The 113,953-nt window shown below is 33.5% G+C and carries 118 protein-coding genes, 1 other RNA gene and 2 pseudogenes (1 of these 121 only partly in view); 32 read left to right on the plus strand and 89 right to left on the minus strand.

The window, feature by feature from the left end:
- Both hemN and ACS8MM_RS00425 read right to left on the minus strand, forming a co-directional pair.
- Positions 1-579, minus strand: the beginning of a protein-coding gene (hemN, locus tag ACS8MM_RS00420; RefSeq protein WP_379711893.1) for an oxygen-independent coproporphyrinogen III oxidase. Its footprint begins 786 nt before the window's first position; only the first 579 of its 1,365 coding nucleotides appear in the window; it begins with the start codon at positions 577-579; its stop codon lies off the left edge, out of view.
- Between the two features lie 98 nt (positions 580-677).
- Complete coding sequence (locus ACS8MM_RS00425) at positions 678-1,361, minus strand: cell division ATP-binding protein FtsE (RefSeq protein WP_379711895.1); 684 nt, start codon at positions 1,359-1,361, stop codon at positions 678-680.
- A gap of 150 nt (positions 1,362-1,511) precedes the next feature.
- On the opposite strand from ACS8MM_RS00425, the gene ACS8MM_RS00430 reads away from it, so the two are divergent.
- From ACS8MM_RS00430 to asnB, 6 genes are all read left to right on the plus strand, one after another.
- On the plus strand, positions 1,512-4,523 hold the full coding sequence (locus ACS8MM_RS00430; protein ID WP_379711897.1) for a tetratricopeptide repeat protein: 3,012 nt from the start codon (positions 1,512-1,514) through the stop codon (positions 4,521-4,523).
- Between the two features lie 31 nt (positions 4,524-4,554).
- On the plus strand, positions 4,555-6,330 hold the full coding sequence (locus tag ACS8MM_RS00435; RefSeq protein ID WP_379711899.1) for a TonB-dependent receptor: 1,776 nt from the start codon (positions 4,555-4,557) through the stop codon (positions 6,328-6,330).
- 76 nt (positions 6,331-6,406) lie between these two features.
- Positions 6,407-6,856, plus strand: coding sequence for a hypothetical protein (locus ACS8MM_RS00440; protein WP_379711901.1), 450 nt, complete (start codon positions 6,407-6,409; stop codon positions 6,854-6,856).
- A gap of 1 nt (position 6,857) precedes the next feature.
- Positions 6,858-8,480 (plus strand): amidohydrolase, encoded by a 1,623-nt coding sequence (locus ACS8MM_RS00445; protein WP_379711903.1) that lies wholly within the window; start codon positions 6,858-6,860, stop codon positions 8,478-8,480.
- Between the two features lie 20 nt (positions 8,481-8,500).
- Positions 8,501-10,066, plus strand: coding sequence for a hypothetical protein (locus ACS8MM_RS00450; protein ID WP_379711905.1), 1,566 nt, complete (start codon positions 8,501-8,503; stop codon positions 10,064-10,066).
- A gap of 230 nt (positions 10,067-10,296) precedes the next feature.
- Complete coding sequence (asnB, locus tag ACS8MM_RS00455) at positions 10,297-11,979, plus strand: asparagine synthase B (RefSeq protein ID WP_379711907.1); 1,683 nt, start codon at positions 10,297-10,299, stop codon at positions 11,977-11,979.
- Between the two features lie 116 nt (positions 11,980-12,095).
- Here asnB and ACS8MM_RS00460 read toward each other — a convergent pair whose 3' ends face one another.
- Positions 12,096-12,638, minus strand: a complete 543-nt coding sequence (locus ACS8MM_RS00460) for a hypothetical protein (protein WP_379711909.1) — start codon at positions 12,636-12,638, stop codon at positions 12,096-12,098.
- Between the two features lie 637 nt (positions 12,639-13,275).
- Between ACS8MM_RS00460 and gyrB the strand changes: the two genes are divergently transcribed.
- The 5 genes from gyrB (at position 13,276) to ACS8MM_RS00485 (ending at position 20,207) form a co-directional block, all read left to right on the plus strand.
- Positions 13,276-15,216 (plus strand): DNA topoisomerase (ATP-hydrolyzing) subunit B, encoded by a 1,941-nt coding sequence (gyrB, locus tag ACS8MM_RS00465; protein ID WP_379711911.1) that lies wholly within the window; start codon positions 13,276-13,278, stop codon positions 15,214-15,216.
- Between the two features lie 27 nt (positions 15,217-15,243).
- Complete coding sequence (locus ACS8MM_RS00470; protein ID WP_379711913.1) at positions 15,244-15,636, plus strand: hypothetical protein; 393 nt, start codon at positions 15,244-15,246, stop codon at positions 15,634-15,636.
- Between the two features lie 68 nt (positions 15,637-15,704).
- Complete coding sequence (gene mdh / locus ACS8MM_RS00475; RefSeq protein WP_379711915.1) at positions 15,705-16,640, plus strand: malate dehydrogenase; 936 nt, start codon at positions 15,705-15,707, stop codon at positions 16,638-16,640.
- A 192-nt stretch (positions 16,641-16,832) separates the two neighbouring features.
- The gene (gene secDF / locus ACS8MM_RS00480) at positions 16,833-19,799 is read left to right on the plus strand and encodes a protein translocase subunit SecDF (protein ID WP_379711917.1); all 2,967 of its coding nucleotides are present in this window, start codon (positions 16,833-16,835) and stop codon (positions 19,797-19,799) included.
- A gap of 63 nt (positions 19,800-19,862) precedes the next feature.
- A complete protein-coding gene (locus ACS8MM_RS00485) occupies positions 19,863-20,207 on the plus strand; it encodes a tRNA-binding protein (RefSeq protein WP_379711919.1) in 345 nt (114 codons plus the stop codon).
- A gap of 56 nt (positions 20,208-20,263) precedes the next feature.
- On the opposite strand, the gene ACS8MM_RS00490 is transcribed toward ACS8MM_RS00485, so the two are convergent.
- A complete protein-coding gene (locus tag ACS8MM_RS00490; protein WP_379711921.1) occupies positions 20,264-20,641 on the minus strand; it encodes a PUR family DNA/RNA-binding protein in 378 nt (125 codons plus the stop codon).
- A 67-nt stretch (positions 20,642-20,708) separates the two neighbouring features.
- Positions 20,709-22,469, minus strand: coding sequence for an ABC transporter ATP-binding protein (locus ACS8MM_RS00495; RefSeq protein WP_379711923.1), 1,761 nt, complete (start codon positions 22,467-22,469; stop codon positions 20,709-20,711).
- Between the two features lie 194 nt (positions 22,470-22,663).
- On the opposite strand from ACS8MM_RS00495, the gene ACS8MM_RS00500 reads away from it, so the two are divergent.
- From ACS8MM_RS00500 to yajC, 4 genes are all read left to right on the plus strand, one after another.
- Positions 22,664-23,767, plus strand: coding sequence for a Glu/Leu/Phe/Val family dehydrogenase (locus ACS8MM_RS00500; protein ID WP_379711925.1), 1,104 nt, complete (start codon positions 22,664-22,666; stop codon positions 23,765-23,767).
- Between the two features lie 180 nt (positions 23,768-23,947).
- Positions 23,948-24,859: a transcription antitermination factor NusB gene (gene nusB / locus ACS8MM_RS00505; protein ID WP_379714976.1), complete on the plus strand. Its 912-nt coding sequence runs from the start codon at positions 23,948-23,950 to the stop codon at positions 24,857-24,859.
- Between the two features lie 10 nt (positions 24,860-24,869).
- Positions 24,870-25,370, plus strand: coding sequence for a DUF1573 domain-containing protein (locus ACS8MM_RS00510; RefSeq protein WP_379711927.1), 501 nt, complete (start codon positions 24,870-24,872; stop codon positions 25,368-25,370).
- 2 nt (positions 25,371-25,372) lie between these two features.
- Entirely contained in the window at positions 25,373-25,636 is a 264-nt protein-coding gene (yajC, locus tag ACS8MM_RS00515) for a preprotein translocase subunit YajC (RefSeq protein ID WP_379711929.1), read from the plus strand.
- A gap of 68 nt (positions 25,637-25,704) precedes the next feature.
- Here the strand turns inward: yajC and ACS8MM_RS00520 are convergent, their stop codons facing one another.
- The 7 genes and pseudogenes from ACS8MM_RS00520 to ACS8MM_RS00550 all read right to left on the minus strand — a co-directional run bounded on the left by ACS8MM_RS00520 (position 25,705) and on the right by ACS8MM_RS00550 (position 33,093).
- Positions 25,705-26,280, minus strand: coding sequence for a YdeI/OmpD-associated family protein (locus ACS8MM_RS00520; RefSeq protein WP_379711931.1), 576 nt, complete (start codon positions 26,278-26,280; stop codon positions 25,705-25,707).
- 30 nt (positions 26,281-26,310) lie between these two features.
- Complete coding sequence (gene pepT / locus ACS8MM_RS00525) at positions 26,311-27,549, minus strand: peptidase T (RefSeq protein ID WP_379711933.1); 1,239 nt, start codon at positions 27,547-27,549, stop codon at positions 26,311-26,313.
- A gap of 114 nt (positions 27,550-27,663) precedes the next feature.
- The gene (locus tag ACS8MM_RS00530; RefSeq protein WP_379711935.1) at positions 27,664-28,392 is read right to left on the minus strand and encodes a phosphodiester glycosidase family protein; all 729 of its coding nucleotides are present in this window, start codon (positions 28,390-28,392) and stop codon (positions 27,664-27,666) included.
- A gap of 74 nt (positions 28,393-28,466) precedes the next feature.
- A complete protein-coding gene (locus tag ACS8MM_RS00535) occupies positions 28,467-29,189 on the minus strand; it encodes a TIGR00730 family Rossman fold protein (RefSeq protein ID WP_379711937.1) in 723 nt (240 codons plus the stop codon).
- A gap of 121 nt (positions 29,190-29,310) precedes the next feature.
- Positions 29,311-32,142 carry an excinuclease ABC subunit UvrA gene (uvrA, locus tag ACS8MM_RS00540; RefSeq protein ID WP_379711939.1) on the minus strand — a complete coding sequence of 944 codons (2,832 nt, stop codon included), beginning with the start codon at positions 32,140-32,142 and terminating at the stop codon, positions 29,311-29,313.
- 132 nt (positions 32,143-32,274) lie between these two features.
- Positions 32,275-32,610 (minus strand): annotated as a pseudogene (locus ACS8MM_RS00545) (GNAT family N-acetyltransferase); the annotation flags it as partial.
- A gap of 27 nt (positions 32,611-32,637) precedes the next feature.
- Complete coding sequence (locus ACS8MM_RS00550; RefSeq protein WP_379711941.1) at positions 32,638-33,093, minus strand: 2-dehydro-3-deoxyphosphooctonate aldolase; 456 nt, start codon at positions 33,091-33,093, stop codon at positions 32,638-32,640.
- Between the two features lie 80 nt (positions 33,094-33,173).
- On the opposite strand from ACS8MM_RS00550, the gene ACS8MM_RS00555 reads away from it, so the two are divergent.
- Together ACS8MM_RS00555 and ACS8MM_RS00560 are read left to right on the plus strand one after the other, a co-directional pair.
- Complete coding sequence (locus ACS8MM_RS00555) at positions 33,174-33,731, plus strand: YeeE/YedE family protein (protein WP_379711943.1); 558 nt, start codon at positions 33,174-33,176, stop codon at positions 33,729-33,731.
- Between the two features lie 3 nt (positions 33,732-33,734).
- On the plus strand, positions 33,735-34,148 hold the full coding sequence (locus ACS8MM_RS00560) for a DUF6691 family protein (RefSeq protein WP_379714978.1): 414 nt from the start codon (positions 33,735-33,737) through the stop codon (positions 34,146-34,148).
- 36 nt (positions 34,149-34,184) lie between these two features.
- Here the strand turns inward: ACS8MM_RS00560 and ACS8MM_RS00565 are convergent, their stop codons facing one another.
- The 6 genes from ACS8MM_RS00565 to ACS8MM_RS00590 form a co-directional block, all read right to left on the minus strand.
- Positions 34,185-34,844, minus strand: a complete 660-nt coding sequence (locus tag ACS8MM_RS00565) for a lysoplasmalogenase (RefSeq protein ID WP_379711945.1) — start codon at positions 34,842-34,844, stop codon at positions 34,185-34,187.
- 1 nt (position 34,845) lies between these two features.
- A complete protein-coding gene (locus ACS8MM_RS00570) occupies positions 34,846-36,126 on the minus strand; it encodes a sterol desaturase family protein (RefSeq protein WP_379711947.1) in 1,281 nt (426 codons plus the stop codon).
- Positions 36,127-36,192: 66 nt separating this feature from the next.
- Complete coding sequence (locus ACS8MM_RS00575) at positions 36,193-36,468, minus strand: ATP-dependent Clp protease adaptor ClpS (protein ID WP_379711949.1); 276 nt, start codon at positions 36,466-36,468, stop codon at positions 36,193-36,195.
- A gap of 39 nt (positions 36,469-36,507) precedes the next feature.
- Positions 36,508-37,341: a 50S ribosomal protein L11 methyltransferase gene (prmA, locus tag ACS8MM_RS00580; RefSeq protein ID WP_379711951.1), complete on the minus strand. Its 834-nt coding sequence runs from the start codon at positions 37,339-37,341 to the stop codon at positions 36,508-36,510.
- Between the two features lie 97 nt (positions 37,342-37,438).
- Positions 37,439-39,598, minus strand: coding sequence for a choice-of-anchor I family protein (locus ACS8MM_RS00585; protein WP_379711953.1), 2,160 nt, complete (start codon positions 39,596-39,598; stop codon positions 37,439-37,441).
- 124 nt (positions 39,599-39,722) lie between these two features.
- Positions 39,723-40,220 (minus strand): GNAT family N-acetyltransferase, encoded by a 498-nt coding sequence (locus ACS8MM_RS00590; protein ID WP_379711955.1) that lies wholly within the window; start codon positions 40,218-40,220, stop codon positions 39,723-39,725.
- 70 nt (positions 40,221-40,290) lie between these two features.
- Here ACS8MM_RS00590 and ACS8MM_RS00595 point away from each other — a divergent pair, with 70 nt between their 5' ends.
- From ACS8MM_RS00595 to ACS8MM_RS00610, 4 genes are all read left to right on the plus strand, one after another.
- The gene (locus ACS8MM_RS00595; protein WP_379711957.1) at positions 40,291-40,983 is read left to right on the plus strand and encodes a hypothetical protein; all 693 of its coding nucleotides are present in this window, start codon (positions 40,291-40,293) and stop codon (positions 40,981-40,983) included.
- Between the two features lie 24 nt (positions 40,984-41,007).
- Positions 41,008-42,660, plus strand: coding sequence for a 2-succinyl-5-enolpyruvyl-6-hydroxy-3-cyclohexene-1-carboxylic-acid synthase (gene menD, locus ACS8MM_RS00600; protein ID WP_379711959.1), 1,653 nt, complete (start codon positions 41,008-41,010; stop codon positions 42,658-42,660).
- An 81-nt stretch (positions 42,661-42,741) separates the two neighbouring features.
- A complete protein-coding gene (locus tag ACS8MM_RS00605) occupies positions 42,742-43,083 on the plus strand; it encodes a DUF2853 family protein (protein ID WP_379711961.1) in 342 nt (113 codons plus the stop codon).
- A 103-nt stretch (positions 43,084-43,186) separates the two neighbouring features.
- Positions 43,187-44,014 carry a CvfB family protein gene (locus ACS8MM_RS00610; protein ID WP_379711963.1) on the plus strand — a complete coding sequence of 276 codons (828 nt, stop codon included), beginning with the start codon at positions 43,187-43,189 and terminating at the stop codon, positions 44,012-44,014.
- On the opposite strand, the gene ACS8MM_RS00615 is transcribed toward ACS8MM_RS00610, so the two are convergent.
- From ACS8MM_RS00615 to ACS8MM_RS00625, 3 genes are all read right to left on the minus strand, one after another.
- Entirely contained in the window at positions 44,006-44,968 is a 963-nt protein-coding gene (locus tag ACS8MM_RS00615) for a Na/Pi cotransporter family protein (RefSeq protein ID WP_379711965.1), read from the minus strand. The two genes, ACS8MM_RS00610 and ACS8MM_RS00615, sit on opposite strands and share 9 nt — an antisense overlap.
- A 397-nt stretch (positions 44,969-45,365) precedes the next feature.
- Positions 45,366-45,554: a hypothetical protein gene (locus ACS8MM_RS00620; RefSeq protein ID WP_379711967.1), complete on the minus strand. Its 189-nt coding sequence runs from the start codon at positions 45,552-45,554 to the stop codon at positions 45,366-45,368.
- Between the two features lie 149 nt (positions 45,555-45,703).
- On the minus strand, positions 45,704-46,237 hold the full coding sequence (locus ACS8MM_RS00625; RefSeq protein ID WP_379711969.1) for a hypothetical protein: 534 nt from the start codon (positions 46,235-46,237) through the stop codon (positions 45,704-45,706).
- Between the two features lie 79 nt (positions 46,238-46,316).
- On the opposite strand from ACS8MM_RS00625, the gene ACS8MM_RS00630 reads away from it, so the two are divergent.
- From ACS8MM_RS00630 to ACS8MM_RS00655, 6 genes are all read left to right on the plus strand, one after another.
- Positions 46,317-47,156, plus strand: a complete 840-nt coding sequence (locus ACS8MM_RS00630) for a 1,4-dihydroxy-2-naphthoyl-CoA synthase (protein WP_379711971.1) — start codon at positions 46,317-46,319, stop codon at positions 47,154-47,156.
- 17 nt (positions 47,157-47,173) lie between these two features.
- Positions 47,174-47,545, plus strand: a complete 372-nt coding sequence (locus ACS8MM_RS00635; protein ID WP_379711973.1) for a hypothetical protein — start codon at positions 47,174-47,176, stop codon at positions 47,543-47,545.
- 3 nt (positions 47,546-47,548) lie between these two features.
- A complete protein-coding gene (menA, locus tag ACS8MM_RS00640) occupies positions 47,549-48,478 on the plus strand; it encodes a 1,4-dihydroxy-2-naphthoate octaprenyltransferase (protein WP_379711975.1) in 930 nt (309 codons plus the stop codon).
- 22 nt (positions 48,479-48,500) lie between these two features.
- Positions 48,501-49,178: a metal-dependent hydrolase gene (locus ACS8MM_RS00645; RefSeq protein WP_379711977.1), complete on the plus strand. Its 678-nt coding sequence runs from the start codon at positions 48,501-48,503 to the stop codon at positions 49,176-49,178.
- A 119-nt stretch (positions 49,179-49,297) separates the two neighbouring features.
- Positions 49,298-50,509 carry a tetratricopeptide repeat protein gene (locus tag ACS8MM_RS00650; RefSeq protein WP_379711979.1) on the plus strand — a complete coding sequence of 404 codons (1,212 nt, stop codon included), beginning with the start codon at positions 49,298-49,300 and terminating at the stop codon, positions 50,507-50,509.
- 27 nt (positions 50,510-50,536) lie between these two features.
- Positions 50,537-51,571, plus strand: coding sequence for an o-succinylbenzoate synthase (locus ACS8MM_RS00655; RefSeq protein WP_379711981.1), 1,035 nt, complete (start codon positions 50,537-50,539; stop codon positions 51,569-51,571).
- Positions 51,572-51,619: 48 nt separating this feature from the next.
- Here the strand turns inward: ACS8MM_RS00655 and ACS8MM_RS00660 are convergent, their stop codons facing one another.
- The 3 genes from ACS8MM_RS00660 to ACS8MM_RS00670 all read right to left on the minus strand — a co-directional run bounded on the left by ACS8MM_RS00660 (position 51,620) and on the right by ACS8MM_RS00670 (position 53,556).
- Positions 51,620-51,889, minus strand: coding sequence for a hypothetical protein (locus ACS8MM_RS00660; protein WP_379711983.1), 270 nt, complete (start codon positions 51,887-51,889; stop codon positions 51,620-51,622).
- A 115-nt stretch (positions 51,890-52,004) separates the two neighbouring features.
- Positions 52,005-52,628 (minus strand): hypothetical protein, encoded by a 624-nt coding sequence (locus tag ACS8MM_RS00665; RefSeq protein ID WP_379711985.1) that lies wholly within the window; start codon positions 52,626-52,628, stop codon positions 52,005-52,007.
- A gap of 22 nt (positions 52,629-52,650) precedes the next feature.
- Positions 52,651-53,556 carry an OmpA family protein gene (locus ACS8MM_RS00670; RefSeq protein WP_379711987.1) on the minus strand — a complete coding sequence of 302 codons (906 nt, stop codon included), beginning with the start codon at positions 53,554-53,556 and terminating at the stop codon, positions 52,651-52,653.
- Positions 53,557-53,662: 106 nt separating this feature from the next.
- On the opposite strand from ACS8MM_RS00670, the gene ACS8MM_RS00675 reads away from it, so the two are divergent.
- Positions 53,663-56,644, plus strand: a complete 2,982-nt coding sequence (locus tag ACS8MM_RS00675) for a M4 family metallopeptidase (protein WP_379711989.1) — start codon at positions 53,663-53,665, stop codon at positions 56,642-56,644.
- 61 nt (positions 56,645-56,705) lie between these two features.
- Here ACS8MM_RS00675 and ACS8MM_RS00680 read toward each other — a convergent pair whose 3' ends face one another.
- Both ACS8MM_RS00680 and ACS8MM_RS00685 read right to left on the minus strand, forming a co-directional pair.
- Positions 56,706-57,641 carry a universal stress protein gene (locus tag ACS8MM_RS00680; RefSeq protein WP_379711991.1) on the minus strand — a complete coding sequence of 312 codons (936 nt, stop codon included), beginning with the start codon at positions 57,639-57,641 and terminating at the stop codon, positions 56,706-56,708.
- A gap of 53 nt (positions 57,642-57,694) precedes the next feature.
- Positions 57,695-58,132, minus strand: coding sequence for a hypothetical protein (locus ACS8MM_RS00685; protein ID WP_379711993.1), 438 nt, complete (start codon positions 58,130-58,132; stop codon positions 57,695-57,697).
- 192 nt (positions 58,133-58,324) lie between these two features.
- On the opposite strand from ACS8MM_RS00685, the gene ACS8MM_RS00690 reads away from it, so the two are divergent.
- Entirely contained in the window at positions 58,325-59,011 is a 687-nt protein-coding gene (locus ACS8MM_RS00690) for a Crp/Fnr family transcriptional regulator (protein WP_379711995.1), read from the plus strand.
- Positions 59,012-59,078: 67 nt separating this feature from the next.
- Here the strand turns inward: ACS8MM_RS00690 and ssrA are convergent.
- Positions 59,079-59,475, minus strand: a transfer-messenger RNA (tmRNA) gene (ssrA, locus tag ACS8MM_RS00695).
- A gap of 36 nt (positions 59,476-59,511) precedes the next feature.
- A complete protein-coding gene (locus ACS8MM_RS00700) occupies positions 59,512-60,726 on the minus strand; it encodes a serine hydrolase domain-containing protein (protein WP_379711997.1) in 1,215 nt (404 codons plus the stop codon).
- Between the two features lie 163 nt (positions 60,727-60,889).
- Here ACS8MM_RS00700 and ACS8MM_RS00705 point away from each other — a divergent pair, with 163 nt between their 5' ends.
- Positions 60,890-62,095: an NAD(P)-dependent oxidoreductase gene (locus tag ACS8MM_RS00705; protein ID WP_379711999.1), complete on the plus strand. Its 1,206-nt coding sequence runs from the start codon at positions 60,890-60,892 to the stop codon at positions 62,093-62,095.
- A 159-nt stretch (positions 62,096-62,254) separates the two neighbouring features.
- Positions 62,255-63,625 carry a M28 family peptidase gene (locus tag ACS8MM_RS00710; RefSeq protein ID WP_379712001.1) on the plus strand — a complete coding sequence of 457 codons (1,371 nt, stop codon included), beginning with the start codon at positions 62,255-62,257 and terminating at the stop codon, positions 63,623-63,625.
- A 57-nt stretch (positions 63,626-63,682) separates the two neighbouring features.
- Here ACS8MM_RS00710 and creD read toward each other — a convergent pair whose 3' ends face one another.
- The 5 genes from creD to ACS8MM_RS00735 all read right to left on the minus strand — a co-directional run bounded on the left by creD (position 63,683) and on the right by ACS8MM_RS00735 (position 67,428).
- Complete coding sequence (creD, locus tag ACS8MM_RS00715; RefSeq protein WP_379712003.1) at positions 63,683-65,029, minus strand: cell envelope integrity protein CreD; 1,347 nt, start codon at positions 65,027-65,029, stop codon at positions 63,683-63,685.
- A 314-nt stretch (positions 65,030-65,343) separates the two neighbouring features.
- Complete coding sequence (locus tag ACS8MM_RS00720; protein ID WP_379712005.1) at positions 65,344-65,799, minus strand: hypothetical protein; 456 nt, start codon at positions 65,797-65,799, stop codon at positions 65,344-65,346.
- A gap of 52 nt (positions 65,800-65,851) precedes the next feature.
- Positions 65,852-66,148: a winged helix-turn-helix domain-containing protein gene (locus ACS8MM_RS00725; protein WP_379712007.1), complete on the minus strand. Its 297-nt coding sequence runs from the start codon at positions 66,146-66,148 to the stop codon at positions 65,852-65,854.
- Positions 66,145-66,816: a YiiX family permuted papain-like enzyme gene (locus ACS8MM_RS00730; RefSeq protein ID WP_379712009.1), complete on the minus strand. Its 672-nt coding sequence runs from the start codon at positions 66,814-66,816 to the stop codon at positions 66,145-66,147. The genes ACS8MM_RS00725 and ACS8MM_RS00730 overlap by 4 nt, the downstream gene beginning before the upstream one ends.
- A 3-nt stretch (positions 66,817-66,819) precedes the next feature.
- On the minus strand, positions 66,820-67,428 hold the full coding sequence (locus tag ACS8MM_RS00735; RefSeq protein WP_379712011.1) for a hypothetical protein: 609 nt from the start codon (positions 67,426-67,428) through the stop codon (positions 66,820-66,822).
- 195 nt (positions 67,429-67,623) lie between these two features.
- Here ACS8MM_RS00735 and ACS8MM_RS00740 point away from each other — a divergent pair, with 195 nt between their 5' ends.
- Entirely contained in the window at positions 67,624-67,989 is a 366-nt protein-coding gene (locus tag ACS8MM_RS00740; RefSeq protein ID WP_379712013.1) for a hypothetical protein, read from the plus strand.
- A gap of 39 nt (positions 67,990-68,028) precedes the next feature.
- On the opposite strand, the gene ACS8MM_RS00745 is transcribed toward ACS8MM_RS00740, so the two are convergent.
- The 56 genes and pseudogenes from ACS8MM_RS00745 to ACS8MM_RS01020 form a co-directional block, all read right to left on the minus strand.
- Positions 68,029-68,757 carry a hypothetical protein gene (locus tag ACS8MM_RS00745; RefSeq protein WP_379712015.1) on the minus strand — a complete coding sequence of 243 codons (729 nt, stop codon included), beginning with the start codon at positions 68,755-68,757 and terminating at the stop codon, positions 68,029-68,031.
- A 467-nt stretch (positions 68,758-69,224) separates the two neighbouring features.
- A complete protein-coding gene (locus tag ACS8MM_RS00750) occupies positions 69,225-70,217 on the minus strand; it encodes a hypothetical protein (RefSeq protein ID WP_379712017.1) in 993 nt (330 codons plus the stop codon).
- Between the two features lie 151 nt (positions 70,218-70,368).
- Entirely contained in the window at positions 70,369-70,860 is a 492-nt protein-coding gene (locus ACS8MM_RS00755; RefSeq protein ID WP_379712019.1) for a hypothetical protein, read from the minus strand.
- A 38-nt stretch (positions 70,861-70,898) separates the two neighbouring features.
- The gene (locus ACS8MM_RS00760) at positions 70,899-71,402 is read right to left on the minus strand and encodes a hypothetical protein (protein ID WP_379712021.1); all 504 of its coding nucleotides are present in this window, start codon (positions 71,400-71,402) and stop codon (positions 70,899-70,901) included.
- Between the two features lie 18 nt (positions 71,403-71,420).
- Positions 71,421-71,810, minus strand: a complete 390-nt coding sequence (locus tag ACS8MM_RS00765) for a hypothetical protein (protein WP_379712023.1) — start codon at positions 71,808-71,810, stop codon at positions 71,421-71,423.
- A 53-nt stretch (positions 71,811-71,863) separates the two neighbouring features.
- Positions 71,864-73,273 carry a DUF4932 domain-containing protein gene (locus tag ACS8MM_RS00770; protein ID WP_379712025.1) on the minus strand — a complete coding sequence of 470 codons (1,410 nt, stop codon included), beginning with the start codon at positions 73,271-73,273 and terminating at the stop codon, positions 71,864-71,866.
- A 30-nt stretch (positions 73,274-73,303) separates the two neighbouring features.
- On the minus strand, positions 73,304-74,950 hold the full coding sequence (locus ACS8MM_RS00775) for a S41 family peptidase (RefSeq protein ID WP_379712027.1): 1,647 nt from the start codon (positions 74,948-74,950) through the stop codon (positions 73,304-73,306).
- A 35-nt stretch (positions 74,951-74,985) separates the two neighbouring features.
- The gene (locus ACS8MM_RS00780) at positions 74,986-75,720 is read right to left on the minus strand and encodes a hypothetical protein (RefSeq protein ID WP_379712029.1); all 735 of its coding nucleotides are present in this window, start codon (positions 75,718-75,720) and stop codon (positions 74,986-74,988) included.
- 89 nt (positions 75,721-75,809) lie between these two features.
- Positions 75,810-76,070, minus strand: coding sequence for a hypothetical protein (locus tag ACS8MM_RS00785; protein ID WP_379712031.1), 261 nt, complete (start codon positions 76,068-76,070; stop codon positions 75,810-75,812).
- 47 nt (positions 76,071-76,117) lie between these two features.
- Positions 76,118-76,561, minus strand: coding sequence for a hypothetical protein (locus ACS8MM_RS00790; RefSeq protein ID WP_379712033.1), 444 nt, complete (start codon positions 76,559-76,561; stop codon positions 76,118-76,120).
- 66 nt (positions 76,562-76,627) lie between these two features.
- A complete protein-coding gene (locus tag ACS8MM_RS00795) occupies positions 76,628-77,140 on the minus strand; it encodes a hypothetical protein (RefSeq protein ID WP_379712035.1) in 513 nt (170 codons plus the stop codon).
- Between the two features lie 50 nt (positions 77,141-77,190).
- Positions 77,191-77,733: a toxin-antitoxin system YwqK family antitoxin gene (locus ACS8MM_RS00800; RefSeq protein WP_379712037.1), complete on the minus strand. Its 543-nt coding sequence runs from the start codon at positions 77,731-77,733 to the stop codon at positions 77,191-77,193.
- Positions 77,734-77,876: 143 nt separating this feature from the next.
- A complete protein-coding gene (locus ACS8MM_RS00805) occupies positions 77,877-78,398 on the minus strand; it encodes a hypothetical protein (RefSeq protein WP_379712039.1) in 522 nt (173 codons plus the stop codon).
- Between the two features lie 39 nt (positions 78,399-78,437).
- A complete protein-coding gene (locus tag ACS8MM_RS00810) occupies positions 78,438-79,220 on the minus strand; it encodes an alpha/beta fold hydrolase (RefSeq protein WP_379712041.1) in 783 nt (260 codons plus the stop codon).
- 103 nt (positions 79,221-79,323) lie between these two features.
- Positions 79,324-79,815: an SRPBCC family protein gene (locus tag ACS8MM_RS00815; protein WP_379712043.1), complete on the minus strand. Its 492-nt coding sequence runs from the start codon at positions 79,813-79,815 to the stop codon at positions 79,324-79,326.
- Positions 79,812-80,132, minus strand: coding sequence for an ArsR/SmtB family transcription factor (locus ACS8MM_RS00820; RefSeq protein WP_379712045.1), 321 nt, complete (start codon positions 80,130-80,132; stop codon positions 79,812-79,814). The genes ACS8MM_RS00815 and ACS8MM_RS00820 overlap by 4 nt, the downstream gene beginning before the upstream one ends.
- Before the next feature lie 197 nt (positions 80,133-80,329).
- Positions 80,330-80,956 carry a PAS domain-containing protein gene (locus ACS8MM_RS00825; protein ID WP_379712047.1) on the minus strand — a complete coding sequence of 209 codons (627 nt, stop codon included), beginning with the start codon at positions 80,954-80,956 and terminating at the stop codon, positions 80,330-80,332.
- Positions 80,957-81,157: 201 nt separating this feature from the next.
- Positions 81,158-81,826, minus strand: coding sequence for a hypothetical protein (locus ACS8MM_RS00830; protein ID WP_379712049.1), 669 nt, complete (start codon positions 81,824-81,826; stop codon positions 81,158-81,160).
- 323 nt (positions 81,827-82,149) lie between these two features.
- Complete coding sequence (locus ACS8MM_RS00835; protein ID WP_379712051.1) at positions 82,150-82,986, minus strand: MBL fold metallo-hydrolase; 837 nt, start codon at positions 82,984-82,986, stop codon at positions 82,150-82,152.
- A 301-nt stretch (positions 82,987-83,287) separates the two neighbouring features.
- Entirely contained in the window at positions 83,288-84,181 is an 894-nt protein-coding gene (locus ACS8MM_RS00840; RefSeq protein ID WP_379712053.1) for a lysophospholipid acyltransferase family protein, read from the minus strand.
- A gap of 144 nt (positions 84,182-84,325) precedes the next feature.
- A complete protein-coding gene (locus ACS8MM_RS00845) occupies positions 84,326-85,729 on the minus strand; it encodes a TolC family protein (RefSeq protein ID WP_379712055.1) in 1,404 nt (467 codons plus the stop codon).
- Positions 85,730-85,745: 16 nt separating this feature from the next.
- The gene (locus ACS8MM_RS00850) at positions 85,746-88,919 is read right to left on the minus strand and encodes an efflux RND transporter permease subunit (protein WP_379712057.1); all 3,174 of its coding nucleotides are present in this window, start codon (positions 88,917-88,919) and stop codon (positions 85,746-85,748) included.
- A 23-nt stretch (positions 88,920-88,942) separates the two neighbouring features.
- On the minus strand, positions 88,943-90,100 hold the full coding sequence (locus ACS8MM_RS00855) for an efflux RND transporter periplasmic adaptor subunit (protein WP_379712059.1): 1,158 nt from the start codon (positions 90,098-90,100) through the stop codon (positions 88,943-88,945).
- Between the two features lie 221 nt (positions 90,101-90,321).
- Positions 90,322-90,900, minus strand: coding sequence for a TetR/AcrR family transcriptional regulator (locus ACS8MM_RS00860; RefSeq protein WP_379712061.1), 579 nt, complete (start codon positions 90,898-90,900; stop codon positions 90,322-90,324).
- A 249-nt stretch (positions 90,901-91,149) separates the two neighbouring features.
- Positions 91,150-91,713 (minus strand): transglycosylase domain-containing protein, encoded by a 564-nt coding sequence (locus ACS8MM_RS00865; protein ID WP_379712063.1) that lies wholly within the window; start codon positions 91,711-91,713, stop codon positions 91,150-91,152.
- Positions 91,714-91,890: 177 nt separating this feature from the next.
- Complete coding sequence (locus ACS8MM_RS00870; RefSeq protein ID WP_379712065.1) at positions 91,891-92,196, minus strand: hypothetical protein; 306 nt, start codon at positions 92,194-92,196, stop codon at positions 91,891-91,893.
- Positions 92,197-92,204: 8 nt separating this feature from the next.
- Complete coding sequence (locus ACS8MM_RS00875) at positions 92,205-92,555, minus strand: hypothetical protein (protein WP_379712067.1); 351 nt, start codon at positions 92,553-92,555, stop codon at positions 92,205-92,207.
- Between the two features lie 190 nt (positions 92,556-92,745).
- Positions 92,746-93,288, minus strand: coding sequence for a GNAT family N-acetyltransferase (locus ACS8MM_RS00880; protein WP_379712069.1), 543 nt, complete (start codon positions 93,286-93,288; stop codon positions 92,746-92,748).
- A gap of 206 nt (positions 93,289-93,494) precedes the next feature.
- Positions 93,495-94,163, minus strand: a complete 669-nt coding sequence (locus tag ACS8MM_RS00885; RefSeq protein ID WP_379712071.1) for a hypothetical protein — start codon at positions 94,161-94,163, stop codon at positions 93,495-93,497.
- Between the two features lie 158 nt (positions 94,164-94,321).
- A complete protein-coding gene (locus ACS8MM_RS00890; RefSeq protein ID WP_379712073.1) occupies positions 94,322-94,762 on the minus strand; it encodes a hypothetical protein in 441 nt (146 codons plus the stop codon).
- Between the two features lie 209 nt (positions 94,763-94,971).
- Positions 94,972-95,385: a hypothetical protein gene (locus tag ACS8MM_RS00895; protein WP_379712075.1), complete on the minus strand. Its 414-nt coding sequence runs from the start codon at positions 95,383-95,385 to the stop codon at positions 94,972-94,974.
- 15 nt (positions 95,386-95,400) lie between these two features.
- Positions 95,401-95,628 (minus strand): hypothetical protein, encoded by a 228-nt coding sequence (locus tag ACS8MM_RS00900; RefSeq protein ID WP_379712077.1) that lies wholly within the window; start codon positions 95,626-95,628, stop codon positions 95,401-95,403.
- A gap of 179 nt (positions 95,629-95,807) precedes the next feature.
- A complete protein-coding gene (locus tag ACS8MM_RS00905) occupies positions 95,808-96,266 on the minus strand; it encodes a hypothetical protein (protein WP_379712079.1) in 459 nt (152 codons plus the stop codon).
- A gap of 222 nt (positions 96,267-96,488) precedes the next feature.
- On the minus strand, positions 96,489-97,010 hold the full coding sequence (locus tag ACS8MM_RS00910; protein ID WP_379712081.1) for an STM3941 family protein: 522 nt from the start codon (positions 97,008-97,010) through the stop codon (positions 96,489-96,491).
- 236 nt (positions 97,011-97,246) lie between these two features.
- Entirely contained in the window at positions 97,247-97,825 is a 579-nt protein-coding gene (locus ACS8MM_RS00915) for a hypothetical protein (RefSeq protein ID WP_379712083.1), read from the minus strand.
- A 127-nt stretch (positions 97,826-97,952) separates the two neighbouring features.
- Positions 97,953-98,483: a hypothetical protein gene (locus ACS8MM_RS00920; RefSeq protein WP_379712085.1), complete on the minus strand. Its 531-nt coding sequence runs from the start codon at positions 98,481-98,483 to the stop codon at positions 97,953-97,955.
- Positions 98,484-98,701: 218 nt separating this feature from the next.
- Positions 98,702-99,460 (minus strand): toxin-antitoxin system YwqK family antitoxin, encoded by a 759-nt coding sequence (locus ACS8MM_RS00925; protein WP_379712087.1) that lies wholly within the window; start codon positions 99,458-99,460, stop codon positions 98,702-98,704.
- A gap of 278 nt (positions 99,461-99,738) precedes the next feature.
- Positions 99,739-100,059, minus strand: a complete 321-nt coding sequence (locus tag ACS8MM_RS00930; protein WP_379712089.1) for a hypothetical protein — start codon at positions 100,057-100,059, stop codon at positions 99,739-99,741.
- A gap of 238 nt (positions 100,060-100,297) precedes the next feature.
- Positions 100,298-100,897 carry a hypothetical protein gene (locus ACS8MM_RS00935; protein ID WP_379712091.1) on the minus strand — a complete coding sequence of 200 codons (600 nt, stop codon included), beginning with the start codon at positions 100,895-100,897 and terminating at the stop codon, positions 100,298-100,300.
- Between the two features lie 159 nt (positions 100,898-101,056).
- A complete protein-coding gene (locus ACS8MM_RS00940; protein WP_379712093.1) occupies positions 101,057-101,635 on the minus strand; it encodes a hypothetical protein in 579 nt (192 codons plus the stop codon).
- 22 nt (positions 101,636-101,657) lie between these two features.
- On the minus strand, positions 101,658-102,104 hold the full coding sequence (locus ACS8MM_RS00945) for a DUF3859 domain-containing protein (protein WP_379712095.1): 447 nt from the start codon (positions 102,102-102,104) through the stop codon (positions 101,658-101,660).
- A gap of 184 nt (positions 102,105-102,288) precedes the next feature.
- Positions 102,289-103,032, minus strand: a complete 744-nt coding sequence (locus ACS8MM_RS00950) for a toxin-antitoxin system YwqK family antitoxin (protein WP_379712097.1) — start codon at positions 103,030-103,032, stop codon at positions 102,289-102,291.
- Positions 103,033-103,216: 184 nt separating this feature from the next.
- Entirely contained in the window at positions 103,217-103,765 is a 549-nt protein-coding gene (locus tag ACS8MM_RS00955) for a hypothetical protein (protein WP_379712099.1), read from the minus strand.
- A 180-nt stretch (positions 103,766-103,945) separates the two neighbouring features.
- A complete protein-coding gene (locus tag ACS8MM_RS00960) occupies positions 103,946-104,152 on the minus strand; it encodes a GDCCVxC domain-containing (seleno)protein (protein WP_069796431.1) in 207 nt (68 codons plus the stop codon).
- A gap of 1 nt (position 104,153) precedes the next feature.
- On the minus strand, positions 104,154-104,753 hold the full coding sequence (gene merTP, locus ACS8MM_RS00965) for a mercuric transport protein MerTP (protein ID WP_055092307.1): 600 nt from the start codon (positions 104,751-104,753) through the stop codon (positions 104,154-104,156).
- Positions 104,750-105,124, minus strand: a complete 375-nt coding sequence (locus ACS8MM_RS00970; RefSeq protein WP_035679264.1) for an ArsR/SmtB family transcription factor — start codon at positions 105,122-105,124, stop codon at positions 104,750-104,752. Before ACS8MM_RS00970 ends, merTP begins: the two co-directional genes overlap by 4 nt.
- A 356-nt stretch (positions 105,125-105,480) precedes the next feature.
- The gene (locus ACS8MM_RS00975; RefSeq protein ID WP_073312232.1) at positions 105,481-105,774 is read right to left on the minus strand and encodes a putative quinol monooxygenase; all 294 of its coding nucleotides are present in this window, start codon (positions 105,772-105,774) and stop codon (positions 105,481-105,483) included.
- Between the two features lie 100 nt (positions 105,775-105,874).
- Positions 105,875-106,735 (minus strand): helix-turn-helix domain-containing protein, encoded by an 861-nt coding sequence (locus ACS8MM_RS00980; RefSeq protein WP_379712103.1) that lies wholly within the window; start codon positions 106,733-106,735, stop codon positions 105,875-105,877.
- A 245-nt stretch (positions 106,736-106,980) separates the two neighbouring features.
- Entirely contained in the window at positions 106,981-107,802 is an 822-nt protein-coding gene (locus ACS8MM_RS00985) for a hypothetical protein (protein WP_379712105.1), read from the minus strand.
- A gap of 159 nt (positions 107,803-107,961) precedes the next feature.
- The gene (locus ACS8MM_RS00990; protein WP_379712107.1) at positions 107,962-108,957 is read right to left on the minus strand and encodes a hypothetical protein; all 996 of its coding nucleotides are present in this window, start codon (positions 108,955-108,957) and stop codon (positions 107,962-107,964) included.
- Positions 108,958-109,127: 170 nt separating this feature from the next.
- Positions 109,128-109,922: pseudogene (locus tag ACS8MM_RS00995) on the minus strand (cation transporter).
- Positions 109,923-110,083: 161 nt separating this feature from the next.
- Entirely contained in the window at positions 110,084-110,947 is an 864-nt protein-coding gene (locus ACS8MM_RS01000; RefSeq protein WP_379712109.1) for a DUF4238 domain-containing protein, read from the minus strand.
- Positions 110,948-111,108: 161 nt separating this feature from the next.
- On the minus strand, positions 111,109-111,516 hold the full coding sequence (locus tag ACS8MM_RS01005; RefSeq protein ID WP_379712111.1) for a hypothetical protein: 408 nt from the start codon (positions 111,514-111,516) through the stop codon (positions 111,109-111,111).
- A gap of 175 nt (positions 111,517-111,691) precedes the next feature.
- Complete coding sequence (locus ACS8MM_RS01010) at positions 111,692-112,606, minus strand: hypothetical protein (protein ID WP_379712113.1); 915 nt, start codon at positions 112,604-112,606, stop codon at positions 111,692-111,694.
- Positions 112,607-112,996: 390 nt separating this feature from the next.
- Positions 112,997-113,335, minus strand: coding sequence for a hypothetical protein (locus ACS8MM_RS01015; protein WP_379712115.1), 339 nt, complete (start codon positions 113,333-113,335; stop codon positions 112,997-112,999).
- Positions 113,336-113,447: 112 nt separating this feature from the next.
- On the minus strand, positions 113,448-113,953 hold a 506-nt coding region (locus ACS8MM_RS01020; RefSeq protein WP_379712117.1), incomplete at its 5' end, for a tyrosine-type recombinase/integrase.

Consider the following 113,953-nt stretch of genomic DNA (forward strand, 5'->3'; position numbering starts at 1 on the left):
TTTAGCCACATTGTGGAAGGGTTGAATTCGATGAATGGCCAATTGTACCTTTTCGTTGTAATCCTGAACGCCAAAACTCACTCTTCTGAATCCCAAATTGTATAATGTTTGTAAATGTTCACGTGTTGTATTGTTTGGATGTCCTTCAAAACTAAATTCGTAATCGGGAGCAATGTCAGCTTTGGCGAGAATACCTTTAATAAGCAATTCGAGATTCATTGCAGAGAAAAATGTAGGAGTCCCACCACCCAAATGGATTTCTTTGATGATTGGTTTCTCATCAAACAATTTGCAATAAAGATTCCACTCTTTTAAAACAGCTTCTATGTAAGGATGTTCAACTTCGTGTCTTTTGGTAATGCGTTTATGACAACCACAAAAAGTACACAGACTTTCGCAAAAAGGCAAATGAATGTACAAACTGATACCTTCTGTTGAATTACTTTCTTTGAACGCGGTAAGTAAACTTTGTTTCCATAAATCGGAGCTAAAATTGGTTTCTTCCCAGTAGGGTACAGTCGGGTAGCTAGTATAGCGTGGTCCAGGAACGTTGTATTTTTGTAGTAATGAAACTGACATATAATGGTTTTTTCAGTTTCAAAAGTAAGAGGTAGCTTTAACTAACGAAATGATATTTATCATATAAAAAAAGAGAAGCTTTCACTTCTCTTTTGGTTTTATACACTTTTTTGTACGACTTCAAAAATGGCACCGTCTTCACATTTGAGTGTTTTTGACGGATACTTCATTAATAGTGCGTAATCGTGGGTTGCCATAATCACTGTTTTTCCATTTTGGTTTACTTTTCGTAAAACCTCCATAACTTCAACACTGGTTTGCGGGTCAAGATTTCCAGTTGGTTCATCCGCAAGAATCAATTCCGGGTCGTTTAATAATGCTCGAGCAATTGCAACACGTTGTTGTTCTCCACCTGATAATTGATGTGGCATTTTATTGGCTTTACCACCCATGCCTACTTTTTCCAAAACTTCGTCAATTTTTGCTTGCATCGCACCTTCGTCTTCCCAACCTGTTGCTTTTAAAACGAAATGCATGTTGGCATTTACAGTTCTATCCGGTAATAATTTAAAATCCTGAAATACGATACCAATTTTTCTTCTCAAATACGGAATGTCATTATCGACCAATCCATTTAAATTATAGTCTACAATAGTTCCTTCTCCGTGATTTAAAGGTAAATCGGCATACAACGTTTTCATGAAACTACTTTTTCCAGAACCGGTTTTCCCGATGATGTAAAGAAATTCACCATGGTTGACGCTTAAGTTAACATCCGATAAAACAGCATTGAGTTCTTGATATATAGTAACGTTTTGTAACGATAGAATGGTTTGTGACATAAGTTTTGTGATTTATTTCGTAAAAGTAATAAGTTAACGTTCTAATGCAAAATAAATTTTTGGCATTGTGAATAAATTAAGATACTAAACGCTTTTTTTACCCGTTAAACCCAATAAGAATGTTCTATATTTGAATGCAAAATCCAACTTATGAAGAAATTATCAATCTCCGTAATTTTCATTTTCTTAATTGGCAATATGTCATTGTCGGCGCAACAATCTGAAATCTATACCAATACATCAGTGGAATACAACAGAGCGCTTACTTTGTTTAAGAACAAGCAGTACCAGTCGGCTCAGATTCTATTTGATAAAATAAAGCAAGAAGGAAATACCGATATGGAAGCGGATTGTGCTTATTATAGTGCGAATTGTGCTTTGCAGATGAATCAGTCGAATGCAGATGAAAAGATTGAGGCTTTCATAAAAAACTATCCAACGAGTACGAAACAAAATCTGGCTCACATTGATGCCGCTACCTATTATTTCGAACAAGGCAATTATACGAAGTCTTTGGAAATGTTCGACCAAGTGGATGAAGGCAGTTTGACCAGTGATGAATTGGATCGATATAATTTCTATAAAGGCTATAGTTTCTTCAATTCAGGAAAGAAAAAAGAAGCGCGTCAGTATTTTAATAAAGTCGAAAATTCGGCTGAATACGGTTCACAAGCAAAATATTACATTGGTTATTTAGCCTATGAAGGCGATAATTATGAAGAGGCGAATCAGTATTTTGATGCGGTTTCGGGTGAAGAAAAATACAAAGAAAAATTGTCGTATTTTCAAGCTGATATGAGTTTTAAAGCTGGGAAGTTTGAAAAAGCAATTCAATTAGGCCAGGCCGCTATGGCAAAATCATCTCCTGCTGAAAAATCGGAACTAAACAAAATCATTGGCGAAAGTTATTTTAACTTGAAACAATACGATAAAGCAATTCCCTATTTGAAAGAATACAAAGGAAAAAAAGGGAAGTGGAACAATACGGATTATTACCAATTGGGATATGCTTACTACAAGCAAAATGATTTCGAAAATGCCATTGCGCAATTCAATAAAATTATCGGTGGTAATGACGGCGTTGCCCAAAATGCTTATTATCACTTGGGAGAAAGTTATTTAAAGACGGATAAGAAACAACAAGCCTTGAATGCGTTCAAAAATGCTTCGGAAATGACTTTCGATTTAAAAATTCAGGAAGATGCCTATCTGAATTACGCCCGTTTGAGCTATGATATCGGAAATTCTTACCAAAGTGTTCCGGAAGTATTGAACGGATTCATGACAAAGTATCCTAATAATCCAAATAAACCGGAAATCGAAAATTTATTGGTTAACTCTTACATTACTTCTAAAAATTATAAAGAAGCATTGGTTTTATTGGAGAAAAACAAAGCATTAGGTGCGAAAGGAGCTTACCAGAAAGTAGCTTTTTACAGAGGTTTGGAATTGTTTACCGATGGTGATTACAACGCAGCGTTGGCTATTTTCAAAAAATCAATCGCCGAACAGAAAGAAGCTATATTCTCAGCACGTGCTACATTCTGGAAAGCGGAAACTGAATATGTGTTGGATGATTTCCAAAATGCATTGCTGACTTTCAAGCAATTTGTGGCGTATCCAGAAGCTAAAGAAACTCCCGAATTTAAGACGGTGAATTATAATATTGCTTATTCGCATTTTAAATTAAAAGAATACGAACCAGCAGCGACCTATTTCGCGAAATACACTGAAACATCAAAAGAGGACAAAACCCGTTTAGTGGATGCATACCTTCGCTTGGCTGATTGCCGATTTGTAACATCCAAATACACTTCAGCTATTGAAGCCTATGATAAAGCCATTGCATTTAAAGGTGTTGATGTGGATTATGCAGCGTTTCAAAAGGCAATTTCATACGGTTTTGCCGGTAAAAATGATAAAAAAATAGCCGAGTTCAACAGTTTCATCAAAAACTATCCGGATTCCCAATATCGCGATGATGCCATGTTCGAATTGGCCAATACGTATACGACAATCAATGAAACGACTTCTGCCATTAAAACCTATGATCAGTTAATTTCCGAATACCGAAAAAGCAGTTATACGGCCAAAGCTATTTTACGTCAGGGATTGATTTACTATAATGGCGATAAAGACGATTTGGCATTGACCAAATTCAAAAAAGTAGCGGCCGAATTTCCAAAAACAGAAGAAGCGTTGGAAGCAGTAAAAACGGCTCGTTTGATATATGTTGATAGTGGAAGAGTGGAAGAATATGCCACTTGGGTGAAAACATTGGATTATGTGGAAGTTTCCGATGCCGAATTGGATAACGATTCTTGGGAAGCTGCCGAAAAACAATATTCGATGGGGAATACGCAACAAGCAATTGAAAGTTTATCCAGCTACGTTAAAAATTTTCCGAACGGTTTACATTCGTTAAAAGCAAATTTCTATTTGGCGGAATCATTATACAAAACCGGTGCAACCGAAAGAGCGATTGCAAACTATGAAAATGTAATTGCAAAATCGCGAAATGAGTTCACCGAACAATCGTTAAGTCGTTTGTGTGAGATTTTTGTCAAAAAAGGCGATTATACAAAAGCCATTCCGGTATTGTTACGATTGGAAGCAGAAGCCGATTACCCACAGAATAAAACCTATGCTCAGGCCAATCTGATGAAAGGATATTATGATACAAAAGACTATGCTAAATCGGTTGTGTATGCTGATAAAGTATTGGCTAATCCTAAAACGGATAATAAAATTAAGAGTGATGCACAAATTATTATAGCAAGATCGGCTATTCAGGTTGGTGATGAAGCGAAAGCGAAAGAGGCTTACGCTAAATTGTTGAAAATAGCGAAAGGAGAATTAGCAGCCGAAGCTTTGTATTATGATGCCTATTTTAAACACAAAGAAGGAAAATTTGAGGTTTCCAATACTGTAGTTCAAAAACTGGCCAAAGAGTATTCAGGTTACAAATATTTTGGAGCTAAAGGATTGGTGGTTATGGCCAAAAATTTCTATGGCTTGAAAGATAGTTTCCAGGCCACGTACATTTTGGAAAGTGTAATTACCAACTTTACACAATTCGACGATGTACTAACGGAAGCAAAAACCGAATTGGCCAAAATCAGAGCAGAAGAAGCGAAAACGAATTCTTCGGTAGGGAAATAATCAGTCTCATTCTCATTTATATAGATACAGTATGAACAGAATCAAAATATATACATCGTTAAGCTTAGTTTTAGGTGCCATCCAAATTGGAAATGCACAAAAGAAAGACGAAAATATCGGAACGGAAGTAGTGAATGTTGTGAAACCCTATACGCCAACTATTTCGGATGCTTATAAAATAAAAGAAGTTCCGGTTATTGAGGATCAGGAAACGACTAAAAAAGAGGAAGTGAAATACCAAATTTTTTCTTTTCCGGTGGCTTCAACCTTTGTTCCTGCCAAAGGAAAGGCTGCAGCTGTAGATAAGGCCAAACAAGAGAAGTTATTTCCTAATTATGTAACTTTCGGCTTCGGAAATTACAAAACGGCTTTGGGTGAATTGTTCATTTCTCATGAAATTGATAAGTTTCAATATGCAGGCGGAATGCTTCGCCATCGTTCTTCACAAGGTGGAATTGATGGGGTGAAATTAGACGACGCTTTTGGAGAAACAGCTTTTAATGCGATGTATGGTTACAATCGTAATGAAACTAGTTTTAAATTGGATTTAGGCTACAAAAACGAGGCGTACAATTGGTACGGCGCTCCTTTGGAAAATCCTAATTTTGATCCTGCTGATTTGGAAAATATTGACCCAAGTCATAAATACAATACGTTTACAGTTGGTTCAGAATTGGCAATTACGAAAAGTTTTTTTGATAAAGTAAATCTGAATTTTATTGGTTTTACAGATAATTATGGCTCGAAAGAGAATCGTTTTATTATCAAACCAGCCTTTAATTTCAATTTTGGAGATACTGCCGTTAAAACTAAATTCGGATTGGATTACCTGAATTCAAGTTTCGAAACGGTCTATAATTTGGCAACTCCAACACCAGGTGTGCCAACAACTATTGAAAAATCCAATTTGATATTTTCAGTGAATCCTAGCTTTACTATTTTAAAAGATGATTTATCGATCGAATTGGGTGCCGAAGTGACGTATTTTTCAAGAATGAAAGATGTGTACAATGGCGTAGAAACCGATTTGAACAATGAATTTTTTATCTTTCCTAAGATCAAAGCTTCCTACAACGTAGTTAAAGATATTATGGTGCTTTTTGCAGGAGCTGAAGGAGGTTTAAAGCAAAACTCATATGAAAACTTTGTGAGTCAGAATAAATTTTTGTCGCCAACGCTTTTGTTGGAACCAACCAATAACCAATTCAATATCTATGCTGGTTTGCGTGGAAAATTAGCCAATACAATTGCGTATAATTTAAAAGTGGGATACGATTCTACCGAAAATATGCCGTTGTTTGTTTCTAATCCCTATTTATCTGATCCTTCCGAAAATTACAGTTACGGAAATTCATACAATGTCGTGTATGACAATGTGAAAACGATATCATTTGGTGGTGAATTAAAAGCCGATGTGAATAAAAATGTCACTTTGGGAATAAATGCTCAAGTAAACAGTTATAATACTAAAAACCAGGAAGAAGCTTGGAATATGCCAACAGTTAAAGCGGGTTTCACAACCGATTTCAATATTGGAAAAAAATGGTACGCAGGTTCTCAATTGTTCTATGTAGGCGAACGTTTTGATGCATTTACCAATTACCAATCGTTTCCAAATCCTGATTCGAAGCAAAAACTGGAAAGTTATTTCGATATCAATGCTCATGTTGGATATAAACATAACGAACGTTTGACAATTTTTCTAAAAGGAAATAATTTGGCAAACCAAAACTACCAACGTTGGTTAAACTACCCAGTGCAAGGTGCTCAGGGAATTTTAGGTGCTAGCTACAAATTTGATTTTTAAAATCTGAATTTAGACTTCGTGGAATTTTAGATACATTTGGATAACTTTGCAGTTCTCTGAATTCTAAAAATCCACGATGTCTTTAAAACAAGAAATTCACTTCAAGTACAATCAAATCATTCAAGATAAAATCGATGTCTTTCAAGACATGATTTCTGGTTTGGCAGAAGATGCACAAAATGACGCCAAAGGTTCTGCTGGCGATAAGCACGAAACGGCATTGTCAATGATGCATTTGGAACAAGAAAAACTTACCGCAAAACTTAGGGAAGCAATCGATCAAAAAGCAATTTTAGATAAAATTAACCCTACTTTGATTCATACTAAAGTGACGGTAGGGAGTTTGGTTAAAACCAATAAATTGACGGTTTTTATTGCAACTGCATTGCCTAAGCTAATCATCGAAAACCAAACTATTTTTGGTGTATCTCCACAATCTCCTTTAGGAACTCTATTATTGGGTAATGAAATGAATCATTCCTTCCAATTGAATAACGTCGAATACCAAATACTTTCTATAGAATAATATGAAAAAAACACTTTCAATAGGCTTGTTTTTGTTATCACAAGTCATTTTTGCACAAAAAGCGAACGCCGACTTATTAATTACGAATGCTACGATTTATACCGTAAATTCAAAATTTGAAATTGCTGAAGCCATGGCTGTCAAGTCAGGAAAAATCATTGCTGTAGGTAAAAGCGATGAGTTGATAAAAAAGTACAAAGCGGCCAAAACAATCAATGCAGAGAGGCAATTCATTTATCCAGGTTTTTATGATGCTCACGCACATTTTTACAGTTTTGGAATGAACCTTCAAACTGTAAATCTTAAAGGAACTCAAAGTTTTCAGGAAGTTTTGGATAAAGTAACGGCTTTCCAAAAAGAAAAGAATGTCAATTTTATTCAAGGTCGGGGATGGGATCAGAATGATTGGAAAGTAAAAGAATTTCCAACCAAAAAAGAATTGGACCAATTATTTCCTGACACACCGGTGGCATTAACTCGAATTGATGGTCATGCGATGTTGGTTAATAGCAAAGCTTTACAACTGGCAGGAATTACGAAAGATACTAAAATTGAAGGTGGGCAAATCGAAATAAAGAATGGTGAATTAACCGGAATTTTGGTAGATAATCCAATGGAAATGATTAATGCTGTGATTCCAAAACCTAAAAGAGAAACACAGGTTCAAGCATTGAAAGAGGCACAAAAAATAATGTTCGATTACGGATTGACCACTATTAATGAAGCTGGATTGGAAAAAGAAATCATCGATTTGATCGATACCTTACAACAAAATAAAGAATTGGATATAAATATCTATGCGATGGTGAAAGCGACACCGGATAATGTGGATTTTTATACGCAATTGGGAGTGTACCAAACCGATAAATTAAATGTACGTTCATTTAAATTTATGGGTGACGGTGCGCTGGGTTCACGCGGAGCTTGCTTGCATAAGGAATACTCAGATAAGCCACATCATTTTGGTGCTTTATTGTCTTCGGTTGAAGATATCAAAAAAATGGCAAAACAAATTGCAGATTCTGATTATCAGATGAATTCGCACGCCATTGGTGATTCTACCAATACAGTTTTATTGTCTATTTACAAAGAGGTTTTAAAAGACAAACCCAATCGTCGATGGAAAATAGAACATGCACAAATCATGCAGGAAAAGGATTTTGATGCTTTCAGCCTGAATATTATTCCATCAGTACAACCAACCCATGCCACTTCAGATATGTATTGGGCTGAACAAAGGGTAGGTGCAGCACGTATTAAAAATTCCTATGCCTATAAAAAAATGTTAAGTAAAGCTGGTATTATTGCCTTGGGAACCGATTTTCCAATTGAAGAAGTGAATCCAATGTATACTTTTTATGCAGCCGTAGCGAGAAAAGATCTTAAGAATTTTCCAGAAGGAGGTTTTCAGCCTGAAAACGCATTAACACGTGAAGAAGCCTTGAAAGGAATGACGATTTGGGCAGCTTATTCTAATTTTGAAGAGAATGAAAAAGGAAGTATTGAAGTTGGTAAATGGGCCGATTTTATCATTTTTGATAATGATTTAATTACCGAAGACATCGATGCTATCCCTTTTGTGAAACCGGTGAATACTTTTATCAAAGGAATTCGCGTTAAATAATTAACTAAACGGTTTTTATTATGTTTAAAACGCTAAAATTAGGGTGCCTTTTTTTGATGAGTTTTACATCATTTTCACAGGATTCTGAATTTATGATGTATGACAACGGATTGATTTATTCCGATTTCACTATCAAAAAACTAAAAAAGTGTGTCGATTCATTGGAACTCAAATACAAAAGTTGCCAACCGCAATCGTTTTATAGTGTAAAACAATCGGTGGTAAACTATGTTATACTAGAAAAGGTAAACGTTAATGAGGCTAAAAAAGATTTAGATTCGGGCATTTCATATGCTGATTTTATTAAAAAATACCCAAAAGCAGAAACGGTCAATGAACTTCCGGTTTGCGCATTTCTTGATGAAGATTATAACAATCCAAAAAGAAAATATATCAATGTGGTTAGCCTTGAAATGGGGAAATTTGATAACTACTCTATTGATATGGAATTGGAAACATTTAATAAAGAGTTGAAGGGAAAATGGATTTATGAGTACAGTAAAAAAACGAGTTATTCTGAAGAATCTATCAGAGCCTTTTTCTTTATCGAAAATTTTAGTTCCAATAAAATTGCAGATAAATACGCTAAATTAATTCAATATTCGGAATGTCTTATTGATACCACTTCTGGTGTTTTCTATGAAAATTCTAAAAACTCGGGTATTCGTTATAGAGATACAATTCCCAATAAAATAACTAAGTTCAATGACTATTTAAGTAACCAACTTAAGATACCTTTCTTTGATGTTAAAAAAATGGAGATTTTATATGGTTATGATGAAAATAAGGGTGAGAAACGAAATAAGAAAGAACAGGCTGAAAGAGATAAGTTAAAAAAACAAATTAAAGCAGAATTTGAAGTAATTCGAAAAAAAATAATTGATTGGGAATCGAAACGACTTACTCGTATCGACTCATTGAAAAATGCCGATAAAAATTTCATGATTTTGCTCAAAGAAGGCTATGAAGATGGGGTTAAGAATGTTTCATCAGATGATAGTTTCGAAGAAATAGTTGGGATTTATATCTCGAAAGAGGCGGCTTTGGAGTTGAAAAGAAATAGAAGAGTGATAGGTGGATGCAGTATGGATGAAAGTCCAAGGATTCATGCAAAAAATATAGCTATTTTATCCGCAGAAACGGCTAAGTGGGAAGTGTTCTTAAAATCACATTTGAATATCATGAATGACAGATTTGACCGTGTTAGTGATGGAAGCTATGCCTATGGCGCTAGAAACACTTACATTAAAGAATTGGAAGTGTTGGACATTAATGTGCCTGATTTGATATTGGGAACCGTTTTTAGAATTGATAATCCTGCTGAAAATCATTATTTCGCTAGTATAGGAAGAATAGGGAGGGCGTTAAGTGAAAGTAAAGACAGGAAGTCCTTGGAAGCAAGAATGCTGGAATATATTGAAGACAAGGAATTGGATAGTTATAACAGAATAATGATGTACTATTTATTTCTGAACTATAACAGTTATCTCCAAGATGATACTGAGAAAAAAGTAAATTCTGATAGAATAGCTAAGGCGGTTGCAACTATGCCTGATTATATTTTGTCGAAACTGTCTTCTCAATAAATACAGTTAAAGTAATGAAAAACCGGTTAGTTATCTAGCCGGTTTTTTTGTTTAAATTACAATCTCAAACTTTTGAATGGAAATTCCAACCTTTTTAGTTATACTTTGGTTTGTTTATTTGATTTATAATTTCAATTTAGAATTAAAAGCCGTTTTATGGTTTACAAATAAAACTTAATACATCAATTTTGTTTCAGAAATAAAATAATCATAATAAAACAGAATAGAATATGTGTGGAATTGTATGTGCCTTCGATATAAAGCAAAAAACTGAATCATTGCGTCCTCAAGTATTAGAAATGGCTAAAATTATCCGTCATCGTGGACCGGATTGGAGTGGAATTTTTTCTAATGACAAGGCTATTTTAGCGCATGAACGCTTGGCTATTGTCGATCCGGCTTCAGGAAAACAACCTTTGTTTAGTCCGGATGGAACTTTGGTTTTGGCTGCTAATGGTGAAATATACAATCACCGTGAATTACGCAAACAGTTTGAAGGGAAATATGATTTTAAAACGCAAAGTGACTGTGAAGTGATTTTGGCTTTATACAAAGAAAAAGGACCAACTTTTGTTGATGAAATGAATGGAATTTTTGGATTTGCTTTGTATGATGTTGAAAAGGATGAGTATTTCATTGCACGAGATCACATGGGAATTATTCCACTTTATATTGGTTGGGATAAACACGGAACATTTTATGTAGCTTCCGAATTAAAAGCTTTGGAAGGATATTGTTCAAAAATTGAATTGTTTCCACCAGGACATTACCTACATAGTAAAGAGGGACAATTAGTAAAATGGTATGAGAGGGAGTGGACCGATTTTGAAGCGGTTAAAGAAAATGAAACCAGTATTCAGGTAATTCGTGAAGCGCTTGAAGCTGCGGTTCATCGTCAATTGATGAGTGATGTGCCGTATGGCGTTTTGCTTTCCGGAGGCTTGGATTCATCAATTACTTCAGCTATTGCTAAAAAGTATGCTAGTCGTCGTATCGAAACTGATGATAAATCCGAAGCTTGGTATCCGCAATTGCATTCGTTTGCCGTTGGTTTAGAAGGTTCGCCGGATTTGGCTGCAGCTCAAAAGGTGGCAGATCATTTAGGTACGATTCATCATGAAATTAAATTCACTATTCAAGAAGGATTGGATGCGATACGTGATGTGATTTATAACTTGGAAACCTATGATGTAACTACGGTTCGCGCTAGTACACCAATGTATTTGATGGCACGTGTTATCAAATCGATGGGAATCAAAATGGTACTCTCTGGTGAAGGTTCCGATGAGTTGTTCGGTGGTTATTTGTACTTCCACAAGGCGCCCAATGCAAAAGAATTTCATGAAGAAACAGTACGTAAGTTGAGTAAACTTCATATGTATGATTGTTTAAGAGCAAACAAAAGTTTAGCCGCTTGGGGAATTGAAGGACGTGTACCGTTTTTAGATAAGGAGTTTATGGATGTTGCCATGCGCATCAATCCTCAGGATAAAATGATCAATGGGGAACGAATGGAAAAATGGGTTTTGCGTAAAGCATTTGAAGATATGTTACCGGCGAGTGTGGCTTGGCGTCAAAAAGAACAATTTAGTGACGGTGTTGGTTACAGCTGGATAGATACTTTGAAAGAAATGGTGAACAAAGAAATTTCGGATGAACAATTAGCGAATGCAAAATTCAGATTCCCAATTCAAACTCCAATGAATAAAGAAGAGTATTATTATCGCACGATATTTAGTGAACACTATCCAAGCGATACGGCTGCATTATGCGTTCCGCAAGAAGCGAGCGTAGCTTGTAGTACAAAGATTGCTTTGGAATGGGATGAAGCATTTAAAAAGCTAAATGATCCTTCAGGAAGAGCGGTTGCTAATGTTCATGAGGAAGCATACGAAAAAGAAACAATTGCATAATGGTTTGATATGTAAATAATGATTTCCAGATAAATTCACATTACGTTGAATAGGAAATCAAAACCTCAATAGTCCAAAAACTATTGAGGTTTTTTTTGCAATTTTATATTGTAGTTTTATCTGTATTTTTTTCTAACTTCAATTCCTTGAAGGAAAAATAATATAGAACTCAATCCAGTGACAAAAAGATAGAAAAGATGCCATTCAATATTAGAATCACTAATTGATAGTATATGTATTCTGAATATTGAAGTTAATAATAACAAAAATGAAAATACTAGGTATAAAGTGGATTTATTTTTTAATGAAGAATAAAGTTTATCTATATATTCGTCGTCTACATCATACTCATCTTTAATTTTTTTATAAATTTCTTCCTTGCTATAATCACTTTTTACATATTCTTTGATATGGGTTTTTATATTTTCGTCATGATTTGACTCATTTTGAAGAATTTCAAAACCTTCGTAAGTAGCTGTTTTTTTATCCTCGGATTCATTTATGAAATCTTCTTCAAACTCCAGATTTCTTTTTTTTAATTCATTTTTAAGTATTTCTCTAGCCTCATCGGTTAGCTTGTGGTTTTCTTTCCATAGATTAATTAAGCCACTGTCGTTAATTTTGGAATATTTTTCTGAAATTGTTTTGTTTTCAATCATCTTAAGTGTTTATTTTGAAATAAGAAAAAATATCTTTAAATACATTTTTTACTTAATTACTGCATTATTTTTTTTTTAAATCTATTATAGCAATTGCTTATAAACTATATTCGGTATAGCCTTTTAAATCTGTGAAGATGTCTAAAAGTTACAGATTATAAAACGTTAAGTCAAAATTCTAGATTCTAGTTAATTTTTAGGATAATTTTTGGTGCTATTTTTTATTGAATGAATCAAAACAAAAATAGTCATGTTTTTAAAGATATTCAAAATTTATACTTTACGATTTACAGTGTTTATTAGTAAAATGATTTCTTTAGGTTGGGCTTTTTTTTGTCAAATAACGGAAATTTGTATGTACTTTTTTAAAATTAATGCAAATACCTTTTTTATTTTCATCTATTAAAATGGATTTAACGCACTTTTGTAAAATCACAATTTTAACATTTTTGAAATTTGATTGAAAATCTGTTTTAAGATGCTTTTTAGTCGATTTAAGGGATTATCTCTTTATTAACACATGTTAATAACTTCAATGTGTTTTGCGCTTTTTTATCGCAATAAAAAATAGTATTTCATTATATTTGCGTGTTTGACAAAATTCCGAGGTATCGGGACTAATTTCGAAAAAGATATTATGAGCGAAGAAGTAAAAAAGAATAACTATTCCGCAGACAGTATTCAGGCGCTAGAAGGAATGGAGCACGTACGTATGCGTCCTTCGATGTATATTGGGGATACGGGTGTTAGAGGTTTACATCATTTAGTGTACGAGGTGGTAGATAACTCTATCGATGAGGCTTTAGCCGGACATTGTGATACTATTTATGTAGCTATAAACGAAGACAATTCCATCACGGTTGAAGATAACGGTCGTGGTATTCCTGTTGATATTCATAAAAAAGAAGGCGTTTCCGCACTTGAGGTTGTAATGACTAAAATTGGTGCTGGAGGTAAATTCGACAAAGATTCTTATAAAGTATCCGGTGGTCTACACGGAGTGGGTGTATCATGTGTGAATGCGTTATCGGATCATTTACGTGCAACCGTTTTCAAAGATGGTAAAGTATACGAGCAAGAGTACGAAAGAGGAAAAGCGTTATATCCAGTTAAGCAAATCGGGACTACTGATAAAAGAGGAACAACGGTTACTTTTAAACCGGACGGAACTATTTTTCAGCAAACTTTAGAGTATTCTTACGATACCTTAGCAGCACGTATGCGTGAATTGTCTTTCCTTAATAAAGGAATTACAATTACATTGACAGACAAACGTGATGTGGATGATAAAGGTGTAGTTAGAGCAGAAACTTTTCATTCTAAAGAAGGTTTGAAAGAGTTTGTTAAGTTTTTGGATGGAAACCGTGTGCCTATTATTGGTCACGTAATCTCTATGGAAAATGACAAAGGGGAAATTCCTGTTGAAGTAGCTTTAATCTATAATGAAAGTTATTCCGAAAACATTTTCTCTTATGTAAATAATATTAATACTCACGAAGGAGGAACGCATTTGCAAGGTTTCCGTATGGGATTAACTCGTACGTTGAAAAAGTATGCTGATGCTTCGGGTTTATTGGATAAATTGAAATTTGAAATTTCAGGTGATGACTTCCGTGAAGGTTTGACTGCTATTATTTCGGTAAAAGTAGGTGAGCCACAGTTCGAAGGTCAAACTAAAACCAAATTAGGTAATAGAGAGGTAGTTTCTCCGGTTTCTCAAGCTGTGGCTGAGATGTTAGAAAATTACTTGGAAGAAAATCCAAACGATGCGAAAATTATCGTTCAAAAGGTAATTCTTGCGGCTCAAGCACGTCACGCGGCGAAAAAAGCTCGTGAAATGGTACAGCGTAAAACCGTTATGGGTGGCGGAGGATTGCCTGGTAAGTTATCCGATTGTTCGGAACAAGATCCGGAAAGATGTGAAATTTTCCTTGTCGAGGGAGACTCGGCAGGTGGAACGGCTAAGCAAGGTCGTGACCGTGCATTCCAAGCTATTTTGCCATTACGTGGTAAGATTTTGAATGTGGAAAAAGCAATGCATCATAAAGTTTTCGAAAACGAAGAAATTCGAAATATTTTTACGGCTTTAGGTGTGACTATAGGAACTGCAGATGATAGTAAAGCTCTAAATCTTGAAAAGTTACGTTATCATAAAGTAGTAATCATGTGTGATGCTGATATCGACGGTAGTCATATTTCTACTTTGATTTTAACTTTCTTCTTCCGTTTCATGAAAGAGTTAATAGAAGAAGGTCACGTGTATATCGCAACGCCTCCTTTGTATTTAGTGAAAAAAGGAAATAAAAAGGAATACTGCTGGAATGAAACGCAACGTGATCAGGCCAATGAAAGAATGGGTGGTGGTGCCAACATTCAACGTTATAAAGGTCTTGGAGAGATGAATGCGGAGCAATTATGGGAAACAACCTTGAATCCTGAATACAGAACTTTACGTCAAGTAAATATTGATAGTTTGACAGAAGCTGATCGAGTATTCTCGATGTTGATGGGTGATGAAGTACCACCTCGTAGAGAATTCATCGAGAAAAATGCTGTGTATGCTAATATTGACGCGTAATTGCTTCGATCAATTGAGTAAAGTTTTATGAAACAAAATTTTTTAGTAGCATGTTGTCTTTTAGTATTTTCATTAAGTTTGAAAGCTCAGAGTAATGATTGTAAATTGGCGCATGTCGGTACTTTTAAAATAGATTCTGGAGAATATGGGGTAACCACAATTGAAAGAACTAAAAATAAACAGATTGAAACAAATGATAAGTTGGGTTTTAAAGCTGAATATGATGTGGTTTGGACCGATGATTGTCATTATGAATTGAAAACGAAAAGAGTATTGCAAGGCGACTTGGGATATGAAGGAAATCCAACAGATGTTGTTAAGGTTGAAATTTTAAAAGTTGAGAATGCCATGGTTCATGTAAGGCTTAGCTCTAATTTTTCTGATTTTGTTACTGATGCTGTTATCGAAAAAATAAATTAATCACTGTTGAAGTTATTTTGATTGAATTTTAAACCAATAATAAAAACAACCAAAAAATTATACAAAAAATGAAAGTTACTATAGTTGGAGCTGGAAATGTTGGTGCTACTTGTGCTGATGTTATGGCTTATAGAGGAATTGCAAGCGAAATTGTTTTGCTGGATATCAGAGAAGGTTTTGCAGAAGGTAAAGCTTTGGATATTACGCAGTGTGCAACGAATACAGGTTTTAATACAAAAGTGACTGGTGTTACGAATGATTATTCTAAAACGGCAGGAAGTAATGTTGTGGTTATCACTTCTGGTATTCCTAGAAAACCAGGTATGACACGTGAAGAATTAATCGGTATTAACGCCGGAATTGTAAAATCGGTTGCTGAAAATTTATTGCAGCATTCTCCAGATGCAATTTTTGTAATTGTATCAAATCCTATGGATACTATGACGTATTTGGCTTACAAATCACTAGGATTGCCTAAAAATAGAATTATTGGAATGGGTGGTGCTTTAGATAGTTCTCGTTTCAGAACGTATCTGTCTTTAGCATTGGATAAACCAGCAAATGATATCTCTGCTATGGTTATCGGTGGTCACGGTGATACTACCATGATTCCGTTGACTCGTCTGGCGTCGTACAATGGTATTCCAGTTTCTCAATTTTTATCACAAGAGCAATTGGATAAAGTGGCTGCAGATACTATGGTTGGTGGAGCAACTTTAACAGGATTATTAGGAACTTCGGCATGGTATGCTCCTGGAGCTTCTGTAGCTTATCTTGTGGATTCAATTTTGAACGACCAAAAGAAAATGATTGCTTGTTCTGTTTTTGTGGAAGGTGAATACGGTCAAAATGATATCTGTATCGGTGTGCCGTGTATTATTGGTAAAAACGGAATTGAAGAAATTATCGATATTCAATTAAATGATGCTGAAAAAGCGTTATTTGCGAAGAGTGCGGATGCAGTTCGAAGCATGAATGATGCCTTAGCAACAGTTTTAGGATAATCTTTTGAAAATAAATGCGAAAAGACTGCTTTTTTGCAGTCTTTTTTTTGATATTAATCGATAAATAAATTGGTTAATCACTTTCAGAATTATATATTTGCACGTTTTCCGAAAATGGGGCATTGTCTTTGCGCCTTATTTCGATGAACTAACCAAAAACCAAATAAAAGAATTAATTAATTTTTACAAAGAATGCAGAATAGAGGACTTATTAAATTTTTTGCAATTTTATTTGCTATCGTAAGTATTTATCAGCTTACTTTCACTTTTGTAGCCAATAAGGTTAAAAGTGATGCAAAAGCATTTGCAAATGGAAATCAGGAAAAAGAAATTGACTATCTTGATTCAATCGGGAAACAAAAAGTTTTCAACTTAGGGTTTACTGATTTCACTTACAATGAAGTGGCCGACAAACAAATCAATAAAGGTCTTGACTTAGAAGGAGGGATCAATGTTACTCTTCAAATTTCTGTTAAAGATGTATTGAAAGGTTTGGCTAATAATTCAGTTAACCCGGTTTTCAATAAAGCTTTAGCGGATGCTAAGAGAAACCAAAGAGGTAACCAATCGTATTTGGATGCTTTCTTTGATGCTTTTGACGCGGCTTCGGCGGGAACTAACACAAAATTGTCTTCTCCAGATGTTTTTGGTAACAAAAATTTAGCAGATGAAATCAATTTCAATGTGTCTGACAGCAAAGTGAAAGCGGTTATCAGCAAAAAAGTGGATGAGTCTGTTGAAAGTGCTTTTGGTGTATTACGCAAGCGTATTGATAAATTTGGTGTAACACAACCAAATATCGTAAAATTAGGAAACACAGGTCGTATCTTGGTGGAATTACCAGGAGCAAAAGATGTGGATCGTGCTAAAAAATTATTATCTTCTACAGCTCAGTTAGAGTTCTGGGAAACGTATAAAGTAGAAGAAGTAGGTAACTACTTAATGACGGTTAATGAAGCTTTGAAGAAAACGGAAAAAGCGCCAGTTGCTACTACTGAAAAAGCAAAAGATGATGTTGAGGCTTTATTAGTTAACAAAGCGGCAAAAGATTCGGCTAGTGCTGCAAAAGGAAATGATCCATTATTTAATAAATTAATCCCTTCTCCAAACTCAGGACCAATTTTGGGTATGGTTGCGATTAAAGATACTGTTGCAGTTAATGCCTATTTGAAAAGACAAGATATCAAAGCATTATTGCCTTCAAATTTAGCTGATGTTAAATTCGTATATGGTAAAGCGAAAGATGATGACGCAGTTGCTGTTGAAATGTATGCTTTAAAAGGAAATAGAACTAATACGCCTCCGATGAGTGGAAGTGTTTTAGTGGATGCTAAAGAATCATTCGACCAAATGGGTAAACCATCAGTTTCTATGCAAATGGATGGTGCTGGAGCTAGAATCTGGGAAGAATTAACAGGTAGAGCTTATACACAACAAAGTAATATTGCTATTGTTTTAGATAATGTGGTGTATTCTGCACCTGGTGTTTCTAATGGAGCAATTGCTGGTGGTCGTTCTGAAATTTCTGGAACGTTTACAGTGGAAGAAGCAAAGGATTTAGCGAATGTATTGCGTGCTGGTAAATTACCTGCTGCTGCAGAAATCGTTCAATCAGAGGTTGTAGGTCCGTCATTAGGACAAAAAGCAATTGATAATGGTACAACTTCAGCTTTGGTTGGATTGTTATTGGTATCATTATGGATGATTGTTTATTATGGAAGAGCTGGTTGGTATGCTAACTTGGCACTTCTTGTGAACTTATTGTTCTTATTCGGAATCTTAGCAAGTTTGAATGCTGTATTAACGTTGCCAGGTATTGCAGGTATCGTATTAACATTAGGTACTGCTGTAGATGCGAATATTATTATCTATGAAAGAGCGAAAGAAGAATTGCGTCACGGTTTAAGTTTAGCTGAAGCAGTGAAAAAATCGTTCTCTTGGACAGGTGCTATGCGTTCAATTATTGATGCAAACGTTACTCACGTTTTGACAGGAGCTATTTTATATATGTTCGGAACAGGACCAATCAAAGGTTTCGCTACGACTTTATTGATCGGTATTGCTACTTCATTATTTACTTCAATTTTCATCACAAGAATGTTATTGGATAGAGCAGTTTCTAATGGAGTGAATTTAGCGTTCGCGAACAGTTGGTCGAAAAACTGGTTTACAGGATACAATTTTGATTTCTTAAAAATCAAAAAATTCTCTTATGGTTTCTCATTGACTGTAACTGTTGTGAGTTTAATTTCGATCTTCTTCGTAAACGGATTAGATGAAGGTGTTGATTTTGTTGGAGGTAGAACTTTCCAAGTTAAATTTGAACAACCGGTTGAACCGTCTGTGGTTTCAGAAGAATTATCTGCTATTTATGGTGTGCCAACTGAGGCTAAAGTATTTGGTAACTCAGATCAGTTAAGAATTACTACTAAATATAAAATTGAGGCTGAAGGTGTTGCTGTAGATGAAGAAGTAAACAAAATGTTATACAAAGGTTTGTCTAAGCATTTCCCAGGAATGTCTTATGAGAAATTCATTACTTTATACGAAGGTAAAACTGTAGGATTATTATCGGGATCAAAAGTTGGTGCTGCTATCTCTAATGATATCAAAACAAACTCGTTCTGGGCAGTTATTGGTGCGATGTTAGTTGTTGCGCTTTATTTAGTGGTGTCTTTCCGTAAGTTAGGATACTCTTTAGGAGCTTTAGCTGCTGTTGCTCACGACGTTATTTTTGTATTAGGTTTATACTCTTTATTGTACAAAATCATGCCTTTCCATATGGAAATGGATCAGCATTTCATTGCTGCTATTTTGACGGTAATTGGTTACTCTATGAACGATACTGTAATTGTATTCGATAGAATTCGTGAATTTATCGCTGGTAAAACAAAAGGTGATTTCAATCATATCGTAAACGATTCAATTAATACTACTTTGTCAAGAACAATCAATACATCATTAACAATGATTTTAGTATTGGCAATCATGTTTATTTTCGGTGGTGAATCTATCAGAGGATTTATCTTCGCAATGTTAGTAGGTATTGTTGTAGGTACATACTCGTCATTATTCATTGCTACTCCGGTATTAGTGGATACTTTATCTAAAAAAGATAAAGAAGAAATTGAAAATAGACACGCTGAATTGAATAAATAATCAGAAGTTTTTAAATATATTTAAAGTCCCGAGTGATCGGGACTTTTTTTATGATTTTTTTTTATGCAGCAACACTTTATTACTTGGGATGATTTTGAAAAGGTAGAAATGCGGGTTGGGACTATTATAGAAGTGAACGATTTTCCTGAAGCTCGTAAACCAGCCTATCAGCTTACGATTGATTTTGGTTCCGAATTGGGTATTCTGAAATCTTCGGCACAAATTACCAAACGTTATGCTAAAGTTGATTTAGAAGGAAAGCAGATTATAGCTGTAGTCAATTTTCCAATAAAGCAAATTGGGCCTTTTAGAAGCGAATGTTTAGTTTTGGGTTCGGTAGCTCCAGAAAATGATATTGTGTTGCTTACAAGCGATATTAAAGTAGAGAATGGCCTTAGAATTGGCTAAACAAAAAGCCCGAAATGTAAATTCGGGCTTTTTGTTTTTTAAGAAGTAATGATTTATTAAATATCGTCGAAATCGATATCAGTAAAGTTATTTCTTGGTTCGTCTTGATCTCTTTCGGATAAGTATTCTTTTTTGAAATCCTTTTGATGTCTTTCTGAAATTACTTCTTCACCTTTTTGGCTTAAAACAAAATCAGTCATTTCATCTAAGATGTCTCTAAAAGCGGCAAAATCTTCTTTGTACAAATAAATTTTGTGCTTTTTGAAATGAAAAGATCCGTCTTCTTCCGTGAATTTTTTACTTTCTGTTATTGTGATATAATAATCATCGGCTTTTGTTGAACGTACATCAAAAAAATATGTTCTTCTACCAGCTCTTAGTACTTTAGAAAAAATTTCTTCTTTTTCTAACATGTCATTTTCGTTCCTATTCATTCTATCAATAATAATTGGGTTGTTTATTTTTCCAAATTTGAAAAAAAAAATAGTACAAAACAACAATTTATTGCAATTCTTTTTCAGCAATTTGTTTCAAATATAACTCTTTGTAGTAACCTTCTTGGTTTACTAATTGATTATGAGTGCCTTGTTGGATGATTTTTCCATCTTCTAATATGATTATTTTATCAGCATTTTTTGCAGATGAAACTCTATGACTGACAATAATTGTGGTTTTTCCTTTGCAAACTACTTCTAAATTGTTTAAGATTTCTTCTTCTGTCTCGGTGTCAACAGCTGATAGACAATCATCTAGTAATAATATTTCAGGTTTTTTTATCAAAGCGCGTGCAATAGATACACGTTGTTTCTGACCTCCAGATAATGTGATTCCTCTTTCGCCTAAAATGGTATCGTATCCATCTTTAAATGCAATGATGTTTTCATGAACTGCAGCATATTTTGCAGCTTGTAGTACTTCGTCGTCACTGGCATCATCTTTGCCAAACATGATGTTGTTTTTTATGGTTTCCGAGAATAAAAATGCATCCTGAGGAACGGTTCCGGTACTATTGCGTAAGGCTTTTAAGTTCACTTTTCTTAAGTCTATGCCGTCCAATTCAATTTGTCCTTCGGTAGGATCGTACAATCGTCCAATTAAAGAGAGTAGGGTAGATTTTCCAGAGCCTGTTCTTCCGATAACCGCAAGTGTTTCTCCTTTTTTTACTTCAAAACTAACATTGTCTAACGCTTTTATATTGGTATCTTCATAAGTAAGAGAAACATTTTTAAAAGTGAGGTGTCCGGAAATAGACATCGGTGCCTGGTTTTCGTTCGTAATTTCGGGTTGAATACTTAAAAATTCATTCAGTCTTTTTTGAGATGCTTCGGCTTCTTGTACTAGGGAAGAAACCCAGCCTATGGATGTTACAGGCCAAACCAGCATATTGATGTAAATGATAAATTCTGCAATAACAGCAATTTTGTCAATACTTCCGTTACTGTACATAAAACCGCCCATTGCAATCACTAATAAATTGCTTATTCCTATCAGTAATAACATCAATGGACCGAAAAAGGCTTGAACTTTGGCTAATTCTAGACTTTTTTGATTGCTTTCGTTGGAAAGTTTTTCAAATTCCGATTGCTTGAAATTTTCAATACTGTATGATTTTACCACTCTGATTCCTGAGAAGAATTCTTGTGTGAAACTGGAAAGAGTGGAAAGATTTTTTTGGAAGGTTAAGCTTCGTTTGTTGATTTCAGTACTGAGTTTGAAAATGAAATACGCTAGAATAGGTAAGGGAAGTAAGGTTAGTAGGGTGAGTTTTGGGGATACTTTTACCATATAAAGAATTACTACGGTAAAACGGATAATGGTATTAATAGTGTACATTACTGCCGGACCAACATACATTCTAACTCTACCTACATCTTCACTAATGCGATTCATTAAATCGCCAGTACGGTTTTTTTTGTAAAAATTCTGGGTTAAAACTTCATACTGTTTGAAAACTACATTTTTTAGGTCAAATTCGATATGTCGAGACATTACGATTAGGGTTTGACGCATGATAAAAGTTAAAATTCCCGATGCAATTACAGCTAAAGCCATCCAAATGATGTTTTCAATCAGTAAGTCTTTGACTGCTTGTGTGTTGCTTTTATCGTTTTTCACAAAGTCTTCGAGAGAAGCAATAGAATCACTGATTAATTTCGGAGAAACAAGTGAGAAAATTTGTGCAACTATGGTTGCAATGATGCCTCCAAAAAAGTGATATTTGTATTTTAGAAAATAGGGGTTTAAATATCGAAGTTCTTTCATTTATTTTATAAAACGCTAATTATGTTGTGAAATATTTAATATTTTTATTAAAATAAGCTTCAAATTTATTGATAATAAAATTACATATTTTGCAATTGAGTATTAAAAATTGTGTTAAAATTGCAAAATCTTGAATTAAAAGCGTACTTTTGCACCGACTTTTTTAAAAGGTCAAAACTATAAAAACATTCATTATGATTACTGAATCTTTAAAAGCTAGTGAACTTCATAAAGTTGACCCAGTATTTGGTCAAGTTTCTTTTGATAATCACGAACAAATTGTTTTTTGTAACGACAAAGATACTGGTTTAAAAGCAATAATTGGTATCCACAACACAGTTTTAGGACCAGCTTTGGGCGGAACTAGAATGTGGAAATATACAAACGAATGGGAAGCCTTAAACGACGTATTGCGTTTGTCTCGTGGTATGACGTATAAGTCGGCAATTTCTGGATTAAATCTTGGTGGTGGTAAAGCTGTTATCATCGGAGATTCTAAAGTAGATAAAACTCCTGAAATGATCGCAAAATTCGGTCAGTATGTAAATTCATTAAGTGGTAGATATATTACTGCAGAAGATGTAGGAACTACTACTGCGGATATGGATTTAATTCGTAAATATACAGAACATGTAACAGGAATTTCTGAATCTATCGGAGGTTCTGGAAATCCTTCACCGGTAACAGCTTATGGTGTTTACATGGGAATGAAGGCGGCTGCTAAATATAAATTTGGTACAGATAATTTAGATGGTAAAAAAGTTTTAGTACAAGGTATCGGTCACGTAGGGGAAACTTTAGTTGATTATTTGACTGCTGAAGGTGCTAAAGTGGTTATTTCAGATATTAATGAAGATCGTTTGAAAGAAATTGGTAACAAATACGGTGCTAAAATCTTTACTGGTGACGATTTGTATACTGCAGATGTTGATATCTATGCTCCATGTGCGTTGGGTGCTACAATCAATGACGAAACTATCGGAAAATTGAAAGCACAAGTGATTGCTGGTGCTGCGAACAATCAGTTGGCAAACGAAATTAAACACGGTCAAATGTTGAAAGACAGAGGTATTTTGTATGCTCCGGATTTCTTAATCAACGCAGGTGGTATTATTAATGTGTATGCTGAAATCGTTAAATACGATAAAGCAGAAGCAATGCGTAAAACTGAAAATATTTACAATACCACATTGGAAATTTTTGATTATGCAGATGCTAACAATATCACAACTCACGAAGCGGCTTTCAAAATTGCTCAAAATCGTATCGATTTGAGAAAAAAAGAATTAGCTAAATAATCGTAAGATAATCAGGCAGTTATGCTTTTAGACTTATTTCAAAAGAGTCTAAATTTCTAACTATTCTAGAAAAATATAAATAAAATTGTATTTTTGTGAAGCGAAAGAGATTCTTTCGCTTCATTAATTTTTAAAAGTTCTTATCCAGTGTTAAACAGAAGACATATTCGAGTAAAAGTGATGCAAACTCTCTATTCTATGCATCAAAACAGTTCAGATAGTATTGAAAAAGAGGAAAAATTCTTGTTTCAAAGTATCGAAAATGTACAAGATCTGTACTTGATCATGATTTCTACCTTGGTTGAAATAAAAGCAAAAGAAGAAGCTTTTATTGAGATTTCCCGTAAAAAACACTTGGCTACTAAAGAAGAGAAAAATCCCAATTTAAAATTCGTCAACAATAAAGTATTGCATATTCTATCTGAGAATAACTCGCTTTCTATTGCCTTGGAAACACGTAAAATTAATAATTGGAAGATTAATGACGAATACATTCAAATTCTGATTAACGATATTAAAGATAGTGATTTGTACAAACAATACATGAGCAAATCTACTTCTACTTTTGAAGAAGATAAAGAGTTTGTTGTTGCTGTTTTTACTGATTTGATCGCACCCAATGTGAAATTGTACGAATATCTGGAAGATCATAAGCTGACTTGGATTGATGATATTCCACTAGTGAATACATTGATTCTAAAACAACTGAAAACAATTACCAATTCAGAAGATGGTGGTTTTAAAGTACCTAAATTATACAACGATGTTGATGATAAAGACTTTGTATCGCAATTGTTCAGAAGAACTATTCTGAATGAGAAAGCATTAGCTCAGGAATATGCAGATAAAACACCAAATTGGGAAGCAGAACGTATTGCAGAAATCGATAATATTATCTTAAGAATGGCAATCTGTGAGTTTTTAAAATTCCCATCTATTCCCGTAAAAGTTACAATTAACGAATATTTAGAATTGGCAAAGGAATATTCTACTCCAAAAAGTTCTATATTTATCAACGGAATTTTAGATAATTTAGTTAAAGATTTTACCGCAGCTGATAAACTGAAAAAAGTAGGCCGCGGATTAATGTAAAATATTTTTTATGATTAAAAACGTAACAACTGTAGTAGTTTTAGCTTCTTTGTTTGTGGCTACGTCATGTAAAGACAAATCAGAATTAGCTGTTATTAAAACCGATGATCGTAATATGGTGGTACCTCAGGAAATGATTCCTGCGAGTCAAATGTCAGAGGAACACAAAAAAATGAATATTGCCGATTACCCAATCGCTGAGCTTCAAGATAAAGGGGAATTCGATTTCGGAACTATCAATGAAGGAGATAAAGTAGAACATACTTTCGTAATAAAAAATACAGGAAAAACCGATTTGCTGATTGTAAACGCTCAACCTAGCTGTGGTTGTACCGTTCCTGAATGGACAAAAGAACCTATTCAGCCAGGAAAGACGGGTGAGGTTAAAATTGTTTTCAATTCAGCTGGAAAACCTGGACAACAAAGTAAACATATTAATTTAACAACAAATACAGCAACTGGTCATGAAGTAATTCACTTCAAGGCAAATGTAACTCCAAAAGCAAAATAATTATGCAAAGTTTTTTACCATTATTATTGATGTTTGTTGTAATGATCATCTTCATGATTATACCACAACAACGAAAAATTAAAAAAGAAAAAGAGTTCCAAAACGGACTTAAAATAGGCGACAGGATTATTACAATTGGTGGTATTCATGCTAAAATTGTAGAAGTAGCAGAAACTACATTAGTAGTTGAAACGATGTCAGGAAAGCTTAAAATCGAGCGTTCTGCAGTTTCTGTAGAAAAAAGTATCGTTCTGGCTGCTAAATAATATAATTCTTAGATGTATAAAAAAATCCCAAACAACGTTTGGGATTTTTTTATGTCCAAAAATGGAACTTATTTTCTGTATTTGTCATTCAGTCCTATGCCTTCTAAAATCAAAGGAGTAATCTTTTCTAAACGGGTTTCTTTCGTTTTTTCCTGTTTAGCGGTATCGATATACTCTGCGAATTCTTTTTTCTTAGTCAAACTGAATGCTTCAAATGCTTTTTTTATTTCTTTATTGGAATCTAAAAACGATTCAAAGTAAGCCGAAAGTACCAATGGCGATTTTTCAGCTTTGTGTTTGACACCTTTTTCTTCCAACTGAATGGCTTCATTGATGTAATTCAACACTAATTTTTCATCTACTTCATCCAACGAATTGAAACGCAATTGACGTTGGGCTTTTGTAGTCTCATTGCCGCTCACCAATAAATTGGCTTCGTCTTTTAAGTAAACACCATTGAAAAACCACAAACCAAAATAGGATTTGAATCCACCAATTCCCAATACGTTTTTATTGTTGATAGTGTACACTATTCCTCCCCATTTAGTAGTTTCTATTAATTGAGTTGTATTGATAATGGCTTTAAGAAAATCAATTTCTTTTTCCCAAAGATCATTTTGCTGCCATGATTTTTTTTCTTCCATGTAGAATTTGCAATATTGGAATGAAATGAATTATTGATCCGCCGTAAGTTGGGCAATTTCGATAATCACTTCTACTGCTTTTTGCATGCTTTCTACCGGAACATATTCGTATTTTCCGTGGAAATTATGACCACCTGCAAAAATATTTGGACACGGTAATCCCATATACGATAAACGTGAACCATCGGTTCCACCACGTATGGGTTTAATAAGTGGTTTAATGCCTAAGTTTTTCATCGCTTTTTCAGCAATCTCAACAATATGCATAACCGGCTCAACCTTTTCACGCATATTGTAATATTGGTCTTTGATCTCAATTTCAACAATATCTTCGCCAAATTGTTTTGCGTATTTTTTGTTGATTTTATCGGCAATTTTTTGCGCTAATTTTTTACGTTTCTCAAATTTTTTGCGATCATGATCACGAATAATCAACTGAACATTTGTTTCTTCGATGCTACCATCAAAATGAACGACATGGAAAAATCCTTGATAGTCTTTGGTTCTCTCCGGAACTTCTTTTTTGGGTAACTTGGTAATGTATTTGTTGGCCAAAAGCATTGAGTTGATCATCTTTCCTTTTGCATAGCCTGGATGTACACTTTTTCCTTTGAATTTCAATTTTACACCAGCAGCATTGAAGTTTTCATACTCCAATTCACCAATCTGACTTCCATCCATTGTGTAGGCCCAATCACAACCAAATTTTTCAACATCGAAGAAGTCGGCACCACGACCAATTTCCTCATCTGGAGTAAAACCAACTTTAATAGTTCCGTGCTTAATTTCCGGATGTTGGATTAAATATTCCATCGCAGTTACGATTTCAGTAATTCCTGCTTTATCGTCTGCACCTAAAAGTGTTGTACCATCAGTAGTAATCAAAGTTTGTCCTTTGTATAATAACAAATCTTCAAAATAAGAAGGTGATAATATGATGTTTTGTTCTTTATTCAGAATAATGTCACCACCATCATAATTTGTTATAATTTGTGGTTTTACGTTGGCTCCGGTAAAATCAGGAGTAGTATCAAAATGGGAAACAAATCCAATTGTAGGTACTTTTTTATCGATATTACTTGGTAAAGTAGCCTGAATATAGGCTTTGTCGTCAATAGTAACATCTTGTAACCCGATGGCTTTTAATTCTTCAACTAATTTATTGGCTAAATCCCATTGTTTAGCAGAACTTGGAGTGGTATTGGAGTTTGGATCAGCTTCAGTATCGATAGTTACATAGCTGATAAAACGATCAATGATATGTTGCATTTTTATTGATTTTAGTACTCACAAATATAAAGTTTATTTGCTTATGATTTTACTGTAGAAAATTGGCTTTTTTGGACTTCAACCTTTTTTTATCAATACTGACTGGTTGTGAATTTATTTAGTTACAGCAATGATAACTCCAAATTCACCATCAGTTTGAATCCATTTTTTTTCAGGTAGATAAGTTCGGGATACAAAACCATCCAAGTACAAAGCGTTTTTGCAGCCAAGCTTTTTGAAATAGTTCGCAAAATCATAAAAGTTGATTTCTTTTTTTGATATAGCAAAAACGATACGATTATCAGGTAAAATTCCAACACCATTACGTATATTGACATTGGTTGATTTTTCTTTGAAAGATGAATGTATTTCTCCATTAATCACTAGCATCGGTCCCGATTGTGTAGCGTATTGAACTATACCGTTGTCTATAAATTTTTGTGTAGAACAGATATGCGGTAGTTGATCTGCAGTGATATAAAAAATGCCATTGGGTTTTAGATAGAAGTTGCCGTTACCATTTGCAGTATCTATTTTTTGTTTTGTCTTTCTATTTTCGATGTAAAGGCCTTGCGGTGATCCATCTTTCTTATACATCCCACCATTGGTTGCAAAAATCAATTGCTTTTTATGTTGTGCAAGCCATGACTTTAAATTTTTGGCATTCTTGAAATTTTCATTGTTTTCATTTTTCCAAAAGAAAGTAACTTTTTTCTTTTTAGGATTGACTATATAAGTAACGAATCGATCGTCTTCCAATTCCTTTTTTTGTGTGGAAACAAGTAGGTAAGTTGATATCGATAAAATCAATACCATAATGGAAATGCGATGTTTCTTTGTCATTTGGTTTGTTTAAAGTTCGAAAAGTAAAGATAACAGTTGTAAAAAGAAAACGCCCCAATTGGGGCGTTATTGTATTAAAAGTTCGGACTCAAATTGTATTTTTTGTAGAAATTATCTAATGCTTCTACTACTTCTTCTTCCGTATCTACGATTTGAATTAAATCCATATCACCCGGACTCACAGTTTTTTCCTGATCAATCATGATTTCTTTTACCCAATCAATCAATCCTTTCCAAAACTGACTTCCAACTAGGATAATAGGGAATTTTCCAATTTTCTTTGTTTGGATTAGTGTAATCGCTTCAAACAATTCGTCTAGTGTTCCAAATCCACCTGGCATAACCACAAATCCTTGTGAATATTTCACGAACATTACTTTGCGAACAAAGAAATAATCGAAATTTAAGTTTTTATCTTTGTCAATATAAGGATTGAAGTGTTGTTCAAAAGGCAACTCTATATTCAACCCAACAGAAGTTCCTTCGCCACGATGTGCGCCTTTATTTCCTGCTTCCATAATACCAGGACCGCCACCAGTAATTACGCCGTATCCAGCTTTACTGATTTTGTAAGCAATTCGTTCTGCTAATAAATAATACTTGTCTTCTGGTTTGGTACGTGCCGAACCGAAAATAGATACACAAGGACCAATTCTGGCCATAGATTCATATCCATTCACAAATTCCGACATGATTTTAAAAATCGCCCATGAATCGTTGGTACGTATTTCGTTCCAGGTTTTTTGTTTTAATTTGTCCTGAATTCTATCATCTTCATTTAAAAACTCTTCTTTCATTTATCTTTTACTTTTTTATTGTTATTAGGAGCTGTTTCCCGCTGTCCGCTCTATCTTTTTTTGCCATTTTTTAAAGCAAAAAAAGGATGCCACTTCCATCGGGGCTAGAAAAATCAGCCGACTAAAATAATTCTTTTTTTAGAAACTGCGCTGTATAGCTCTTTTTATTTTTTACAATTTCCTCTGGAGTACCTTTTGCAACGACTTCACCACCACCTTTTCCGCCTTCATATCCAATGTCTATAATATAATCAGCCAATTTGATTACATCCATGTTGTGTTCAATAATCAACACCGAATTTCCTTTATCAACCAATCGATGAATCACATCCATCAATACTCTAATATCTTCAAAGTGTAAACCGGTTGTTGGTTCGTCCATAATGTAGAAGGTATTTCCGGTATCTTTCTTAGACAATTCCGTTGCTAATTTAATACGTTGTGCTTCACCTCCGGAAAGTGTAGTACTCTGCTGTCCCAAAGTGATGTAGCCCAATCCAACATCCTGAATGGTTTTAATCTTGCGGTAGATCTTCGGAATGTTTTCAAAAAACGGTACGGCTTCATCCACAGTCATGTTCAACACATCAGAAATAGATTTTCCTTTGTAACGTATTTCTAAGGTTTCTCTGTTGAAACGTTTTCCTTGACAGGTTTCACATTCTACATAAACATCCGGTAAGAAGGCCATTTCGATAGTTCGTACGCCGCTTCCTTCGCAGGTTTCACATCTTCCGCCGGTTACATTAAAACTGAAACGCCCCGCTTTGTATCCTCGAATCATCGCTTCAGGTGTCTGTGTAAACAAACTGCGTATTTCGGTAAATACTTCGGTGTACGTTGCCGGATTTGAACGCGGTGTTCTTCCAATCGGACTCTGATCAATGTCAATTACTTTGTCTATATGTTCTAAACCTTCTATTTTTTTGAACGGTTGTGGTTTTTTAACCGCATTGAAAAAGTGTTCGTTCAAAATAGGGTATAGGGTTTCGTTAATCAATGTCGATTTTCCTGAACCGGAAACTCCTGTTACACAAATAAGTTTGCCTAAAGGTAATTCAATTGAAACATTTTTTAAATTATTTCCGGTAGCTCCGGTAAGTTTTAAGGATTTTCCATTTCCTTTTCTTCTTTCCTTTGGAATTTCGATTTTCATCTTACCATTCATGAATTGAGCGGTGATAGTATCTTCTTTGAGAAGTTCTTTTGGAGTTCCCTGACTGATGATTTGTCCACCATATTTTCCGGCTTTCGGTCCAATGTCAATTACATGATCGGCTCTCTCAATCATATCTTTGTCATGTTCTACAACAATCACCGAATTTCCAATATCACGTAACTGCTCCAATGAATGAATCAGTTTTTCATTATCTCTCTGATGCAATCCAATACTGGGTTCATCCAAAATGTATAAGACACCAACGAGTTGTGATCCAATTTGTGTGGCCAAACGTATACGCTGGGCTTCACCTCCTGAAAGGGATTTTGAGTTTCTGCTTAAAGCCAAATAATTCAAGCCTACATCTACTAAAAACTGTAAACGAGCTCTAATTTCTTTTAGAATTTCTGTAGCAATAATTTTTTGCTTTTCTGTCAAATGCTGGTCAACATCCAAAAACCAATTAGTTAGCTCCGATATATCCATATTGGATAATTCGGCTATATTTCTTTCATTGATTTTGAAATACAAGGCTTCTTTCTTCAGTCGTGAACCTCCACATTCACCACAATTCACTTCATCCATAAAATCTTTTGCCCAACGTTTAATCGAAGTTGATTCTGATTCGTCATGTTGTGACTTGATGAAATTGGATATGCCTTCAAAATCAATTTTATATTCTTTGGTAACTCCTGCCGTTTTCGATTCTATAGAGAATTTCTCTTTGCCGCCATTCAAAATCATTTCCATGGCTTCGTCCGAAATGGTTTCTATGGCATCGGTCAATTTAAACCCAAATTTTTCTCCAATAGTTTCCAATTGTTTGAAAATCCAGGTCGATTTGTATTCTCCGATAGGAGCAATACCACCACTTTTGATAGATAATTTTGTATTCGGTATAATCTTTTTAATGTTGATTTCATTCACCGTTCCCAATCCGTTGCAATGTTCACAAGCTCCTTTTGGGGAATTGAATGAAAATAAATTGGGTTCCGGATTTTGATAAGAGATTCCGGTAGACGGACACATTAAATTTCTACTAAAAAAGCGGACTTCATTTGTGTCTTGGTCTAAAATCATCAATACGTTTTCTCCATGATACATGGCCGTTTTGATACTTTCATTCAATCTTTTTTCATTGTCTTCAGAAGCGTCAATCACCAAGCGATCAATCACTATTTCAATATCATGCGTTTTATAACGATCCAGTTTCATTCCTGGAAGTATATCCTGAACATCGCCATTGACACGTACTTTTACAAAGCCTTGCTTGGCTATTTGTTGGAATAATTCAGCATAATGTCCTTTACGTGCGCGGATGATCGGCGCCAAAATATTAATTCTTTTTCCCTTGAAATTCTCAATGATTAATGCCTTAATCTGTTCATCGGAGTATGAAACCATCTTTTCACCCGTATTGTAACTATAGGCGTCACCAGCTCGGGCAAAAAGCAAGCGAAGAAAATCGTAAATTTCAGTGATAGTGCCTACTGTTGATCGAGGGCTTTTACTAGTGGTTTTCTGTTCGATGGCAATAACAGGAGACAAACCGTCGATTTTATCTACATCTGGACGTTCCAATCCGCCTAAAAACTGTCGGGCATAAGCTGAAAACGTTTCGATGTAACGGCGTTGACCTTCTGCATAAATGGTATCGAAGGCCAAAGAGGATTTTCCTGATCCCGAAAGCCCGGTTATCACTACTAGTTTTTCCCTTGGGATAGTAACGTCGATATTTTTGAGATTATGCGCTCTCGCGCCAATGATTTCAATAGTTTCTTCAGAGTGCTGCATACATATAGGCAAAACACAAAGATACTGAATCCTAAACAAATTAGGAATTGGGATCTATTCTGTTTTTCAGAAAATAATCTTAAAGTTTAAAGGAATGCTTATTCTTAAAAAGCTGTAATAGATGTTTTTTATTTAATTACTGTCTTTGAATTTTACCCAAATACATTCATCTAGGATTTCATTGTTTTTGATGACTCCTTTTTTGTGTATGGTTTTCAAAATAGAATCGTTTTTCTCCAATGCTTTCATTGAAGCTTTATTGAATTCAAAAACACCTGCAACAATTCGGATTGCATCAAATGTATTGAACGTGTATTTCGTTATTTGTTTAATAGCTTCGGTGGCGATGCCTTTGCCCCAGAATGGTTCTCCAATGAAATATCCTAAGTCTGCATTTAGCCTAAAGATGTCGTCTCTGAGCCAAATACCTATTTCTCCACATAATTCATTGTAGTAAAAAATAAGAAATCGTAGGGCCTTAGTTCGATTATTGCGTTATTTTCTTGCAGTGAAACCGACAGGAATCATTAAAACTCCCTTTTCAAATTTATTAACGTATAAGATTACGGGTTTGCTATTTCCTTCCCAAGTGACTTCAAACATATCAATTGTACCGGCTCCCATTTCACTCTTTTTGGTTGGAAAAGGACAACAAGCATCTTTTTTTACATACGTTACTTTTTCACCATTCGGTCCGGCTAAGGCATTTAAAAAGCGGATTTGATTATTAGGCCCGTCTTTTAAATTCGTGAAGCCAACATTTACTGGGTAATCCTCGTGGTATCCATATTTTTTATCAGTCGCTTTTAGTGTAATAACAAAACTGTTGTATGCTTCGTTTAAAGCGGGTCCAGGAACACTGTCGTCAATGTTTTTAATAGTTGATTTTGTGCTAATGCAAGAAGTTAAAATAATGCATGAGAAAATAATCAATACTAGTTTAGTCTTCATTCGGGATTAATTTTACTTTTTCAATTGATGTGTAACAAATATAGTGACAAACTTATACTTTTGTAGAAAAATATTTTTAGATGGAGTTTATTACAACAACGTGGCACTGGTCAGTTTCCGGTTTTTTGATCGGTATGATTATGCTGCTCTTAACCTATTTTGGGAAATCATTTGGTATGTCCTCAAACTTAAGGACTTTGTGTTCGATGGCTGGTGCCGGAAAATGTGCTTCGTTTTTTGATTTTGACTGGAGAGAACAAAAATGGAACCTTGCAGTGGTCTTGGGTGCTATAGTAGGAGGATTTATTGCTTACCATTTTTTAAGTAATCCGGATAATATCAATATAAATCCGAAAACAATTGTTCAATTACATACGATTGGTATCGATGCGCCAAACGGTAAATTAGCGCCAGATGCTATTTTCGGAACGCAAGCCCTATTTAGCGGTAAAGGTTTCTTTATTCTGATTTTTGGTGGATTCTTAATCGGATTTGGTACGCGTTATGCAGGAGGATGTACTTCTGGTCACGCCATTTCAGGTTTAAGTAATTTGCAGTTACCTTCTTTAATTGCTGTAATCGGTTTCTTTTTAGGCGGATTGGTTATGGCTCATTTTTTAATTCCGTTAATTTTTTAGATGATGAAGTTATTTCGATTTTTTGCAGTTGGGATGTTATTCGGAATTGTTTTAACCAAAGCCGAAGCGGTTTCTTGGTATCGTATTTATGAAATGTTTATGTTTCAATCGTTCCATATGTTCGGAATTATTGGTGTAGCAATAATGACCGGTGTAATTGGTTTGATGATTATCAAGAAAAAAGGAATTAAAGATTTTAAAGGGCAACCGATTGAAATCCTTGATAAGGAAAAAGGTTTTGCTCGTTACATTATTGGAGGTTTTCTTTTTGGATTGGGTTGGGCTTTAGTCGGATCATGTCCTGGACCGATTTTCATTCTTTTGGGAGCTGGCATTCCTGCAGTTGCTATAGTGCTTTTTGGAGCTCTTTTAGGAACTTTTATATATGGATTGGTAAAAGATAAATTACCACACTAAAACAATAATAAAAAAAGGCCTTTAGGCCTTTTTTTATTATTCGTGGTTTAATTTTAAAATCCCTAAAGTGATTAGAAATTGCGCTATAATATACGTTGACATGATAAGTAATGATGCGTTCGGCAATGGATTGTAAAATTTGTCGATAGCTAAAATACTATCTGAAGTTACAAATGCAATTGCCCCATTTAAAATCAATATGTTCATAGGTCTTATCCAAGTTAATGAACCTCGTATAGCCATTATCAACATCAATGATATGACAAAAGCATAAACCGATACGGGAATTTTAAGTTCACCTAGAGAAGGTATTAATAGCGTTAGCATGGTATATAGATAACCAGCAACGGCAAGTATTCCGAGACCGAAAAGTAATTTATTGGGGCTAAACTGAGTGTCTTGTTTTATAAATAATAAAATAAACAGAATATGTGCGATTAAAAAAGAAACCAAACCAAAAATAAAAAACAGTTCTCCTTTATCAGCAAACATTAAAATAATATCACCTAACCATGAGAATCCTAAAGCAAGTAGGAGCCATTTTTTAGTAGGAAAACTGTTGTAACTATTGGTCGCCAAAAGTAATCCGGGTAATAATAAAGGCTTGAAAAACCAAGCTAAGTCTTCTTTACCAATAGCAATTAACAATAAATAGAATGCACTAATCCCTACAAAATAGTTTAAAAATTTGTTCATGTTATGCGTTTAAAACTGGTTGATCTAAGGTTTTGAATTCAGAAGTGACAAAGTAAATACTAACCAAAAGTGATAAAGTAAGATAACCTGTGACAATGAAAGTTCCATAAGGAATTGTACTATCTATTTCGAACCAGCTACCAGTTAAGGTGATAATTGCCATAGCAAAAAGGAATCGAATGCTTTCCCAAATGAATGCATATTTGTTTTTATCCATCAACTCGGTATAACTGTATACTGTAATGAATACAAAAGCACCATAGTAGAAGATTCCAAATTTGCTGGCTTCCATAATTTGAGCAATATTATCGAAGAAATAAGTAATTAGTAAAAGTGTGATCAATAATTGAGTGATTGACCAACCAATCAGAGTTTTGGAGTTGTCGGTTCCGAATTTTTTGAAATCAAATACATTGTCAATTTTGTGCAATGGATATTTTTCATCAAATCCTTCAGGTCTCCATCCTGTTGGCATAAACCAAATTTTTAATTTATCTGAAAATTTTTCTGCTCGCCATGCATCTCTAATCAATACCCATAAATGCTGAAAATTGATTTTGATTGGATTCCAAGTTTCAGCCGGGCGGGTAATTCCAAATACTGCTGGAACTTCGGGTAATTCTTCTTGAAACGTACCAAACATTTTATCCCAAATGATGAAAACTTGGGAATGATTTTTATCCATGTATTCTGGGTTTATAGCATGGTGTACACGGTGATGAGAAGGTGTTACAATGATTTTTTCCAAAAATCCCATCTTGTTGATGTATTTAGTATGGTACCAAAATTGTACAAAAAACTGAATAGGAAGTGTTATGGCGATTACTTTGGCAGGAACTCCTAAAAGTGCTGCGGGTAATAACAAAAAGGTAAATAAATTGATAAATGTTGATACGGATTGACGAAGAGCACAAGATAAATTGAATTCTTCACTGCTGTGGTGAATAGCGTGTTTGTTCCAGAAAAAATTAATTTGATGCGCCCAACGATGTGTCCAATAGCCTTGGAAATCAATTGCAATGAAAGCAATAATGTAAGCTAAAGCAGATTCCTTAATTGTGAAGATTGCTAAATGATCAACCATTTCACCATAGGCAAAAATGGTAATGCTTAATTGAAGTACATCTTTTGTGGCATTGGTAATTCCGGAACTGATACTTGATACACTATCCATTAACGGAACATGATCCACTCCTTTGTAATAGCCATATAATTTCTCAATGATAATTAATAGCAAGAAGCAAGGCATTGCTATGATAAGTATTTTTCCGTATTCTACCATGTTATTTTAAAATTTAAAATGGAAAGATATGCAGATTTCAGGATTTAACAAATTTATTTTTTATTGTTAAATGATTTCAGCGCTTAATCCAGCGTCTAGTAAAGCTGTACATTGAGGTTTTAACTCGTCAAAAGATCCCGTCTTTACAGCACATTTTCCAGTATAATGAACTAAAATTGCACATTGTTCTGCTTGTAATTCCTCATGTTTGCATACTCTTATCAAAGTTTCAATCACATGATCAAAAGTATTTACATCATCATTATAAAGAACTATCTCATGATTAATGCTTACTTCTTCTAGAACTGTCGTTTTGATTTGTGTTTTTTCTATAGTTGCCATAACGTATTGTCAAATTTTTTTAAAGGGAATTTACTATTACTAATTTACGTATTTTAGTGATACCCAGTTGTTTCTGTTTATTTTTTTAACAAAGGTCAGTCCTTTTTCAGTACATGATGCATCGATGAAAGGAATATCTTGTTCGTAAAAACCACTAAAAAGTATGATTCCGTCTTTGTTCAAACAATCCACATAGGTTTGCATGTCGTTTAGCAAAATATTTCGGTTGATATTAGCAATAATCAAATCGTATTTTTTTCCTTTCAATAGTGCAGCATCACCTTCATAGACACTGATGTGTTTACAGTTGTTTCTTTCCGCATTTTCAATTGAATTCAAATAACACCAATTATCAATATCAATAGCATCAATAGGTTGTGCGCCTTTCATTTCTGCCAAAATAGCTAGAATAGCTGTACCACATCCCATATCCAGAGTTTTCATTCCGGTTACATCCATTTCCAATAAATGTTGAATCATCATATGAGTGGTTTCATGATGGCCTGTTCCAAAACTCATTTTGGGTTCGATTACAATATCAAATTGAGCTTCTGTTTTTGGATGAAAAGGAGCACGAACATGGCATAAACCGTCAACGTCAATTGGATCAAAGTTTTTTTCCCATTCCTCATTCCAGTTGGTTTGCTCGATTTCTTCGAAGGTATAAGTGATTTTGAATTCTGGATTTTCTAAAATATAAATGTCATCCAAAATAGTTTCATTCCAAAGATCTTTTTGAATGAAAGCAGAAAAACCATGATCTGTTTCGATGAAACTATCAAAAGGTTTTTCACCTAATTCTGCAATTAAAATCTCTGAGCCTAATTCTTTTGGTTCTACAGTGAAATGATATCCGATATATATGTTTGACATAAATTATTTTTTTGCAAAGATACGATTTCAAAAGAGATAAGTAAAAAACAGCCAGAAGAATCTGGCTGTTTTTATTTACTTTAACGGTTAGGTTGTTTTACCTCACAATTAGTTTTCTGGTTACACCTTCATTAGTTTTTACCAGATAGATTCCCGCTTTTAATTTAGAAGTATTGATTGTTAAAGTATTTGTATCAAAAGAAATCAGTTTTCCTGTAACGTCAAACAATTCATAAGTTGCCATTCTATTGAAATAGACTATACCGTTTTCAGACGGATTAGGAAACAATGTCAATGTTTTTGGTTCAGTTTCGAATTCATCATTGGATAAATTCGTCGTATTGATTTCGAAAAGTGCAATTGTTCCACTGATTTCATTGGCAACTGCAATATAATTTTTACCTGTAGGACTATTTCCTGCCGGTATAAAAGTGATGCCTTCCGGTCCGTTATCTCCTCCATATGCAGATGTATTACGACTTGTTTTGTATTCTACAAATTTAACGTCAACAGGATTGGTGATATCATAAACCATTACACCTCCGGTTCTTTCCAATGTAATGAAGGCAAAGGTTTGACCGTTTAATTCAGCAATGGTTAGTCCTTCTGGTTCTGGACCTTTGGCACGACTTCTGTTTTTGGTCGCATTCGAACTAGTATGATCGGCGTTAAAAAGTGAATTAAACGGGCTTGTTGATGCGATATAGGTTTCAAAATCGTCCCCACTATCATAAACTAATGCTTTTGTCGTGGTATTGAAAATCGAAAAAGAACGACTTCCTAAACAATACAATTCTTCATAAGCAGCATCGGCATCTGTATTTCCGTTCAGATTGGTGATTCGCATTCTGCCTGCATTGTTGTTGTTTTTCAGCATGATCGAATTAGGAAAATTAACCGGATCCAATGTACTGGCGCCAATGGTTGTTCTTTCATTCAAACCGGTATATTCTTTTTCATCACCTTCATTTGCAGTTACAACATAGGTACTGCCTGCAACCGAATAATTACCAATGGCATCAGGAATATAATAGGCTTTGATAGGCCAGTTTGCAATTACTACTTGACCGTTGTTATCCGAAATATCCATACCATTCCCGGGTTGGCTGACATCTTTTGTTCCCAAAGCCCAAACATCTGCAATTGTTGCGTTGGTAAGATTGATTTCTGCAATCGCATTGTTTTCCTGAATAGTTACCCATGCTTTTTGTGAATCAGGACTAATGGTTATGTATTCTGGTTCGAAATCTTGTGAAAGCGTACTTGTGTTTTTGGTTTTTCTTATGCCTGAACCGAGCAAGGAAGCTTCTTGTGAATTAAAATCAGTGAAAAGTAATGTACTAACATTGGATTGAGATAGCGAAGGTATTCCACCTGAAATATCAATGATAGATACAGAACCTTCAGGATCTATTGTGTAGGCATCGTTGGGTTGTCCTTCATTGGCTGTCATGACTTTAGTTCCATCGGGAGTAAATACAATCATATCAGGTAATGCGCCAACTGTAACCTGTTTTTGAAATACGCCATTGGTGTTGAAAAAAACTACTGAACCGTTCAGTTGTTCATTAGTATTTGGGGAGGCAACAGCAACAATTCCATTTTTAACAGCAACCGAAGTGATTCCACCATAAGGAGTCATGTCAATTGAAGAAACTAAACTTAAATTTGCCGGATTTGAAAAATCAACAATATCCAGTTTTTTGGATACAGAACTAATGGTGAATAATCGTTGAGAAGTCGGATCATGAACTACAATTTCACAAGTACTATTGCTCACCCCTGAAGGATCAAAACTTCCCACGTAATCTAAAGTTATGTTGTTGTTTGGAATTCGAGCCACATTATCATTGTCTTTAATATAAATAGTGGTGAAAACATTTGAACCTAAAGTTAGCCCAGATGGGTTTTCTAAACTTAGTACAAAATATTCTGAATGTTGTTCGTGAATCGAATCGTCAATAACAGGTATGGTGATGGTTTGCGTTGTAGAGCTTCCAGATGTAAATTGTAATGTTTGAGTAGAATATGTAAAGTCACTCGTATTTGCCGTACTGAATGGACTTCCTTTTACAACTACATCAACAGATGAAGTGGTTGGAGAAGTTAGAGTGATGTTTACATTGATTGTGCCTTGATTTTCATTGGCAACTGTCATAGTAGAAGCAAATGAAGCGGTTTGTGCATTACTATTGGTATATTGTGTAAATACAGCAATAATACATGCAACTTTAATAAGATAGTAAATTTTTGACATGAGTTTGTTTGATTTTCGCACAAATGTCAATCAGAAATCTTAAAATAAGTTTAATTTAAAAATAGGAAATCATTAGATGTTAATTACCTAAATGTTAAGATGTTTTGAAATTGTTTCGTAAGTATTATTCTAATACTGTCTGCATAAATACAGAATCCAGCCAACGATCGAATTTATAACCGGTTTCTTTAATGTGTCCTACTTTTTTGAACCCTAATTTCTCGTGAAAAATAATACTACCAAGATTTTCGGAATCAATAACTCCTATCATTGTATGAAGTTGCTGTTTTTTGGCTATTTCTACAAGTTCTTTGATTAATAGACTTCCAATACCGTTTCCGTGAAAATCTTTATGGATATATACGGAATGTTCGACAGTGAATCGGTATCCAATTTTAAATCGGAATGTTCCATAAGTACCAAATCCAATAATTTTCCCTTCTTTTTCTGCCACTAAAAATGGAAACTTTTTTTCTTGCTTCTCGTTAAATATTGCTTCCTGCTCAACTAATGTTCTTGTGTCGTAATCCCAAATAGCTGTAGTGTTCAGTATTTCATAATTAACGATTTCAAGGACGGCGTCCATATCAGTAATGTTGGCTTCTCTAATTATAATAGACATTGTATCCGGAATATGGTTTTTAAGTTGTAAATTTATATATTGTTACCCCAATCAGCGAAAAATAGTATACATGAAGTTACAAGATTCCTCAAAAGTACTGATAATTCTATACTTTGTAAATTTATTGCTGTATAGTTTTTCGTCATTGTTGGAAATTGAGGAATTCGAACAATTTTTCTGGTTTGTCAGAATTCCCATATTGTTGGTTCTGTATTATATAACTTCCAGTAAAAAAGTTATACTGTATTTTGTCGCTTTAGTATTGTATCAGGTAGCATCTGTTTTTTTTGCTACTGAAGATTCTTCACTATATGTTTACGGCACTTTTTCTTCAGTTTTGTTTAAATTTTGCCTTTCGTTGTTGGTGTTGGACTTAGTCACTGTTAAAAACAGATTGGCTATTGGTATTGCTTTGGTGCCTTTTTTTGTGATTTATCTCTATATCATCAATTTTGTGGTCGAATATCTTGGTGAATCTTATTATATATGGATAGTAAATGCTTTTTTAACTTCTTTTCTTGGAGGTGTAGCGATCATTAATTATATCAATAATTCAGGTTCGAAAGAATATTGGTTATTAGTGAGTTCTATCTTTTTTATTGTTCAAATAGGTGCTTTTTTTATCAATAAATTTTATCTGAAGAATGAAGCGATTTATCAAATGGTGATTTTATCGTACGGCATTTCTCACTTTGCTTTTTATCAATTTCTGATTTTAAAAGAGAAGGAAAATGATGCTGAAAATCAATTTGCAACTTCGTAACTTTGCGATACTGAAATTTAAAAAATGATTTACCCTAAAATACCTTTGGCTCAAAGTATTCTTGAAATTTCTTTAGCTAAAGGACTACAACATATAGTGATATCTCCCGGTTCACGAAATGCTCCGTTAACAATTGGTTTTACTAACAATACTGCTTTTACATGTTATAGTATTGCTGATGAACGTTGTGCAGCTTTTTTTGCTTTGGGAATGGCACAGCAAATTCAAAAACCTGTCGCAGTTGTTTGTACTTCGGGTTCGGCATTGCTTAATTATTACCCAGCGGTTGCTGAAGCTTTTTATAACCAAATTCCATTGGTAATTATTTCTGCCGATCGTCCTCATGATAAGATTGATATTGGTGACGGTCAAACGATTCGTCAGGAAAATGTATTTGCCAATCATATTCTATATAGTGCTAATTTGACCGAAGAAGCATCAGAAGAAAACGATCTTAAAATTCAAGAAGCATTGTTTGTGGCCAATGCTAAAAAAGGGCCTGTGCATATTAATGTTCCTTTCGAAGAACCATTGTATGAAACGGTTGAAGACTTATCTGTTCGACCTGTACTCGTGAATCTTTTCACTGAAGCTAAAGAAGAGCCTGCAACCACTGAATTTGTAAATTTATGGAATGCATCAAAGAAAAAGCTGATTCTTTTGGGAGGAAATTATCCGGATGCAATAGCGCAAGAGTTTTTAAATCGATTAGGAGAAGATTCCAGTGTTGTGGTTATGACAGAAGTGACTTCAAATGCCCATCATTCTAATTTCATTACCAATATAGATACCATTATTACTCCGTTTACGGATGAAGATTTCAAAGCGTTTCAGCCTGATATCCTAGTAACTATTGGAGGTATGATTGTATCGAAACGTATTAAAGCATTTTTGAGAAAGTACCAGCCCAAACACCATTGGCATATTGATGAATTGCGTGCCTATAATACATTTGGTTGTTTGAGTCAGCATTTTGAAGTAGTTCCAAATCAGTTTTTCTCTACTTTTTTGCCTAAAACCAATTCTATCGAAAGTGACTATCAGTTAAACGCTTTAAAGATAAGAGCGTTACGGGCAAAAATGCATCAAATTTATTTGGAAAAAGCTCCTTTCACCGATTTGAAGGTATTTGAAACTGTTTTAGGTAAATTGCCAACAGCAATACAATTACAAATAAGCAATAGTTCTCCTATACGTTATGCTCAGCTATTCTCAATAGACAAAAATATTGATGTGTTTTGCAATCGCGGTACTAGCGGTATTGATGGAAGTACGACTACAGCTATTGGGGCTGCAGTACAAACCGATAAACCCGTAGTTTTTATAACCGGTGATATTAGTTTTTTCTACGATAGTAATGCACTTTGGAATAATTATATACCGCAAAATTTCAAAATCATCCTGATTAATAATGGAGGTGGTGGAATTTTTAGGATTTTACCAGGTCATCAAGAGACGAAGACCTTCAATACTTATTTTGAGACTTCCCATCACTTAACAGCAGAGCATTTGGCTAAAATGTACGGATTTAACTATATAACAGCTGAATCAGTAGAAGGAATTTCCTCGAATTGGAATGTTTTTCAATCTTCGGGAAAACCAATTATTTTCGAAATTTTCACGCCTGAGAAAGAAAATGATAGTGTACTGTTAAATTATTTTAAAAATTTGAAATGATTGAACTAGGTTGCAATAAAAAGTTTGTAAAATCGTTAGTTCTGTTTATAATAGGAATAGAATTAATTAAACAACAAAACTATGAGCAAGAGAGATGATTTAATTGCAAAGTATGCAGCCGATCTTAAAGAAAAATGTGGGGTTACACCAGATATGGCTTTATTGACAAAAGTAGTAATAGGTTGCGGACCGGCTATTTATAACCCAGATGCCGCGACAGTTTCGGGTTCACAGCAATCGGAATTGGATACAGTTAAGAATAATTTCCTGATTAAAAAATTAGGGTTAAGTGACGGAGCCGATTTAGACAAAGGAATTGATGCGGTTCTTGAAAAATATGGAAAATCCAATAAGAATAAATATAGAGCGGTAGTGTATTATCTATTGACCTTACATTTTAAAAAAGAAAGTGTTTACAAATAAGATGTAAAAATGACATTCCGATAAAGCGTTCTTCTTCAGGAACGCTTTTTTTATTGCTATAAGTCGTAAACTTTGTACCTTTGCGGCTTTGATACTAAGAAAAATGATTCAAATAGGAAAATTCAACATACTTACCATTGCCAGAGATACAAAAATTGGTTTATATCTAACGGATGGAAAAACCGACATTCTATTACCTAACAAATATGTTCCTGAACAATTCGAAATAGGAGATGAACTGGAAGTGTTTGTGTATTTGGATCAGGAAGAAAGACCTGTGGCTACGACATTGGAGCCTTATATCTACTTGAACGAATTTTCATTACTTAGAGTGAATTATACCAATAATTTTGGTGCTTTTGTTGATATGGGACTGGAAAAGGATTTGTTTGTTCCGTTCAAAGAGCAAGCGAGACCAATGGAGCAAGGCAAACGCTACTTGGTTTATATGTATTTGGATGAAAAAACCAATCGATTGGTAGGTTCGAGCAAAACCAATCAATTTTTGGATAATTCCGAAATTACCGTGGAGAATGGGGAAGAAGTCGATTTGATTGTTTCTCATATTACGGAAGTTGGAATCAATGTAATCATTAATGAAAAACACAAGGGATTGTTGTATAAAAATGAAGTATACGACGATTTACGTACTGGTGATCGTATCATTGGTTATATCAAGAACATACGTCCTGATGGTAAAATTGATGTTTCAGCAACTAAAATCGGATTTGATAAAGTTGAACCAAGCGCACAATATATTCTTGATGAATTGAAAGCTAGTCGCGGTTTCTTACGATTAACGGATAATTCGCATCCAGAAGATATCAAAACGGTACTCAAAATGAGTAAAAAGACTTTTAAAAAAGCTATCGGTACACTTTACAAACAAAAGCTAATCGAAATCAAAGAAGACGGAATTTATTTAGTTTAAACGAATTTCCAATTGATTCTCTTTTTCAGGAAAAACTTTATTGAGTAACTTTTCTACCAAAGGTAAAAAAGAAACAAAAGCTAAAGCACCGCCAATATTAAATAACATATGGGCATTGGCCACTGATCTTTCAATTGGTAATCCATAACCCATGCTTTCAACTAAAGTTACAAATGGTGTGAAGAATAATAATCCGACCGCTACTGATATAATATTAAACGTAAGATGAAATAACCCTGTTTTGATGGCTTGTTTGCTCCCATTGATGGTAGCGAGTAAAGTATCACTGCAGGTGCCTAATTCAGCACCAAGCATTATTGCGACAGCCCCACTTAGGGTTAATAATCCTTTTTTGGTCAACAATATAGCCATAGCTACGGTTGCAGATGATGATTGAATGATTAAAGTAATTATAGCGCCAATGAAAGTGCCATAAAGTGGTGTATCTGTATTTTTTAAAAATTCAGCAAAGCGTGAAGTTTCCTTCAAAGGCTCTACAGCTTGTTCCATGGTAAATAAACCGAAAAACAACACCCCAAAATACAAGATTACTTTTGCAAAATTGTTGATTTTTCCAGATTTGGAGAGTAGTAACAACGAGAAACCTATCAATAATAGTATTGGAGAATATTTCCCAATGTCCATGACGATAATCTGACTGCTTATAGTCGTCCCTATATTCGCACCAAGTACAATTCCCATTGATTGTTTGAAGGTTAGTAGTTTTGAATTAACAAATACAATGGTGATAATGATGACAGCTGAAGAAGAATCCAATAAACCGGTAACAACGATTCCGGTAATGACAGACATAAAGGTATTGGAAGTAAATTTTAAAATCCACTTTTTGGTATTTTCTCCAAGTGCTTTTTGCACAGTTTCAGATAAACTGTTGACTGCAAAAAGAAACAATACCAATCCAGCTATTATTTTTAAAATAATTTCAATCATCATTTAACTCCTTTCTTAATTATTAGAGTTAAATGTACTGATATTGTGTTATTTAAAGGTTAAGTGAAGGTTATCTATATGAAAAATGCCAATCTTACTTTAGATTGGCATTTCCCTCTTGTTATCTCAAATCCTGATTACTTTAAGCTCTCATTCTCTGAAATAACCGATAACATACGTAAAGCGATAATAGCATCTTTACAAATCAAAAAATTAAATAAACTTTTTATAGAATAATTTCTTTCACTAGAGCAAATCGTTACTATTGTACTCTTTCTTATTCTATGTAATTTTTGTGTTTTTGTCGTCAGAACAACTCGGGGGGATTGTTATAATACAAAAACCAATATTCGCTTTATTACCTGTGGATATATTTATTGAGTATATAGATCGTAGCTGATTATTTTTTGCTAACTGTATCTATTGGTTCATCCATAGGGGCTACTGTATCAGTTTGAATACTATCAACAACTTGCGTAGTAGTTTCCTCAATAGGCATTTGTTCTTGAGTAGATTCCTCTACTTTTTTGTTACAACTTGTAAGCAATGCACTAAATGTAAGAGCGACAATTAAAACAGTTTTTTTCAAAAAATTTCATTTTAAATTAATAAATCAGTGAACTTAAAAAACAACATATAAAATGTTGATTTTCAATTGTATAAAGTTATGTAAAATGAAAGTAGTTTTCAAAAAAAAGGATGTTAATTTTTAAATTTTAACATTTGTCTGAAATGGATTTAGTTCCCATTGGAATCGATAAAATCAAACGAATTCATAAAAAACTGTGCATTTTCACTTTCAGTTTGGCCAATTACTAAGAGGGCATAAGTTACGTTTCCTTTCAAAATGAAATTCATTTTAAAATCGATTTGATTGTTAATTTTACCCAGAAATTCGATAGCTTCAAATTCGTTTTTGAATTTGAATTTTTTTTCAGAAATGAAGTTGCATTCTCGTCCTTCCTTAGTTAAACTATTCGAAAAACCTTTTTTGAAACCCACGACCATAGCAGCTACTTCTTTTTCAGATAGCTTATGTTTTAATTCTGTAAATTCGCTCATGCTAATTGCATATATGTCACCCTCATATATAGAATTATAACGGTAGAAATTAATTTTACCCAAAGCGGAATCAGAGTTTTTTGACGAAAAATCTGACTTCGAAAGAAAAACAACTTTGTAATTTAATTTATGATCGATAATGGTGTCATTTTGGGAATAAGAAATGGCACAGAATAGTATTAATAAGATTGTTAATATTTTTTTTCTCATGGGGCACGAAAGTTTTAATGGAGTTTGGCAAAAGTAGTACTTTTACATTTCAAATTGATAAAGAAAGAAAAGTTATAAGATGAGTAAAATAGAATGGAAAACAGTTCGTGAGTTTGAAGATATCACGTATAAAAAATGCAATGGTGTAGCTAGAATTGCATTCAATAGACCGGATGTACGCAATGCGTTCAGACCTAAAACTACTGCCGAATTATTAATGGCATTTCACGATGCGCAAGAAGATACTTCAATCGGAGTGGTGTTGTTATCTGCCGAAGGTCCGTCTTCTAAAGACGGTATTTGGTCTTTTTGTAGTGGTGGAGATCAAAAAGCACGTGGTCATCAAGGTTATGTTGGAGACGATGGTTACCATAGATTAAATATTCTAGAAGTGCAACGCTTGATTCGTTTCATGCCAAAAGCAGTAATCTGCGTGGTGCCAGGTTGGGCTGTGGGTGGAGGACATTCATTGCACGTGGTTTGTGATATGACTTTGGCTAGTAAAGAGCATGCCATTTTCAAACAAACGGATGCCGATGTGACGAGTTTCGATGGAGGTTATGGTTCTGCGTATTTAGCAAAGATGGTAGGTCAGAAAAAAGCCCGTGAAATTTTCTTTTTAGGAAGAAACTATTCTGCACAAGAAGCTTTTGAAATGGGTATGGTTAACGCTGTGATCCCTCATGATGAATTGGAAGATACTGCTTACGAATGGGCTCAGGAAGTATTAGCGAAATCACCAACATCTATTAAAATGCTTAAATTCGCTATGAATTTAACCGATGATGGGATGGTGGGACAACAAGTTTTTGCCGGAGAAGCTACCCGTTTGGCTTATATGACCGAAGAAGCTAAAGAAGGGCGAGATGCTTTTCTTGAAAAACGTAAACCGAATTTCGAAAAGAAATGGTTGCCTTAAAATGATTTATGGTTTTAGTGTATAAAATAATAATTGTGCTATTCGGACTTTTTATGGTTTGGTCTGGTTTTATGATGTTTTTAAAACCACAGATTGTAAAAGATACTATTGCCAAAGCAGGAAGTACTTATTTGATCAATTATGCTGAATTAACAATTCGATTGATTGTTGGTTTTTGTTTTACTAAAATAGTTAGTCAATACGGAATTGTTTATGAATTGACAGGATTTTTTTTGATGGTAACTGCTGTTGTCTTGATGTTTGTTCCTATTAAACTTCATAATCGAATTTCTGTTATGGCATCGAAAACACTAAAACCTATTTATTTGAAATTTTTGGCTCCAGTTTCAATTACAATTGGAGGATTAATAATTTATGGTTTATTTTAATATATGAAACACTGGATTGAAGCTGCCCGATTACGAACTTTACCACTTTCGGTTTCCGGAATTTTGGTAGGAAGTTTGTATGCCTTGAATAACCCAACTAATGATGTTTTAACACCAACGCAAGTTTTTGACTGGCGAATTTTTATTCTGGCAATTCTAACTACTGTTGGTTTTCAAGTGTTGTCTAATTTTGCGAATGACTATGGAGATGGTGTGAAGGGAACAGATAATGAAGACCGAGTAGGGCCGGAGCGTGCCATTCAAAGTGGTGTAATTACTCCCGAAGCCATGAAAAAAGCAATGTATTTAACAGCATTGTTGACTTTCATTTGTGCTGTTTTATTAATCTATATCGCCTTTTCGGATAAACATTTGCTATTTTCTTTGTTTTTCTTAATCCTAGGAATTTTAGCCATCGCTTCGGCAATTAAATATACCGTTGGCGATTCTGCATACGGTTATAAAGGATTTGGAGATGTTTTTGTCTTTGTTTTTTTTGGATTGGTTAGTACACTTGGAGTTAATTTTTTGTATTCAAAACAGTTCGACTGGCAGCTGGTTCTTCCTGCTTGTGCTATCGGAATGTTGAGTACTGGTGTCCTGAATCTGAATAATATGCGCGATGAATTATCGGATGCAAAAGCAGGAAAAAATACTTTAGTTGTAAAAATGGGTGGTGATAAAGCAAAACTGTACCATTATTTTCTTGTGGTGGGTGCTATGATTTTGGTGCTTGTTTTTGCGCTGATTTACAACGGTGTAGGGTTTCGATGGGATCAATATGCATTTTTGGTGGCGTATTTTCCTTTACTAAGACATTTGAGAGTGGTTTATTTATGTGATGACAATCGAAGATTAGATCCACAACTCAAAGTATTGGCTCTGAGTACTTTTTTGTTATCTGTAATTTTAGCAATGGTGCTAATTTTTTAATTCTAAAACTCATTTTAAAAATATGAAAATCACATTCTACGGTCATGCTTGTTTGGGTATCGAAGTTTCCGGAAAACATATTTTAGTGGATCCGTTTATTTCAGGTAATCCTAAAGCAAATCATATCGATATCAACACAATCAAGGCAGATTATATTCTGATCACTCACGCACATAACGACCATGTGTTGGATGTGGAAACGATCGGTAAAGGAACGAATGCAGTTGTAGTATCTAACTACGAAATCGCCATGCATTACGCCGCAAAAGGTTTGCAATACCATCCTATGAATCACGGTGGAAGTTGGGATTTTGATTTTGGCAATGTGAAGTATGTGAATGCAATTCATACAAGTTCATTCGCCGATGGAAGCTATGGCGGACAACCCGGTGGTTTTGTCATCGAAGGAGAACATAAAAACATATATATCGCTGGCGATACAGCGCTTACTATGGATATGAAGTTAATTCCAATGCGTACAAAATTGGATTTAGCAGTTTTACCCATTGGAAATAATTTCACGATGGATGTTGATGACGCAATTGTTGCTTCAGATTTTCTGGATTGCGATAAAATCTTAGGGTATCATTTTGATACATTTGGATTTATTGAAATCAATCATGAAGAATCCATCAAAAAATTCTTTGATGCAGGAAAAGACCTTATGTTGCTTGAAATTGGTCAAAGTATTGATTTGTAGTAGCTTTTTACTTTCTTTCTGATGACGGAAGAGATTGCACGGTAACTTGTCTCAGTCGGGGCTAGGGGAGTTCGTTAAAAATTGGCATTTAATTTGCCGATACAATTTAAAAATAGAACATGAAATCTAAAATAATACCTTTCTTTTTACTTATTGGTACGATTAGTGCTTTTGCTCAAAGTGCTGATGGTTACTGGGATAATCAGCGAATAACCAATAAGGAAATCAAGTTGTCGGCAGGCGAAAAAATTATCGTAAAATCAGAAGATCTTCCGGTTGGAACTACAGAATTTGTTTACCGAATTACCCTTTTGGATGAAAATCAGAAAATGGTCAACGATCTTGCCTCGGTTTTAAAAGCGATTCCGGATCCCTATTATATTGGAAAAGGTACTGGTGGAGCAATAACATTACTTTCAGGAATTTCAGGGACTGATAAATGTACCTATGCCGTTTTTCAAGAACAGCAAAAAGCTGCTGATTTCTCCGTTTCTGGAAAATTCGATAATGCTTGTGTTTATCAGAAAAACCCGGTAAGTAAAGACGCTAAATTGATTTCTTTGGCTAAAAATACTTGTCTCGATGATGATGTAAAAACAATTTGGTTCGCATTCAAAAATGAAAATTGGATGATGAATGAAAAAATTGTTCTGGAAATTGTGCCATGGGTTGATAAAATTGCAAGCCGTGGTTGGACTGCCAAAAGGAAAAATGAAGTAGTTGAAAATCTTATGAAGACGGCTAGTTTGAGTTACTTGAAAAAAGAAACATCCCGCAATGTTGCCTTGAGTTTGTTTAATCAAGTGGAAGAAAAGTTCCGTTACCAGGATTTTAAAGCTTTGTCTGCAGATGAGCAAAAATTTGAAATAGAGCGTTTGGAAGAAAAGGCATTCATTCAAAATGATGCACTGAATTTGTACTATGAGATGATTTGTTACAAAGCGAATCTATTAGCTCAAAAAGGAAATGTCGATGAGGCAATAGCGATGATTGAAAGTAAAGTAACTTCAAAACCGACAGCAAAGGCCGTAAATTACAATTCGTTGGCTGAGTTATATATGAAGTCAAAACAATTTGAAAAAGCGCTTAAAACACTTAAAAATGCCGAAAACATTGACCCAAGTGAACTGAAAGTACAAATGAATTTGGCACACGTGTATATGTTTATGGATAACGTGAGTGCTTCGAAAGAAATTCATAAAAAATATAGGAACCAAAACGTTTCAGCAAAACAAACTTGGAAAAACAAAGCGATTAATGATTTGGATGGATTTAAGAAAACCAATTTGCCTCAAGAAAATATAGGTAGAATCTGGAAATTGTATAATTAAAAAACAAGGTAGTATTTACTATTTCAATTGAAAGCAACTTACCAAAAATATATACTCGATTTTAAACGACCTTCTGGAACTTCAAGAGGAATTTTAACGCAAAAAGAAACTTGGTTTCTACTCTTGGAAAAAGAAGGAAAAAAAGGCATTGGCGAGTGTGGAATTTTAAGAGGTTTATCAGCTGATGATCGACCTGATTATGAAGAGAAATTGCGTTGGGTTTGTGACAATATTTCCCTTGGTGAAAAGTTGCTTTGGGAGTCGCTTAATGAATTTCCTTCAATTCAGTTTGGTGTCGAAATGGCCTTCCGTTCTTTAGAGTCAGAAAATCCATTTCTATTGTTCCCATCCGAGTTTACTTCGGGTGAAAAGTCAATTCCGATTAATGGATTGGTTTGGATGGGAGACGAGCGTTTTATGAAGGAGCAAATTGAAGAGAAAATTGCACAAGGGTTCTCTTGTATTAAACTAAAAATTGGCGCCATAGATTTTGAAAAAGAGCTCCAATTATTACAATTTATTCGTGAAAATTTTACTCCGACACAGATCGAAATTAGGGTTGATGCGAATGGTGCATTTTCTGCAATTGAAGCTTTAGATAAATTGAGTAAACTAGCTGGTTTTCAAATTCATAGTATTGAGCAGCCAATCCAAAAGAATCAACATGACACAATGGCATTTTTATGTAAAAACAGCATTTTACCAATAGCATTGGATGAAGAGTTGATAGGTGTTTTTTCTTTCGAAGAAAAAGAAGCATTATTACAAAAAATTAAGCCACAATTTATAATTTTAAAGCCAAGTTTTATAGGTGGTTTTCGCGGTACAGATGAATGGATTTTCTTAGCCGAAAAGTTCAAAATTGGCTGGTGGATTACCTCAGCTTTAGAATCAAATATTGGATTGAATGCTATCTCGCAATATACCTTTTTGAAGCAAAATTCAATGCCTCAAGGATTAGGGACGGGAGCTCTATATTTCAACAATTTTGATTGTCCATTAGAAGTGAATAAGGGTCAACTTTTTTACAATCCAACGGTGCATTGGGATGTAAATTTATAACATAAAAAAACAGGCTTTATGCCTGTTTTTTTTAATTGTACGAAGAAATTACTTTTTATTTTTCAATTCAACTTCGGTACTGTTTTCACCACTTTTTGTAGAAAATTCAACACCATCTTTGTTTATACTGACAGAGGTTCCGTCTTCAGTTTTTTCGGTGTTATTTTCTATAATGACTGGATCTTGGTCATTTTGTTCCTGAACAATAATTGTGTCTTTTTCAATTGTTGTGGTTTCATGAATGGTTTCTTTTTTTTCTGTACAAGCTAACACGCCTAAAAATGCTGTACTTGTCAATAATAAATGTATTGCTTTCATAATGTGTGTTTTAAGTTTAGTAAAGTTATGGTGAAACTTTGCTCAAATCTTATAGGAATATGATTTAGATTTATAGAATTCACATTATGAAATAAAGTGATTAAATGGTTGATTTTCATTCTCTTCCGGCATTCAATGACTCCTGATAGTCTTTAAGTTCCTGCCATTTTCCTTGATAGGCTAAAAGTGCTTGTTTTGACCATGTTTCTGGGTTGTGCATGGCATAACGGCTACCAGCTTCATTCAAAATATTTTGGGATGTCTCTACCGAGGTTTCAGCTAGATCTTTCCATGTTTTGATACCTGCTTCATGGTATAATTCTTCTATTTTTGGACCAATTCCTTCAATTATTTTCAAATCATTTTCGACTACTTTTTTACTTAAAATTGAAGTTGCTTCTGCTGCGTCAAAAGGGATTATAACTACTGATGTAAAACCGTGAACTGATTTTGTTCTGGCATTCAAGAGATCAATTTCTTCTTCCAATTTAGTGTTATAACTACGACAGGCTTCTAATTCAGCTTGAAGATCGGAGTTTGAAAATTCAGTTTTAGCTGCTGCCAATTCTTTCTGTAGTAAATACAATTTATTGTTGAGGTTGTCATTTTCAGTTTCACAGGTATGTAATTTTGAAGTTATATTCAAGATATTTCCGCCAGCCATCATTTTTCCTAACAAATAGCCTAATAATGCGCTTATAAGTCCAACCATTATGGGAATTAAAAAACATGGTATCATAATCAATTGTTTTAGGATTGTTTTATTTAAGTGTAATAACTGTTCTGCGATTCTTGGCTTTACCTTCAGGTGTTAAATTATCAGCAATCGGATCATCCTGACCTTTTGAAAAGGCTTGTATTCTTTTTTCGCTGATTCCGTTTTGCACAAGATACGCTTTGACAAAATCTGCACGATCTTGCCCTAATTGAATGTTTTGGTATTTATTTCCTGTGTTGTCTGTAAAACCGGTACAAACTATAACTGCATCTGGAACATTGTCTAAATACTCAGCGAAATCAGCAATACGTTGTCTTTCATCATTAGTTAGGGCGATTTCGGATTGATTCGGATTAAAATATAATAGTAATGGATTTCCGTTTATAGTGTCTTTTATCGCATTCCAGTCCTGTGCTTTGGCTGTAATCTGATTATCGGTGATGCTATAATTTATCGGTCCTGAAATAGTATCCGACTGTATTGCCCATGAATTGACAATTTTTCCATCAATTTCAAAACGATTGGAAGATATTCCTTTACTAATAAAATATTTTTTAACAAAGTAAGCTCTTGCAAATGCTAAATTGGGAAAAGCGGAATGATTTTCTTCACTTTTCAAGGCATATCCAGTAATAGTTAATCGCTTGTTGGGATTAGTTTCAAAATACAATTTTAATTTTTCAATGCCACTGTTGATGTCTTTATGGATTGGTAATGAAGTTTTGAATGATTCTAATGCGAAATTGAAGTTGTTTTTACTGCGGTAGTTGAAGTCTTTGCTAATGAGCTCTAGCTGATTATTGGGTAACTCTATTTTTGCTTCTGAGGTAGTAATAGTTGCTTCTTCCTTTTTTTGATGACATTCCAAGCAACAGAACTTAGAATAAAAAAAGGCTCCAATCACCAAAGTGAGGATAATGCCTAAAATGTAAGTAGTTTGTTTAGACATAGTTACGTATTTTAATGATTAATCAAATGTACTAAAAAAAAATGTTTTAACATTTTTTTTAGTACATTCGCAAAAATTTCATGAAAACACAACCAAACCAAGAATTATGAGGAAAAATTATCTTTTACTAAAGTCGGTTTTATTATTATCGGCTTTTAGTTTACATGCTCAGAAGGGCGAAAAGTATGATCCAGCATCTGCTTTTCAAAAAACAATAAAAATTACTACGCCGGGTACCGGAATTCAAGCACTTCAGGAGTTTGCCAAAAACTACGGCTTGGATAAACGTAATACTTTTCAGATGTATACTGAAACTTCAGATTTTTCTGGATTTACACATCAGAGATACCAACAGTATTTTAATGGGATGAAAGTAGAATTCGGTACTGTTATTACACATACAAAAGATGGTATCGTCGAAAGTGTTAATGGGGAATTGTATAATCCAGCTGATTTGGATCTTAAACCTGTTTTGACGCCGTCACAAGGCTTTCAGAAGGCTTTGGAAATGGTTCCTGCAGAAAAGTTTTTATGGGAAGACCCAGAGGCTGCTTTAATGATGGAGTATCAGAAGCCCAAAGGTGAATTGGTTGTTTTTCCTTTAGTGAACAAAGGTGAAGTTCGATTAGCCTATAAGTATGATATTTACGCTGCTCAACCAGTTTCAAGACAAGAGATTTATGTTGATGCAAATTCAGGAGAGATTTTGTACAAGAATCCAATTATAAAGCATGCCAACCGTCTGATTTCTAATGAAGAAATGCAAGAAAATGCAAAAAAAATGGAATCGGTTTTTGTGAGTCCTTTTGTTGCGGGAACAGCAGCAACTCGCTATAGTGGTACCAAAACTATTGAAACATCGTTTAATGCTGGTTTGAATCGATATGTATTACAGGACAACACTAGAGGTAATGGAATTGTTACCTATAATTCTGGTAAAACAAATACATACCCTTCTACGCATTTTACAGATACAGATAATGTTTGGAATGATGGAAATTATACTTCTGGTTCAGCTACTAGAGATAATGCAGCACTAGATGCACATTGGGGTGCAATGATGACTTATGATTTCTGGAAAAATATTTTCAACAGAAATAGTTTTGATGATAAAGGAGCACAAATAAAAAGTTATGTGCATTATGACGATACCCCGACTCCTCCAAATAGAGGTTTAGATAATGCATTTTGGAATGGTAGCGTAATGTCTTATGGTGATGGTTTTAGTGCTTTTACAGGACCTTTAACTTCAATTGATGTTTGTGGACATGAAATTGGACATGCAATTTGTTCTTATACAGCGAACTTGGCATATCAAAATCAGTCTGGAGCACTTAATGAAGGTTTTTCAGATATTTGGGGAGTTTGTATTGAACAATATGGTAGAAACGGGAACTTAAATTCTCCTGTGGATACCGCTTCACCTGGAACTGCGGCGGTATGGAAGATAGGTGAGGATATCACTTCTGGTGGTTATTTGCGTTCGATGAGTTATCCAAGAACAAAGTCCCAACCGGATACTTTTCGTGGAACTTTTTATGTAACTACTGCCGATGATGGTACATGTACACCTAATCCAGACACAAACGACAGTTGCGGGGTTCATACCAATAGTGGTGTTTTGAATCATTGGTTTTATATTGTTACTGCTGGAAAATCAGGAACAAATACTGCCCCAACTCCTTACACCTATAACGTTTCGGGGATTGGCTTGACAAAATCTTCACAAATCGCATATTATGCAGAAAGAGATTATTTGACTCCAAACTCAACCTTTATGGATGCTCGTAATGCAACAATTGCTGTGGCAAGTTCGTTGTATTGTGCAACTAGTCCTGAAGTTCAATCGGTTACAAATGCTTGGTATGCTGTAAACGTTGGTAGTGCATTTTCTGCTCCAGCAAATGATGTTGCTTTGAAAGCAATTTCAGGAGGTAATAGTAATGTGGCTTGCGGAAGTGTTTATAGTCCATCTATTGTTTTGGAGAATGGTGGAACTTCAACTTTGTCTTCGGTAACAATTACATACAATGTAGATGGCGGTGCTAATACAGTAATTAACTGGAACGGAAATTTATCAAATTGTTCTCAAGCTACTCAAGCTATTCCTGTAAGTGGATTAACTAGAGGTTATCATACCATTAATGTAACGACTACCACTTCTGGTGATGGAAATGCGGTAAATAATACAAAATCATTGGTAGTTGTTGTAAATGATAACGGTACAGTAGGAGCTGTTAACGGATTTAATGCTGCTGGCGATGTTTTAGTATCTATTGATTCCAACGGGAAAACCAATTCTGTTTGGCAAAGAGGTACGGTTAATAAGGCGTTATTATCATCGACTGCAACGGGTAATTCACCTGGATATGCCACGAAATTGGTTGGTAACTATCCTGATAAAACTACTTCGTACTTGGTGTCACAATGTTATAATTTATCTTCAATTTCAAATGCTAGCGTAAGTTTTGATATGGCTTTTGATCTTGAATCCAACTGGGATATTATCTATTTCGAATATTCTACCAATTCTGGAGCTACATGGGATGTTTTAGGAACTTCTGCTGACCCTAACTGGTATAATAGCCCAAGACTTCCTGATGGAACAGATTGTTTTAACTGTATAGGAAAACAATGGACTGGCGATTATGCTACTGCACCTGTTGGTGGTACAGGGGTAAATGGAAATAAGCGTAATTATACTCATAGCTTAGCAGCTCTTGGAAATCCTTCAAATGCAATTTTCAGATTTACATTTGTGTCTGATGATGCCGCAAATCAGGAAGGAGTATTTATTGATAACTTTGTTATTCAAGGAACTTTAGGAACAAATGAAAACAGTTTTGAGAAGTTTTCAGTTTATCCTAACCCTTCAAAAGGTAAGTTTAATGTTGTGTTGTCCACAACAGAAGAGGTAAAAGTGACAATTTATGATATTAGAGGTCGTTCTGTTTATCAACAATCGTACCCAAGTAAAGGAATTGTTTTTAATGAAGAAATTAGTTTGAATTCATTGACTTCAGGCGTTTATATACTAAATGTAGAAAGTGCTGGTAAAAAAGAAGCAAGAAGAATCATAATCGAATAGTAATTGTTCATAGATGTAAAAAAGTCCCGCTTAAGCGGGACTTTTTTTTAGTGGTAATAATTTACAAAGAATGTAAATTTAAAGGAATATAATCGTTTTTATCCTCAAACCATGTGTCTGAGTAGTTGTCGGGATCTCCAATTAAAAGTTTAGGTTTGATGCTTAAAATTGGAATTTTTGCGTTGTTTATAATTTCATCAGTAAATGTATTACCCATGAATAAATGATACCATTTTTTATCTAAAGTTGCGTTAATTACAATTAAATCGGATTCAGATTCTTCAGCTTTGTCTAAAATTCTTTGCTCAATTCCATTACATGGAATCAGATCATAGCTCACAACTAAATCATAATATTGGGCTAAATTTCTAACTTCATTTATTTTTTCAGATAGCGTATTAACCTCATTTATCTTTTCAAATTCATACACACCTAGTAGATGTAGCTTTGGATTGTATTTTTTTAGTATAGGCTTTATGAATTCATATTTTTCAACAGTGCCTTCTACAATTCGAATAGGGTAGAGTATTTTTTCAAATTTTGTTTTGTTGAAACAAGGTGGAATTGAAAGAATTGGAACATTTGATTTTTTTATAATACTCATGGCATTGCTTCCAGCTAATAATTCGTAATAACCAGATTGACCATGAGTTCCAATAATTGTAAGATTGATACCATTATCTTCTTCATAATTTGCCACACCATTAGCTACGCTGTCAATAGTCACATTCGTTGCAATTTTAAGGAGTGTTGTTTTTTCAATATAAGTGGCATGCATGTTCAATTTTTCTTTAGCATTTTGCATGAGTTGCTTTTGGATATTTACTGTTTTGCCATTTATGGTAGCAAATTTACCCAAGACTAATGGTTCAACCACATGCAAAAGATGTAATGTAGCATTATGAACTTCTCCTATAGCTATTGCAAGAGTTAAGGCATTATTGGCTGATTCTGAAAAATCTGTGGGAACCAAAATGTTTTTAATAGAATATTCCATATCATAAATTTTAATTAGTATTCTATAGCATCGAATTAGTTTCCGGATGTGTCTTATTCACGTATTAATTGTAATTCCTTTAGAATGTTTTCACAAAATAAAATTGCATCTACAATATCTGATTTATCTGCAAATGGAGTTAATTTCCTTTCGAATGTATCCGTTTCAGACATAAATGTCTTTATCATTTGTTGTTGTTTGTCCAATAGTTTATTGTTCTCGGTATTATCTGGAATTCCAACATCATTTATTGTAACACCTCTTTTGTTTGTTAAAGCTATAAATGGTAGTTTATTAGTTATTACATTTATTCTTTCAATGTACAAGTCAACTAAATCCCCTTTTTGCATTCTTTCAAGTTCATTTTTTTCATGATACTTTTTGAGGACTGCTGTTGGACTAATTATACTTTTTGAGATGGTTTTAGTTTGTGCTTTAATAGCGCATGTCGGAATTGCAATTAAGAGTGATAAAAAAATAATTTTCTTCATATGATTTCAATAATTTATTTTCTGATTCTACTTTTTGGGACTAGGGCCTATTTTTTATCTATTTTGGTGATGTAAATAGGGTAAAGGATTTCTTTGTTATAATTTTGTAATAGTATTTCGCTTTGTTACAAAGTTAGACTACCTTTAACTGTAAAACATTGACGACCGTCAATCAATAAAAAATAATTAACTATGTCCTTTATACTTTCAAAATATTCATTTAAGAGTAATGAGCTTTTAGATAATGTTAAGCCTGAATTTATGGTAGAATTGGAAGGAATTAAAAGTTTGAAGTCGTTTGCGAAAAATGATATTTTGTATGAAGAAGGTAGTGAACCTAAAGCGGTATACAGACTAACCAAAGGTAAGGTTAAAATTGAACAGCTCAATCAAGATGGTAAGACAAGAATAGTATACATCTATACACAGGGTGAGTTTTTTGGTTTTCGTCCTTTACTTAGTAATGAGAAACATCCTGTAACTGCAATATTTTTGGAAGAAAGCGAAATTGAAGTTTATGAAGGTCAGGAGTTTATAGATATTTCAAAGAGAGCACCTAATTTATCTTTTAATTTGGTTAAAATTCTGAGTTTTGAATTCAATGTTTGGATCAATTTGATTTCTTCTTTGTCTCATAAATCAGCCAAGGAAAAAATCGCTTTAATATTATTGATTTTGAATGAAAAATATAAAGAGGAAAATGAGAAATCAGAAATTACCATTACAAAATCAGATATAGCAAGGTATTCAGAAACATCTGAAGAAACAGTGGTTAGAGTAATTGGTTTTTTTGAATCTCAAGGAATCCTTGAAAATAAAGGGCGCTCGTTAGAAATTATAGATCCCAAATTATTGTCGATAATAGCAGAGGGTTTTTAATTGGCTTTAATTTTAATCTTTGAAAAGAAAGAAAAAACCCTGTAAATTAGTTTTTACAGGGTTTTTTTAGTGGAACCGGAGAGAATCGAACTCTCGTCCAAACAAGCAATCAAAAAGCTTTCTACATGTTTAGTTCCTGATTAGATTTTCGACAAAAGGCGATGCCAGGAACAGCAACCTTTCGCTTAGCTTTATTAATGTCAGAAAGGATTTAAAGCATTACCTTTCCTAGGTTTATTTTTACGGTTCCCCTAAATCAAACGCCACAAACCAAGGCTTCTGAGGAGAATCTAGCTTTCCCACCTTGTGAGAACTAGGCAAATCGTACTATAATTCGGATTAAGCAGCTAAAGCGTAATTATTTTCGCCGTGTAAAAGTTCGGGACATTATATTTATGAGCAACACCCCAATGCTCAACATGCTTACAGATTAATTCCACTCGCTGTCAAAACCAGTCGGCCCCAGTAAGATTGCAAATCTACTAATTTATTATCAAATATTATTCCAAAATCGGTTCTCCTTTTTTTCGAATGTGAAAAGGATAATCACCAAACAATCCGGTCGCTAGTTTTAAGTAATATGTTTTTCGGGTGTACTTGTTTGAAAGACAGATTAATGTAGTTTTTTCCTTCATTAGTTTTACATAAGCAGAAGTATTTCCATGCCACCAGCCGTTATGATAAAATAATTGTTTTCCGTCTTCCCATTCTAAAAGTCGAATGCCTAAACCGTAATTTCTTTTGCCTCTGCTTTCATAACTGTACCCTTTATAGACTTCTTGTAATAGTTTTTTATTCAAAAAAGAAGGATTATAGGTGGCCAAATCAAATTTTAATAAATCTCTTGCAGTAGAATAGATGTTTTTATCACCATAAATATCATCCAAATGATTTAACGGGTATTTTATGTAATTCCCTTTATAGGAATTGCATGTAGTATCGGCATGCTTTTTCATGTCAAATACAAAAGTACTTTTCATGTTAAGAGGTTCAAAAATCAACTTGCTCATAGCAGTTCTGTAATCCATTTTGGTAGCTTTTTCAATGATTAAAGCTAAAATGGCATAGTTCGTATTGCAATAACTGAAACGGGAATCGGTTTTGAACTCTAGTTGTATATTGTGTTTGTTGATAATAGGAATTAAGTCACTATTATGTAATGTATCACGTTTATTCCAAACATCCTTTTTATCAACAAAATAGCTATAATTGCGCAAGCCAGTTCGGTGATTTAACAATGTTCTAACTGTAATGTCTTCATATGGGAAATCAGGTAAAATAGTATTTACTTTTTGATCTAATTGAATTTTTTTGGAATCAATTAATAAAAGTGTAGCCGTTGCAGTGAGAACTTTACTTACAGAGGCAATATGTAACGGTGTATTGGCTTCTATTGGCGTTTTCTTTTTGAAATCACTCATGCCACTATAATGTTCATAAATGATTTCACCGTTTTGAGCAACCAAAATGCTTCCCGAAAAATCATTGGTAGCAAACTCTTTATTATATAAGTAGTTTAGACTATCAACAATCTGTTGTTTTTTGGTTGTATTTAAATTGGTTTTCTCAAAGGCAAATGGTTGTAAGGCATAAATGCCGTTAATTTTGGATTCTTCTTTAGTTTTTAAAGGTGTTTTTTTTTCTTTCGTACATGAAAGAACGGCAATTCCAGTCGCAATTATTGCGATATATTTTGATGCTTTTAAATAATTCATGGTGTAATGATAGAAGGGCAAATATAATTAAAGTTCTCTTTTTAAGGAATAGTTTTTACATGTTAATTCTACTTGATTTATGTCTTTTAAAAGTTATATTTGCAACAATTTTAAAGTAAATAGTGATTATTTATTTAAACTGCTAATTAACCAACAACAAATTATGAAATTCGGAATAATCAAAGAAAGAAAGAACCCACCAGACAGAAGAGTCGTTTTTACGCCTGATGAATTGGTGAAACTAAAAGAACAGTTTCCACAGGCCGAAATTGCTGTGGAGGCCTCTGATATTAGAATTTTTCCCGATGCAGAATATACAGATTTAGGTTTTGATGTAACAAATGATGTGACGGATTGTGATGTTTTGATTGGGGTTAAAGAAGTTCCTGTTGATGCCTTACTTCCAAATAAAAAATATTTTTTCTTTTCTCATACTATCAAAAAACAACCTTATAATAGAAAACTGTTAGTAGCTTGTTTGGAAAAGAATATTGAATTAATCGATCACGAAACGATTGTGAATGCTAGCAATCACCGTTTGATTGGTTTTGGTCGTTATGCAGGAATAGTTGGAGCTTACAATGGTTTTAGAGCATTCGGTATTAAATTTGAATTGTTCAATTTGCCTAAAGCAGAAACTTTACCGGATAAAGCAGCATTAGTGGAACGTTTGCGCCGCCCTGTTTTACCTCCAATCAAAATTGTATTGACAGGTCATGGAAAAGTAGGTATGGGAGCCAAAGAAATTCTAGATGATATGAAAATCAAACAGGTTTCTATTGATGATTACCTGTCTAAAACGTATACACAGCCGGTATATACCCAAATTGACGTATTGGATTACAACAAACGAATTGATGGAAAACCTTCAGATAAGAATGATTTTTATACCAATCCTCAAGAGTATACTTCAGATTTTGAGCGTTTTACTAAAGTGTCTGATATTTTTATGGCGGGTCATTTCTATGGAAATGGCGCACCTGAGATTTTAACTCGTGATATGTTAAGAGCAGCGGATAATAAAATTAAAGTGGTGGCTGATATTTCTTGTGATGTTGCAGGTCCAATTGCTTGTACTTTAAGAGCGTCAACTATTGCTGATCCACTTTATGGGTATTATCCAAGTGAAAATAAAGAAGTAGATATCAATCACCCAGCTGCAATAGTGGTAATGGCCGTGGATAATCTTCCTTGCGAATTGCCAAAAGATGCCAGTGAAGGTTTCGGAGAAATGTTCTTAGAACATGTAATTCCGGCATTTTATAACAATGATCAGGATGGTATCTTGGCAAGAGCGACAATTTGTAAAAACGGACAACTGACAGATAAATTCAACTATTTGCAGGATTATGTAGACGGTAAAGAATAAATTTCCCAACGAATCAATAAGTAAATTAATAAAACTAAATTTTGAAGCCTCATTTTTTGAGGCTTTTTTATTTCTTTATTGCTACTATAAAATTCATAACAAAAGAATAGTCAAATTGCGAAATCTGATTTATTTTTGAATAAACTAAACCAAAAATAAATGAAGAAAATTGCTGCTTTGTTTTTATTTGTTTCCACTCTTGGATATGCACAATCAACAGATGAAGAACAACTAAAAGCCATCTATAATCAAGCGCTCACAAATTCTAAATGTTATCAATGGCTCGATTATTTATCCAATTCTATTGGACACCGACTATCCGGCTCTGTAGGTGCTGAGAAGGCGGTTGATTATACGAAATTACAAATGGAAAGTTTAGGCGCCTTTGATAAAGTATACCTACAAGAAGTTATGGTTCCAAAATGGATCAGAGGTGAGAAAGAAACTGCATTTATAGCTGATGGAAAGAAAAAAGTAAATGTCCCTATCTGCGCTTTAGGAGGTTCGGTGGCAACCTCAAATAAAGGTATTACAGCCGAAGTAGTGGAAGTTAGAACGATAGAGGAGCTGCAACAGTTCGGTGAAGCGAAGCTAAAAGGAAAAATTGTTTTTTTTAACCGCCCGATGAACCCTGCTAATATAGAAGCGTTTCATTCGTATCGTGATGCTGGTGATCAGCGAAGGGTAGGTGCTAAGGAAGCTGCAAAGTATGGTGCTGTTGCTGTTGTGGTTCGTTCTTTGAACTTTAGATTGGACGATTTTCCACATGCGGGTAATACTAATTATGGTTCTCTTACTCAAGAACAAAAAATTCCCGCTTGTGCTATTAGTACCAATGGAGCAGAATTGCTGAGTAAAACCTTAAAAAAGAATCCGAAGTTGCAATTTTTCCTGAAACAATCCTGTCATCAAGAAGCTGATGTGTTGTCTTATAATGTAATAGGAGAAATAAAAGGTTCTGAAACACCTGAAAATATAATGGTTGTTGGCGGTCATCTTGATTCTTGGGACTTAGCTGATGGTTCACATGATGATGGCGCAGGTTGTGTTCAGAGTATGGAAGTGGCTTCAATTTTTAAAAGTATAGGTTACAAACCTAAAAATACGATCCGAGTGGTTTTATTTATGAACGAAGAAAATGGTGGTAAAGGAGGCGATAAATATCAGGAACTTTCATTAAAAAATAATGAAAATCACATTTTTGCGATGGAAAGTGATTCAGGAGGTTTTACACCAAGAGGTTTTGCTTTGGAAGCAGATGAAAATTCCTTCGCTAAAATCTTAAGTTGGAAAACACTTTTTGAACCCTATTTAATTCATAGTTTTATCAAAGGCCATGGAGGTTCAGATATACAAGATCTGACATCCAAACGAATCGTAAAAGCAGGATTGCGACCGGATTCTCAACGTTATTTTGATTATCATCATGCAGCTAATGATACATTTGATGCCGTAAATAAAAGAGAATTGGAATTAGGTGCAGCAACAATGACATCGTTAATTTATCTTATCGATAAATACGGAATCTAAAATCTATATAAATGGAAACGGCTCAATTTAGTAATTGAGCCGTTTTGTATTTATTACCTAGTTGTTATTCCAATCAATTTTTCTTGAAAAGTACATAACAGTACCGAGTATTAAGAATAATCCAATACTACCAACCAATAAAGCATAGATTTCTAATTGGATAATAACATAGATAAATGTGTATAAACCTAATAACGCGGCTCCAATGAGTAATGGAAATTTTCTGTCGTTCAAAATGGAAATGGAATATAGAGTTATCATGACAACGACGGATGAACCAGCAACTAAATAAGCCAAAGTAAAACTGGAATGTTCAGTAATGGCAATTAATAGTGTATAAAACATAATTAAGGCTAAACCAATCATACAATATTGGAAAATATGGATACTGATTTTACTAATTGATTGGATTAAGAAAAAAATCAAAAAGGTTAATCCAATAACTAAAAAGCCGTATTTGGAAGCACGCTCGTTTTGCTGATATTCATCAACTGTATCAATTAGTTTGACACCAAAGGAATACTCGTTCAAATTGGGGATTTTACTCTTATGTTGCTGTGAAAAGGATCTGTTAATGTCTAAAATCTTCCATTCTGCATGAAATCCTTTTTTATTCATGATTTTAGTAGTGTCATTGGCCGCAAATGCACCTTCAAAACTCGGTGAATCCCAGTCGGAATCAATATTTACCGTACTGGTTTTTCCTATCGGAATGAATTTAATACTATTGCTACCGTTATATTTCATGTCAAATTCGAAATTAACAGTTCCGTTTTTAACCAATTCGTTATAGTTGAACGGATTGGTTTCTAGAGTGCCGTAAAATGTATCCTGCTCGTCTTTGGATTCAAATTGTAATTTTTGATTGCTAACATTTAGTACTAAATCACTTTTGATACTTTTAAGATTGGTAGTTTTTACGACAACTGTAGCTTTGTCCCAGAGTACATCGTCTGGTTTAATTCCTAATTTTTCGAAATGAGTAGTGCCAAATTGTCCCTGAAAGTGCATATCCGCAGTATAGACTACATTGTTGTAAATACCTCTTTTTAAAGAAGTGTTTTTTTTCACATTGGATTTGGTATTGAGCTTTTCAGGAAAAAAATAAGCATAATCAGTAATGACTTTATTTTGAACTGTTATGACTTTGCCATTCGAAACATTGAATTCCTCATACCTTTTGAATGGGATTTTTAAAATTGGTCCATAAAAAACAACGTCGTTCCCCCAGAGTTGGGTAACTTCGTTTACAACTTCTTTTTTACGTTCTGAACGCTCAGTAATTAGTTCTTTGACTAATTGCAAAGGGATAAGCAGGAATAAGGTTAAAAAACCTACCATAATCATTTTTACCGTGTTGGATTGTAAAAATGAAAGATTGGATGGACTGTTTTGTGTTTCCATTGGATTGATCGATTTAATGATTAACAGTTATTGTGAAATAAAATAGTGCAATCGGGATGTTGGAGAGGACAATCAAAATTCGTATTAGATTAGCTTGTCTTTCCATTGGCTTAAGTAACAATTGAATAAGCAAATAAAGGAGTATTGTTGTATTGAAAGGTATTGCAAACACTACAAAATAGAAGCCTAAAAAGACTACAATGTCATTTGGGAATAATTGGTTGAACGAAAACAAAAAAGTGCCAATCAGAAAACATCCTATTGCAACTTTTGTTGGGAATGATAGGTGTTCTGTTTTAATAATCATATCCATTTTAATTAATATTAAAAGTTTGACGTAAAGTTGATGTGGGAAGATGAAGCAATTTCAAAAAATCTAAATGATAGAAAATGTGCGCTTTTTTTCCTTTTTGAAATGCAAGTTTAAATTGGTCAAATAACATCGGATAGAATAGAGTACCAGTTATCATGACCATATAGAGATACAGACTTCTTTTCCCATTTCCGAATAAAAAATATTGCATAGCAATTTCATCAGCAACAGTAATTCCTGTGTTTGTAAGAACGTGAATTACATCGTGATCTTCTAGTTTCTCTTGAATATCAAATTGGTTTGACGTCAGGAAGCGCCCCAAATCATTACCTAAGGAAAGTTCAGGGTAGGAGACAAGCTCTTCCTTGGTGATATTCCAGGGTTGGTTCTTTTTTATGAACTTTTGGTACGGTTTCTTACTCATTTCGTACATTTTTTCGATGAATCTATCTTTCATTTTAATTATTTAAAAGTACTTTGCATTTCAAAGTAAATGGATAAAAAAAAGGTTAATTGTTTGCGATTAATTTTTCCAAAGCATCTATATGATCCTGAAATGCTTTCTTTCCTGAAACAGTGGCTTTGTAGCTGGTATTGGGTTTTTTTCCAATAAATTGTTTTTCAACCACGATGTAATTTTCACTTTCCAGTGCTTTTGCATGACTGGCAAGGTTTCCGTCGGTGACGCCCAAGAGTTCTTTGAGTGCTGTAAAGTCCATGCTTTCATTGACCATCAATACAGACATGATGCCCAATCGGATGCGATGGTCAAAGGCTTTATTGATATTTTGAATAATATTTTTCAAAAGGTATAATTGTCAAAAACGGTTTCTAATAATGTTGATGCTGCAAGTTGTGATGGTGCAACCACTTTTTCGCGCAAAGGTATGTTTTTTCCGTAACGTTGTTCCAAAATTGCCGTTACTTTCGGATCTTTTAAATTAAAGGATTGTAAATATTCTTCTTTACACAATGTAATGTTGGCACCTTTTTGATAGATTTTCCAAACCAATTCGGAGCAATAAATTTTATCATCGTTCCATTCAAAATACAAATCATAATCCTTATTCAATTGTTTTGTGCCCTCTAATCGCATGGCGGTGCGCTTCTGATTGTTGAGTAGGAGTGTATCCTTAACTCGTTTAATCATATAACAGTTGTCGCGTCCGTGTTGAATCCATTGTTGTAATGGAGTTATTTTTACGGGTTGAACGGCTTCTAATACGAATTTCTCATTGTCTTTGGTAAAAATGATGCCGCAGTGGGAGAATTTAGAACGAGTTGCAATTCGTACCGCTTCACATTGTGATGATTCGGAAGTTTGAAAGATGATATCTCCATCTTTGGCAATTTCCATACCGTTATTTCTTGGAATAGCGCCAGATATATTGGATTTGTTGTAGAAATGCAAACCACAAAATACCAAGAGAATTCCCAAGAAAACAATAATAGCTATGCGGGATATCTTTTTCATGAATTATTTTCTATCGTATTTGAAATACATCATTGTACCATATAGTATGTGACAAACACCGAATCCAATCATCCAGAATTGCAAACCAAAACCATAAAATTCGACCGCCAACAAGCCTAAAACAATTTCGGTGATGCCCAAATAGCGAACATCTCTCAGTGTATATTTACTCGCGTTGAGACAAGCCAAACCGTAGAATAATAATGTGATTGGTGCGATTAGATTGTAATAGCCGTGGCGAAGTAAGAGCAAAGCAAAAACACCGCCGGTAACTAATGGAATGGCGAAATTGATAACCAATCGTCTTGAAACCGGGTTCCATACTTTTTCACCCATGCTACGGGCTTTACGTGCCGTCATGATGTAAGCGGTAACCAATGAAGCCAAAAGTACAACAGCAGCAGTAATGATTATTTTTTTGAATGTGTCGGATTCCAACAAAATGTACCTGCCAATGTTCGTATCGATTAAATGATTTACATAACATCCACCGGCAATGGCATACAGACCAGCTAAAATACCTGATGATCCACTCAGGGAAATGAATTGGGAAGATTGAGACATCATTTGTTTGATGTCTTTAATGTCCTGCAAGTAATTTTGTGTGTCCATTTTAAAGTACTTTGAAAAACAAAGTAAAGGATATTTTAATTGGTGACCAAATTTATTTTCAAGTTTTTTACGAGTTTGTTGTTTTTGGTTTTTTGTTGATGGTTTGTTGTGCTTAAAAGCTAAATAGCAAGTAGTACATTTCGAAAGACAATAGCTCAATTCCAAAAGGTAGTAGATCATTTTATTTTAGTCGAAGTGCATTTTTTATTATACGTTATGTTGATTACTTTGATGATCGAAACTATTTATTGGATAGGAACGAAATTTTGTTGTGCAGGAGTAAGAAGTCTTTTGTCAGGAGCAAGAATTCTTTTGACAGGAATGAAAAGTTATTTGACAGGAGCGAAAAGTCTTCTGTCAGGAGAAAGAATTCTTTTGACAGGAATGAAAAGTTATTTGACAGGAGCGAAAAGTCTTCTGTCAGTTGAAAAAAATCTTTTGACAGATTGGAAAAGTCTTCTGTCAGGAGCAATAAGTCTTTTAACAGGAAGAAAAAGTCATTTGGAGGTAACGAATTGCAACACTAAAGTAATAGCTTTCTTTCCTTCACTATTAAAATAATGAACTTAAGAAAGCCATAGCTTAAAGTTGGGAAAGAGATTATATGACCTTTCTGAATCGTATGCCTTTGATCATGTTAAATTCAGGACTACCGGCGCCATAAATTGATTTGACGTATTTTTTTACTTCGGTGGCCACATCTACGAGACCGATGGTGTCGTCATACAATGTTCTGTCCCTCATTATTCTGGAGTTACTGACATTGACATAGGCAACTGACACCTCTTTGTTTTTGTTCAAGAGATCAGTTTCTTTGTTGTGTAAGTAATTAATTTTCAATTCGTCTTCGTTTGGAGTGTAACTTGGTTCCGATTTTAGCACCGATATTAGTGATGCGAAGTGGTGCACCTGTTGGTCGAATGAGAGTTGGCTCACACTTATTTTTACAGGAGCGGGGACGTTGAGGTCGGTGATGAGATTAATAGAGGTAGCTCTTCTTCCGTGTAGTTTTCGGTGGTATACTTTGGCGTTGTTCACCATTTCTTTAGGCGCATCTGTTACTTGTAAGGCGTTGATGAGTCGGGTTGACAAAGTTCTTAGATTTTGATACGCCATGATTCGGTTGTTGACCGCATTGTTGTATTCGGTATTTTTTTGGATGACATCTGCCAATTTTGCCTGTGCATTTGTCGCGATTAGGTTGAGATGGGGAATTTTCAGAGTGTCTTTTGATGGGTTGTAGTGGTTGCCATAGCCCGATACAAATTCGATAAGTGTTTGGAAATTAGCAAGATTTTTTGCGTGTCCTGTTTCTGCTGATGATGACATACTTTTTTTTGTTTTTTTAGTTTGTAGTACTTGTTTGACCGTATTGATTCGTCTTACGGTTTTAAATTTGACAGAATTGTATTACAAAATGTATGCCGTTTTTCTTTTAGAATGTTAAATTTTCAGACTTCTTGGGTTATTAGATTGTTAGACTTCTTGGAATATTAGATTGTTAGACTTCTTAGATTCTTAGATTGTTGGACTTTTTAGATTGTTGGAGTTTACGATAGAAAGGATATTACTTTGGTACCGAGAGGTCCGCGTGAGCGGGTGCAGTGGCATCCTTTAGTGAGGTGATTGAGGGATCCGAAACACCTTACTAAAGATAGAACGGAACACGCGACCCGAAGGGGCACGCCATCATTTTGAATAGAGGATTGAAGTATAGCGGATTGTTTATAAAGAAGGTTGGGTTAGCATTTCAAGAAGAAATCCAACCCAACCTCAGATTGTTTGTATTTATTACACTAAATGTGAGATTTGATATAATTGATGATTTTTTGGAGGATTTCATCGACTGCATTTTGCTCAGGATTGAAGAGAGTGCCATCGAAATAGCGAGGATTTGTTCCGTCTCCCGTTGGCGAGCCATGATGTGCATCGATGGATTTGCGCCAAAATTCGGCGTGGTTTTTCCATTCTAAAACATTGACCAATCCGGGTTCTGCGAACCAAAGATTCCACGACAATACATTTCCGGGTTGTAGCATATTGCCGGAGCCCAGATTGAAAGCGTCCATAACCAGTTGGTTGAAATCGTCCACAATGGGATCTTTAGTAAGCTTGATATCACCAATTTCAACTGCGATGTTACCGGTAGCAAAGGCTTCTGGATGTAAGGCGAAAGAAGGGTTTTCGAAAAGTGTGGAGATTCCGCCGCGAACCGGGAAGATAGGTTGGTTAGGATTTCCAGGGAGATAGGTTTGTACTCGGATGGCGTTGTCTTTATCTAAAGGGAATTTAGGCATTGAGTAGTGCAATAAAGGCCAGATTTCATTTATAGTATCACCTTGTTTTTCGCTGGGTGAAAACCAGATTTTGCCTTCTACGGTCATATCGGCTGCCAGGTATTCGTTTTTATTGGCAGGTTTTTCGTTGACCCATCCTCTTTGGCCGGTAACCGTAACTTCCACATTCAAGCAAAGTTCGTCTTTCAGCCAGATACCCTGTTGCGGACAAATGATAGAATATACCCTTCCTTCATCGGTATAGCCGATTCGGGAAATATAAGGGGCAAACTGTTGGTAGCATCTTTTCGGATCGGCACTTCCTTTTTGTGTTTCCCAGCTGAATTCAGGCCATCTGACACCCATTTGACGTTGTAGGAAATTGATATTATCCATATTGCCGAGCATGGGCAAAGAAGACAAATCTGCTGTTGGATATTGCATTGGAGAGTTGGCTGGAGGAAATCCGCCCACCCATCCGTTTGGAATTCCGGAATCTTGATTGGTTTGCATAGTTTTTAGTTTAGTATTTGAACTGTAAACTTACTGCGATAAAGACTCTTGTGGATGAGTAGAAGTACGTGTTTTTGATTAGATTATTAGATTGGTTAGATTATTAGACTTCTTAGATTGTAAGACTATTGGGAAACATTTCTAATGTAGTTTACTCCACTTTAGCGAAGCAGATACTTCTATCGCCTTGGAAAAATTCAATTTCGTAACCAAAAAGTTTTCTTTTGATGCGTTTTGGCGTCCATGCGTCACCACATTGAAACGTCAGTTCATTGTATTCATAATTATAATCGAGATTATAATAGCCTTTTTCACAGAGTGGAATAGACTGATTTGGAGTGAACTCGAATGTTTGGTCAACTTTGAGAATCAGGGTATATTTATCAAAATCTTCTTTGGGGATTTCACCACCTCCATCTACAATTTTATAAGTGCCTACCAGTTCACTTATAGTAGGTTTGTGGGAAAATGGACTGATTATTTCACTGAAAAAGAAGAAGCATCCCGGCACAGTCATTAGAATTACACATATGACAGCACTTGTTTTATCTTTTTTTATTCGGCTTTTGACCAAGTTGATACTTCCAAAAATAAAAAGAACAACTATGATTATGAATTCGAACAATAATCCCAGAGCTTCCATGTTTTCTATGATGAGTTCTTTATTTTTTTAGCGAGTGGTTACAACTTACTTTTAATATAATCATCAATTTTGCCTTGATCGAATAATTTTACGGCTTTCTCCATTTCTTTATTTTTTACAATGTCAATGCCTTTTTTGTATACTTTAATCATTGAAACAATTGCGGCTTTCGTTGCTTCAAATTTGGATGTATTGGTTTTGTTCAGGATGTTGTATTTGGCATAGCTGGCTAAATACAAACCCAGAAGTTGTTCGTTTTTATCATAAAGCTTGATAAGAGGTTCGCTTAGTTCTACAGTAACTGTTGGACTACCTGTTAACCATTGCAAAACAAAAGTATTCACTTCGCGTCTTTTTACCTTGTCTTTGTCCAAATCGGTTTCTTCCAACCATGTTGCTGCGTTTACAACATCATTTTCGTAAGTTTCAAAATCGGCTGGAGTTTCTAGTTTTACATTTTGTGGAATATCAAATTTAGTCTGACTGAAAGTGGCAGTTGAGAATAGGAAAGTAACTGATGCTATGAAAAGGATTTTCTTCATGATTTTTTGTGATTTAATTTACTTGATTATTTTGAATTCTACTGGGAAGATATTTCCATCAATTGAGGCATGACCGGATACGATTCCTTTTTCAATTTTTTCAAACGTAACGTGCATGACCACCCCAGGTTTCAAAAAATTGGGTATCGTAGTTTCGATAAGTGTTGCATCATATTCGCAGTCGTTGATCCAATTTAGGGTAGATTTGATAATGTATTTACCATTCTCCACATATTCGGTGTGTGTATTCCCTTGAATGATTACATAACTGTTTTTATTAGCTTCTTCGGTATATCTCATTTTGATGTCTTTCAGGATTTTACAGTCAGTAGTTTTAGCTTCCTGAGCAAAACAGTTGATTCCGACAAGTAATAATGAGAGAATTGAAATGGATTGGAATAGTTTCATAAGTATTGATTTTAGATTTGGTTTGTAAATGTATTGAAAAGTTGGTTAAAAAGTTAATTACTGCTTTTGATTTGCCCTCTTGACCATTCAATAATCTGCGGATATAATTCGATTATTGTTTTAGAAGGGGATTCATTTCGGAGCGCAATCAATTTATCATTAAAAGCTTTGAAGTTTAGAAAACCTCTGTCTTCTGTATTCATTTTTATTTTTTCAGCGATAACTAAATTAGCGGTTTCCACATCAAAATTTTCCAAAACCCAAATATTGAACACAGCATGTGTCATATATTCATTGAAAACCGATTGTGGATTATTGTAATGATTGTTTTTTTCAGACCAGATATTCGCATTAAAAACTTCAGCAATTTCTTTTCTGTATTTATTGCTGATAGGATTGACGTAATTATGATCGATTTCTGTGAAAACTACTCCCGAAAATAGCGCTTCTTTTTGTTTTTCGGTCAGTTCCGTTCTTTGGTCATACCTATCGGCATTGCAAATGAACATGATGGTTTCGCCAAACAGAGATTTTGTTTTTGGGTTGGCAACCACAAAATTTTGCGTGCTATGACTTCCTGTGATGAGTGGTGAAAAGATTACTTTGTAGGCATTATATCTATTTGGAAATTCTTTTTCAAGCCACGTCCACATGTTTTGTATTGGTAAAAGTTGTTTTACTCTATCGGTATCAACAGCATAGTATTTTTTATTTTTCTTATAGAATTTTCTGAAATTAGATTTCTCTGCAAAATCCTGAACTAAGGGTAATAAATCTGTAAATAAATTGGTAAAGCTTTTATAGTCTTTTCCATAAACATAATTGTATGTTGCTCCCTTTACAATTTTATTGTTTTGGAAATCATAGATAAAACTGTTTTCCCTGAATTCATAATACAGTTGCAATGCTTTGGTGTTATCAGAGAAGTTTAATTTCTCAAAAATAGGATGATTTAAATACGGTTTGAAGTAGCTTTCAACGGCTTTGTAATATGCAGTGTTTTTATGTAAATGTGCTATTTTGTTAGCACTTGGCGATAAAGACAATAGAATATTGGCCAATTCATATACTTCGGGTGTTTCAATAGTTATTTTTCCCTGATTGGCATCGATATAATCCTGAGAAAAATTAGACGGAGCTGCATTGTATCTGAAAGCGACAACCGTTTTTTTCTTTGGAGTAACCACTGTAACATAACTTTTTCGGGCGTAGGGATAATTATCCGCTTTGATTCGAAGTGTATCCTTTCCGATGATTGCTGAAGTTATCAATCCTTTTCCACTGTTGGTACCCGGACTAATGGTATCTCGTTTGCTTAAGTCAACTTTTAGAATTTCAGATTGATCGGAGAAACGAATTTTTAAGGTATCAGAATCGGAATAGTAGATCTTTTCGATTTTTTCAATGATTTCCTGTCCGAAAGTAGCATTGACAAAAAGAAGCAAAATGATTGTATATTTCATCAGTTAAAGTGGAGTTTTAGGTATTTGCGATTATTTTCCAGTTTCAATAAACTGCAATGCGCGTTCCAATACTTCATCCTTGCCTTCGAGCATTCCTTTGATAGTGGGTTTGATTGCAATGTCTGGTATTATTCCAATTCGTTGTGTTTCCCGACGGTCGGGATAATAGACACCCAAGCCGGTAAAACTGGAATGAAAAGCCTTCATATAGTCGATATCGGTCACATTTCCGTCGGCGCCTGCGGTCTGACTACCGATTAGGGTGGTGTTATCGGCAGTTTGAAAGCACATGGCAGTCCATTCGGATTGACTTAACGATGCTTCGTCGATTAGGACAATTACTTTGCCTTTATAATTATTGTTGTTTTGAGTGCCTGATGTAGTGCCTTCTTGCCAAAAAAACCTACCCGGGTAGCTCAAATCGGGAGCTGTGTAAACGGCAAATAATTTTTCTTTAGAGTTTATGAAAGCTGAAATAGCTTCATAGGTTCCATTCGGATAATTTCTTAAGTCGAAGACAATGGCTTTGGTAGATTGCAATTTTTCAATCATTTCAGGGATATCTTTGATATGTAAAAAAGCCATATTTACATAACCAATATTATTTTCAATTTGTTTGAATTTTACTTTGGATGCTTTGTATTTTGGAATTGATTTTAATACATATCTGTTTTGATTATAATCGGCCCAATTGATCGTTTTTGACAAGTATTTGCCATCGGTTAAAAATTCCAGTTTGATAGTGTCTTCTTTACCTGATAAAATGGGTTCAATGATGTCGTGTAAAAAGCGGGAATCATTTGATGCGCTGATTAAATCTCTTTTTTCTGCAATAATTTGTTCAATGCTTTTGTCATTAATTTTGGTGATTATATCGCCCACTTTAACCCCATTGCTTTCGGTGAGATCCGGGTTCAGTATTTCGGTCACAATCATTTTATTATCGATAATTTTAGCAACCATCGGTAGGAAGTGTCTACGTGTATATCTGTAAAAAACCACATGAGAATCATTGATTTTTGCAGTTAAAGCCTGCATAGTCAAATAAAATTCATCTTCCGTTTGCGCATTACAAAAACGAGGAATCATTTGTTCCAAAGTAGCATCCCATTTCACATCCATTACGTATTTGTAAGGGAAGAAATATTCGATCAAATTCCAATAGGTGAACAATGCTAAAATTCGATCATTTTTGTCCATGCTGTTGAAATTCGTAAAATCTTCATTTTTGATAAAAATGTTCCCGGCCATATGTTTTCCAACATAGAAATGTTCACCCTGGAACCTGTTTTTTTCTATGAATTTGAGTTTTTCCGACAAACTTTTGGTAAACATTTTAGAATCGTCCAACCAGGATAAATCGAAGTTTTTATCGAAATACTCCAATTTTTCTTTTGGTAGGATAGGAGCAGTCTTTTGTAAATCGCCCAGCGAATTAATCCAGTTTTCCAAAACAAGCGAAAACTCCTTCTTGTTTTTTGCCTGTTCTATTTTTGGCAGATTTTCCAGTAATTGAGTGTTCCAGTTAAAATCACCATTAGCTACTTTGGGATGATAATATTTTAGGAATCCCCAAACTTTACAGGTTGTAGTTAATTTTTGGGGTTCGGTAAGTGTGGTTTCGGCGTTTATAAATTGGAAAAAGAAAAATGCCAATAGAACTAGTAGTCTTTTCATGAAATAAATAAGTTAGTGGCGACTATTACTTTGTTTTACTCTTCAGTTGCTGGTTGCACTGTTTCTACTTTTCCGTTTTCAATAATGATTTTTGTGGCACCCGCTCTTTGGGTCATTACTTGCTTTCCGATATCTTCCAAGCCTTTACTTTGATAAATTTTCATGGCTGTAGTGACATCAATAGCCTGTCGGGTTTGTTCGTCCAAATCGAATGTTAGGGTAATGAAATTCAAATGTACACCAAGCGGTTCCAGTACTTTGTTGCTTTCAGCTAACAAATGTGCTTCCATATCGCTTTGATCAAGTTCTACGATATCGGCATTGATGAAAACCCCTTTTGCCACATCTTTAATTCTTTTGTCGATGACCATGTTTTCGGCACCTTCGAAAGCATTTCCTATTGCTTCTTCGTTATCGGCATCCGTATTTGCTTTACCCAGAAATTTTGCTTGTTTGATAAAAGCCAAAGGAGAAGTGATCGAATAATCATAATCGATATGCACTTTGGCTCTGACTCTGTCTTTTAGATTGGAGATGAATTTACTTTCACCTTGCATTGGGTAATTCGGTATAACTACTTTCATATAGCAGGCATTTAATCCTCCTTTTGGAACGGCTTCGCCTGCTTTGATTTCTTCCCAATTCATACCACAGTCGTTCGAAACAACTACTTGCTGATTGGATTTGGCATAACTACAACTTTGTAAAAATGAAGTTGTTGCTAAAAGTAAGCTTACCATTGCGAATTGAAGAAATTGTCTTTTTTTCATGTTTTTTATTTATGGAATACTGTTCTGATTATAAGTCTTCATTTAGGAATAGTGTTACAATAATTGGTAACGTTAGAAGGAAACAGGTATTATTGTAAGTTACGAGAATCCATTTCTTTTTGCATTTCCCTTTCCAAAATTTTATTATTGCTAGAATTTCTAAGGATGATATAAGTGATAATCAAAGGGAAGAAAGTAAAAAATTCCAAGCCATTTTTTACAGCGCTATAAATGGCAATCCCAAGTGTGATCCCAATGACCACTGCATCGATAATTTTATTGATTTTCAATTTTTTTACTTTTTGTACAAGTTCTTGGTCGCTCAGTTCTGTGAAGTTTTCTGGTTTCATGTTTATCTGTTTATTGGTTTAAATGTATTCTAATTAATTGTAAATAGTTATCCGTTGGGATTGTTTTTTTCTAACAATTTGTTTTTTAATAGTGTTGCTACTTTTTGTATTACGATGGCTAATACGATGCCGATAATTAATCCGCCGATAAGTCCTGTTGTCAATCCGACAATTATAGCTTTTGTGGTGCTCCACCAATGTGTAATTTGATTTAAAAGCCAAAATGCAACCATGCCAATTACTGCAAAAGAAAAGGTGGAAAAAACCATCATGAATGTCCGAAATCCAGCCGTGACCGACTTTTGATGTATTCCAACAAGTACTGAAGTTGATATAGCTCCGAGGGTTATCCCACAGAATAGTAGTACAAGCACCAAAACAGTTACGACAATTGCTGCAATCACACAGATACAGATAAATGCGATACCCAAGAGTAACATTGCAAATAAAAACAAATTGAATTCTTCATCGATTGGAATATCGTTTTGCAAAAGGGAATTTAAAAAATGAGTCAAAAGTAAAGTTGTTGTTTTGGGTGATTAATTATGGTTTAAAAATTACTTGCAATAATCAGAAATTCCATCTTTTGAGATGATAAAATGATTGATTTTTCCTCTTTTATAATCCAAATGTATAACCTTAGTGGCATATACTTTTCCAGCAATTGGTAAATCAAAATCGGTTATTTCAATTAAGCCGGTGTTACCAACTATCATCAAGACCGCATTATTGTCATTCAATTCTGCATTGTCGTATTTAGTATGTATTTTATTGTCGTACTTTTCATTGCAATTCATGTTTATAGGACCTAATGATACAATTTTATTCATTGGTTTTGTAAAACTAGGAACAGTAACAGGTAATTTACAGATTATGCTATGTTTGTTTTTGTCAAATGTTCCTGAAGGAAGACCAAAAAAAGCATCGACTTCATTTTCATTGATAGCAAGATTGATTTCGAAAACGGCTTGATTGCTGAATAATGTAATTGAATTCAAATGGTTATAGTAACGTAAACCCAACCAAAGTAGGGCAGATAATAGTAGTAGCGTTAAAAAAAAATTCTTCATTTAGGATTTAGTTTAATGAGATACATTAACAATTAAAAAAATGACTTTAATTATTCAATATATTCGAACGTGTTATAATTGAATTTATGTCTTGTTTTTCCAATTGAATCGTAACCAATTTCGATTCCGATTTCTTTACCATTTGAATATTCGCCGGTTTTTCTGATTTTACCATTTTTGTGAAAGCAATTGTAATTACCGTTTTTCAATCCATTCGTATTCCTAGTAAAAAGACATTGCACTTGTCCATTACTGTAATATTCATTGGATTGTATTTCAATATCATTTTTAAAAAAGGAAATTGAACGGATTGTTCCTTTTGGCTTTTCATCTATTTTAAAAAAGGTTTTTGCAGCTAAGTTGTTATAGATAATGGGTTTTTCGGTGAACGCTATTTTGGAAGTATCTTCAAAAATTTCAGTTGCATTTTGTGCAATTAATTCTTTGATTTCCTCAGATTTTATTTTTTTTAAGGCGAATATTTTTTCACTCAATGCAATCATTTCCTGTTGCTTTTCCAGATTGAATGTAACCTCTTTTTTGCAGCCTATGGCTGTTAAAAGTATAAAGGATAGGATACTTATTTTCTTCATCTTAGTTTTTTAAGTGCTTTCGGAAATTGCAAGTACACTATATGTTTGCTAATTCACATTTTTACAACGTAGTTGTAATAAATTTCAGATAAAGATAACATTTTACAGAATAAAACAAGTAAATAGTTATTGCATAATTGCATTTATACTTCTGTACTATTTTTCATTTGAAGTACTTCAAGTACTGCTTTTCGAGCTTCCTCAGTTAAGTATTCTTGATTAAGTTTTCTGTTCAACTCGTCTTCGGATAAATTTTTAAATTCGCGTTTGAAAAATTCGATTCGGGTGTTTTTTCCGATTTCTATTTCTTCGACGGAAGGAGCAAACCATTTTTCTTTTAAGTGTATCACTTCATTTCGTCTCTTATAAACTAATAGTATTAAATAAAGACTATCTGTAATACTTATTTCAATGTACTTCAACAAACCTATTGATAAGTTGAAAATCAGTGTGAATTTCAGTAGGTTAAAAGTAGAAAAAAGTAAAATTGTGATTAAAATGGCTAAACTATTATCATAGTATTTTCTATAGGTGATCGTAGCTAATGATAATCCGATTATTCCGAATATAAAATAAATATTCAATTCTAGATTGAGACACAAAGAAGAGATAACATTGATCCAAAGTATTGCAATAAGTATAATCTCGGTTTTTATATCTTTCATTTTTATTTTTATAAGGTATTAGGATCGGTGTAAACTTTTTTACTTTAAAAAATCTTCTATGTAATTTATAATTGTTTTGGTTTGCATCATTACGCTCACATGTCCTTGTGCAGGAACTATAGCTAACTGCGATTTGGGCATGGGTTGCATATCTGCCGTAATACCACCACCCAATAGTTGATAGGTTTTCATTAATTCCACTTTATCGAGTCCGTCATTGTCTCCAGCAATAAGTAAGACTGGAGCCGTAATTTTTGCAATGTTAGCATCACCACAGTTGAAGGGTTCTTTAGCAAAAACAAACATTTGGTCTAAAAATTGGCGCCATTTTGTTTTATCAGGAGCAATTGCATCGTAGGCTGTTTTTAGTGGCGAGTTGTCGAAAAATTCGGGTTTAAAACCTTCAAAAGCATTGTTCACAATGGGTAACCAACCTTCGGTTTTGTAAGTAGAAGAGATGATAATTAATTTTCGCAAGCGCTTAGGACTTTGAATGGCAAATTGGTAAGCAATTGAACCACCCATGCTAAATCCTGCAACATCTGCTGTTTCTATTTTTAAGTAATCCATTACACCTTCGACATCTTTTGCCAATGTAGTAATATCTAATTTTCTGTCGGAATAGGGTGTGTGACCATGTCCTTGGAATTCAATGGCAATTACTTTTCTGGTTTTTGCTAGTTCGGGTAGTAATTCAGACCAATTCATTTCGATGGTATAAAAAGCACCATGTAGAAGAATGAGAGGTTGTCCTTCTCCATATACCTCATAATATACTTTGGTACCATTGGTTGAGGCAAATCCGCTTTCTTTCGGTTTCATTTTTTGTCCAAAAGAGGGAAAAGCGACACTTATTAGAAGTACAAAAAGAAAAAGCCCTTTCGTAGAAAAGAATGTAGATGCTGTTTTTTCCATGACGTACGTTTTATTTTTTGCTTGCCAATAGTTCAACCAAATAGTTCAATGTAGCTGTGAATCCTTCTTTGAAGCCCATTTCAATCATTTTTTGCATTCGTTCCAAAGAGTCATTTTTTATGGTAATAGTCACTTTTGTTATACCATTTTGTTCACTAAAGTTCAAATCCCAATCCGAGCCTTGTGGGTCAGGATTTTCGTCTTTATCTGCAAAAGTACTAAAATATTTAAAGTTGGTTTTTGGTGAGATTGCTGTGTATTTTTGAATTTGCCAAAATTCTTGTCCTTCGGGACTCACCATGGCATAAAACCGACGGCCACCTACTTTAAATTCCATCACTTTTGTTTTGGATTCGAAAGGTTTTGGAGCCCACCATTGATCAAGAATCTCGGGTAGGGTAAACGCATCCCAAACCAACGAAAGTGCTGCATCAAATTCTCGCTCTACCACAACTGTTTTGGTAGCTTTGTCTACGGTAAAATCAAAAAGTAAATTGCTCATTGTTTCTTTTTTTTAAGTGTTGTTAATACGTTGTCTAATTGATTGAATTGCTTTTCCCAAATGGATCTGAATTGCTCAATCCACTGATCAATTTCTTTCATTTTGTCAATTTCAAGAGAATAATAAATTTCTCTTCCCTTTTGTTGTTGTTTTACAAGTTCACACTCTGTTAAAATGCGTAAATGTTTAGAAACGGCTTGTCGTGTTATTTTGAAGTTTTCGGCGATAGCGTTTGGTGTTAAAGCTTGTAAAGATAATAAGACGATTATGGCTCGTCTTGTTGGATCTGCAACAGCTTGAAAAATGTCTCGTCTCATTTGCGATTGATTTAAATATGAAACTATTCAGTTGCAAATATATGTGCAACTTTTTGGTTTCGCAATTTTTTTCAAACTTTTTTACAAAATTTCAGGAATTGGTAAGAATTTACGGCAAAGAAAATCAATGATTTAAATACTCAGTAGTAGGGTTAAGCAGCTAGAATTTTAGATGTCAGATTTTAAAGTTGTTGGAATTAAAGACTGTATTTTTTTTCCAACTGACTCATATGTGTCGTCAATTCTTCCGTAAATAAATTGAGTTCGATTGCACTTGATTTTAGGTTAGAGACTAATTTTTTCATGTCTTCATGTTTAAGTTCAGCGCCATCCTCAATAAGATTCATTATCCCCAAACAACGTACTAAAGGGCTTCTAACTCGGTGAGATGTCATTGTAAGCATTTCTTTTAACTTCTGACAATATTCTTTATTGAGTTCGTCTACTAATTTTTGATTGGTAAGATCACGAGTAAGCTTTCCAAAGCCAATTACAGTACCGTTTTCATCATGTATAGCAGTTATTAAAACGCTGCCCCAAAAGGATGAACCATTTTTTTTGATTCGCCATCCCTCAACCAATGACTTACCATTTTTTCGGGCATTTTCCAAGAGTAGATCAGGAATTTTATTGTCAATATCTTCTTGATTGCAAAAACATTTGAATGACTTTCCTATGATTTCTTCACTCCAATAGCCTTTAATTTTTTGGGCTCCAGGATTCCAAGATTGAATATTTCCATTGATATCAAGAAAGAAAAAGGCATAATCTTCCATTTCGTCAATAGCTTTCAGTAGAACTTCGGATAATTGTTTACTTTTCATTATTCAAGTCTTTAAATATAATGGAACAATATTTAATTTTGTAGTCTTTTTCGTAAATATAACACAAAATTGGATTGTTACAAACCTATATTTGAAAACTAAATTTAGAAAGTAGTAAATAAAAGAACAGAGCTTTTGGTTAGATGAATTTTTAATTTCCAAAAAGCTACATCTATTGCTTTCAGCTTTTTTTAAATGGTACTAATTGATTTGTAAAGTCTGCTCTATTCTTTTCATTGTGCTTCTAGATTCGTTACTATTCTCGTTATTATCGGTCAGTGCATCTTGAAATACAAGTAAACTCTTGTTTCCACTTTTGTCAATTATTTCAAAAACGTCTATTTCAATGGGAATACCAGAAAGCGTTGCGGATAACTTCATTCCATCTAATCTATATGTGTTTATTTTCTTAGTAATCTTTTTTGTTGAGCAGTTCGCCTTTCCGAATTGACTTATCATTTCATTCACATATTCTTTCACGTCCAATTCAACTAGAGGTCGTATGATCATAATTTTAAAATCGTTGCCTGATAAAGTCCAAATATCATTGGTGGTTGATAAATCTGCTTCGAAAGTATAGGTTCTTGGATATTCAAATTGAATATTATTGTGGGGGAACATTTTCCAATCATAAACACTAATTGTTGTTTGTGTTCCTTTATCTAAACCCTTCCATTTTTTGGATTGATTTTCTATAAAGTATTCGGTTCCGTTTTCTGATTTTAGTTCAAAAATTAATGGTGGCTCCTCATCTTTTGCTAAATTAACTTCAAAGTCTTTAAAGCTAATTTTCGATTCTCTTTTTTGGTCACAAGAGGTTTGAGTGAATGCAATAATGATTGAAACTAGAAATAGGAATATTTTTTTCATAATGTTGTACTACGTTCCGCCGGCTTCACAAAGTGGCTTACTTTTGGCTGAATATATTTCCACAAAGCTAAAATATAATAGCGAAAAAGGAATATGAATTTAGCAATATTCCTTCCATTTTATGAAGCCGCCGTTATGAGCCGCAAGAGTAACATATAAAATGAAATTAACGTAGAGATAGTTAGTATCCATTTTAAAAAAATAGTTTCCTGTATCAATTGAAGAAGAGTTCATCAAATATTTTAAAAAAATAAACTTCGTAAAGAGTTGAACTTTTTGGCCAACCTATTTTCAAATTCTTCTTTCTTCTTTAATTTTTCAATTTAAAAAACCATTTTCCACCATTCTTCAAAATCTCGATTTTCAGTTCCCAAAACAACTTTTTCTCCAATCTTAGGTGTTAGAAGCTTAAAATTAAATTCTCCTTCTCGATACAATTTGGATACTTTTTCTAAAGGCTCATCCCATGGGTGCATTGCTAATTTAAACTTTGATGAATGTATTGGGATTAATTGTTTTGCTTTTAAATCGGTAGCCGCTTTTAAAACTTGATCCGGCAGTAAATGTATAGCTTCCCAAGCAGCATTATATTGTCCATTTTCTAAAAGAACTAAATCCAAAGGGCCAAATTTATCTCCAATTTCTTTAAAATGATTATCATATCCACTATCACCTCCTAAAAATATTTTTTTATTTGAGGTTTCTACTACAAATGATAACCAAAGTGTATTGTTTCTCTTCAATCCTCTTCCTGAGAAATGTCGTGCAGGTGTTGTGTGTAGTTTTATTTTTTTGTTTAAATGTACGGTTTCATTCCAATCTTTTTCAACAATCATTTCCTTGTTAAATCCCCAATGTTCAAAATGAGAACCGACTCCTAAGCCACAAACAATAAGTTTGACCTTACTTTTTAATTCCTTTATTGTTTTATAATCTAAATGATCATAGTGATCATGAGTAATCAATAAATAATCGATATCCGGCAAATCTGAAACTTGATAAGGGTTACTTCCATCAAATGAAGAAACGACACCAGGAATAGGTGAGGCATTACCGCTAAATACGGGATCAATTAAAAATCTGACCCCTTCAATTTGAAAAAAGTAAGAAGAATGTCCAAACCAAACCAAAACTTCATCTTCAGGATTTAACTCTTTCAAATTAGTCTTTACTGATGGAATTTTGACCGATGGGCTTGTGTTGGGATTATTGCCAAATAATTGCTTGTAAAGAATACCCAACATAGAATGACCTTCAGTTAATGTAGGTGTAAAAGAAATGTTTTCAAATTTACCGTTCTTGAATTGAGGAGATTTTTTTATCTTCTCCAATCTCTCGTCTGAAGGCTTTTTTCCAAATTGAGGTTGCTTTAAGAAAAGAATTGTAAAAGCAACAATCAAAGCAATTAGAATTAAAATTGTTGTACTAAATATCATGATTTTATTTACTATAAATTTGGTTTCAATTCGACAACTCAAAGTTAGTTATCCAACGTTTTTTATACTGTTCTTTATAAATATGTTTCCATCTTTTATGGCTCCAAAGGTAATTTTCAGGATTATGAATAATTGCATCTTCAAGTTTACTAGTAAAAATACTCGTAATTTTTCCTAAATGATACTCTTCTTCAAAATTGAAAATTGGAGTAACTTCAAATTTGTACTTGCCTCTTTTAATGCGAACAATTTTGGCAAAGAAGGTAGGTGTATTTTTTGAGGCAGAATAAAGTTCAGAACCACTTATAAAACCTGTAGGTTGTGACAAAAATGAGGTCCAAAAACTTTTTTCGGGGGTTTTGGGATTTTGATCGGCAACCATTATTAATATATGCTCTTTAACTTTCAAGTCTTCGATTTCTTTTTTCATGTTTTTAGAAGAAACCATCTTAGAACCAAATCTACTTCTCAATTTCAGCATAAATTTATTAAATGATTTGTTTCTTAAAGGCTTATACGCAACAACTATATTTACACTCTTAAGAACTGATGCAATATGAGCATTTGCCCATTCCCAGTTGAATTGATGTCCTAAGTAAATATGAATGTTTTGTTTGTTTTTAATGAGTTGCTGTAAATCAGAATAATTAAACTCTATTCTGGAATGCAATTCATTTTCAGTTATTGATAACAATTTTATGGTTTCAAAAATATTATCACAAAAATTCGTGTAAAACTCCCTTTCAATTTTAGTTCTATCAATGTCGTTTCGATTGGCAAATGATTTTTCAATATTCGCTCTCACTACTTTTCTTCGATACCTTATTATGTAGAATAAAATAAAAGAAGTCAAGTCAGAAAAAAAATACAGTATCCTCAAAGGAAGCAATGACAGTAAATACAAAACTGCATAAATCATAATTCAAATACTATTACATCATGTAAATTAAACTCATCGATACAATTGCAATAAAATCAATTACAATGACAAGGTTTACAATAAATTCCTCGAGTTCATTTATTTGGTTGTTTTTCATAAAAATAGATTTTAATTAATAATCAATTAGTTCCATCCACCACCTAAAGCTCTATATAAATCAACATAAGCAGATAGTAAATCTTTTTTAATTGTCACAAGTTCAAGTTCCGCTTGTAACAAATTACTTTGGGCAACAATTACTTCTAAATAAGAAGCCTCACCATTTTTAAACAACATTGTTGCACTTTTGAGCGCACTTTCTAATTTGAGCTGTCTTTCATTAGCTAATTCATATTGCATTTTTAATTTATCAATACTGACCAAAGCATTACTAACCTCTCCAACAGCAACCATTACAGTTTGTCTGAATTGATCGACGGCTTGATCCCTTTCAAGCTTTGAAACTTCATATTGTGTTCTGATTTTTTTGCTATTAAGAATTGGCGCTGTTAAACTACCAGCGAAATTTGCAAATAATGACGCAGGTATGGTAAACCAATTACTTGCTTCAAAAGAATTTACACCTCCAATTGCTGTAATATTTAATGTTGGGTAAAAATTAGATTTTGTAATTCCGACTTTCGCATTAGCTGCATCTAGAGCCAATGCTGCACTTTTAACATCAGGTCTTCTTTCAAGCAATTGAGAGGGAATACCTACTGATAAATTTGCATCAGTTACGATTGAATTTAATTTTTCAATTCTAGTTTTTTCAGAAGGAAAATTACCGGATAAAATACTTAAAGTGTTTTCTTGAATTTGGATATTCTGTTCAATTTGAGGAACTAATTTTGCAGCAATTAAACGTTGTGCTTCTGTTTGTTCTTTAGCCAATAAACTTGTCATACCAGACTCATATTGTAGTGTCACAAAACGAGAAATACTATCATTTAACTGTACCGTTTTTTTAGCTATTTCTAACTGAGCATCTAGCATTAACAAATTATAATAACTTTTAGAAACATTTGCAACCACACTGGTTTGAAGTGCTTTTTTAGCTTCTGCGGACTGTAAATATTGGGCTAAAGCTCTTTTTTTCTGATTTTTTACCTTACCCCAAATTCCTATTTCCCAAGAAAGATTTACACCTGCTGAGTAATCTTCAATGTGGTTTTGGCCCAAAAACAAATTGGTACTAACACCATTCAAACTATTTTCTGATAATCTATTCGATGATGCATTGACAAAAGCATTTATTTGTGGAACATTGCCCCATTTAGTTTGTTTGTATTGCAGATTGGCAATAGAAATAGTCTTTTCGACGATCAATAAATCATTGTTCTTTTTTAAAGCCTCATCAATCAATTGAATTAATTCTTTTTCCTTAAAATAATCTTTCCATTGGATTGTTGCTATAGAAGTTGTGTCTGTATTCGAAACACTCCTATAAGCTTGTGGAACTTCTATATTAGTTTTATTTTGAGCTAAAGCCCTCACACTAATTAAAAGTGTGAGAACTGTATATATTGTTATTTTTAAAATTTTCATAGTAATCAATTATAAATTAATGGGATTGTTTTTCTTCATTATGAATTACAGCCAATGGCTTACCGGAAACTTTTTCGTGTAAATACTGAAATAGGATGAACAATACCGGAATTATAAAAATTCCTAAAAGAACACCAGTAACCATACCGCCAGCTGCACCAATACTTATTGAATGATTTCCTAAGGCTGATGGTCCAGTTGCTCGCATCATTGGAATCAATCCAACTACAAATGCAAATGAGGTCATAATAATTGGTCGTAAGCGTAATTTGGCTGCTTCTAATGCTGAGGCCAACAGTGATTTTCCTGCATTCCTTCTTTGAACTGCATATTCTACAATTAGAATGGCATTTTTAGCCAATAATCCAATTAGCATTATCAAGGCAACCTGCACATAAATATTGTTTTCAATTCCTGCAAAACCTATGGCTAAAAACACACCTAAAATACCAGTTGGTATAGATAATAATACGGCGGCGGGTAAAATATAACTTTCGTATTGTGCTGCTAACAAGAAGAATACAAATAGTAAACTCAATCCAAAAATTATAGCCGATTGTCCTGAAGAAGTGATTTCTTCATTGGTCAACCCAGAAAATTCAATCGTATAGCCTTTTGGTAATTTTGTTTCTGCTACTTCTTGAACCGCTTTGATTGCTGCACCAGAACTAAATCCGGGTTTTGCAATTGCATTAACACCAATTGAGTTAAAAAGATTATATCTCGAAGCAGTTTCTGAACCATTTACAGATTTTAGTTTCACTAATGAGTTCACCGGAACCATTTCTCCATTTCTATTCTTTACAAAGATAGCATTCATGGTTTCAGGAGTATTTCTGGAAGCGGCTTCTGCTTGAACCATAACACGATAATATTTTCCGAAACGATTGAAATCTGAAGCCTGAGCACTTCCATAATAGGTTTGCATTGCTTGGAGAATATCTCTTACATTCACACCTAGCTGCTCTGCTTTCACATCGTCAACCTCCATTTCCAATTGAGGATAATCAGCTTTGAAACTTGTAAAAGCAAAAGCAATTTCAGGTCTTTTCATTAACTCCCCAATAAACTGAGTACTGATACCACTAAATTTGCTGATACTTCCACCGGTTTTATCTTTCAATACAATATCCAATGCATCTACATTACTAAAACCAGGTACAGTTGGAAAGGTAAATACAAAGAAATTGGCTCCTTTTATACCTGACAATCTTCCGCGAACATCATCCATAATCGCATTGATGTCTTGAACATCTCCACGTTCTTTTGCTGGTTTCAATAATATAAAAGCTACGCCTGCCGAAGAACTGGTAGATGAAGTGAGCATATTAAATCCAGAAATGACATTCAATACTTTTTTAGAGGGTAGGTTCCCCAATTTTCCTTCAACTTCTTTCATTACATCCTGTGTTCTTTCTAAAGAAGCTCCAGCAGGCATTGAAAGTGAAATGGCAATAAATCCCTGATCTTCAGATGGAATAAAACCGGTTGGAGTTGTTTTTACCATATAAAAGGTTGCTGCTATCACAACCGCTAATCCACCCAAACTCAACCATTTATTTTTGATTAAAAACTGAAGACTTTTTACATATTTATCTGTCAATTTAGTGAACCCGGTGTTAAATCCGATGAAGAATTTTTCCTTAAAGTTTTTAGGCTTTTCATCCTCACGATGATGGTCATCATGTGGTACATCTTTTAAAAACAATGCCGCTAAAGCCGGACTTAATGTTAACGCATTTACTGCCGAAATTACAATGGCAATTGCTAACGTAAAGGCAAATTGTCGATAAAAAACTCCTGTTGAACCTTCCATGAAACCTACTGGCAAGAATACTGCCGACATCACTAAAGTAATCGAGATAATCGCTCCAGTAATTTCACTCATTGCAGATGTTGTAGCTGATTTTGCACTCAGTTTTTTACTATGCATTTTCTCATGAACGGCTTCCACTACAACAATTGCATCATCTACAACTATACCAATAGCTAATACTAAAGCAAAAAGAGTTAATAAGTTTACTGAGAATCCAAATATTTGCATGAAAAAGAACGTTCCTAAAATAGATACTGGAACTGCAATGGCCGGAATTAAAGTTGCTCTGAAATCTTGAAGAAATAAGAAAACAACGATAAATACTAATAGGAAAGCTTCAATTAAAGTCGATTTTACTTGTGATATTGACATATCCAAAGAATCTTTGGTATTGTATAAAATCAAATGTTTCACATCTTTAGGAAAATCCTTTGAAGCTTTTTCCATCATTGCTTTGATCGCTATCTGAACATCACTTGAATTGGATCCTGGTAATTGGAAAATACCAATATTTAAACCTGATTTCCCATCAATTCTAGTACTACTGGCATAAGTGTAAGAACCCAATTCAATACGAGCTACATCTTTTAAACGCAATACTGATCCATCCGCATTAGAATGAATTACTATATTTTCGTATTCTCCCGGATTGTTTAATTTTCCTTTGTATTTGATAACATATTCAAAAGCTTCTTTACTCGCTTCACCAAATCTACCTGGAGCAGCTTCAAGGTTTTTATCCTGAATTGCACCCATAACTTCTTTTGGTGTCAAATTATAAGCAGCCATCTTTGCAGGATTCAACCAAACACGCATTGAATAATCTTTATTACCTCCAAAAGTCACAACCTGACCCACACCCGGTATTCTTTTAAGATCAGGGATGATATTTATTTGCGCATAATTGGCCAAAAAAGTTTGATCGTATTGTTTTTCATTTTCAGTATATAAATCCACTACCATTAAAAGACTATTTTGCTTTTTGGTTGTAGAAATTCCTGCTTGAACTACTTCGGCTGGCAACTGACTCGTAGCTTGAGAAACTCTATTTTGAACGTTTACCGAAGCTTGATCAGGATCAGTTCCTAATTTGAAATTTACCGTAATAACCAATGATCCATCATTACTGGCAGTTGAACTCATATAGCTCATGTTTTCTACTCCATTAATTGCCTCTTCTAATGAAGGCGCAACAGAACGAAGCACAGTTTCTGCATTTGCTCCTGGATACAACGCAACAACTTGAACCGCTGGTGGTGCAATATCTGGAAATTGTTGCAGGGGAAGGGTAGATAATCCTATACTTCCTAGGATAACTATAAGTATAGCGATGACTGTTGATAGTACTGGCCTATCAATAAATTTTTGTAACATATTGAATGAGTTGGATTTAGAAATTAAATTTTTGCCACTTCTTTTTTAGTATTTTGCTTCGCCTGTTCACTAAAGCTCGGGTCAGGAATAATTTTTGCACCATCCGGTAAATTTTCAAAACCTTTTAATACAATTCTGTCTCCGGTTTTGATACCTTCTTCTACTAAATAATTGGTTCCGCTTTTGCCTGAAACAACGATTGGTTGACGCATAACACTATTGTTTTTGTCCAGTAAAAAGACATATACTTTATCCTGTATTTCAATTGTAGCTTCTTGTGGAACCACTATTGCATTGGCGTGATTTACATTTATTTTAACTTTTCCAGTATTACCTGAACGTAATAAGCCATTATTGTTTGGAAATTTTGCTCTTAAAGTAATTGCACCGGTGGTTTTATCAAATTGACCATCTACCATATCCACATTTCCTTTATGATCATATTCAGTATTGTCAGATAATACTAAAGAAACTGCTGGCATTTTTTTGATTTTTTGAGCGATTGTATTTCCCTCATATTGTTTTTTAAAGTGCAAAAAATCATTTTCACTTAAAGAGAAATAGGCATATACTTCTTTGATGTCGGATAATTTTGTCAATGCCTCTGGATCTTGAGGACCAACAAGACTGCCTTGCTTTCTCGGTAATCTACCTATATAACCATTAATAGGTGCTTGTATTAAAGTATAATCCAAATTAATTTGAGCGTTATTTAACACTGATTTGGCTTGTTCAACATTAGATTTTGCAATACTTAAGTTGGATTTGGCTGTTCTTAATTGATAATCAGAATACATTTTACTTTGTACCAATGGGACTAATTTATCCACTTCAATTTGTGCATTGATTAATGAAGCTTCAGCTGCTCTTAAACTTGCTTTAGCAGTATTGAATTGTTGACGATATACGTTGTCATTGATTTTAAACAAGGGTTGTCCTTTAGTAACATAAGCGCCTTCATCAACAAATATTTTTTCTAAAGTACCGTTCACTTGTGGTCGTACTTCAATATCTGCTTTTCCCTGAATTGCTACAGGAAATTCTGTTGAAGTTTGTGCGTCAGACTCCGCTATATTTAAAACTGGTAATGTTGGTGCCACAACAGGAGGCATTTCATTATTTTTTCCTGAGCAACTAATTAATAGGATAGACAATACACTAAATAGTATGATCTTTTTCATAATCGTTTTTTTATTTGTTATTATTAATTTAAAGGGGAAATCATTCTTTATTTTTGGAATAATCGTTTCAGAATTCATGCTGCTTTTTATATTAAAAATGGTTAGTACTTATGTTGTATTTTGGAATAATCGTTTCAGAATTAAATCCGTAATGTATTGTATTTATTATATCTTATGTATTTTTATCTGAAACAATCATTCCAGAAAAAAGTAAAAAAAAACTATGGTAAAATAGTCTTAATTAAAAACTCAGACATTTTTTTGATTCGAATTGGATTTCTTTCTAATATGTAAGATTGCTTCCATCCAGTAAACGAAGTCACAATGTATTCTGCAATTAATTTTGCATCTGAAGTTCCATCCAATTCTTTGTTATCAATTGCTTTTTGAACAACTTCCGACAAAAAAAGAAGATAAATTTCGTTATTCTTTTGCATCTGATTTCTAACTTGTAAATCTTCAGGTGCAATTTCAAAAATTGTTTTCATCCCTAAGCAACCTTTTTCACAATCTACAATCCAAGAAACTTTATCTCTAATGATGTTAATAAGTGCTTGTTTGGCAGATTTTTCAAGTGCTACTTTTTCTTTCAATTCTACCATGGCATTATCAAAATAGCTAGTCAAACATTTCAAAAAAAGATTATGTTTGTCACCAAATGTATTGTATAAACTACTTCGATTAATTTGCATAGCATCAACAAGATCTTGCATAGAAGTGGCATTATATCCTTTTTCCCAAAAGACATTCATTGCCGCATCTATTTTCTCGCTCTCATTAAATTCTACACAACGTGCCATGAAATCTAAATTTACAATGCAAATATAGTTATATTTTGGAATAATCGTTTCAGAATTTTAAAATTAACAAAAAATTAAAATTTTAAAGTAATTAACTAACATAAGTAACTTGGATTTAAATTATTTTAAACAATTGATTTTTTATCATATTTAAAGTTAGTGCAGTCAAGTCTTTGCTATTAAAGTGAAGAAACTTAAATCAATAATATTTTACAAAATGAAACAGGGGAGTACGAAACTAGATTGTTGCTATTGCAAAATAGAGCTCTTAGCTGCCTTTTTTTCAGCTATTATATTTTGATATAACTTTACTTTTTCTTCTACTTTTTCTTTTCTACGTTTCGGATTATATAACGCCGGATTTTCTAACATTACCAACAAAGTAATTTTCTCTTTTTCATTCAAATCTTTCAGTGATTTGTTAAAATAATAGTTCGCAGCACTTTTAACCCCAATAGTGCCATGCAAATAATCGCATTGTAATAATTCTATTTTCAAACAATTATCATGTCCAAAATCTTTCTTAGCTTTCAATGAGTATATTTTCGTCCTGGGTGAGATTTGATGTCGAAAAGGATCTACACTTTTTGTTATTACTTCACAAGGGCAATTTTTTTTATCCTCTGCTTCATATATTATATTGTATAAATCAACTAAAGAGGAGAGATCTTCATGTTCTGCTTTTTTCAAAGCAAGTTTTAGTCGTGTAAACTCTTCATTGTTAAACATTGGATTGTAATCACTTAACAGTGAAAAATAACTAATTAGTGTTAAAATGAAACCTAGAAATACTATTAACGTTAATTTTTTCATGCGAACTAGCGTAAAAATGACTGATTACGTCCCGCCACTTGGCGGGGTTGAGAACTTCACAACTGATTGATTTATTTCATCCGTTCGGCATTCTCCCAAGTCTCTGTTAAAGATAAAATTTAATAGCGAAATATAAATAGGATTTTAGCAACATTCTCGCTATTTCATGAAGCGCTGTTAGTAGCTGTTTTTATTTTCCATTTTGGTTTTCTCTGTTTCAGAGTTTTCCACAGTATCCAATTCAGGAGTTGCGCTTATTCTTGACACAAAATGAATAGTCCCAGTTGTTTTAAACTTTTTTGTCGCCCAAATTATTCCTATAATTAATCCAATAAGACCAATAGTGATTCCTATGATTATTCCTTTTTGATTAGGGAAGTAATAGTAAACTCCAAAACCGAATGCAATTCCAAACAGTGTAGGCGAGAGCACAATTTGTATCCAACCAACAATTTCTGTTATTATTTCAAAGATTTTATGCATTTCAAAAGTCAAGTTAGTAAATATTCTATTACGATAATCAAAAGCATAATTCCAATCACGATTATAGCAATTTTAAAGTAAATACCCATTATTTTTTTTTCGTCACGATAATCTGAAATTCGAATAGTTTCTGTTTGAGCAATTATTCCATTTTCAGTGAAAATTGTATCAATTTTGATTCTGTCAGCTTCTTTTATGAAATATCGTATTCCACTTTCAAACATTGGTTGATTTTCAATGTCGCAAAAATATTCAATATTTTGTTTTTCAAGTTCGCTTTCAAATATTATTTTGTCTTTCTGCAAAACATAAATTTTGAGATTGTCTAAGAGTAATATTTCTGAATTTTCACTTTTCATTTTTGTTTGTTAAAATAGAAGCAATCGATCCCTGGCTTGACGTGATAGCGACTGCAATGAACTATTATTTCTTGCTAAGATAAGGTATTCAATGGTTCAAGCAAGAATTGCGAACAGGCTAAACATAATAGAAAGTTAAATTTATTGATAAGTGGCTAATAGGGCAAATTGCTGTTAGCAGTTGTTTATATTAATTCTTTTTTAAATTCTTGTTTACTAAAGTCCAATATTTCATTCCATTTTCAGTCCTTAATTCTGTAAAATTAAATTTAGTTAGTAGATTTATAGAGTTTGTATTTTCTACCAAACAGTTTGCTGTGATTTCTTTTACCATTTCATTTGAGAAAGCCCATTTTATAATTTCTTTTACAGCTTCTTCAGCGTAACCTTTTCGTCTTTCTTCTTTAATTATCCCATAACCAATATCAATGTTTCCTTCATTATAATTAAATCCTTTAAAACCCAAATCTCCAATTATTTCTAATGTTTCTTTTTTGATTATCATCCAAGATTCATAGCCAGTTGGTGTTTCAACTTTTGATAAGTTATTAATTATTTTTGGCAATGTTTCAACAACATCAGTATCTGGCCAACTTCTCCCTTTTTTTAAATTCAATATGTCCAAATCACTAAAGTCGTCATTTAATAAATTTCTACAAATTTGTATTGTGAATGGAATTAGGATTAATCTATCAGTTACTAATTTATCAATTTCAAGGTTTTTGACTTTCACTATTTTGATTTCTTTCTTTATTTTATTTTAGGATTTTGCGGTTGTAAAATTTCTTCTAACGTTCTGGTAACATAACAGGTTTGGGACTAAATTAAGATTTATTTTTCGGTTATCACTAAACTGACAAATACAAAACCAACATCCCATTAAGCCAAATGCCCAAATCCGTAGTAGTAGTAGTAGCTGTTATGCAACGTAATATTTTTTCAACGGCAATTTAAACCTTCGCAGTATATTCCAAGACTCTTTGTCTTAATAAATCCTTCTCTACTAATTTTTATTTCAACCGACTCTCTTCGAGTTGGAAATTCATGGTATTTCATTAGATGCAATTCGAAACCATTTTGCAAGTTTCTGTACTCGCTTCCTCTAATATCATTATCTAACTGATAACCATAAGTTCTTGCTAAAAGCATCGCTTCTTCAAGATTGTCAATTGTCCCTAAAAAATCACGGAATTCTTCTTCAGTTTTTAAGTTGTTTACTTTGCCATTATCAATTGTCACAACATAATTACAACGAAAATTTGGATGCCCTCCAAAGAAAATTCCAATGGTATAATTTGGTCTTGGTTTTTCATTTATTTTTTTTCTTAATAAAGAATCTCCTCCTTGTTTTAAAACAGTATAGGTTTCTGAACTTGAGTTTTGATTGTAGGTAGCGTATTGCCAATATTGATAGTTTCGATTAGGTTTTATATATTTCGCTAAACTGTCCAAATAATTTTCTTTTAAGTTGTAATCAATTTTATGAAAATTAGGAGTTCCTACAACGTTTTCAATTTTCATTGCTACGTCTAATTTTTCTAACTTTTCCACTTCTTTTTTTTTACAAGAAACAAATAGGAGAAGAGTTGGGATGATTATGTTTTTCATTGTAAGTGTTTTGAAATTATGTCGTATAACGGTTTCGGGCTTTGCGTTCGGAGTACAAAGCTTCAATTTATTACTAAAGTTCATTAGATGTACAAAGCTCCAAGTTTGCACGTCAGACCGCCTGACGCAAAACCATTGTTACAAGCTGTGTTACCTTGTCAGTCATTCGTGTTGTTATCTATTCTACTTTTGTTAATTTCAGTTGCAACATTAATTTCAATATATACAAGCCCGAAAATAATGGCTATTTCCCCTAAAAAGTATGCTATAGCAATAGTTTTAAGTTGAGGGTTATAGAAAATTGTAAGACCAATAGTCAAGACGCAATAAAGTAGGTTAGCAATACTAATACCCTTAATAAAAGGTGACCAGTTCGTTTTAATGACAAAAAAACAAGTCGTTGAGTAAATAAAGAAACAAACTGCAATCACAGAAAGATAAGTCAATATTCTTTTAGGCATTCCAAAATATTCGTTGAAATTTCCCAATACTACAAACAATAAAAACGCAGTAGTCAAAGCACCTAAACTGTCTATTAAGAAAAGTTTTTTTGGTTCTGAGGATAATTGTTTTATAATCTTATTTACTGTCTTTATCATATAAATTGCCAATATTAGTTTTGTCAAGCATTTACACGTTGTCTTATGTGTTTGTGTGGTCTTCTATCATTGCTGGTAATCCAGCCGGCTTGAAGAAGTTGGGAATTTAGTAATCCAGAACTTTCCATTAATCACTGAACTCAAAAATGAAAACAATGTTTAAATTAATGACTAAAACCCCTTTTTCCAAACCACTGTTGTGTGCTGCTTTAATCATTTCCTGTGATTAATTTTGCTATACGTTCAGAATTAATTATCTCTATTTTGTCAAGGGTTTTACGAATTCTAAGCTCAAATTTGTTTTGTTGGCTTCTAATTTTTTCTATTTCTTTTTTTAGTTTTTCTTCTGAAAATAGAAATTTACTTTTTATATCCTTAAAATCTTCAAGATTTAAATCAGTATAGTCAGAAAACTCAACTTTGCCATTTTCTTTTTTGTAAAATATCCAAGGATGACCAATCCATAATTGTATCCAGCCATTTGATTTTTCATCAAAAATGCTTTCCCACTCTTTCATATTCCCAATATCTCCGCAGCAAGTAGGTTCAATAAGTAAAACATTATCGTCACTTACAACAATTCCTCCGTATATTCTGGTTACTTGTTCCTCAAAATCATCCAAATCAACTTCTTTTAGCTAATTTCTAATTATTTCTTCAAGCTCGTTGTCGTTAATTGTTTCAATGTCAACTAAATAAGATCCTTTTCTAATTGCACTTAAATTTCCTAATCTTTTGTCTGAAATACATCTTATCCAAAATTCATTCCATTCATCTGGAAGTTCAGATGAGCTACCATTAGGATACTCATACTCACTATCAGAGTAAGCATATGGACTTATTTCGATTGTGTTAAATAGTTTCATTTTTTAAATCTTATTCGCTCGAAAATAGCACACAATGTTTCCACGCTTTAAGCGGTTTGTGGACTTAGAAGCAGAGTGTTTTCTGCTTAACCTGGATATTCTTGAATACGGTAATTCCACTAAATCCGCAAATCGATTGAAACGTGTGTTAGCCGTTGTTTTTTCTCTGTTCAGTTTTTCTATTCCTTTTTTTTCAGAGTTATAATGGGTTTAAATTCGATTTTTTCGCAAGCATAACAATTCTCTTTATGAAATTCTTGAAATTCATCAAACTCTGTTCGGTAAGGCTTATAACCATTTTTAATTATCTCAAAGTCAGCAAAACACCAAGCAAATGGCAAATCTAATGGTGTATGGAACCATTCAATACGTGACTTTTCGTCTAGTTTAAAGTTGCCATTTTTATCAGTTCTGACAGTTTGCGTTCTGAATTCTTTAGATTCTATTGCGCCAATTTCTTTGTTTTTAAAATATTCTTCTTCAATTCTATAAACAATTGCGTCTGAAATTGGATTACCAGTTTCATCAATTACTTTCCCAATAACTTTTGCTTCATAAAAAACCTTTTGAGGACGAATAAAAAGGCCGAATATAAAAATCAGAATTATTATTAGAATTATTTTAACGGTTTTCTTCATATTTTATGTTTCAAGGGAAAATAACGGCTAACGTTCCGGCGCTTGGCGAGGTTACGAAGTTCGGAACCAATTATTGTATTTCATCCGTTCGGCTTTTAGCCTCGGGTCTATCAAAGATAAATTTTTTGCGAGAAATAACGTGAACTTACCACAAAATTCGCACACGAGCGCAGCGATTGTCGAAGGAATCTTGCCAAACGCTTGTTAGTGGCAGTATTTATTTTAATTAAAGTGCTTTTTTATGATTTTAGCTCTGTTTTCCCTTTCGGCATTGATCATTTCAGTGATAAAGTCAGTCATTTTGTTTTCGTCTATTTTAAGTTGACTAATTTGTAAATTAATATTCTGTGCTCCAACCGCATTATTGAGTTTAGCAGCCCATTTATATAACTTTTTCTTCATGACAAAAGACTTGTCAAGTTTGAGCGACACAAATTTTTGCTGATGAATGTTTAATGGATAGGCACTTTTAATTTGCTCCCATTTGAATTCGTCCTGTTTTGTGGTTCTGTCCCAAATACCATTTTCGGTTATAATTATTTGTGGTCGTCTGTCAAAAGTTTGAAAAAGTCCAATTGGAATACCAAGTCCAAAAAAACAAGTACAAATCCAGCCCATTATATAATCTGTTGTTCCAATAGGTTCTTTACTTATTGCAAAAATTCCAATTGCAATGAAAGGAATTGACAGGGCAAAAATTTTTAGTCCTTTTAATGGTTTTTTATAGAGTTTGACTTCTGTCATTTTTCAATTTCAATTTTTAACAGATTTGCTTGTAATATTGCCACTAATGTTCCGGTGCTTGGCGAGGTTGCGAAGTTAGGAACTGATTATTTTATTTCATCCGTTTGGCTTTCAGCCTCGGGTCTGTTAAAGATAAAATTTCTTGCGAAATGTAAACGTGAATTTACCACGAACTTTGCACACGAGCGTAGCGACTATCGAAGGAATCTTGCCAAACACTTGTTGGCAGATCGGTTTTATTTTCCACGCAATATTTCTCTTAATTTTTCATAGTCGCCACTCATTCCAAATTCATCAGTGTTAGATTTTGTCCCAACTATTATACTAGCGTCACAACCAAAACAAATTTTAGCTATTCCGACTATTCTCGACTTTTTTTTGAATATTAATATATCTCTATAAATGTAAATACAAGCAGTTGCGTATACTTCGGAATGCTTTTTTTCTGTAAAAACTTCATCTATTTTATTAAACTTATTTTCTTCGATTTTCGATTTTGTATATCCAAAAGATTTTAAATAGTCGATAAAATTTGTATCAGAAATAGATTTTGGAATCTCACCTAAAATTATTCCCATTTTTAATGAATCTTTTAATGATTTTTTTTGATTATCATAAAGGTCACCAATTTGGTCTTCTTCAATTTCACTTTTATAATATTCAATTTCATCATATTCGAAATACTTCCCGCCAGTTATTTTTGGTTCTTTGATGATGATTTCAGTATTCTCTTTTTCAGCGTTTTCTATTTTCTTTTCTGTTTTTGAATTACAGCCAATGAGGACAAGAGTTAATAATAAAAGTAGTTTTTTCATTTAAAGATTTTGTTTTTCGTTCTGCTCGTCTAAACTGTCTGCCAACACCACCGTTTATTAATTGCTCAAATGTTTATATTCACACTGTCTGCCCACTAACGCAAAACCCATGATGGTGGCAGTTTTTTTATAATATTCGTCTATTTTCCTCAATTGCTTTTTTATATTCTGTGGAATCGTTAAGTTTCTTTACATTGTCAATTAAATAATCTATTTGTGCAAGTCCAATTTTGTGATATTTTTCAACTTGTTCAACACTTAATTTGATTTCTCTCTGTATGTCAGCTATGCCTCCTAAGTAACACCATAAAAAATATTCATTTTCAATTTGTTGAAAAATATAATCCCAATCTTTAAAGTAAATTAATTTTCCTTTATTGTTTTTAATGTCAAGATAGACTGGTTCAATTTTGAAGTGTTCATATTTTGAGCAACTAAATCTAAAGGTTTTGATTGTAAAAGTACTTATTAAACTTTCAACTTCGTCTATTTGCTTTTCATTCAGATTGAATTCAAATTTCAGAGATTTCAATAGTTCATTATCATCAGTAAATGATGTTAAACTAATAAATCTATCAAATTTATTATTCCATTCAGAAATTGTCAATTCATCTCTTGTCAAAATTCCCGCATTGTATGTGTCAATTCTAAAAATCATCAATGTTCTTTATATAACATGCTGTTAAAATAGCCACCAAGTGGGTAGTTGTCTGCTGTCCTGAAGGGCGGCAGGCGACTAACCATGTTCCGGCGCTTGGCGAGGTTGCGAGCTTCTGGAAGATTTATTTTCCACTAAGATAGAATTTAAAAGCGAAATATAAATATGAATTTACCAATGTTCTCACCATTTCGTGAAACTGCTGTTATGGGCAGTTTTTATTTTTCTTTAACGAAAACTTCTTTTTCAAAAAATCTGTAAAGATCTGTAACCTTTAATATTGACGAATCATTTGGAAGTAATTTTGTTTCCAAAATTTTCTCTTCAATTCTACCTTTTATTTTCATTTTACCCTTTTTATAGGCATATATTCCAAACCAAGGCTTTATTTTTCCATTTTTAATTTCACCACTTCTAAATGTATCTTTTATAATTTCTGTCTCGGATTTTTTATTATCAATTAATATTGACAGATATTTAGTATCTCCTTTTTTATCTGAATAATATTCATTTGCTTCAAGCAAATTTGTACCGACAATTAATGTGTCAGGGATTTTAAATTTAAAGAAAGAGCTTTTGGAGTAATCAATTTCCCCCTGCGAATTATATATTATGTATTGATTTTTATAAGCACTATCATTAACTTCATAATATTCTTTTTCTTCTAATATTTCATTATTATGCCCAAAAACTTTCCACCAATTTTGTTGATGTCCATTATAAAAAATACCTTTTTCTTTAATTCTACCATTTTCATAGTATATAAAAACAGAATCTCTTAATTCTCCATTAAAATATTCGCCTTTACTTTTGAGTTTTCCACTTTCGTAATACTCTTTGAATTGTCCATTTCTAATTCCATTTTTATCTAATGCAATTTTTAATTTTAAATTTCCATTAGGATAATATTCTTCATAGAACTTTTCATTATTACAAGATAAAGTCAAAAACAGTAATATCAATAGTAGTTTCTTCATGTCATTTTTGTTTTCTGAATCGGCGCTAAAATTGCCACTAACGTTAGTCCGCTTGTGGCAGTTGCGTAAATTTATAACAATAGGTTACAAGTACAAAACTACTTATAGAATTTTCGGAGAAAATTCCAAACAAGCACTGACCTAGTAATTGCCACAAACGGTGGTTGTATGCCGTTTATTTTATTTTAAGTTTTATATTGCCATTTTCTAATTTGAGTATGTAATATTTTTTCTCTTGTTTGTAAGGTTGGTCATAACATAGTCCTTCAATTGAAATTTTATAAAGATTTTTTTTTTGTTTTAATCCATTTGCCTTTTTCTAATATTGCAATGTTACCACAATAATATTCAAACATTCTTGTTATTTCGATTTCTCCATTATCTTGAAAATTAAATTTCCAGGAGACATCATATTCTTCTTTATATTCTGTTTTACCGTTTAAATATTCTTCTGGAATTTCTTTTACCAAACTTAAATCTTTTGACATGTCTTCACAGGAATATATATTTGAATAATATTCTCCAACTATTTCATCTGTTTCATTTTTTGAAGAAATCATAACAAGAAGATATACGATAAATGAAAAACATAATTTCATGATGATTGTTAGTTTAAATGGTATACAACGGGCGCTCCACAAGCCCGAGGGAATTGCAGACCACGTTCCGGTGCTTGGCGAGGCTGCGAAGTTCGGAACTGATTATTTTATTTCATCCGTTCGGCTTTCATCCTCGGGTCTGTTAAAGATAAAATTTCTTGCGAAATGTAAACGTGAATTTACTACAAAATTCGCACACGAGCGCAGCAACTGCCTTAGGAATCTTGCCAAACGCCTGTTAGCTGTAGTTTTTTTTATCAATAAGTTTTATTACAATGTCATCAATATATTTATCATCGGTTAACTTTTCATAAGTTTTATTGCCTCCTTCAAAAAGTATTATGTATGCATTATTTTCCTCATTAATGCAACTTAGAATTGAGTCTGATATTTGTGAAAATTCATTTATCCAGTTTTTTACTGATTCAGATTCGTCTAGCATACAGCTCATAGCTGTAGTAACAGCAGTAAATTCAATTTTGTATATTTCTTTTTCAGTTAAATATGTAATACTTACGTCGAAATTTCCAATTCTGATTTTACCGTTTCCTAAATATGTTGAAACAAAGTTTTCTTTGAAAATTTCAACTTTACGTGTCGAGTATTTTTCATATAGTGTTTCAATTATTGGTAGGTCTATATCAAAAATAATTGAAGTAGAATAGTTAACTCTGTTGTCTTCAACGTTGCTTGAAAAGTTGTGACCTTTTATTAATAAAGAATCTAGATTCAAAGATATTTCTTTTTCATCATCATCAGTATTGCTTAAAAGCCAATTAAAAGAATCTTTTAATTTTTCTTTTTTTATGTATGTCAAAATTGAGTAGTCTAGTCCCATTTTTGTGTAAAATTACAGCTAACGTTTCGCTGCTTGGCGCAGTAGCGGCTTCGTGGAACGATTATTTCTTGCTAATATAAGATTTTCCAGCGGAAAATCGAACGTGATGTTAATTGAAAATTTATCTATTGCGCCAAACCGCTGTTATATGCAGCTAATTTATCCAATACAAATTAACACTGTTTTATTCAAAAAAGAGGCTTCATAATAAGCATTTTGTATTGCTATAAATTCTCTAATAAATTGTTCTTTTCGGTAAGTTGTAGAGCAGTTATAACAATCGGAGTCTCTTAATTTCTTTTCAATTTCTTTGTTGTCAAGAGCTTTTTCAATATTACTTATGGATATTTTTTTTAATTCCTCAAAAATTAATTTACAATTCTCTGAAGAGTTATAATAAAGACGTGATCTATTTACAGTTTCTGGAAGATAGTTTACTTCTTTTAGAATTTGATTTAGAATACTTTTTTCTGAGCTATCCAATATTGCTAATAGCTTTAGTAATACATCCCAGATTTTGGAATCACCACTATATTCATTTCGTCTAAACCACTTGTCTAAAAATTCGTGTTCAAAAGTGATATTCTCTGTGATATATTTGTCTACGTCAAAGTCTTGAAGATTTAATTTTTCATTTAATTCTTCATCTGCAATGTAATATGATAAGCAATATCCCATGTTGTTTTTTAGTTGCATATAACGTTTTGCAAATGTGCTGTTAGCTGTTGTGCCTCTCATCTGTCAAAAGTGCTATTTTATTTTACACTATTTCAAACGTCTTTTCAAGTTTAATCACTTCTTTCTCCAGTATCTGAAAGGTCCAAGCACCTTTTTGAATTTCCCAATCATATTCAAAACAGAAGTAGTCAAAATTATTTTCGTTTAAATAGTTATTCTTTTTCTCCACAGTTACTGTTGAACTGTCGCCCGTATTAGGGTTTGTCAAAAGCGGATGTGAAATTTTACAAGTGAACGTTACATCGATAAATTTGTCATCAGTATATCCTTCAATAAAATATTCAATGCCAAATTTCAACCCGACAACACCTTTCAGCTTGTCAGTATTCTCTATAAATTCTATTGTCGTTGGATAGAGAAAGTATCCAGAAAGACTCTCTTTAGTATGCTTTTTTTCCTCTTCGTCTGTTGTCAGCAGACCAAATTTTAAAAGTTTGATTTGTTTGATTTTTACTTCTTCCAAAATCATTTGTTTTAGTTAACTTCTTGTCAAGGTTTCTTGTCAGGTGCGGTGTCAATGGCATTGCTGCTAACTTCCTGGGGGATTGTTCTCCCAAAAGAATAAATTAAAGATTAAGTTTACAAATACAAAGCCAACTTAAAATTTTGCCCTAAAGCTCCACTTGCTCAAAACCGCTGTTAGTGGTTGTTTTTTATTTACCTTTTACATAAACCTCTTTTTCGAAGTATTTATATAAATCTGTGATTTCGAGTTCAGCTGAATCTTTCCCAATCAAACGTTCTCGTAGCACCTTTTCTTCTATTTTACCTTTTATTAAAAGTTTACCTTCTTTATAAGCATAAACCCCAAAAAAAGGATTACGAGTTCCATCAGTAAAAGTGTCTTTTCTAGTTTCTTTTTCTGAGTATTGATTTTCAATAATTACGTTTAAAAAGTTATAATCGCTTTTAGTCGTATTATCATAAAAGTTCAAGCTTAATTTATTTTTTCCAAGTTTGATTGTATCTGGAATATTTAATTTGAAAAAAGAACTTTTTGCATGGTCTATTTTTCCATTTGCTTTGTAAACAATTACTTGGTTTAAATATGCACTATCTCTGAGTTCATAATATTCTTCGCGTCGTAATAATTTGTTTTTCCCATTATAAATCTCTTGCCAATTTTGTCTATGACCATTTTTGAAAAATCCTTTTTCTCTAATTTCACCATTTTTATAATAACCAAAAACAGAATCTTCAACTTGCCCGTTAAAATATTGGCCAGTAGCTCTTAGTTCTCCACTTTCGTAATATTCTTCAAATGGGCCATTTTTGACTCCTTTATTGTCTAGTGTAATTTTCAATGCTAAATTACCATTTGAATAATATTCTTTATGAAATCTATCTTTACTACACGAAAGATTTATAAAAATAAAGATTAATAATATTTTTTTCATTTCTGTTTTTTCGTCATTTTTGGTAAAATGGCCACTTACGTTCCGTCGCTAGCCGGCCGTGGCGGAAAAGCGAAACGATTATTTTCTTACTAAGATAAGATTTTCAGCGGAATATCGAACGTGATGGATAAAACTAAAAGTAACTATTGTGCCAAACCGTTGTTAGCGGTAGTTTTACTTGCCATCAATTGCATTTTGGGTAAAGATTTTTTTCCGAATGTTTTTCCCAATCTTTGCGTCCGAGCCAATCTTCTTTATTTGCTGTTATATTATCAAAGCATTTCATATTTATCGAATCTTTTTTGCAATAAACAAATCTTAAATATGCTGATTCACATAAAGTATTATTCTCTTCAAAACGCACCAATTTTTCGGTTATAAGCTTATCTAAATTATCATTTGGCTTTCTATTGCTGATTTTCTTTTTTCTATTTATAAATAACACATTCGTACCTTTAATGTTTTTATAAAAATAATCGTTATCAATTTGATATGGAAGACATGCAATATTTAATGTTATAATACCATTCTCTTTAGTTTCTTTATAATTGCATACAATAAGTTTCTGATTATAGCTTTTCAGTTTTTTTATTGAATCTTTAATAATTTCAGATTGGTCTACGAATTTGCATAATTTATCTAAATCATTTACAGCTTTCAGCTTTTCCGATTCCTTTTTAGAACAACTGAATAATGAAAACAATATAAGTGAAGTAATCAAGAGGTTTTTCATATATGCAGGGTTTAGTGAAATTATCGCTAACGGTTTGCGGCTTGGCGAAGGTGGCGATTTAACCACAAATGTTCATACGAAGCACACACTTCAAATTTACGAAAAACTGTCATACGAAGCACTGAACCGCCACTTTTGCCAAACCGCTGTTAGTGGCTGGGCTTCTTTGTTTTCCGTCTGTCAGCAACATTTTTTGTCCTGCTGAATTGGTGGACAAGCAACACTTCCGTAGCTACAATAAACACAGCAGTCGCCTTGTTTTGGTTTTAGAACTTGTTTGCATTTTTCACATTCGTAAAAATATTGGCAAGCGTCTGTCGGCATTGTTTCTTCTTTCTTATGTCCGCAGTTGGGGCAAGTTATTGTTGATTGTAATTTGATTTCCATTTTAATTTTCTTTTTTGTCGGTTACAGAATATCCTGTTGAGTTTATTGCTTTTTCGATTTCAGAAATATTTGTTTTTGAGTTGTCAAATTCTATGATTGCATTTCCATTTTCATATGAAGCGTTTGAACTTATTATTCCTGTCAATTTATTTACTTCGTGATTTACGTGTTCTTCGCAACTCGCACAAGTCATTCCGCTAATCGTAAATTTTACTTTTTGAATATTGGATTTGTCCACTACTATGATTTGCTTTTCTTTCTTTGGGTAGAAAATGCTTGAATAGTATGGAAAGGCAAGCATAACGATTGCAAATGCTGTTACAATTCCTAAAAACATTTTTGACTGAATGAATTTTGGTTTTTCTTCTGTCTCACAGTTGCAGTCAATTTGCTTTTTAGGTTTCAACTTTTGATACCAAGCAAAACCAAGAACCAAAATTGTCAAACCGATAAAATACGGTCTGAAAGGTTCGAGCCAAGAAAAAGTAGAAGCAAGTCCGCTTGTTCCTGCTACTAAAGCCAAGACTGGAGTAATACAACACAATGAAGCTGCAATTGCTGTTAAAAGTCCTGCTCCGATTAGTTTTTTGTCTGTTTTCATAATGTTTCTAAAATTTTGTTTTCGTCAAGTATTTTAAAAAACGGTTTCAGCATTTTTTCATACTCTTTTGTCAATGAGTAAAAAATGGTTTGTGCTTCTCGTTCGGTTTCAATTAGTTTTCGGTCTTTGAGTTTTCGCAAGTGTTGTGAAATTGCCGAAATTGTCATACCAAGAATGTCGCTCATATCACAAACACAGAGTCGTTTTTCTTCATATAATAGAAAGAGAATTTTCAGTCTTACGTTGTTTCCCGCTAATTCAAGTCCGTTCGATAAATAGTCAAACGAGCCGTTGAGTTCTGAAACTCGGTTTTTACAGCGATTTATTTGTTTAATGTCCGCTTGTTGTCGTATGCAAGAATTGTTGTCCATATTGTAAAGATAGTTAATTTGTTTATTTAAGCAATTACTAAAATACAAAATATCAAAAAGAACCCGATTTGTCTGTCGGGTTGTGTCGTCATAGCCTTGCCACTAACGTTCAGCGGCTTCGCGACTGTTGCGATGCCAGCGAACTGCGTACTTTCTGCTAAGATAAAATATTTTCGTGAAGAAATAAGTACAATTCAAGAAAAACCAGCAATAGCGCGAAACCGCTGTTGTGTGCTGGGTTTCTTCGTCAGTCTAAGCTTAATTTATTATCAAGCTGTTTTGTAAACAAAGGCAACCTGTCCAAATTCATTTACAGAACTTTGACAGGCTGCCATTTTATAATAATTGTGGTATGTTTATTTAGCCGCTAAAACGTCTATTTTCTCTATAGATGGTGCAGTAGCCAACAATTCAGGTGCATTTTCCATTAACGCCTTTGCAATCTTACCACCAAGATGTGCTTCTCTGCCTTCTTCATCTGAAAAAGTGTCAAAAATGCCAAATGTAGAAGCGTCAATACGGAACGCATACCATGTAATAGTACCCGCTTCTTCATTAGCAAGTGGCAATGCACTTGTAATAAACTCTTCAACATTTTTTTCTTTTCCAGCTTTTGCTTCTAGTCGAACTAATAATCCTAATTTTTTCATGTCTTTTTATTTTTTAATTAAATCAATTTTGTTTTAACAAATTTAGCTCATTTAAGCTTGTGAGGCTTTTGTATTTAGTTCAAAAACTTATGAAAAAAGGTCAAGTTTTCATAATGTTTTTTGGACTGTAACCAAATTCATTTTTAAAGGCTGTGCTAAAATTTGATAAGCTATCATAACCAAAGTCCATATAGATTTCTGATGGTGTCGCTTCATTATTAAGTAATAACTTTTTGGCTTTGTTGAGCCGTTTTAGTTGAAACCATTTTCCTGGAGACTCTTGATATAATTGTATGAATTTTCGCTTAAAAGTAGACAGGCTCATATTGCATAGAAAAGCGACCTCATCAATATTCAAACTCGTGTACAGATTTTTTTCAATAACCATTTTAAAAGAAAATTCTCTTTCGTTGATTAACAAAGAATGTAGATAAACAAAAAAACTTTGCCCATACTTATCAGCCAGATACAGCATAATTTCTTCAAATTTCAATTCCAGAATCTTTTGAGAGATTGTTTGATTCAAGCCATAAATTTGTTGAATAGAATTAATAAAATGGATAATAAAATTGTCTTTTTCCATAAGGAAATAAGGACTACTGGTAGCTGCTTTGTTAAAGTCATTTGGGTTAAATAAATGCCCATATTTCAATAAAAAATCATTAATGTTTTTTTGAGAAAAGAAAAAGAGTAGGCAACTATAACTATTTGCCCCAACAATTTCTGTTGTTAAAAAATTCCCCGACGCAAGGAGCAAGGATTGTGTATGATCTATTGAAACGATGTCATTAGAAAAGTGAATGTCCTTTTGTCCGTCTAACAAAAAACTGAATACATTTTTGTTTAGGTTAATCTTATTTTTGGAAACATGTTTATACACCTCGTAGTTAGCAATTTGCAGGTCTGGTGTCTCCGTGTAGTTACTTTCAAATAAATGTTCGGGAAGATTTGTAATGTCCACAATAGTGTTGTTTTAAAAAACATTTTGGCATTGTAAATATATTAAATTTCTATTTCAAAAATCGTTTGCTCAAGTTTGGATGAAGAGGTCGTTTAGCCTTGCACACAACGTTCCCAGGCTTTGCGAGGTTGCGGACTAAAGAAGCCCAAAACTTTCAGTTAAACACTGAACTCAAAGATACAAAACAAACTTCGAATAAGCCCAAAACCCGCAATCTTGCAAAACCTGTGTTGGCAGTAGTATTTTTAGTCTTGTTTCAAATTTTTGGTTTTTCGCTTTTCTTTGCGTAGTTGTTTTTTGCTTTTTATGGTAATTGATGCTCCACTAGAAATTGACATGCTTTTTTGTTCTTTAACAAGCTCTAGCTTATTAGTATTTGCATTTACAAAGTATAAATTTGTAATTCTTTCTTCCCATTTCCCAAATTCTGAGTTTGGCTCATTCTGATCTTCAATTAACCAACAAAATGAATTTATATTATCTAAATAGGCTAATTCTACATAATCAACTTTTTTACCTTTGAAACGAATGTCATTTTTAACTAGATCTAAAGCTAAACAATAATCAGTCAGATTTTCAAAATCAATATTTTCAGAATATTTCGGGAATTTATTCTCGGAAATCATTTTACCATTTTTGTCAAATTCAAGACCGAAACCATATTCAATATTTTTGATTTTATAAGTGTAAAGTATCCAATAGGTTAAGTTATAATTTGTTAGGTTATATAATTTTTCGTCATTGTAATTAATTTTTACAGAATCTTTGTAATTAACTTCAAATCCATGTCTTTTTAATTTTTTATAAAAATCATTTCCACCACGATTAATAATATAATTTTCTGCTTTAAAAAGTATAGAATCGGAAAAGTTTTTAATTTTATTTATGTCTTCAGGATATGCTATATCTTCTAAATAAATTGAGTCTTGATGTTTTTCAGCAAAACGAATATAATTTTTGGTTCTTGACAAATATGTACCGCCAAAATCTAATTTTTCAGAATCTTCACATTGTGAAAATCCCAAATAAGAGAATAAAATAAAAATTAAGATAAATTGTCTTTTCAATTTCAGTTTTTTATATTACTGCCAACGTTTCGCCGCTAACCGACTGTTGCGAAGCCAGCGAACTGCGTACTGTCTGCTAAGATAATATTTTTACGTGAAAAACAGACGTGAAACCACGAAAATCCAGCAATAGCGGTTAACGGCTGTTAGCTGTAGTACTTATTGCTCCTTTCCTTTTACTTTGTTTACAATTTCAATTACTTTATCCAAAAGTTTAGGATCGTAATCATCTGAATTCTGCTTAGAAAAATTGTTTTCTTGATTATTAATATTCCAATCTCTGAATATTTCTTTAATGTCATTTGGGTTAAGGTTGTTCTTAAAAATTTGTAAATAAAATTTTCCAAACGAGATAGCGTGAATCCTATCTGCAATTTTTAGAGATTCGCTCATGTATGATTTCGCTAGATTGAAACAATATTTTGAAGCGGTAATGAGCAGAATGATAATAAATACACTTTTAATTCCGTAGAAAATTGTGAGACTCCAATTTTCTTTATCGCTATTAATAACAATTCCTGAAGTAGTTAACCATACTGCTACACCAACACCCACGATAATTGAAAGGAATCCCAAAACATACCACAAAATTGAAACTGACCTTTGGTACTTCTCTCTTTTTTCTAGTTCCTTTATGGTTTCAGTTATATAAGTCGGAGCAGACGTCTCGATATTCTCCTTTATTTCTTTTGACTTTTCTTCTTTTGCAAGTCTCTTTCCAAGGAAGATATTTATATATTCATCTATCCTATTAGCAATCCTTTCAAGGTCAATTTGAGAATCGTTTTCTAGCCTTATGAAATTAAATGACATAAAAGATTCTGGAAGATGATTCAAACTAACCCTTGATGATAAAATTGGGATGAATAACTTATTGTCAACATTAGATGCATAGTTTCTGAGTCGGATTAATTCATTGTATCCTGATTTACTCTCAATAATTGAATCAGTAATTAATGAAATAATTACCTCAGAGTTAAATAAAATCTCATTTATATAATTGTCACTTTTCTCATTATTTGACATAATTGAACTTTCGAAATCGTCAGAAACAATTTCGTGCCCTTTGTCTGTAAGAGCTTTTCTTAGTGAGTTTAGAAGATGATAGTCAGTCTCACTTCGTAATCTTGGAACAGAAATAAATATTTTTGCCATTTGTATTGAATGTCTTTATAGTATTACAGCTAACGGTCTCGGCTATGAACAGTTGGGGGGGTTATGCCCTAACTTTTCGGTTTAGATCCAACCTTTGTTTTATGTTTATACTTTGGTTTTATCACTTTCGCCCCAATTGTTTATAGCCATTGTTGTAGCCAGTGCTTTTTTCATTTTCCAAGTTTTAATATTCTTATCGCTCCTTGAATTACCAAAACAAAAACGATTGTTCCGATTATCAAGTCAGGTTTGTTCGAGTTTAGTCAATTGACTAAAATTCCTGCTGTTATCACTCCCAAATTTATTATCACGTCATTTGAAGTGAAAATCATACTTGCTTTCATATGAGCTTCTTCTTTGCTCTTTGATTTTTGTAGCAAATACAGACAAATTCCGTTAGCAATAAGTGCAAATATAGAAACGATTATCATTGTCGAGAAGTCGGGCAATTTTTCTGCTCCGAAAAATCTTCTCAAAACTTCAATAAATCCAATTACTGCAAGAGTTATTTGAAAATATCCAGCGAGTTTTGCAATTCGTTTTTTTCTTGTTAAAGTTCCGCCAACAGCAAACAAACTAATTCCGTAAACAAAACTATCGGCAAGCATATCCAAACTGTCCGCAACAAGTCCCATTGATTTTGAGATTATTCCTGTTGTTATTTCGATTAGGAAAAAAGCAAAATTTATAGCGAGTACAGTCCAAAGTAGTTTTCTTTGGTTTGTATTTTCTTTAAAATCAGTTTGGTCAGTTTGTTCGGTTGAGATTTTCTTTCCGCCCAAATTTAGTTCGAGAACGGATTTTTCGATTTGGTCAATTTGTCCGCTGTGAAAAATGGTCAATTTTCGGTTTGGAATGTCAAAGTCCAAATTCGCAATATTTGAAATTCCGTCCAGTTTCATTCGGATTAAATTTTCTTCCGAAGGACAGTCCATTTTTGTAATCTCAAATATCGTTTTGTTCATTCACAGTTTCTTTTTTCGCATTGGCTACAACGGGCCGCGGCTTGCTGAAGTGGCGACTTCGTAAATTGTTTATTTGTAGCTAAGATACAATTTCTTGCGAAAGAAAAACGTGAATCTACTACAAAAATAGCCATTTTAGCAAACCGCTGTTATGTGACGTTTTATTTTAGTCTTTTAAATAACTCAATTTTAAATTCCTCAAGACTCATTTTATATTTCACAAAGGTTTCTTCTAGCATTTCTATGTATTCAAGGCTTGTACAAGACACATATTTTTTTGCTTGTTTGTATGATATTATGTCAAAAAGTAACCATAAGTATGGTGGAAAATCCTTTTGTTTAGACGTTTTCATAAATACTCTTGTTCCACTTAAAGGAAATACATAACCGTCTTCATTAATATTTGGAAATTCTTTTTCAAATATTACAGGATTGTCTGAGCACAAAAACGGAAGTTGCTCTGGTCTTGAAAGTAAATTATAAGGCATCTTATTTTTAGCACTACGCATTGTATCTGCAAAAGAAAAAAATAATTTATATGCTTTTAGAAATTCAGGATTATTTTTTATTTCATTTTCAGATTCAATTTTTCTGACTCCGTCTTTATCCAAAATTTTTAAACCAACATAATCTAAATCAGTGTTTTTTAGGATAATTTCAAGTAAATCTTTTCTATGAGGTAAACGCCAAAACATTAAATTCGCAAACATGTTTAAGGATTGAACATCATATTCATTTATTCCAAAATTGTTTGAACTATCATTTTCATTTATTCTGGTTAATATTTTCGAAATATTGTTTTCTAAATCTGAGTAAGCCTTTTCAATAAAATCACTTTGTTTATCACCATAAAATATAGTATTCCCGTTTTTTTCAAAGAAATATGATTCTGTTGAGAATTCTTTGCCTTTCTGAACAAACTGTTTCTTTTCTACGTCATATACTCTTATCAATCGAGATTCTTTTGTAAAACCCTTAAGGTAAAACACAGGCAGATAATGATGTCTCCAGGATAAGTTATTCATCTATTTATTCTTTGTGGGTAAAAATGTCACATAACGTGCCGCGGCTTTGCGCAGTGGCGGAACATTAATAATTATTCGAAAGATAAGCAAAATTTGAATTAGCAGATTATTTTCCAAGAAAGATAAACGAGCCATTGCGCAAAACCGCTGTTGGCAGTAGTTCATCTGTAAATCGGTTTCTTATATTTAAGCCAAATTTTAAATATTCCAATTCCGCTAAAATTGGCAATAAAATAAAAAAGCGCACTGTCTAATATTGCTGGAGATTTCAATTCATCCCAATTTGAATCGTAACCATAAATCCAACCCATAATTTGACCAACGTCTATTCCAGCTCCAATGAGAACAACAATTGAAACTATTCCAGCGTAGACCAATTTCTCAACAAAGATTAATTTCTCTGTTGGAATTAAATAAACTAACATATTTAAAAATGTAATTAAGAAATAAAATCCAAATGCTGGCACGCCGTAGTAGTCACCATGATATGGAGATTCTTGAAATATTGAACAGAAAGCCAATAATAATATTATAAAAAATATCCGATACCTAATTACGTTTTCTATCATTCGCCTTTTCTGAAGATGTGTGTACTGTGAATTACTGCCAACGTCTTGGCGCTTGGCGTGGTTGGGGAATAAAGATGCGAGATTTTTCGGTTAAACACAAATTTTCCAAATACAAAACTAACTTTCCATTAAGCCTAAAACCCCAATCTCGCCAAACGGCTGTTATGAGCCGTACCTATTTAAAGAGCTCGTTAAAATTCAGATAAATGTTTCCTGTTTCGCTTGCCTTTCTTCGCTTTTTAAACAATAAATCGGTTAATGTAATTCTATTTTCAAGCACTGCAAGCAAATCAATTCCATCCATAATTATTATAGATTTGAAATCAGTTGAAATTGCTTCTTTGGTAACTCCATCAATTGAGATTAATAATCCAGCTGCATTTTTGAATTTCGTTTCGACTTTAAAACAGAATGTAGCTAAATCACTTCTGTTAACTTCGGTTGCCCATTTAGCTTCTAATAAATAATCAGTATTCTGAAAAGTAAATGCTCCGTCGATTTGTTCGCCATAAATTTTGAATGAACCTTTAGGTTCAAGGTCAAATAAAAGAAAAAGCTTGTATAAAAATTTCTCAAGCTGAAATCCTCGTTGATTAAAATTTTTATTAACGGCTATTATATTGAATTCATCTTTGAGTTGAAAAAGCTCTTGTTCAAGTGATAAAGCTTTTTTTGTATTCAGTTCTGCTTTAGCTTTCCTAACTTTAGCTTCTTCTTGTTCTTTAGTAATTTGAATGAAACCTTTACTTAACGTTCTTAATCTGTTTACCGCATCTTTAGCCTTTTTTGTTTTTGTTCCGTCTTCGTCCCAGTAAGTCAAATTTCCGAAGTCATTAAAATCTGTTACGGCTAAAATTAGATTCATTAAATCAGATTCGTAAATATCAATGCGGTTAGTCATTCGTGTAAGAAGTTCTTTTACAATTTCTCTTTTTGTCGCTGACCAATTTATTGTTGAAACAATTGCAGGATTGTCTAGAGTTAGCTTTACAAATTGTTGTAAATCTTCTTTCTTCCAATAGATGACGGATAAAGCTTCTTTAACCGCTGAGATTGCTTCTGGTGATATTTTCTTTTTCTTAAGTTCCATTAATTATACGGTTTCTCTTGGTATGGCTCATAACGTTCCGCGGCTTGGCGCAGTAGCGACTGCGTGGAACGATTATTTCTTGCTAATATAAGATTTTCCAGCGGAAAATCGAATGTTGTTGTTTATTGATTTGTAGCTATTGTGCCAAACCGCTGTTGTGTGTCAGCCTTTATGTCATTTTTAAAATTTCAATTTATCTCGCTTGCAAAAATATTTAGGACTGATATCTGAATGGACACAACCACCGTTATAATAATTATTTTTATCGTATGGAATGTATGTAGTATCTCCTTTTTTGTCAATTTGTAGATAAACAATTTCTGTTCCAAGTCCGTAGCGAATCGGTATAGTTTGGTCATGTTTTGAACATTTTGGACAAACTGCTTTTCTTCACTTTTTGTTATATTTTCTTGGAATTTCAATTGTAAACTTAACAGTGTCGTTTTCTGTTGGTTTGATAGTTGTAGCATAATTTTCACCTATTCCGATTCCACGGTAAAAAACGTCAAATTCTTTGTCTGAAGGAGCAGAAATTCTAAATTTTCCATCTTGCTCAACAATATTCTGCGCAATAACTAATGTATCGATTCGGAAATCAATAATTAGTCCAACTATATCGTTTTTGTTTTCCTCGTTCGATATTACAGTTCCAATAAAAATCGTGTTTTTCTTTGGAGTTATGAAACCCAAAGTGAAAATTGTCAATATTATTAGTGTTAGTTTTTTCATCGGTAATAAGGTTGCACACAACTTGTTTATATGTATTGTTTTATCATACATATCCTTCCAAAAGGGCAGGATAGTTACAGTTAGTACAATACGCATTCAAATATACTACATTTCATAAATTATCAAACGGACTTTTAATTTGTTGTAAACTATGCGTACTCACATGCGTATAGATCTCGGTGGTTTTACTGCTGCTATGCCCTAGTAACTCCTGTATGTAACGGATATCGGTACCGCTTTCTAATAAATGCGTGGCATAACTGTGGCGAAGCCAATGCAAACTAACCGGTTTCTTAATTTTTGATCGGTAAAGCGCTTGTTTCATAACACTTTGCAAACTCTGTTCGGAGTATTGCTTCTGCTCAATACCTTCAAACAACCATTGTTTTGGTTTGTGCAATTGATAATACATCCGCAACAGTGCTATAATCTTGACGGAAAGTGGTGTAATCCGGTCTTTTTTTCCTTTCGATTGTCGGATAGTCAGAATATTTCGCTTCGAATCTATATCCGCAAGCTTTAGGTTCAGCAATTCGCTTCTTCGTAATCCGCAGGCATAAAGCAAACTCAGCATGGTTTTGTGCTTTAAATTGGAGGTGGATTCCAAAAGCAATTTCA

Origin of the sequence: Flavobacterium sp. MAHUQ-57 (assembly GCF_051908335.1) — a bacterium.
Lineage (GTDB): Bacteria > Bacteroidota > Bacteroidia > Flavobacteriales > Flavobacteriaceae > Flavobacterium.

What these genes read in the sequence shown, in the direction of transcription:
- ACS8MM_RS00425 (WP_379711895.1), bottom strand. Translation starts at nt 1,361, where the DNA reads ATGTCACAAACCATTCTATCGTTACAAAACGTTACTATATATCAAGAA.
- ACS8MM_RS00430 (WP_379711897.1), top strand. Translation starts at nt 1,512, where the DNA reads ATGAAGAAATTATCAATCTCCGTAATTTTCATTTTCTTAATTGGCAAT.
- ACS8MM_RS00435 (WP_379711899.1), top strand. Translation starts at nt 4,555, where the DNA reads ATGAACAGAATCAAAATATATACATCGTTAAGCTTAGTTTTAGGTGCC.
- ACS8MM_RS00440 (WP_379711901.1), top strand. Translation starts at nt 6,407, where the DNA reads ATGTCTTTAAAACAAGAAATTCACTTCAAGTACAATCAAATCATTCAA.
- ACS8MM_RS00445 (WP_379711903.1), top strand. Translation starts at nt 6,858, where the DNA reads ATGAAAAAAACACTTTCAATAGGCTTGTTTTTGTTATCACAAGTCATT.
- ACS8MM_RS00450 (WP_379711905.1), top strand. Translation starts at nt 8,501, where the DNA reads ATGTTTAAAACGCTAAAATTAGGGTGCCTTTTTTTGATGAGTTTTACA.
- asnB (WP_379711907.1), top strand. Translation starts at nt 10,297, where the DNA reads ATGTGTGGAATTGTATGTGCCTTCGATATAAAGCAAAAAACTGAATCA.
- ACS8MM_RS00460 (WP_379711909.1), bottom strand. Translation starts at nt 12,638, where the DNA reads ATGATTGAAAACAAAACAATTTCAGAAAAATATTCCAAAATTAACGAC.
- gyrB (WP_379711911.1), top strand. Translation starts at nt 13,276, where the DNA reads ATGAGCGAAGAAGTAAAAAAGAATAACTATTCCGCAGACAGTATTCAG.
- ACS8MM_RS00470 (WP_379711913.1), top strand. Translation starts at nt 15,244, where the DNA reads ATGAAACAAAATTTTTTAGTAGCATGTTGTCTTTTAGTATTTTCATTA.
- mdh (WP_379711915.1), top strand. Translation starts at nt 15,705, where the DNA reads ATGAAAGTTACTATAGTTGGAGCTGGAAATGTTGGTGCTACTTGTGCT.
- secDF (WP_379711917.1), top strand. Translation starts at nt 16,833, where the DNA reads ATGCAGAATAGAGGACTTATTAAATTTTTTGCAATTTTATTTGCTATC.
- ACS8MM_RS00485 (WP_379711919.1), top strand. Translation starts at nt 19,863, where the DNA reads ATGCAGCAACACTTTATTACTTGGGATGATTTTGAAAAGGTAGAAATG.
- ACS8MM_RS00490 (WP_379711921.1), bottom strand. Translation starts at nt 20,641, where the DNA reads ATGAATAGGAACGAAAATGACATGTTAGAAAAAGAAGAAATTTTTTCT.
- ACS8MM_RS00495 (WP_379711923.1), bottom strand. Translation starts at nt 22,469, where the DNA reads ATGAAAGAACTTCGATATTTAAACCCCTATTTTCTAAAATACAAATAT.
- ACS8MM_RS00500 (WP_379711925.1), top strand. Translation starts at nt 22,664, where the DNA reads ATGATTACTGAATCTTTAAAAGCTAGTGAACTTCATAAAGTTGACCCA.
- nusB (WP_379714976.1), top strand. Translation starts at nt 23,948, where the DNA reads ATGCAAACTCTCTATTCTATGCATCAAAACAGTTCAGATAGTATTGAA.
- ACS8MM_RS00510 (WP_379711927.1), top strand. Translation starts at nt 24,870, where the DNA reads ATGATTAAAAACGTAACAACTGTAGTAGTTTTAGCTTCTTTGTTTGTG.
- yajC (WP_379711929.1), top strand. Translation starts at nt 25,373, where the DNA reads ATGCAAAGTTTTTTACCATTATTATTGATGTTTGTTGTAATGATCATC.
- ACS8MM_RS00520 (WP_379711931.1), bottom strand. Translation starts at nt 26,280, where the DNA reads ATGGAAGAAAAAAAATCATGGCAGCAAAATGATCTTTGGGAAAAAGAA.
- pepT (WP_379711933.1), bottom strand. Translation starts at nt 27,549, where the DNA reads ATGCAACATATCATTGATCGTTTTATCAGCTATGTAACTATCGATACT.
- ACS8MM_RS00530 (WP_379711935.1), bottom strand. Translation starts at nt 28,392, where the DNA reads ATGACAAAGAAACATCGCATTTCCATTATGGTATTGATTTTATCGATA.
- ACS8MM_RS00535 (WP_379711937.1), bottom strand. Translation starts at nt 29,189, where the DNA reads ATGAAAGAAGAGTTTTTAAATGAAGATGATAGAATTCAGGACAAATTA.
- uvrA (WP_379711939.1), bottom strand. Translation starts at nt 32,142, where the DNA reads ATGCAGCACTCTGAAGAAACTATTGAAATCATTGGCGCGAGAGCGCAT.
- ACS8MM_RS00550 (WP_379711941.1), bottom strand. Translation starts at nt 33,093, where the DNA reads ATGAAGACTAAACTAGTATTGATTATTTTCTCATGCATTATTTTAACT.
- ACS8MM_RS00555 (WP_379711943.1), top strand. Translation starts at nt 33,174, where the DNA reads ATGGAGTTTATTACAACAACGTGGCACTGGTCAGTTTCCGGTTTTTTG.
- ACS8MM_RS00560 (WP_379714978.1), top strand. Translation starts at nt 33,735, where the DNA reads ATGAAGTTATTTCGATTTTTTGCAGTTGGGATGTTATTCGGAATTGTT.
- ACS8MM_RS00565 (WP_379711945.1), bottom strand. Translation starts at nt 34,844, where the DNA reads ATGAACAAATTTTTAAACTATTTTGTAGGGATTAGTGCATTCTATTTA.
- ACS8MM_RS00570 (WP_379711947.1), bottom strand. Translation starts at nt 36,126, where the DNA reads ATGGTAGAATACGGAAAAATACTTATCATAGCAATGCCTTGCTTCTTG.
- ACS8MM_RS00575 (WP_379711949.1), bottom strand. Translation starts at nt 36,468, where the DNA reads ATGGCAACTATAGAAAAAACACAAATCAAAACGACAGTTCTAGAAGAA.
- prmA (WP_379711951.1), bottom strand. Translation starts at nt 37,341, where the DNA reads ATGTCAAACATATATATCGGATATCATTTCACTGTAGAACCAAAAGAA.
- ACS8MM_RS00585 (WP_379711953.1), bottom strand. Translation starts at nt 39,598, where the DNA reads ATGTCAAAAATTTACTATCTTATTAAAGTTGCATGTATTATTGCTGTA.
- ACS8MM_RS00590 (WP_379711955.1), bottom strand. Translation starts at nt 40,220, where the DNA reads ATGTCTATTATAATTAGAGAAGCCAACATTACTGATATGGACGCCGTC.
- ACS8MM_RS00595 (WP_379711957.1), top strand. Translation starts at nt 40,291, where the DNA reads ATGAAGTTACAAGATTCCTCAAAAGTACTGATAATTCTATACTTTGTA.
- menD (WP_379711959.1), top strand. Translation starts at nt 41,008, where the DNA reads ATGATTTACCCTAAAATACCTTTGGCTCAAAGTATTCTTGAAATTTCT.
- ACS8MM_RS00605 (WP_379711961.1), top strand. Translation starts at nt 42,742, where the DNA reads ATGAGCAAGAGAGATGATTTAATTGCAAAGTATGCAGCCGATCTTAAA.
- ACS8MM_RS00610 (WP_379711963.1), top strand. Translation starts at nt 43,187, where the DNA reads ATGATTCAAATAGGAAAATTCAACATACTTACCATTGCCAGAGATACA.
- ACS8MM_RS00615 (WP_379711965.1), bottom strand. Translation starts at nt 44,968, where the DNA reads ATGATGATTGAAATTATTTTAAAAATAATAGCTGGATTGGTATTGTTT.
- ACS8MM_RS00625 (WP_379711969.1), bottom strand. Translation starts at nt 46,237, where the DNA reads ATGAGAAAAAAAATATTAACAATCTTATTAATACTATTCTGTGCCATT.
- ACS8MM_RS00630 (WP_379711971.1), top strand. Translation starts at nt 46,317, where the DNA reads ATGAGTAAAATAGAATGGAAAACAGTTCGTGAGTTTGAAGATATCACG.
- menA (WP_379711975.1), top strand. Translation starts at nt 47,549, where the DNA reads ATGAAACACTGGATTGAAGCTGCCCGATTACGAACTTTACCACTTTCG.
- ACS8MM_RS00645 (WP_379711977.1), top strand. Translation starts at nt 48,501, where the DNA reads ATGAAAATCACATTCTACGGTCATGCTTGTTTGGGTATCGAAGTTTCC.
- ACS8MM_RS00650 (WP_379711979.1), top strand. Translation starts at nt 49,298, where the DNA reads ATGAAATCTAAAATAATACCTTTCTTTTTACTTATTGGTACGATTAGT.
- ACS8MM_RS00660 (WP_379711983.1), bottom strand. Translation starts at nt 51,889, where the DNA reads ATGAAAGCAATACATTTATTATTGACAAGTACAGCATTTTTAGGCGTG.
- ACS8MM_RS00665 (WP_379711985.1), bottom strand. Translation starts at nt 52,628, where the DNA reads ATGATACCATGTTTTTTAATTCCCATAATGGTTGGACTTATAAGCGCA.
- ACS8MM_RS00670 (WP_379711987.1), bottom strand. Translation starts at nt 53,556, where the DNA reads ATGTCTAAACAAACTACTTACATTTTAGGCATTATCCTCACTTTGGTG.
- ACS8MM_RS00675 (WP_379711989.1), top strand. Translation starts at nt 53,663, where the DNA reads ATGAGGAAAAATTATCTTTTACTAAAGTCGGTTTTATTATTATCGGCT.
- ACS8MM_RS00680 (WP_379711991.1), bottom strand. Translation starts at nt 57,641, where the DNA reads ATGGAATATTCTATTAAAAACATTTTGGTTCCCACAGATTTTTCAGAA.
- ACS8MM_RS00685 (WP_379711993.1), bottom strand. Translation starts at nt 58,132, where the DNA reads ATGAAGAAAATTATTTTTTTATCACTCTTAATTGCAATTCCGACATGC.
- ACS8MM_RS00690 (WP_379711995.1), top strand. Translation starts at nt 58,325, where the DNA reads ATGTCCTTTATACTTTCAAAATATTCATTTAAGAGTAATGAGCTTTTA.
- ACS8MM_RS00700 (WP_379711997.1), bottom strand. Translation starts at nt 60,726, where the DNA reads ATGAATTATTTAAAAGCATCAAAATATATCGCAATAATTGCGACTGGA.
- ACS8MM_RS00705 (WP_379711999.1), top strand. Translation starts at nt 60,890, where the DNA reads ATGAAATTCGGAATAATCAAAGAAAGAAAGAACCCACCAGACAGAAGA.
- ACS8MM_RS00710 (WP_379712001.1), top strand. Translation starts at nt 62,255, where the DNA reads ATGAAGAAAATTGCTGCTTTGTTTTTATTTGTTTCCACTCTTGGATAT.
- creD (WP_379712003.1), bottom strand. Translation starts at nt 65,029, where the DNA reads ATGGAAACACAAAACAGTCCATCCAATCTTTCATTTTTACAATCCAAC.
- ACS8MM_RS00720 (WP_379712005.1), bottom strand. Translation starts at nt 65,799, where the DNA reads ATGAAAGATAGATTCATCGAAAAAATGTACGAAATGAGTAAGAAACCG.
- ACS8MM_RS00730 (WP_379712009.1), bottom strand. Translation starts at nt 66,816, where the DNA reads ATGAAAAAGATATCCCGCATAGCTATTATTGTTTTCTTGGGAATTCTC.
- ACS8MM_RS00735 (WP_379712011.1), bottom strand. Translation starts at nt 67,428, where the DNA reads ATGGACACACAAAATTACTTGCAGGACATTAAAGACATCAAACAAATG.
- ACS8MM_RS00745 (WP_379712015.1), bottom strand. Translation starts at nt 68,757, where the DNA reads ATGTCATCATCAGCAGAAACAGGACACGCAAAAAATCTTGCTAATTTC.
- ACS8MM_RS00750 (WP_379712017.1), bottom strand. Translation starts at nt 70,217, where the DNA reads ATGCAAACCAATCAAGATTCCGGAATTCCAAACGGATGGGTGGGCGGA.
- ACS8MM_RS00755 (WP_379712019.1), bottom strand. Translation starts at nt 70,860, where the DNA reads ATGGAAGCTCTGGGATTATTGTTCGAATTCATAATCATAGTTGTTCTT.
- ACS8MM_RS00760 (WP_379712021.1), bottom strand. Translation starts at nt 71,402, where the DNA reads ATGAAGAAAATCCTTTTCATAGCATCAGTTACTTTCCTATTCTCAACT.
- ACS8MM_RS00765 (WP_379712023.1), bottom strand. Translation starts at nt 71,810, where the DNA reads ATGAAACTATTCCAATCCATTTCAATTCTCTCATTATTACTTGTCGGA.
- ACS8MM_RS00770 (WP_379712025.1), bottom strand. Translation starts at nt 73,273, where the DNA reads ATGAAATATACAATCATTTTGCTTCTTTTTGTCAATGCTACTTTCGGA.
- ACS8MM_RS00775 (WP_379712027.1), bottom strand. Translation starts at nt 74,950, where the DNA reads ATGAAAAGACTACTAGTTCTATTGGCATTTTTCTTTTTCCAATTTATA.
- ACS8MM_RS00780 (WP_379712029.1), bottom strand. Translation starts at nt 75,720, where the DNA reads ATGAAAAAAAGACAATTTCTTCAATTCGCAATGGTAAGCTTACTTTTA.
- ACS8MM_RS00785 (WP_379712031.1), bottom strand. Translation starts at nt 76,070, where the DNA reads ATGAAACCAGAAAACTTCACAGAACTGAGCGACCAAGAACTTGTACAA.
- ACS8MM_RS00795 (WP_379712035.1), bottom strand. Translation starts at nt 77,140, where the DNA reads ATGAAGAATTTTTTTTTAACGCTACTACTATTATCTGCCCTACTTTGG.
- ACS8MM_RS00800 (WP_379712037.1), bottom strand. Translation starts at nt 77,733, where the DNA reads ATGAAGAAAATAAGTATCCTATCCTTTATACTTTTAACAGCCATAGGC.
- ACS8MM_RS00805 (WP_379712039.1), bottom strand. Translation starts at nt 78,398, where the DNA reads ATGAAAGATATAAAAACCGAGATTATACTTATTGCAATACTTTGGATC.
- ACS8MM_RS00810 (WP_379712041.1), bottom strand. Translation starts at nt 79,220, where the DNA reads ATGAAACCGAAAGAAAGCGGATTTGCCTCAACCAATGGTACCAAAGTA.
- ACS8MM_RS00815 (WP_379712043.1), bottom strand. Translation starts at nt 79,815, where the DNA reads ATGAGCAATTTACTTTTTGATTTTACCGTAGACAAAGCTACCAAAACA.
- ACS8MM_RS00820 (WP_379712045.1), bottom strand. Translation starts at nt 80,132, where the DNA reads ATGAGACGAGACATTTTTCAAGCTGTTGCAGATCCAACAAGACGAGCC.
- ACS8MM_RS00825 (WP_379712047.1), bottom strand. Translation starts at nt 80,956, where the DNA reads ATGAAAAGTAAACAATTATCCGAAGTTCTACTGAAAGCTATTGACGAA.
- ACS8MM_RS00830 (WP_379712049.1), bottom strand. Translation starts at nt 81,826, where the DNA reads ATGAAAAAAATATTCCTATTTCTAGTTTCAATCATTATTGCATTCACT.
- ACS8MM_RS00840 (WP_379712053.1), bottom strand. Translation starts at nt 84,181, where the DNA reads ATGATTTATGCAGTTTTGTATTTACTGTCATTGCTTCCTTTGAGGATA.
- ACS8MM_RS00845 (WP_379712055.1), bottom strand. Translation starts at nt 85,729, where the DNA reads ATGAAAATTTTAAAAATAACAATATATACAGTTCTCACACTTTTAATT.
- ACS8MM_RS00850 (WP_379712057.1), bottom strand. Translation starts at nt 88,919, where the DNA reads ATGTTACAAAAATTTATTGATAGGCCAGTACTATCAACAGTCATCGCT.
- ACS8MM_RS00855 (WP_379712059.1), bottom strand. Translation starts at nt 90,100, where the DNA reads ATGAAAAAGATCATACTATTTAGTGTATTGTCTATCCTATTAATTAGT.
- ACS8MM_RS00860 (WP_379712061.1), bottom strand. Translation starts at nt 90,900, where the DNA reads ATGGCACGTTGTGTAGAATTTAATGAGAGCGAGAAAATAGATGCGGCA.
- ACS8MM_RS00865 (WP_379712063.1), bottom strand. Translation starts at nt 91,713, where the DNA reads ATGAAAAAATTAACGTTAATAGTATTTCTAGGTTTCATTTTAACACTA.
- ACS8MM_RS00870 (WP_379712065.1), bottom strand. Translation starts at nt 92,196, where the DNA reads ATGCATAAAATCTTTGAAATAATAACAGAAATTGTTGGTTGGATACAA.
- ACS8MM_RS00875 (WP_379712067.1), bottom strand. Translation starts at nt 92,555, where the DNA reads ATGAAAAGTGAAAATTCAGAAATATTACTCTTAGACAATCTCAAAATT.
- ACS8MM_RS00885 (WP_379712071.1), bottom strand. Translation starts at nt 94,163, where the DNA reads ATGAAAAACATAATCATCCCAACTCTTCTCCTATTTGTTTCTTGTAAA.
- ACS8MM_RS00890 (WP_379712073.1), bottom strand. Translation starts at nt 94,762, where the DNA reads ATGATAAAGACAGTAAATAAGATTATAAAACAATTATCCTCAGAACCA.
- ACS8MM_RS00900 (WP_379712077.1), bottom strand. Translation starts at nt 95,628, where the DNA reads ATGAAACTATTTAACACAATCGAAATAAGTCCATATGCTTACTCTGAT.
- ACS8MM_RS00905 (WP_379712079.1), bottom strand. Translation starts at nt 96,266, where the DNA reads ATGAAGAAAACCGTTAAAATAATTCTAATAATAATTCTGATTTTTATA.
- ACS8MM_RS00910 (WP_379712081.1), bottom strand. Translation starts at nt 97,010, where the DNA reads ATGACAGAAGTCAAACTCTATAAAAAACCATTAAAAGGACTAAAAATT.
- ACS8MM_RS00915 (WP_379712083.1), bottom strand. Translation starts at nt 97,825, where the DNA reads ATGAAAAAACTACTTTTATTATTAACTCTTGTCCTCATTGGCTGTAAT.
- ACS8MM_RS00920 (WP_379712085.1), bottom strand. Translation starts at nt 98,483, where the DNA reads ATGATTTTTAGAATTGACACATACAATGCGGGAATTTTGACAAGAGAT.
- ACS8MM_RS00925 (WP_379712087.1), bottom strand. Translation starts at nt 99,460, where the DNA reads ATGAAGAAACTACTATTGATATTACTGTTTTTGACTTTATCTTGTAAT.
- ACS8MM_RS00930 (WP_379712089.1), bottom strand. Translation starts at nt 100,059, where the DNA reads ATGAAATTATGTTTTTCATTTATCGTATATCTTCTTGTTATGATTTCT.
- ACS8MM_RS00935 (WP_379712091.1), bottom strand. Translation starts at nt 100,897, where the DNA reads ATGGGACTAGACTACTCAATTTTGACATACATAAAAAAAGAAAAATTA.
- ACS8MM_RS00940 (WP_379712093.1), bottom strand. Translation starts at nt 101,635, where the DNA reads ATGAGAGGCACAACAGCTAACAGCACATTTGCAAAACGTTATATGCAA.
- ACS8MM_RS00945 (WP_379712095.1), bottom strand. Translation starts at nt 102,104, where the DNA reads ATGATTTTGGAAGAAGTAAAAATCAAACAAATCAAACTTTTAAAATTT.
- ACS8MM_RS00950 (WP_379712097.1), bottom strand. Translation starts at nt 103,032, where the DNA reads ATGAAAAAAATATTATTAATCTTTATTTTTATAAATCTTTCGTGTAGT.
- ACS8MM_RS00955 (WP_379712099.1), bottom strand. Translation starts at nt 103,765, where the DNA reads ATGAAAAACCTCTTGATTACTTCACTTATATTGTTTTCATTATTCAGT.
- ACS8MM_RS00960 (WP_069796431.1), bottom strand. Translation starts at nt 104,152, where the DNA reads ATGGAAATCAAATTACAATCAACAATAACTTGCCCCAACTGCGGACAT.
- merTP (WP_055092307.1), bottom strand. Translation starts at nt 104,753, where the DNA reads ATGAAAACAGACAAAAAACTAATCGGAGCAGGACTTTTAACAGCAATT.
- ACS8MM_RS00970 (WP_035679264.1), bottom strand. Translation starts at nt 105,124, where the DNA reads ATGGACAACAATTCTTGCATACGACAACAAGCGGACATTAAACAAATA.
- ACS8MM_RS00975 (WP_073312232.1), bottom strand. Translation starts at nt 105,774, where the DNA reads ATGAAAAAATTAGGATTATTAGTTCGACTAGAAGCAAAAGCTGGAAAA.
- ACS8MM_RS00990 (WP_379712107.1), bottom strand. Translation starts at nt 108,957, where the DNA reads ATGGCAAAAATATTTATTTCTGTTCCAAGATTACGAAGTGAGACTGAC.
- ACS8MM_RS01000 (WP_379712109.1), bottom strand. Translation starts at nt 110,947, where the DNA reads ATGAATAACTTATCCTGGAGACATCATTATCTGCCTGTGTTTTACCTT.
- ACS8MM_RS01005 (WP_379712111.1), bottom strand. Translation starts at nt 111,516, where the DNA reads ATGATAGAAAACGTAATTAGGTATCGGATATTTTTTATAATATTATTA.
- ACS8MM_RS01010 (WP_379712113.1), bottom strand. Translation starts at nt 112,606, where the DNA reads ATGGAACTTAAGAAAAAGAAAATATCACCAGAAGCAATCTCAGCGGTT.
- ACS8MM_RS01015 (WP_379712115.1), bottom strand. Translation starts at nt 113,335, where the DNA reads ATGAAAAAACTAACACTAATAATATTGACAATTTTCACTTTGGGTTTC.